92 protein-coding genes, 1 tRNA gene and 4 pseudogenes (2 of these 97 only partly in view) are annotated in these 115,343 nt (G+C 61.6%); 39 read left to right on the top strand and 58 right to left on the bottom strand.

Features of this window, described 5'->3' with window-relative positions:
• From G7067_RS04970 to G7067_RS04950, 5 genes are all read right to left on the bottom strand, one after another.
• Positions 1 to 119 carry the 5' portion of an alpha/beta hydrolase gene (locus G7067_RS04970; RefSeq protein WP_166322434.1) on the bottom strand. 910 nt of this gene lie to the left of the window's left edge, so the window shows 119 of its 1,029 coding nt (coding positions 1-119); it begins with the start codon at positions 117 to 119; its stop codon lies beyond the left edge, outside the window.
• 17 nt (positions 120 to 136) lie between these two features.
• Positions 137 to 1,048, bottom strand: coding sequence for a hypothetical protein (locus tag G7067_RS04965; protein WP_166322432.1), 912 nt, complete (start codon positions 1,046 to 1,048; stop codon positions 137 to 139).
• Positions 1,045 to 1,353 carry a hypothetical protein gene (locus G7067_RS04960; protein ID WP_166322430.1) on the bottom strand — a complete coding sequence of 103 codons (309 nt, stop codon included), beginning with the start codon at positions 1,351 to 1,353 and terminating at the stop codon, positions 1,045 to 1,047. Before G7067_RS04960 ends, G7067_RS04965 begins: the two co-directional genes overlap by 4 nt.
• Before the next feature lie 116 nt (positions 1,354 to 1,469).
• Positions 1,470 to 1,763: a WXG100 family type VII secretion target gene (locus G7067_RS04955; RefSeq protein ID WP_166322428.1), complete on the bottom strand. Its 294-nt coding sequence runs from the start codon at positions 1,761 to 1,763 to the stop codon at positions 1,470 to 1,472.
• A gap of 400 nt (positions 1,764 to 2,163) precedes the next feature.
• Positions 2,164 to 3,951, bottom strand: a complete 1,788-nt coding sequence (locus tag G7067_RS04950; protein WP_205881206.1) for a proline--tRNA ligase — start codon at positions 3,949 to 3,951, stop codon at positions 2,164 to 2,166.
• Between the two features lie 254 nt (positions 3,952 to 4,205).
• On the opposite strand from G7067_RS04950, the gene G7067_RS04945 reads away from it, so the two are divergent.
• Complete coding sequence (locus tag G7067_RS04945; protein ID WP_244301271.1) at positions 4,206 to 5,810, top strand: dolichyl-phosphate-mannose--protein mannosyltransferase; 1,605 nt, start codon at positions 4,206 to 4,208, stop codon at positions 5,808 to 5,810.
• Positions 5,811 to 5,819: 9 nt separating this feature from the next.
• Here G7067_RS04945 and G7067_RS04940 read toward each other — a convergent pair whose 3' ends face one another.
• The 3 genes and pseudogenes from G7067_RS04940 to G7067_RS15160 all read right to left on the bottom strand — a co-directional run.
• The gene (locus tag G7067_RS04940; protein WP_205881233.1) at positions 5,820 to 6,515 is read right to left on the bottom strand and encodes a LuxR C-terminal-related transcriptional regulator; all 696 of its coding nucleotides are present in this window, start codon (positions 6,513 to 6,515) and stop codon (positions 5,820 to 5,822) included.
• A gap of 20 nt (positions 6,516 to 6,535) precedes the next feature.
• Positions 6,536 to 6,838 (bottom strand): sensor histidine kinase, encoded by a 303-nt coding sequence (locus G7067_RS15165; RefSeq protein ID WP_425280705.1) that lies wholly within the window; start codon positions 6,836 to 6,838, stop codon positions 6,536 to 6,538.
• 960 nt (positions 6,839 to 7,798) lie between these two features.
• Positions 7,799 to 7,920: pseudogene (locus tag G7067_RS15160) on the bottom strand (PspC domain-containing protein); the annotation flags it as partial.
• A gap of 113 nt (positions 7,921 to 8,033) precedes the next feature.
• Here G7067_RS15160 and G7067_RS04930 point away from each other — a divergent pair.
• From G7067_RS04930 to G7067_RS04920, 3 genes are read left to right on the top strand one after another with little or no spacing between them, the layout of a single operon-like run.
• Positions 8,034 to 8,318: a PspC domain-containing protein gene (locus G7067_RS04930; RefSeq protein WP_166322422.1), complete on the top strand. Its 285-nt coding sequence runs from the start codon at positions 8,034 to 8,036 to the stop codon at positions 8,316 to 8,318.
• Positions 8,319 to 8,344: 26 nt separating this feature from the next.
• On the top strand, positions 8,345 to 9,604 hold the full coding sequence (locus tag G7067_RS04925) for a YihY/virulence factor BrkB family protein (RefSeq protein WP_166322420.1): 1,260 nt from the start codon (positions 8,345 to 8,347) through the stop codon (positions 9,602 to 9,604).
• Positions 9,601 to 10,038 (top strand): hypothetical protein, encoded by a 438-nt coding sequence (locus G7067_RS04920; protein ID WP_166322418.1) that lies wholly within the window; start codon positions 9,601 to 9,603, stop codon positions 10,036 to 10,038. The genes G7067_RS04925 and G7067_RS04920 overlap by 4 nt, the downstream gene beginning before the upstream one ends.
• A 271-nt stretch (positions 10,039 to 10,309) precedes the next feature.
• Here G7067_RS04920 and G7067_RS04915 read toward each other — a convergent pair whose 3' ends face one another.
• Entirely contained in the window at positions 10,310 to 11,821 is a 1,512-nt protein-coding gene (locus tag G7067_RS04915) for a sensor histidine kinase (protein ID WP_166322416.1), read from the bottom strand.
• Between the two features lie 33 nt (positions 11,822 to 11,854).
• Complete coding sequence (locus G7067_RS04910; protein WP_205881205.1) at positions 11,855 to 12,913, bottom strand: heme/hemin ABC transporter substrate-binding protein; 1,059 nt, start codon at positions 12,911 to 12,913, stop codon at positions 11,855 to 11,857.
• A 206-nt stretch (positions 12,914 to 13,119) separates the two neighbouring features.
• Between G7067_RS04910 and G7067_RS04905 the strand changes: the two are divergent.
• Together G7067_RS04905 and G7067_RS04900 are read left to right on the top strand one after the other, a co-directional pair.
• A pseudogene (locus G7067_RS04905) lies at positions 13,120 to 14,186 on the top strand (FecCD family ABC transporter permease).
• The gene (locus tag G7067_RS04900) at positions 14,183 to 15,001 is read left to right on the top strand and encodes a heme ABC transporter ATP-binding protein (protein WP_166322414.1); all 819 of its coding nucleotides are present in this window, start codon (positions 14,183 to 14,185) and stop codon (positions 14,999 to 15,001) included. Before G7067_RS04905 ends, G7067_RS04900 begins: the two are co-directional and overlap by 4 nt.
• Positions 15,002 to 15,041: 40 nt before the next feature.
• Here the strand turns inward: G7067_RS04900 and G7067_RS04895 are convergent, their stop codons facing one another.
• The 3 genes from G7067_RS04895 to G7067_RS04885 form a co-directional block, all read right to left on the bottom strand.
• Positions 15,042 to 16,310 carry an RNA polymerase sigma factor gene (locus G7067_RS04895; RefSeq protein ID WP_166322412.1) on the bottom strand — a complete coding sequence of 423 codons (1,269 nt, stop codon included), beginning with the start codon at positions 16,308 to 16,310 and terminating at the stop codon, positions 15,042 to 15,044.
• Positions 16,311 to 16,513: 203 nt separating this feature from the next.
• Positions 16,514 to 19,354: an Ig-like domain-containing protein gene (locus tag G7067_RS04890; RefSeq protein WP_166322410.1), complete on the bottom strand. Its 2,841-nt coding sequence runs from the start codon at positions 19,352 to 19,354 to the stop codon at positions 16,514 to 16,516.
• The gene (locus G7067_RS04885) at positions 19,237 to 21,261 is read right to left on the bottom strand and encodes a hypothetical protein (protein WP_166322408.1); all 2,025 of its coding nucleotides are present in this window, start codon (positions 21,259 to 21,261) and stop codon (positions 19,237 to 19,239) included. Before G7067_RS04885 ends, G7067_RS04890 begins: the two co-directional genes overlap by 118 nt.
• A 1,095-nt stretch (positions 21,262 to 22,356) precedes the next feature.
• On the opposite strand from G7067_RS04885, the gene G7067_RS04880 reads away from it, so the two are divergent.
• The gene (locus tag G7067_RS04880) at positions 22,357 to 23,952 is read left to right on the top strand and encodes an HNH endonuclease (RefSeq protein ID WP_166322406.1); all 1,596 of its coding nucleotides are present in this window, start codon (positions 22,357 to 22,359) and stop codon (positions 23,950 to 23,952) included.
• A 482-nt stretch (positions 23,953 to 24,434) separates the two neighbouring features.
• Here G7067_RS04880 and G7067_RS04875 read toward each other — a convergent pair whose 3' ends face one another.
• From G7067_RS04875 to G7067_RS04865, 3 genes are all read right to left on the bottom strand, one after another.
• Positions 24,435 to 25,385, bottom strand: coding sequence for an HtaA domain-containing protein (locus G7067_RS04875; RefSeq protein WP_244301269.1), 951 nt, complete (start codon positions 25,383 to 25,385; stop codon positions 24,435 to 24,437).
• An 11-nt stretch (positions 25,386 to 25,396) separates the two neighbouring features.
• Positions 25,397 to 30,037, bottom strand: a complete 4,641-nt coding sequence (locus G7067_RS04870) for an HtaA domain-containing protein (RefSeq protein ID WP_166322404.1) — start codon at positions 30,035 to 30,037, stop codon at positions 25,397 to 25,399.
• Positions 30,038 to 30,152: 115 nt separating this feature from the next.
• Positions 30,153 to 31,103 carry a DMT family transporter gene (locus tag G7067_RS04865; protein ID WP_166322402.1) on the bottom strand — a complete coding sequence of 317 codons (951 nt, stop codon included), beginning with the start codon at positions 31,101 to 31,103 and terminating at the stop codon, positions 30,153 to 30,155.
• 111 nt (positions 31,104 to 31,214) lie between these two features.
• Between G7067_RS04865 and G7067_RS04860 the strand changes: the two genes are divergently transcribed.
• Positions 31,215 to 31,850 (top strand): ArsR family transcriptional regulator, encoded by a 636-nt coding sequence (locus G7067_RS04860; protein WP_166322400.1) that lies wholly within the window; start codon positions 31,215 to 31,217, stop codon positions 31,848 to 31,850.
• 268 nt (positions 31,851 to 32,118) lie between these two features.
• On the opposite strand, the gene G7067_RS04855 is transcribed toward G7067_RS04860, so the two are convergent.
• From G7067_RS04855 to secA, 3 genes are all read right to left on the bottom strand, one after another.
• Positions 32,119 to 32,194 (bottom strand) — tRNA-Thr (locus G7067_RS04855).
• A gap of 33 nt (positions 32,195 to 32,227) precedes the next feature.
• Positions 32,228 to 33,256: a DsbA family protein gene (locus G7067_RS04850; protein ID WP_166322398.1), complete on the bottom strand. Its 1,029-nt coding sequence runs from the start codon at positions 33,254 to 33,256 to the stop codon at positions 32,228 to 32,230.
• Positions 33,257 to 33,491: 235 nt separating this feature from the next.
• Positions 33,492 to 36,059 carry a preprotein translocase subunit SecA gene (gene secA, locus G7067_RS04845; RefSeq protein ID WP_166322396.1) on the bottom strand — a complete coding sequence of 856 codons (2,568 nt, stop codon included), beginning with the start codon at positions 36,057 to 36,059 and terminating at the stop codon, positions 33,492 to 33,494.
• Between the two features lie 162 nt (positions 36,060 to 36,221).
• Here secA and G7067_RS04840 point away from each other — a divergent pair, with 162 nt between their 5' ends.
• Positions 36,222 to 36,737 carry a glycosyltransferase gene (locus G7067_RS04840; protein WP_341872868.1) on the top strand — a complete coding sequence of 172 codons (516 nt, stop codon included), beginning with the start codon at positions 36,222 to 36,224 and terminating at the stop codon, positions 36,735 to 36,737.
• Entirely contained in the window at positions 36,734 to 36,961 is a 228-nt protein-coding gene (locus G7067_RS14845; protein ID WP_341872867.1) for a glycosyltransferase family protein, read from the top strand. The genes G7067_RS04840 and G7067_RS14845 overlap by 4 nt, the downstream gene beginning before the upstream one ends.
• 47 nt (positions 36,962 to 37,008) lie before the next feature.
• Here G7067_RS14845 and hpf read toward each other — a convergent pair whose 3' ends face one another.
• The 6 genes from hpf to mtrA form a co-directional block, all read right to left on the bottom strand.
• The gene (gene hpf, locus G7067_RS04835) at positions 37,009 to 37,641 is read right to left on the bottom strand and encodes a ribosome hibernation-promoting factor, HPF/YfiA family (protein WP_166322394.1); all 633 of its coding nucleotides are present in this window, start codon (positions 37,639 to 37,641) and stop codon (positions 37,009 to 37,011) included.
• Positions 37,642 to 37,745: 104 nt separating this feature from the next.
• The gene (locus G7067_RS04830; RefSeq protein WP_166322392.1) at positions 37,746 to 38,447 is read right to left on the bottom strand and encodes a ComF family protein; all 702 of its coding nucleotides are present in this window, start codon (positions 38,445 to 38,447) and stop codon (positions 37,746 to 37,748) included.
• Between the two features lie 100 nt (positions 38,448 to 38,547).
• Positions 38,548 to 39,399 (bottom strand): LpqB family beta-propeller domain-containing protein, encoded by an 852-nt coding sequence (locus tag G7067_RS14145; RefSeq protein ID WP_244301268.1) that lies wholly within the window; start codon positions 39,397 to 39,399, stop codon positions 38,548 to 38,550.
• Positions 39,396 to 40,229, bottom strand: coding sequence for an LpqB family beta-propeller domain-containing protein (locus tag G7067_RS14140; RefSeq protein WP_244301267.1), 834 nt, complete (start codon positions 40,227 to 40,229; stop codon positions 39,396 to 39,398). Before G7067_RS14140 ends, G7067_RS14145 begins: the two co-directional genes overlap by 4 nt.
• Positions 40,226 to 41,797, bottom strand: coding sequence for an MtrAB system histidine kinase MtrB (gene mtrB / locus G7067_RS04820; protein ID WP_244301266.1), 1,572 nt, complete (start codon positions 41,795 to 41,797; stop codon positions 40,226 to 40,228). Before mtrB ends, G7067_RS14140 begins: the two co-directional genes overlap by 4 nt.
• Positions 41,798 to 41,933: 136 nt before the next feature.
• Positions 41,934 to 42,617, bottom strand: coding sequence for an MtrAB system response regulator MtrA (gene mtrA / locus G7067_RS04815; protein WP_166322388.1), 684 nt, complete (start codon positions 42,615 to 42,617; stop codon positions 41,934 to 41,936).
• A 114-nt stretch (positions 42,618 to 42,731) separates the two neighbouring features.
• Between mtrA and G7067_RS04810 the strand changes: the two genes are divergently transcribed.
• Positions 42,732 to 43,376 (top strand): MIP/aquaporin family protein, encoded by a 645-nt coding sequence (locus tag G7067_RS04810; RefSeq protein ID WP_166322386.1) that lies wholly within the window; start codon positions 42,732 to 42,734, stop codon positions 43,374 to 43,376.
• A gap of 31 nt (positions 43,377 to 43,407) precedes the next feature.
• On the opposite strand, the gene G7067_RS04805 is transcribed toward G7067_RS04810, so the two are convergent.
• The 8 genes from G7067_RS04805 to manA all read right to left on the bottom strand — a co-directional run bounded on the left by G7067_RS04805 (position 43,408) and on the right by manA (position 50,045).
• The gene (locus G7067_RS04805; RefSeq protein WP_166322384.1) at positions 43,408 to 43,833 is read right to left on the bottom strand and encodes a metallopeptidase family protein; all 426 of its coding nucleotides are present in this window, start codon (positions 43,831 to 43,833) and stop codon (positions 43,408 to 43,410) included.
• 24 nt (positions 43,834 to 43,857) lie between these two features.
• Positions 43,858 to 44,118 carry a hypothetical protein gene (locus tag G7067_RS14135; RefSeq protein WP_244301265.1) on the bottom strand — a complete coding sequence of 87 codons (261 nt, stop codon included), beginning with the start codon at positions 44,116 to 44,118 and terminating at the stop codon, positions 43,858 to 43,860.
• On the bottom strand, positions 44,112 to 45,245 hold the full coding sequence (locus tag G7067_RS04800; protein WP_244301264.1) for a DUF5719 family protein: 1,134 nt from the start codon (positions 45,243 to 45,245) through the stop codon (positions 44,112 to 44,114). The genes G7067_RS14135 and G7067_RS04800 overlap by 7 nt, the downstream gene beginning before the upstream one ends.
• Positions 45,242 to 45,580 carry a hypothetical protein gene (locus G7067_RS14130; protein WP_244301263.1) on the bottom strand — a complete coding sequence of 113 codons (339 nt, stop codon included), beginning with the start codon at positions 45,578 to 45,580 and terminating at the stop codon, positions 45,242 to 45,244. The genes G7067_RS04800 and G7067_RS14130 overlap by 4 nt, the downstream gene beginning before the upstream one ends.
• Entirely contained in the window at positions 45,574 to 46,929 is a 1,356-nt protein-coding gene (locus G7067_RS14125; RefSeq protein ID WP_244301262.1) for a hypothetical protein, read from the bottom strand. The genes G7067_RS14130 and G7067_RS14125 overlap by 7 nt, the downstream gene beginning before the upstream one ends.
• Positions 46,866 to 48,173, bottom strand: coding sequence for a glycosyltransferase family 2 protein (locus G7067_RS14120; protein WP_244301261.1), 1,308 nt, complete (start codon positions 48,171 to 48,173; stop codon positions 46,866 to 46,868). The genes G7067_RS14125 and G7067_RS14120 overlap by 64 nt, the downstream gene beginning before the upstream one ends.
• Before the next feature lie 70 nt (positions 48,174 to 48,243).
• Complete coding sequence (locus G7067_RS04790; RefSeq protein ID WP_244301330.1) at positions 48,244 to 48,483, bottom strand: WhiB family transcriptional regulator; 240 nt, start codon at positions 48,481 to 48,483, stop codon at positions 48,244 to 48,246.
• A gap of 266 nt (positions 48,484 to 48,749) precedes the next feature.
• Positions 48,750 to 50,045, bottom strand: coding sequence for a mannose-6-phosphate isomerase, class I (gene manA, locus G7067_RS04785; RefSeq protein WP_166322380.1), 1,296 nt, complete (start codon positions 50,043 to 50,045; stop codon positions 48,750 to 48,752).
• Positions 50,046 to 50,548: 503 nt separating this feature from the next.
• On the opposite strand from manA, the gene G7067_RS04780 reads away from it, so the two are divergent.
• Together G7067_RS04780 and G7067_RS04775 are read left to right on the top strand one after the other, a co-directional pair.
• Positions 50,549 to 51,493, top strand: a complete 945-nt coding sequence (locus G7067_RS04780) for an O-antigen ligase family protein (RefSeq protein WP_244301260.1) — start codon at positions 50,549 to 50,551, stop codon at positions 51,491 to 51,493.
• On the top strand, positions 51,490 to 51,846 hold the full coding sequence (locus G7067_RS04775; protein ID WP_166322378.1) for a hypothetical protein: 357 nt from the start codon (positions 51,490 to 51,492) through the stop codon (positions 51,844 to 51,846). Before G7067_RS04780 ends, G7067_RS04775 begins: the two co-directional genes overlap by 4 nt.
• On the opposite strand, the gene G7067_RS04770 is transcribed toward G7067_RS04775, so the two are convergent.
• The 3 genes from G7067_RS04770 to G7067_RS14115 all read right to left on the bottom strand — a co-directional run bounded on the left by G7067_RS04770 (position 51,843) and on the right by G7067_RS14115 (position 56,605).
• Positions 51,843 to 54,026: a glycosyltransferase family 2 protein gene (locus tag G7067_RS04770; protein ID WP_166322376.1), complete on the bottom strand. Its 2,184-nt coding sequence runs from the start codon at positions 54,024 to 54,026 to the stop codon at positions 51,843 to 51,845. The two genes, G7067_RS04775 and G7067_RS04770, sit on opposite strands and share 4 nt — an antisense overlap.
• A 38-nt stretch (positions 54,027 to 54,064) precedes the next feature.
• Entirely contained in the window at positions 54,065 to 55,204 is a 1,140-nt protein-coding gene (gene glf / locus G7067_RS04765) for a UDP-galactopyranose mutase (RefSeq protein ID WP_166322374.1), read from the bottom strand.
• A 1,014-nt stretch (positions 55,205 to 56,218) separates the two neighbouring features.
• Positions 56,219 to 56,605, bottom strand: a complete 387-nt coding sequence (locus tag G7067_RS14115) for a hypothetical protein (protein WP_244301259.1) — start codon at positions 56,603 to 56,605, stop codon at positions 56,219 to 56,221.
• A gap of 170 nt (positions 56,606 to 56,775) precedes the next feature.
• On the opposite strand from G7067_RS14115, the gene G7067_RS14110 reads away from it, so the two are divergent.
• The 6 genes from G7067_RS14110 to G7067_RS04730 all read left to right on the top strand — a co-directional run bounded on the left by G7067_RS14110 (position 56,776) and on the right by G7067_RS04730 (position 62,454).
• Positions 56,776 to 57,813: a glycosyltransferase gene (locus tag G7067_RS14110; RefSeq protein WP_244301258.1), complete on the top strand. Its 1,038-nt coding sequence runs from the start codon at positions 56,776 to 56,778 to the stop codon at positions 57,811 to 57,813.
• A gap of 325 nt (positions 57,814 to 58,138) precedes the next feature.
• Positions 58,139 to 58,588 (top strand): glycosyltransferase family 4 protein, encoded by a 450-nt coding sequence (locus G7067_RS04750; protein ID WP_166322368.1) that lies wholly within the window; start codon positions 58,139 to 58,141, stop codon positions 58,586 to 58,588.
• A 5-nt stretch (positions 58,589 to 58,593) separates the two neighbouring features.
• A complete protein-coding gene (locus tag G7067_RS04745; RefSeq protein ID WP_166322366.1) occupies positions 58,594 to 58,980 on the top strand; it encodes a glycosyltransferase family 4 protein in 387 nt (128 codons plus the stop codon).
• Positions 58,977 to 60,197, top strand: a complete 1,221-nt coding sequence (locus tag G7067_RS04740; protein ID WP_166322364.1) for a glycosyltransferase — start codon at positions 58,977 to 58,979, stop codon at positions 60,195 to 60,197. Before G7067_RS04745 ends, G7067_RS04740 begins: the two co-directional genes overlap by 4 nt.
• Positions 60,198 to 60,258: 61 nt before the next feature.
• The gene (locus G7067_RS04735) at positions 60,259 to 61,323 is read left to right on the top strand and encodes a glycosyltransferase family 2 protein (protein WP_166322362.1); all 1,065 of its coding nucleotides are present in this window, start codon (positions 60,259 to 60,261) and stop codon (positions 61,321 to 61,323) included.
• A 48-nt stretch (positions 61,324 to 61,371) separates the two neighbouring features.
• A complete protein-coding gene (locus G7067_RS04730) occupies positions 61,372 to 62,454 on the top strand; it encodes a glycosyltransferase family A protein (protein WP_166322360.1) in 1,083 nt (360 codons plus the stop codon).
• Positions 62,455 to 62,465: 11 nt separating this feature from the next.
• Here the strand turns inward: G7067_RS04730 and G7067_RS04725 are convergent, their stop codons facing one another.
• From G7067_RS04725 to G7067_RS04695, 7 genes and pseudogenes are all read right to left on the bottom strand, one after another.
• On the bottom strand, positions 62,466 to 64,259 hold the full coding sequence (locus G7067_RS04725) for an ABC transporter ATP-binding protein (RefSeq protein ID WP_166322358.1): 1,794 nt from the start codon (positions 64,257 to 64,259) through the stop codon (positions 62,466 to 62,468).
• 15 nt (positions 64,260 to 64,274) lie between these two features.
• Positions 64,275 to 65,384 (bottom strand): DegT/DnrJ/EryC1/StrS family aminotransferase, encoded by a 1,110-nt coding sequence (locus G7067_RS04720; RefSeq protein WP_166322356.1) that lies wholly within the window; start codon positions 65,382 to 65,384, stop codon positions 64,275 to 64,277.
• A gap of 98 nt (positions 65,385 to 65,482) precedes the next feature.
• Positions 65,483 to 65,920: a hypothetical protein gene (locus G7067_RS04715; RefSeq protein WP_166322354.1), complete on the bottom strand. Its 438-nt coding sequence runs from the start codon at positions 65,918 to 65,920 to the stop codon at positions 65,483 to 65,485.
• Positions 65,914 to 67,290: a hypothetical protein gene (locus G7067_RS04710; RefSeq protein ID WP_166322352.1), complete on the bottom strand. Its 1,377-nt coding sequence runs from the start codon at positions 67,288 to 67,290 to the stop codon at positions 65,914 to 65,916. Before G7067_RS04710 ends, G7067_RS04715 begins: the two co-directional genes overlap by 7 nt.
• Positions 67,233 to 67,814, bottom strand: coding sequence for a hypothetical protein (locus G7067_RS04705; protein WP_166322350.1), 582 nt, complete (start codon positions 67,812 to 67,814; stop codon positions 67,233 to 67,235). Before G7067_RS04705 ends, G7067_RS04710 begins: the two co-directional genes overlap by 58 nt.
• 100 nt (positions 67,815 to 67,914) lie before the next feature.
• On the bottom strand, positions 67,915 to 69,477 hold the full coding sequence (locus G7067_RS04700) for a reprolysin-like metallopeptidase (RefSeq protein WP_166322348.1): 1,563 nt from the start codon (positions 69,475 to 69,477) through the stop codon (positions 67,915 to 67,917).
• Between the two features lie 350 nt (positions 69,478 to 69,827).
• Positions 69,828 to 71,116 (bottom strand): annotated as a pseudogene (locus G7067_RS04695) (nucleotide sugar dehydrogenase).
• 84 nt (positions 71,117 to 71,200) lie between these two features.
• On the opposite strand from G7067_RS04695, the gene G7067_RS04690 reads away from it, so the two are divergent.
• Both G7067_RS04690 and G7067_RS04685 read left to right on the top strand, forming a co-directional pair.
• Positions 71,201 to 72,025 (top strand): acyltransferase family protein, encoded by an 825-nt coding sequence (locus tag G7067_RS04690; RefSeq protein ID WP_166322344.1) that lies wholly within the window; start codon positions 71,201 to 71,203, stop codon positions 72,023 to 72,025.
• Positions 72,026 to 72,072: 47 nt separating this feature from the next.
• Entirely contained in the window at positions 72,073 to 73,290 is a 1,218-nt protein-coding gene (locus tag G7067_RS04685) for an acyltransferase family protein (protein WP_166322342.1), read from the top strand.
• A 24-nt stretch (positions 73,291 to 73,314) separates the two neighbouring features.
• On the opposite strand, the gene G7067_RS04680 is transcribed toward G7067_RS04685, so the two are convergent.
• On the bottom strand, positions 73,315 to 74,127 hold the full coding sequence (locus tag G7067_RS04680) for a glycosyltransferase (protein WP_166322340.1): 813 nt from the start codon (positions 74,125 to 74,127) through the stop codon (positions 73,315 to 73,317).
• Between the two features lie 727 nt (positions 74,128 to 74,854).
• Between G7067_RS04680 and G7067_RS04675 the strand changes: the two genes are divergently transcribed.
• Both G7067_RS04675 and G7067_RS04670 read left to right on the top strand, forming a co-directional pair.
• Positions 74,855 to 76,633 (top strand): ABC transporter ATP-binding protein, encoded by a 1,779-nt coding sequence (locus tag G7067_RS04675; protein ID WP_166322338.1) that lies wholly within the window; start codon positions 74,855 to 74,857, stop codon positions 76,631 to 76,633.
• Between the two features lie 56 nt (positions 76,634 to 76,689).
• Positions 76,690 to 77,946: a glycosyltransferase gene (locus G7067_RS04670; RefSeq protein ID WP_166322336.1), complete on the top strand. Its 1,257-nt coding sequence runs from the start codon at positions 76,690 to 76,692 to the stop codon at positions 77,944 to 77,946.
• Between the two features lie 672 nt (positions 77,947 to 78,618).
• On the opposite strand, the gene G7067_RS04665 is transcribed toward G7067_RS04670, so the two are convergent.
• The gene (locus tag G7067_RS04665) at positions 78,619 to 81,276 is read right to left on the bottom strand and encodes an LGFP repeat-containing protein (protein WP_166322334.1); all 2,658 of its coding nucleotides are present in this window, start codon (positions 81,274 to 81,276) and stop codon (positions 78,619 to 78,621) included.
• Positions 81,277 to 81,387: 111 nt separating this feature from the next.
• Between G7067_RS04665 and wecB the strand changes: the two genes are divergently transcribed.
• Positions 81,388 to 82,461 carry a non-hydrolyzing UDP-N-acetylglucosamine 2-epimerase gene (wecB, locus tag G7067_RS04660; RefSeq protein ID WP_166322333.1) on the top strand — a complete coding sequence of 358 codons (1,074 nt, stop codon included), beginning with the start codon at positions 81,388 to 81,390 and terminating at the stop codon, positions 82,459 to 82,461.
• A gap of 355 nt (positions 82,462 to 82,816) precedes the next feature.
• Here the strand turns inward: wecB and G7067_RS04655 are convergent, their stop codons facing one another.
• Positions 82,817 to 82,999 carry a hypothetical protein gene (locus tag G7067_RS04655; protein ID WP_166322332.1) on the bottom strand — a complete coding sequence of 61 codons (183 nt, stop codon included), beginning with the start codon at positions 82,997 to 82,999 and terminating at the stop codon, positions 82,817 to 82,819.
• 44 nt (positions 83,000 to 83,043) lie between these two features.
• A complete protein-coding gene (locus tag G7067_RS04650; protein ID WP_166322331.1) occupies positions 83,044 to 84,003 on the bottom strand; it encodes a glycosyltransferase in 960 nt (319 codons plus the stop codon).
• 319 nt (positions 84,004 to 84,322) lie between these two features.
• On the opposite strand from G7067_RS04650, the gene G7067_RS04645 reads away from it, so the two are divergent.
• The 5 genes from G7067_RS04645 to G7067_RS04625 are packed head-to-tail and all read left to right on the top strand — an operon-like array spanning position 84,323 to position 88,401.
• Positions 84,323 to 85,021: a glycosyltransferase family 2 protein gene (locus tag G7067_RS04645; RefSeq protein ID WP_425280694.1), complete on the top strand. Its 699-nt coding sequence runs from the start codon at positions 84,323 to 84,325 to the stop codon at positions 85,019 to 85,021.
• An 8-nt stretch (positions 85,022 to 85,029) separates the two neighbouring features.
• The gene (locus tag G7067_RS04640) at positions 85,030 to 85,374 is read left to right on the top strand and encodes a DUF2304 domain-containing protein (RefSeq protein ID WP_166322329.1); all 345 of its coding nucleotides are present in this window, start codon (positions 85,030 to 85,032) and stop codon (positions 85,372 to 85,374) included.
• Positions 85,371 to 87,335 carry a DUF6541 family protein gene (locus G7067_RS04635; RefSeq protein WP_166322328.1) on the top strand — a complete coding sequence of 655 codons (1,965 nt, stop codon included), beginning with the start codon at positions 85,371 to 85,373 and terminating at the stop codon, positions 87,333 to 87,335. Before G7067_RS04640 ends, G7067_RS04635 begins: the two co-directional genes overlap by 4 nt.
• Complete coding sequence (locus tag G7067_RS04630; protein ID WP_166322327.1) at positions 87,332 to 88,060, top strand: glycosyltransferase family 2 protein; 729 nt, start codon at positions 87,332 to 87,334, stop codon at positions 88,058 to 88,060. The genes G7067_RS04635 and G7067_RS04630 overlap by 4 nt, the downstream gene beginning before the upstream one ends.
• On the top strand, positions 88,057 to 88,401 hold the full coding sequence (locus G7067_RS04625; RefSeq protein ID WP_166322326.1) for a DUF2304 domain-containing protein: 345 nt from the start codon (positions 88,057 to 88,059) through the stop codon (positions 88,399 to 88,401). Before G7067_RS04630 ends, G7067_RS04625 begins: the two co-directional genes overlap by 4 nt.
• Before the next feature lie 55 nt (positions 88,402 to 88,456).
• Here G7067_RS04625 and G7067_RS14840 read toward each other — a convergent pair whose 3' ends face one another.
• Positions 88,457 to 90,109: an ABC transporter permease gene (locus G7067_RS14840; RefSeq protein ID WP_341872866.1), complete on the bottom strand. Its 1,653-nt coding sequence runs from the start codon at positions 90,107 to 90,109 to the stop codon at positions 88,457 to 88,459.
• Positions 90,110 to 90,368: 259 nt separating this feature from the next.
• Between G7067_RS14840 and G7067_RS04610 the strand changes: the two genes are divergently transcribed.
• From G7067_RS04610 to G7067_RS04575, 8 genes are all read left to right on the top strand, one after another.
• Complete coding sequence (locus G7067_RS04610) at positions 90,369 to 91,379, top strand: Gfo/Idh/MocA family protein (RefSeq protein WP_166322325.1); 1,011 nt, start codon at positions 90,369 to 90,371, stop codon at positions 91,377 to 91,379.
• Positions 91,372 to 92,127 carry a DapH/DapD/GlmU-related protein gene (locus G7067_RS04605; RefSeq protein WP_244301257.1) on the top strand — a complete coding sequence of 252 codons (756 nt, stop codon included), beginning with the start codon at positions 91,372 to 91,374 and terminating at the stop codon, positions 92,125 to 92,127. Before G7067_RS04610 ends, G7067_RS04605 begins: the two co-directional genes overlap by 8 nt.
• A 32-nt stretch (positions 92,128 to 92,159) precedes the next feature.
• The gene (locus tag G7067_RS04600; protein WP_166322324.1) at positions 92,160 to 94,115 is read left to right on the top strand and encodes a DUF6541 family protein; all 1,956 of its coding nucleotides are present in this window, start codon (positions 92,160 to 92,162) and stop codon (positions 94,113 to 94,115) included.
• 62 nt (positions 94,116 to 94,177) lie between these two features.
• Positions 94,178 to 95,830 carry a glycosyltransferase gene (locus G7067_RS04595; protein WP_166322323.1) on the top strand — a complete coding sequence of 551 codons (1,653 nt, stop codon included), beginning with the start codon at positions 94,178 to 94,180 and terminating at the stop codon, positions 95,828 to 95,830.
• A complete protein-coding gene (locus G7067_RS04590) occupies positions 95,818 to 96,708 on the top strand; it encodes a glycosyltransferase family 2 protein (RefSeq protein ID WP_166322322.1) in 891 nt (296 codons plus the stop codon). Before G7067_RS04595 ends, G7067_RS04590 begins: the two co-directional genes overlap by 13 nt.
• A complete protein-coding gene (locus G7067_RS04585; protein WP_166322321.1) occupies positions 96,708 to 98,207 on the top strand; it encodes an acyltransferase family protein in 1,500 nt (499 codons plus the stop codon). The genes G7067_RS04590 and G7067_RS04585 overlap by 1 nt, the downstream gene beginning before the upstream one ends.
• Entirely contained in the window at positions 98,090 to 98,797 is a 708-nt protein-coding gene (locus G7067_RS04580) for an SGNH hydrolase domain-containing protein (protein WP_244301256.1), read from the top strand. Before G7067_RS04585 ends, G7067_RS04580 begins: the two co-directional genes overlap by 118 nt.
• 129 nt (positions 98,798 to 98,926) lie before the next feature.
• Positions 98,927 to 101,119 carry an acyltransferase family protein gene (locus G7067_RS04575; RefSeq protein ID WP_166322319.1) on the top strand — a complete coding sequence of 731 codons (2,193 nt, stop codon included), beginning with the start codon at positions 98,927 to 98,929 and terminating at the stop codon, positions 101,117 to 101,119.
• A gap of 9 nt (positions 101,120 to 101,128) precedes the next feature.
• Here the strand turns inward: G7067_RS04575 and G7067_RS04570 are convergent, their stop codons facing one another.
• Together G7067_RS04570 and G7067_RS04565 are read right to left on the bottom strand one after the other, a co-directional pair.
• The gene (locus tag G7067_RS04570) at positions 101,129 to 101,971 is read right to left on the bottom strand and encodes a glycosyltransferase (RefSeq protein ID WP_166322318.1); all 843 of its coding nucleotides are present in this window, start codon (positions 101,969 to 101,971) and stop codon (positions 101,129 to 101,131) included.
• Positions 101,968 to 102,945, bottom strand: a complete 978-nt coding sequence (locus tag G7067_RS04565; RefSeq protein ID WP_166322317.1) for a glycosyltransferase — start codon at positions 102,943 to 102,945, stop codon at positions 101,968 to 101,970. The genes G7067_RS04570 and G7067_RS04565 overlap by 4 nt, the downstream gene beginning before the upstream one ends.
• Positions 102,946 to 103,092: 147 nt before the next feature.
• On the opposite strand from G7067_RS04565, the gene G7067_RS04560 reads away from it, so the two are divergent.
• On the top strand, positions 103,093 to 104,061 hold the full coding sequence (locus tag G7067_RS04560) for a hypothetical protein (RefSeq protein ID WP_166322316.1): 969 nt from the start codon (positions 103,093 to 103,095) through the stop codon (positions 104,059 to 104,061).
• A 53-nt stretch (positions 104,062 to 104,114) separates the two neighbouring features.
• Here G7067_RS04560 and G7067_RS04555 read toward each other — a convergent pair whose 3' ends face one another.
• From G7067_RS04555 to G7067_RS04535, 5 genes and pseudogenes are all read right to left on the bottom strand, one after another.
• On the bottom strand, positions 104,115 to 105,761 hold the full coding sequence (locus G7067_RS04555; protein WP_166322315.1) for a sulfatase-like hydrolase/transferase: 1,647 nt from the start codon (positions 105,759 to 105,761) through the stop codon (positions 104,115 to 104,117).
• A gap of 7 nt (positions 105,762 to 105,768) precedes the next feature.
• Complete coding sequence (locus G7067_RS04550; protein WP_244301255.1) at positions 105,769 to 107,145, bottom strand: LCP family protein; 1,377 nt, start codon at positions 107,143 to 107,145, stop codon at positions 105,769 to 105,771.
• A gap of 53 nt (positions 107,146 to 107,198) precedes the next feature.
• Positions 107,199 to 108,212: a UDP-glucose 4-epimerase GalE gene (galE, locus tag G7067_RS04545; RefSeq protein WP_166325782.1), complete on the bottom strand. Its 1,014-nt coding sequence runs from the start codon at positions 108,210 to 108,212 to the stop codon at positions 107,199 to 107,201.
• A 427-nt stretch (positions 108,213 to 108,639) separates the two neighbouring features.
• Positions 108,640 to 109,767, bottom strand: a complete 1,128-nt coding sequence (locus G7067_RS04540) for an LCP family protein (protein WP_244301254.1) — start codon at positions 109,765 to 109,767, stop codon at positions 108,640 to 108,642.
• A 244-nt stretch (positions 109,768 to 110,011) separates the two neighbouring features.
• A pseudogene (locus tag G7067_RS04535) lies at positions 110,012 to 111,069 on the bottom strand (IS1595 family transposase).
• 283 nt (positions 111,070 to 111,352) lie between these two features.
• On the opposite strand from G7067_RS04535, the gene G7067_RS04530 reads away from it, so the two are divergent.
• Complete coding sequence (locus G7067_RS04530) at positions 111,353 to 112,456, top strand: glycosyltransferase family protein (RefSeq protein ID WP_166322312.1); 1,104 nt, start codon at positions 111,353 to 111,355, stop codon at positions 112,454 to 112,456.
• Between the two features lie 127 nt (positions 112,457 to 112,583).
• Here G7067_RS04530 and purE read toward each other — a convergent pair whose 3' ends face one another.
• The 3 genes in view from purE to G7067_RS04515 are tightly spaced (at most 36 nt apart) and all read right to left on the bottom strand, a layout consistent with a single transcriptional unit that may run on beyond the window.
• Positions 112,584 to 113,093 carry a 5-(carboxyamino)imidazole ribonucleotide mutase gene (gene purE, locus G7067_RS04525; protein WP_166322311.1) on the bottom strand — a complete coding sequence of 170 codons (510 nt, stop codon included), beginning with the start codon at positions 113,091 to 113,093 and terminating at the stop codon, positions 112,584 to 112,586.
• A gap of 36 nt (positions 113,094 to 113,129) precedes the next feature.
• Positions 113,130 to 114,278 (bottom strand): 5-(carboxyamino)imidazole ribonucleotide synthase, encoded by a 1,149-nt coding sequence (locus G7067_RS04520; RefSeq protein WP_166322310.1) that lies wholly within the window; start codon positions 114,276 to 114,278, stop codon positions 113,130 to 113,132.
• 36 nt (positions 114,279 to 114,314) lie between these two features.
• A protein-coding gene (locus G7067_RS04515; protein WP_244301253.1) for a flotillin family protein crosses the window boundary here: on the bottom strand, positions 114,315 to 115,343 show its 3' portion. It continues 564 nt past the right edge of the window; 1,029 of the gene's 1,593 nt are visible here — the last part of the coding sequence; its start codon lies off the right edge, out of view — the gene reads right to left on this strand; its stop codon occupies positions 114,315 to 114,317.

The raw sequence follows: 115,343 nt of genomic DNA, 5'->3' as shown, positions 1-115,343 counted from the left end.
GCGAACGCTTTGCTGCAGGCCGCACTCATCTCTCCACCATGCAGGGCGTAGTACTCCAGCAACATGCGGTTCGCACGGTCACGCACGCCAAAAGGCAGACCCGGCAAGTTGCCAATCACCCAGGGCACCTCGGCAATCAGTCGCTCTTGTTGCTCTGGCGATAGAGCGGCCCAATTCGCGGCAACAATATCGGGTGGGGAGGCGACTCAAAAGACCGTTCACCATCCGATGTTCCCAACAAATTCTCTAGGAGCGGGTGTTCCTTCGCGAGACTTAGCGCCGCCGATTCCTCGCCCCAGAGTTCGCCCGAGACTCTCTGGGCGATAGTGAATGCGGGTAGGCCTGATACACCACCATTAATCGAGATGAGTTCGCCAATCCCGGTCATCTCGAGAGCCTTCACCAAAGCGCCTTCAGCAGATTCGCGCTCCTTGATCAGAGTTGACCAGGTCTGCACCGCGCGATTGATGTCAGCGACCGCACTCAGCCAATTCGAGGTTGCAACGCCCCACTGATACTCATAAACGGAGCGAAGCGTCTGCACTTCCACCGCGCGCTCAGCAGACGTAAGATCCGCCGCATCGGAACCTAACCGCGGATCCGGCATTGCTCCAGGCGGGACATCCCGCCAGGTATACGTTTGGTACGAGCGAATTATCCGGGAGATCTCATCGATGGTTCCGACAGCAATACGTATGGTAGCCAAGGCGTCATTGATCTGCTCAACGACCCGGTCAGCATCCTTGTTGATGCGGGTGACCTCCGCCGCATAGGTGTCAAACGCGGCCTTCGATTCAGACGCACTCCGTTCCAGCGTCTGCGCGCCGGGAATCAACCGATCGCCGAGTTTCGCATCGAGCTTGTCGATGCCTTTGCTCTTCACACCATAAAACTCGCTCTGGGCGCCCTGCACCGAAAGCTGAAACTGGTTCGCGTCGTTCACCAACTCCTGCGCGAACGCCGCAGCGGCATCAATCTTGCCGGTGCCGCCGGCTTTTGGAGTCGCATTTGGTAGCACCGAGGCTGCATCAGCGGGAACATCAGTCATTTTTTCTTCGATCCTGATACCAGGAAGCCACTCTGCAGCGAGTTTGCGATGTGCTGGTCAAGCGACTTGCTCACCTGCATGACTCCCGCGACTTCCTGCGCACCCGTCTTCGCCGCATCCGCAAGCGCGAAACGCGCTTCTTCAAGGCTCTTCAAAAACTGCTGCACCGTTTCGCCAATACCCGTCAGACTTGCAAACTGCCCCGGCGCCTTCTTCTCGAAGACCTCCATCGCATAGGACGCCGCCACCAGACACTCACCCGCGGTCTTTAGCTCTGCATCAGTAATCTTGAATTGCTCAGACACCAGGGCTCCTCTCGAATGAATTGGTCAGAAATATGCAGCGATTGCGGTTGAGCGCGCAAACTAGACTTTGGATCGCTTGGCACGCTCAACCCGCGGCGAGGGGCCGCATTACCCGTCTAGTTGATCTTCGCGGCGATCTGCGAATCCATCTCGCGCATCGCTGCCGCGGTCTGCGTCAGGAACATCTGAATCTCGGTGAGCTTGTCAACGCAGATGTTCGCGCTCGCCGTGTAGTCGTTATACGCCGCATTGAACTTGTCGGACGCAAGCTCTGTCACGAACCCCGACTGCACCAACTCGTTAATCTGAGTCTGCAGATCACGAAAGTTTTGAGTGATCGTGTCGCGGCCGCTGCCCAGCTTTGCCGCGGCCGTTTCGATTCGATCGTAGGTTACGTTAATGCCAGCCATTAGAAATCCTCACATGTTGCACTTGGAAAACTCCCGTGCACTACGTGACACGGTCTGGATTAACCGGAAGGTCAACCAATTGCCAAGCTACATGCCAAGGAATGCGAGAAACAAAAATCCGGCAATATGTGGATAACTTGGTGCCTAAGAGGCACAATACTCACCCTGTGGACGGAGAATGAATTCTCCTCTGAAACTCGCAGCGGGAAGGCCCCAAAGTTCCATGTCACGACACAAATCCTTGGCAGCCGGCGAGCGGAAAAACACACTCCGCAAGGACCCCTGGACCTCCCCCAAACAGCTGGGTATCTAAGCGAATAGGCTTCTGGTTCGGATCAGCGCATCTTCAGCCCGGGGCACCGAGCGACACAGCAGGGTCGAGGAACTCAAGGCGGAGGAACTACACCCCGAACAGCGCCGGAACATCCGCGATCGCCACGCGATCCTTCGCCCCGCTCGCCCGATCCCATACCTCAGCAAAACCCTCGGCCGCATCGCGCCCGACCACCACGACCCGCGGCATCCCCAGCAGCTCGGCATCTCCAAACTTCACGCCGGGCGACACCTTGGGGCGGTCGTCGAACAAAACCTCAACACCTGCGGCATCGAGCCTTGCGGCAAGGGACTCCGCGATGGCAGCAACTTCGGGATCCTTACCCGTCGCCACCACGTGCACGTCAAAGGGCGCAATCGCAGCGGGCCAGATCAGGCCTCGGTCGTCATGGTGCAACTCGGCAAGGATCGCCATGATCCGGGTCACGCCGATGCCGTAGGAGCCCATCGTCACGGTGACCAGCTTGCCATTCTCATCAAGTACACGAAGCCCCAGCGCCTCCGCGTACTTGCGGCCCAACTGGAACACGTGCCCGATCTCCATGCCGCGCGCCGTCTCAATCGGCCCCGAGCCGTCGGGCGCCAGATCCCCGTCGCGCACATTCGCAATGTCCACACTGCCATCGCCCACAAAATCACGCCCGGCAACAAGCCCGGCAACGTGCACGCGGTCCTTGTTCGCGCCGGTCACCCACGCGGTGCCGGGGACGATACGCGGATCCAGCAGGTAGCGCAGGCCCGAACTTCCTTCGAGTCCAAGCACGGCGCCGGATCCCGAGCCGAGAACGCCAGGCCCAATGTAGCCGCGCACGATCTGCGGAATCTTCTCAAGATCGGCAGGAGTCGCGGGCTCAACCTCGCAGCCGGCGAACGCCACCTCGGCGCGCTTCATATCGACGTCGCGGTCGCCAGGGATCGCGACCACCAGAATCTCACGCTCGCCCGCATGCTCACCGGCCACCGGGGTCACCGCGAGCACAATGTTCTTCAGCGTGTCTGCGGCGGCCCAGGATCGGCCGTCCTCGCGAGGCATGGCCGCATTCAGGTGGGCAACCAGCGTGTCAATGGTCGGCGTGTCCGCGGGAGCAAGATCGATAGCGGCGGGCAGCCCCTCGATGGGCTGTGCGGCGGGCGTCGGTGTCTCGTAGGCCTCAACATTCGCGGCGTACCCACCCGCCGAACGCACGAAGGTGTCTTCGCCAATCGAGATGGGCAGCAGGAACTCCTCGCTGCGGGATCCCCCCATTGCCCCGGCATCGGCAGACACGATCACGTATTCGAGCCCGAGCCGCGCGAAGATCCGCTCATAGGCGTCGCGCTGCTTCTGGTAGCTCGCGTCGAGCCCCGCGTCGGTGGTGTCGAAGCTGTAGGCGTCCTTCATGGTGAACTCGCGGCCGCGGAGGAGGCCTGCGCGCGGGCGGGCCTCGTCTCGGTACTTATCCTGGATCTGGAACAGCGTCAGCGGCAAATCTTTGTAGGACGTCACGATGTCTTTCACCATCAGTGTGAAGACTTCCTCGTGCGTCGGCGCGAGCAGGTAATCGGCGCCGTGGCGATCCTGCAGTCGAAACAGCGCGTCGCCATATTCTTCCCAACGCCCGGTCGCCTCGTAGGGCTCGCGCGGCAGTAGCCCGGGGAAGTGCACCTCGTGTGCGCCTGCCGCATGCATCTCGTCACGAATAATCTGCTCGAGTTTGCCCTTCACCCGCAGCCCCAGCGGCATCCAGCCGAAGACGCCGGGAGCCTGGCGGCGAATATACCCGGCGCGCACGAGGAGCCGGTGGCTGGCGACCTCGGCGTCGGAGGGATCCTCGCGAAGGGTTTTCAGGAAGTAGCTGCTGAGACGGGTAATCACCCCACCATCGTAGCCCTTCCCTCGACTCGGCCCGACCCGCCCCAGGCCCACCCCCGCAGCCAAGCCCCCGACCCACCCGCAGCCAGGCCCCGCAGCCCCACCCCGTAACCCCACCCGCTGCCAAGCCCCGCGTGTGCTCAGATTGTTGTTATCCAAGCCCATAAGAACAACTTGCGCACACGGAGGTGCTAGGAAGGCAGGCACACCAGACCCACCAGACCCGGCAGAGCGCGATGGCCGCATAGGCTTGATCCATGCTCGCCACCCGTCGCCATCTACGCTGGATCGCCCCGCTTGCGGTGCTCGGGATCGCCGCTGTGCTGCGATTCTGGGCACTCGGGCGGCCCGATTCACTCGTGTTCGACGAGCTCTATTACGTGCGCGACGCGATCAGCCAGCTCGCGCACGGCTTCCCGACGGTGTGGCCAGACGACGACCCAGCTTTCCGCGATCCCGCAGCATTCACCGCTGAGGCCTCGTACGCGGTTCACCCACCACTCGGCAAATGGCTGATCGGACTCGGAGTGCTGCTATTCGGCCCCGACAACGGCTGGGGGTGGCGCAGCGCGGTCGCTCTCGCTGGGGTGGCGACGGTCGGAATCACGATGCGACTGGGGTGGCTCATGTCTCGAAGCATGCTCGTCGCCTGCACGGCCGGGCTGCTCCTCGCGATCGACGGCGTACACATTGTGCTCACTCGAGTCGCGCTGCTCGACGGGTTTCTGGCGCTCGCGGTGACGCTCGGCGCGCTGTGTGTGTGGAGGGATCAGGAGGGGCTACGAAGCATTTCCCCGGCACGTCAGCCGGTACTGGCACGTCAGCCGGTTGGAAACGGCGATTCTGAACCGGCTGAGCTGCCAGCACCGGCTGAGCTGCCAGTACCGGCTGACGCGTTGGCAATCACCTGGAACCGCCCCTGGCTGCTCGCGGCGGGCGTCACCTTTGGGGCGGCGGCGTCGATCAAGTGGTCGGGGCTCTACCCGCTCGCGTTCTTCCTCATCTTCATCGCGGTTCGGGATCTGATCCTGCGGCGCAGAGAGCTTCGCTGGCCGGGAGCCCTGCGGCAATCCCTCGCCCAGGCGCTCATCACGGCCGTAATCACGCTGCCCACTGCGCTCGCCACGTATCTCGCAAGTTGGGCGGGCTGGATCGCAAGCCCGGATGCCTGGGGCCGAGAGTCCGACGTGCCGTGGATCGCGAGCCTCTGGGAATACCACGCCGACATGTTGGCCTGGCACAGCACGCTCTCCGCTGCGCACCCGTACCAGGCGCACCCGATCACCTGGCCACTCGGGCTGCGTCCGACCGCAATGTATGAGGAAGGCGAGGGCGTCATCTCCGGGATCTCACCCCTGCCAAACTTGCTCGTGACCTGGGGCGGAGTAGCCGCGCTCTGTATGCTGGCTTGGCTGGTGCTGCATGAAATGGTCGCGGATCGCAGGCTCAGGATCGCTGCCCCCGAGTTTGTTGCAAGCGGACCCGTCGAAAGCCATCCCTTGATGTTCGCGAGCGCCTTCGTGCTTACCGGGTACCTCGCGGGTTGGCTGCCCTGGCTCCTCACGGTGTCACGCTCGGCGGTGTTCCAGTTCTACGCGGTGGTACTCACGCCGTTCTCGGCCCTCGCTCTTGCGCTCGTGATCGGCATGCTGTGGGGGATCCCAAGCGGATCGCAGGGGACCTTGCGGCCGGGTTTCCACCTCAGCCGGGATCCCGAAGCACTCCTCAGTAGGCGGCTCACCGTCGCCATATTCATGGTGTTCGCTGTCGTGATTGCGGTGCTCTTCTTCCCGGTGTGGTCGGGAATGCCGGTCGCCGAGTGGTTCTGGCGCGCTCACATGTGGCTGCCGGGTTGGAGCTGAGGAACGAAGCTACAGCAGCCGACGGCTGAGCGCCCAGGCCGTGAGCTCGTGGCGGTTGGAGAGCTGCAGCTTGCGGAGCACATTTGAGACGTGGGTCTCCACCGTCTTCACGGAGAGGAAAAGTTCGGCGGCGACCTCCTTATAGGCGTAGCCGCGGGCGATCATGCGCATCACCTCTTGTTCCCGGGCGGAAAGCCGGTCGAGCTCGTCATCGGCCGCGGCGGTCTCACCGGTGCCCGCACCAAATGCGTCAAGCACAAATCCTGCGAGCCTGGAGGAGAACACGGCGTCGCCTCCGTGGACCCGCAGCACGGCCGCGGTCACTTCAGCCCCGGACGAGGTCTTCGTGAGGTAACCCCTGGCCCCCGCGCGGATCACACTCACCACATCGTCGGCGGCATCCGACACGCTCAGCGCAAGAAACTGGGTGCGCGTCATGTCGGGCCGCGCGGCCGTCTCGCGCAGCACCTCCGCACCTCCCCCGCCCGCGCCGCCGGGCAGGTGTACGTCAAGAAGTACCACGTCGGGCTGCAGCGTTGGGATAGCGGCGATCGCTTCATCGACCGTCGCCGCCTCGCCGACAACCTCGAGTTCTGGCCCCAACTCAGCGCGGAGCCCGGTGCGGAATATCTGGTGGTCGTCGACGATCACCACCCGGATCGGCGACGCGCCAGCGCCAGCAGCAGCGCCAGCGCCACCCTTCATGTCTGATTGACTCGTTTCGTTCATGCGGGTTCCTTCGTATCGAGGTGTGCCGCGCCGGCCTCAGCAGCGCCAGGCACATCGTGCCTCGGCAGGGACAGTCGCACGGCCGTCCCGCTCCCCCCGGGGCCGGGCACGATCTTTGCGGATCCCCCGGCACGCTCCATCCGACCGAGGATCGATTCGCGCACGCCCATCCGCCCTTCAGGTAGTCCGTCGAGGGCGAACCCTGGACCGCGATCGGTGATGTCGATCATGACGCGATCCGGTGTCACCTCGAGATACACCGTGACGGTGCCGCCGGCATGCCGCGACGCATTCAGCATGGCTTCGCGCGCGGCTGCAACAATCGCCGCGGGCGCGATCACTCCCGCGCCCACGCCGACCACAACGATCTCGAATCGAACGGCGTGCTCTTCTTCGAGCGCGGCGGCGTGCGCACGCAGCTCGGCGTCGACGGCCTGCACATCCTCAGCGGAAGCACCGTCCGCTGCGCGAAACAGCCACTCCCGCAACTCGCGCTCTTGGCGGCGCGCGATCCGCGCAACCTCGCTGCCCGGGTCTGATCGCTGCTGGATCAGCGCAAGCGTCTGCAGCACCGAATCGTGCAGATGGGCGGCGATCTCAGCACGCTCAGACTCGCGTGCCCGCGCGGCCCGTTCGGCAATCAGCTCACGGTTGAGCCGCAACAGCCACGGCGCGATCGCAAGCGCCACCCCGGCAAGCACCGCGAACGCCGCAGCGATGACGGTCCACACGCTCGGCTCCTGCGCCGTGACAAAGAACATCAGCACCCCGACCGCGACAAGCGCAAGCGCGCCCATGACGCGAGGTACCGGGTTGCGGTCCGGGCGATCCCGATCCGCGATTTGCCACCAGGTCAGCCCGACACCCACCAGCACGGCCATGCCGGGAAGAATGAGTTCAAGGTTGACCCGCACGCCCAGCTGAGAAAGCACGAGGCCGACCCCGGCGATCAGGAGGCAGGTACCAAGCAGTAGCTCCGGGATCGGCCAGCGCGCTCGCGGACGGACAGCGTCGGCGGATCCCGGCCCGGAATCAGCGTGATCGTGGCGAAGCACACCGGGCGCCGGTGGCACGGGGGGCACAGGCGGCACCGGTTGAGAAGAAGATGGCTGCTGAGTGGGCTGCGCGGGACCCGCTTGCGAGCTGGGGGCAGGCTTTGTCAGCACCCGTCGCAGCGGCACGATCCCCTCGGTCTCCCCCTCCGCGGGCGCCGTCGCCCACAGCCACCCGTACAACAGCACCCCCGCACCGCCGAACACGGTGAGCACCAGCATCGCGATCCGCACCGCCCCAACGGCCACCCCAGGTGCGCCGCGAGCCCGCCGCACACGCCCGCAAGAATGCGGTCGTCGCGGGAGCGAGTGAGCGGGTTGATAGCCATGCCTCTATCCAAGCACCTACCCCGGACATCCAGGGGCCCGGACCTCAAGACTCAGGGTCGAATCAGGGTGAACCCCGATGGCAGCACGCGCCAGGCCCGGCCAGACTTGAAGCATGAACACAACACCAGACTCAGCTCCGCAGCCCCCGCTTCCCGCGGGCGGCTTCTTCGCTTGGATTCGCGGTCTCGGCATCACCCGCAGTAGTGACCGCTGGTTCGCCGGCGTCGCGGGAGGGATCGCTGCGAAGGCAAAGATTGACCCCCTCATCGTGCGCGGCGTCTTCGTGGTGCTCGCGCTTCTCGGCGGCCCGGGGATCCTGCTCTACCTCGTCGGCTGGCTGCTGCTCCCCGACGTCAACGGCCGGATTCGCATGGAGGATCTGATCCGGGGCGAGTAGAGGGGTGGACAATCGTTGCACTCGTCGTGGTGGCACTCTCGGCCATTCCGATGCTGTTCAACTTGTTCACCCCGAGCGTGTTCGGATGGAGCACGGCGCCGTGGGGTATCTTCGGGTTCCCGGCTTGGCTCTCGACAACGATCGCCTGGCTGGTCTGGATCGCGATCATTGTGGTCGCTTGGATCTGGCTGTACCGGGTGGCGAGGAACCGCAATCGCACCGGGCGGGCTGAGGCTTGGCAGGGTGCGGCGGACACGGCCTCGGCAGGGAGCACGTCAGACGCCTGGGGCGAAGACTCCGGCAATAAGGCCAACGCCTGGGGGGAAGACTTCGGCAAGAAAGCAGACGCTTGGGGAGAAAGCTTCGGCAAGAAAGCAGACGCCTGGGGCGAGAACTTCGGCCATCGCGCCGAACACTGGGGCACGCAGTATGAACAGCATCACGAAGCCCGTAAGCTCGGCGCCGCACACGTGCTCATCACTTTCGCACTCGCGCTGCTCGCGGCTGGCGGAGCCGCAATCTGGGCACATAGCGCGGGCAGTCCCGTTCCGGGCCTGGCAGGCACAGCCATTGCGTCCCTCGTGGCCGCCCTCGCCGTGTTTGCACTCTCGCTGATCGTAGCCGGGATCCGGGGGCGGAACACCGGCTGGATCGGCTTCCTCTCCGCGTGCGGGGTGGTGACGCTGCTGTTCACCTCGGTGCTGCCGTGGGGCACCCAGTTCCAGCTGTTTGGCACATTAAGCTCCGGCGGCCAGAACGCGCCCGGCGCGGTTCTCCTTGCGGGCAACACCAGCCTTGATCTGAACTCGCTTGATTCCGAAGACATCAACGATCAAGAGAACTTCACGATCTGGCAGTTCGCAGGAAACTCCACCGTGACGCTTCCAGAGACCCACCCCGTTGTCGTTGACGTGCGCGTGCTGGGCGGCAACATTCGGGAGAGCGGGGCAACCACTTCTCGCGCAGCCGGGCCACTGCTCGCCAAGACTTTCAGCAACACGGCCGAGAACAACGACTCTGCAACTCGGGTCACCATCTACCTCGTTTTCGGCAACGCGCGAGTGGTGGTTCCCGACGAAAAATCTTCGGGAACCGCCGACACGAAAAAGCCATCAGCGAATCAAGCCACCACCGAGCAACTAGAACAGCTCACCGCTGAACTCGAAAAAGTCGAGTGGCAGCTCGAGGAGCCGGGGCTCAGCAAGGCGGAGCAGCGCTCACTTGAGGCGGAGCGCACGCAACTCAAACAAGACATCAAAGATCTAGAGCTGGAGATGGCACGATGACTACCGACGCACAGACCCCCGGCCAGGATCCAGTGCAGGATCAAGGCGCCTCGGCACTCACAGAACCGCTGGCGCAGGATCCCGCACAGAACCCCGAGCAGGATCCAGTGCAGGATCAAGGCGCCTCGGCACTCACAGAACCGCTGGCGCAGGATCCCGCACAGAACCCCGAGCAGGATCCCACACAGCCCGCCGCAACAGCAGCAACAACAGCAACGCAGCAGGTCCGCAAGACCCCGTACCGGCCCCGCCCCCGCACCGGCCCGATCGTGTGGGGCGCGCTGATCCTCGCCTTCTGCGGGTATGTGGTGCAGCGCACGCTCGCCCGCGGTGACATCGATGCAACCGTGTGGATCACCGCGATGACCATCGGGCTCGGCGTGCTACTGCTCGCGGTCGGCGGCGCGGTGCTGATCCGGAACCGGCGCCACTAGCAGCTGAGTACCCTCCCGGAGCCTGGATCCAGCTCTCCACCGGGTGTCACTCATGGCATGCCCCCTGCCTCAATGCCGTTCGGTTGGACGCTTCCGCCAGCAGCCGCGCCGCATGCGGTTGTTGGCGAGTGTCCCCCTTGTTGACGAGCGTCCCCTTTCCCTACCTCGGAGCAAGCGCAGGCAGGGGAGACGCTCGTCAGTATCGGGGACGTTCGTGGATCGGCCCGGTTGCGGGCGACACACCGAGGCCGCCAGCACTATAGCAGCGGACCTAAACCACTACGCGCGGCATCTCGCGGGTCTGCGTCGAGATCCAGTGCAGAGGCACCTGGATCGCGACCCGGGTGCCTCCGCGCTCGTCGGGGCCCCACGAGATGCTGCCGCCGAGCTCGCCCTCGATCAGGGTGCGCACGATCTGGGTGCCGAGACCGTCACCGACGGTGCCGCCGGGGAGCCCCGTGCCGTTGTCGATCACCTCCACCGCGAGCCGCTCGTCAGTGCGGTCGGCGTGAATGATGACCTCTCCCTCGCGGCCCGCGAGGCCGTGCTCGACCGCGTTCGTCACGATCTCAGTGAGCGCGAGCGCAAGCGGGGTCGCGTACTCGGAGGGCAGCTCGCCGAACTTGCCGTCCTTGCGCGGGTGCACCGTGGTGTTGTGCAGGCTCGCAACCTCGGCGGCGAGGCCCAGCACACGGTCAAAGACAACATCAAAGTCGACGATCTGCGAGAGCCCGGTCGACAGGGTGTCATGCACCACAGCGATCGCTGCGACGCGACGCATCGCCTGGCCGAGCACCTCTTTCGCCTCGTCGCTGCGCGCCCTTCGCGCCTGCACTCGCAGCAGCGATGCCACGGTCTGCAGGTTGTTCTTCACGCGGTGGTGGATCTCACGGATCGTCGCGTCTTTCGTGATGAGTTCCTGTGCCTGCGCGCGCATCTCCGTCACGTCACGAGTGAGGACCACGCCACCGAGTCGCACGCCATCGCGAATGACCGGGATCGAGCGCAGCGTCACCGCACGCCCGCGCGCCTCAATCTCCACGCGCTTCGCGATCTTCGCCTGCGCGATCAGCGGCAGCGACTCGTTCGTGTCGAACTGCCCTTTCACCACGTCAGCAATCACCTCTGCGAAGTTTTCGCCCTCGATCTCGTCGCGGTAACCGAGCGTGTTGAACGTCGTCTGGGTGTTGGGGCTCGCGAAGGTGGCGATACCGTCGAGATTGACACGCACCAGGCCGTCGGATGCACGCGGGGATCCCTGCTCACCGCCGCGCGCGTTTCCCGGGGCCGGGAAGAGTCCGTTTTGGATCATGCCGAAGAGATCGTCAGCGACCTCGCGGAAGGCGGCTGCGATCCGCGATGCCTGCTGCGTATCGGCCACGCTCGTGTGCACGGTAATCACCGCGAACGGACCGAGCCTGTTGCCATCAGCATCGCAGCGGTTGACCGAGTGTGCGGCGAGCCGCATCGGGTTTTCCTCGTACCAGGCGGGAGAGGTGGAGACGACGGGAAGTCCGGTCTCCATCGCCTCGTCAACAAGGCCGCGCCAATCAGAACGAAGGAAATCGCCAATCACATCGCGGTAAAAGAGTGTCACGGATCCGGCCGGGCGACTGTGCGCGACCGCGAGGTAGCCGCCGTCGGTCGTCGGCACCCACAGCACGACGTCACTCAGGGAGAGATCGGCAAGCAACTGCCAGTCAAGTGTGAGTACTTCGAGCCACTCGATCTCCTCTTCTGTGAGGGACGAGTATTTGGTCGCGAGATTACGCAGAGTTGCCACGGACCAAGCCTATGACACCGGCGAGAGTCAGTGCTATTTCTCGGACTTGAGCGAGTCGGGTGCGTAAATTGCACGCGCGAGACCGTCGATCACATCGGGGATCCGCGTGCCGCCCGCGAAGATCAGGGTGTCGTCAACATCAATGATGCGCCGATGCTCCCCCGCTTTCGTGAGCGCAATACTCGGCTGCGCCGCGATCAGGCCGTCAACGCCTCCCGCGCTCTTCAACCCCTTGGTCATGACGAGAATGACGTCGGGATCCATCGCGATCAGTGCTTCTTCTGTCATGGGTTTCTCACCCCGCCAGCCAACCTCGCCGGCGACGTCAACCGCGCCGAGCGAGCTAATCAGGCTGTCGGCGCCGCTGCCCTCTCCGAAGAGATAGTAGATGCCGGCGGTGCCACGCACGTACAGAAACGCGACGCGAGGCAGCCTCGCGGGATCCGCTGGCAACAGCCCCTGCACCTCGGCCTCTTTGGCGGCAATCGCTTCTTGCAGGTCCGAAATGACTGCCGGGGCTGCGTCGCTCACCCCCAGGGCGTCGGCTACCTGCTGCACGGTCCGATAGCTCGATTCGGGATCGACGGCGCGATCGACGGTGACCACCGGGATCCCGGCGTCGCGCAGCTGCAGCACCACGTCGACCGGCCCGATGCTGCCGTCCGTGATGATGACGCTCGGGTTGAGCGCGAGCACGGCTTCCGCGTCGATCGAGTGACCGTCCCGGGTGATGATGGGGAGGTCTTCGGTGCCGGGAACGTTGGTCGACACGTCGCGCCCAACGAAGTTGTCGCTCAGCCCGAGGGCGTACACCATCTCGGCGAGGGTTCCGCTGAGGGAAAGCGCGAGCACACGGGAGTTGTCGTTCACCGTGATCTCGGTGTCGCCCGACTTGTCTCGCGATACGACCGTTGCGGGGAGCTTGGCCTCCGGGGCTTTCGCGGGCGGCGGGATGCTCGGTCCCCCGATCTGCGCGGTGGTCGGTCCCTCGTACGCAGTGGGATCCTCAAGCGGCGTCAATTCGCTGAGCGGGGGCAGCTCGATGGCCTTCTCCGCTTCCGAGGGGATGAATACGCGGATCCCGTTTGGCATCCGGTCAACCCGAGAAGCGCCACCGTTGCCAACACTGCCGCGGCGCGCGTTCGTGACCAGAGCATATTCACCTTCTCGTTCATCAGACGATCTACAGGACTAGCCTAATCCAATGCAGGTAGGATAATTGCTGGACGAACGCTTGCCTCTGTGGGGCGACCCATCTCCGTCCGTCTCGCGGCATAGAAAGCAGTCGTCTTACGCGCATGAAACCATCCCCCTCGGCCACCAGCTCACGCCGCACGGCCACGAAGACAGTACTCTTTGTGGCGCTCGCGGTTGCGTTGCTGGCGTCCCTTCTTGTGTCCGCGGGGACGGGGCAGCTCGGGATCCCGCCGCAGGAGGTGCTGGGGTCGCTGCTGCACCGGATCGGGCTCGACTGGCTGCCGCTGCCCTCGCACCCGGCAGGCGATCAGACGCTGTGGGCGATTCGTTTTCCGCGTGTTGCAATGGCCGCGCTGGTGGGGCGGGCCTTGCGGTTGCGGGTCTCATCATGCAGGCCATTTTCGGCAACCCGCTCGCTGAACCTGGCGTGATCGGTATTTCCTCCGGCGCCGCGGTCGGGGCTGGGCTCGCCATCGTCTTCGGTCTCACCGTGTTTGGCGAGTGGACGACGGCGGTCTTCGCGTTTATCGCGGGCCTCGCCGCGACCCTTGTGGTGTACGGCATGAGCCGGGCCGAGGGAAAAACCGAGGTCGTGACGCTGGTGCTCACCGGTATCGCCGTGAACGCGATCGCCGGAGCCGCCATCGCGCTCCTCACCTTCCTCGGCGATACTCAGTCGCGCGAGCAGATCGTGTTCTGGCAGCTCGGCAGCCTCGCGGGCAGCCGCTGGTCACAGGTGATGATTGTCGCTCCCGTGATCGCGATCGGCCTCTGTGTTGCATACTTCGCAGCGCGCAGGCTCGACTTGCTCGCGCTCGGGGAGCGCAACGCAAGGCATCTGGGCGTAAACGTCGAATTGCTCAGGATCGGCATGATCTTTATCGTGGCGCTCCTCACGGGCGCTGCGGTCGCGTTTGCCGGCATCATCGCGTTCGTCGGTCTTGTGATCCCGCACCTGATGCGGATGATTCTGGGTCCGGCGCATCTTCCCCTCGTCACGGCTTCTGCGCTCGGCGGGGCGCTGCTGCTGACCCTCGCGGATCTTGGCGCGCGCACGATCGTGCCGATGGCTGACATGCCGATTGGCATGCTCACCGCTCTTGTGGGTGGGCCGTTCTTCTTCTGGCTGCTGCGTCGCACCCGCAAGCGTTCCGGGGGGTGGGGATGATGGCGGCCCGTCACATCGCACTTCCGAGCCTGCCCACGCCCGGCGATACAGTCTGCGCGGCCGACACGGTCACGCTGTCACGGAGCGGGCGCAGGATCCTCGATTCTGTTTCGCTCGAGCTGAAGGCCGGCGAGGTCCTGGCGCTCCTCGGCCCCAACGGAGCTGGGAAATCTACCCTTCTGAGTCTCCTCTCCGGCGATGTCGCCCCCGACTCCGGTGTTGTCACCTTTGGCGACCGCAAGATTTCGGAATGGTCGCTCTTGGATCTTTCTCGGCGCCGCAGCGTGCTGTTGCAAGACAATCAGCTGCTCTTCCCATTTACGGTGCACCAGGTTGTTGAGATGGGGCGAGCACCGTGGCGGCGCACCGCAGCGGAAGATGCTGACAACGAGGCGATCTCCGAAGCCATCGAGACCGCCGACATTGCGCACCTCGGCAATCGGCGGGTGCCCTCGCTCTCGGGCGGCGAACGCGCACGGGTGGCGTTTGCGCGTGTCATGGCGGGGCGCACCGGCGTGCTGATGCTTGACGAGCCGACGGCGGCCTTGGATCTTGGGCACCAGGAGTCGGTGCTGACGCTCGCGCGGGATCGTGCCAGGGCCGGAGACGCCGTACTGATCGTGCTGCACGACTTGAACCTGGCGTCGGCGTATGCGGATCGCATTGCACTGCTGCGGGAGGGTGCAATTTTGGCATGTGACACGCCTGAGAACGTACTCACGGCCGAGATCGTCAGCGATGTCTACCGCACGCCCGTCGAGATCGTGCCGCACCCGGTGACGGGCGCCGGCATCGTGCTCCCCCTCCGCAAGTAACTCGCGACCGCAGGCACCACCGCCGGTGGGGCGCAGCGCCTCACTTCGGGATCGTGAACGTCCGCGTCTCCCGTTCCTCCCCGGAGCTGAGCTCGACCCGCAGCGCACCCGAGCGCGAAATCACGGTGACCTGCGAGCTAGTGATGTCAAAGGGTGCCACGATCTGATCTCCATCGAGCCAGGCCTGCATCCGGCACTCCTGCCCGCCGGTGGAGCTGGTGGTGAGGGTGGCCCGCCCGGCACGGGCGGAGTTGAGCGTGAATTCGACCCGGCAGGCCCCGCCCGCGGCGTTGCCAGTGTCGCGGATCTCGATCACCTCGGACTCAGATCCGTCTCCCTGCGCGGCCTGCACCGCAAACGGTGTGGCGATCGCGAGAACGATGAGCGCGACGATCCCCGCAGCGACGAATGGTGAGCTGGTGAGGAGCGCAACGAGGGCGGCGGAGCGGGTCGCGGTGCCGAGGCCGGGTAGGGCGACGCTGCCGGCAACTCCCGCGATTGCGAGCGACAGCGACTTCTTGTCGAAGCGTTTGGCGAGAAACTCGAGTTCGCCGGCATTCTCTTTGCAGCGCTGGCAGTGCGCCATGTGGCGCCGCAGCTTGCGGAGTTTGGTGGGCGGGATGTCATCGAGGGCGAGGTTTGCGAGTTCACTGGCGTAGCTTTGGCATTCCGGGTCACCGCCACTGCTTCGTTCTTTCGCGATCTCTGTGAGGTATCCCTTGCGGAGTCCGTCTTTGGCGCGATGATAGGTGACGGCGACGGTGTTGAGGCTGAGCCCCATGAGTTCCGCGATTTCGGCGTTGCTGCGATCTTCGACGGCCTTGTAGAAGAGCACGGAACGCGAGCGCTCGGGCAAGCTTTTGTAGGCCGCTACGACTTCACCGTCGGTGTCGAGATCGATTTCTTCGTATTGCTTCTGGTTGTGGCTGGTGTTTTCGGCGAGGATCGGGTCAAACTGTTCGAAGTCTGAAATGGTGACGTTCTTGGCGCGGGATCGATACCAGTCGAGGGCAATGCTGCGGATCGCGGCGCGGAGGTAGTAGCGGAAGCTGTCGGTGGGGCCTTTGCCGCGCCGCATGAGGTCGAACACGCGGGTGAAGGCTTCTGCAACGAAGTCTTCAGCGGTGTCGTGGTCGGGCGCCGCTGCGCGCGCCGCGACGAGAGCATCTTCGCGGTAGGTCGTGTAGAGCCGTTCGTCTGATCCGCTGACGTTGTTTCGGAAGTCAGCGATGAGCTGGGCGTCGTTGTGTCCGAGCACGCCAGTTTTGACGCGCTTTTCCCCCATGTTATTTCCTGTCGAGGTTGTCATGCCAAGATCCTCTTACTTGCTTCAGCTTAACCCGCATTGCTCCGCCGGTTGAGTGCCACGCTCCGCCGGCCCGCCGGTTGAGCTGGGCTTGGTTTCGACTCGCTTCGCTCGCTCAACCGGCGAACCCAGCAACGCACAGAACCCCGCGGTGGCCGTTGGGGGAACAACGAACACCGCGGGGTGGCTTATCTGTGCGAGGCTATCTACGCCTCTTCAACTTCGCGGCGCTTGCGGCGCAGGATCAGGATCCCGGCTCCAAGCCCGAGCAGCACGGCCGCGATGGCGGCGCTCAGCCCGATCGTGCCACCGGTGACAGAGAGGCCACCAATGTTGAGGCCGCTCTTTCCGCCGTCGACAACCGCGTTCCCGTCACCGTCACCGGTGTCGGTCGGGGGTGCCGGCAGCACGGTGATCGTGGTGTTCACGACCACGGACTGACCGAGATCATCCACCACGGTCGTCGCGAACGACACGGTACCCACGAACCCGGGCTCTGGCGTGTAGACCAGCATCCCGTTCTCGCCCAGGCTCACGACGCCGCTTGTCGGCTGCGTGAAGCTCGCATCAGTGAGGGGCTGCAGCGCGGTTCCCTTCACGGCACCGAGAATGTCGACCGACACACTCTGCGTACCGTACTCGACGGTCTGCTCGATATCACCCTTGGCAACCGGTGCGGCCTGGACCGTTACCGTATACGTGACCGTGGTCTCCTGATCAAGATCATCAATATACGTGACATCGAAGGTATACGTGCCCGGATCAGCAGTACCCGCTTCGAACACCACCTCACCCGTGGCCTGATCAACCGTCACCGTGCCACCCGCAGGCGATATCGCGGATGCCGTCGCTGACTTCAGGTTCGCCACATCATCAATGATCGGGGTAAACGTGGCCGTACCACCCTCACCAATCGTCATCGACGACTTCACATCAATCATGAGCTCGCCCTGCACCGTCACCGAATACGCGGCAGTTGCGAACTGGCCCACCGCATCCGTATACGTCACGGTGAACGAGTAGGTGCCAGCAGACGCAGACCCTGCGAACTCAATGTCACCATTCGCATCAATCGACGCCATGTCCGCGTTCGTGCCACCCATCACACCCGCAGACGCAAGCCCGGCAGGAGTGACATTCTTCGGGAAGGTGTGTGTCACACCCAGCCCCACGGTCGCAGAGTTCCCGGTCGCGGTCGGTTTCGCCAACACGATCGCCGTGTATTCCTGCGTCGTCACCTGCCCGACGTTATCCGTATACGACACCGTGAAGGTGTAGGTGCCAGGTGTTGCTTCCGTCCCGCCAGCAGCGTTGAACGTCACCACGCCCGTGGTCTGATTCACCGTCACCTCCCCCTTTCCGGGGGCGGTGGTCACCGTGGCGGACTTCAAGCCACTATCGGTCGTCAGGGTCGGCGTATACGTCGCGGTCGCTTTCTCACCGATCGTCTGTGACGCATCCTCAGCCGCAATAGTCACCGTGATCGGCTTGTACACCGTCACCTCAACCGTCGCGGTCTTCTTCACACCGAGCACGTTCGTCCACGAATACGTGAAGGAATCCACAAACGATGCCTGGTCCGCATACTCGGCAGGCCAGGTAGCAGGGGCGGTGTACTGGATCTTTGACAGACCCGACGTAGCAAGCTGTACCTGAGCGGTACCGTGTGTGGGCTGCGACTCCACCGCAATGGTGTTCGCTGCCGTAGTCCCGGCCATCGCGATACTGCCCGCGGTCACCGGATACGCGAGTGTGTCACCCGCGGCCACATCAATCAACACCGGGGTTGAGGCCGTCATGCCTGCTGCGGCGGTCTTATCGACCAGGATCGGGTCAGCAACCTCTTCCTGATACAACACATCCGTCGCAGGACTCTGATATGTCTGCCCGGGCTCGGTCACGATGGAACCGGCGAGCTTCTTCCAACCCGTCGGGGTCTTGAGCCGCACCTGGTAGGTGTCTGCCCCCACGAGCGGGAACTGGTACGTGCCATCAGCGGCGATATCGGTCGTCGTGACCACCGTGCCGTCAGGAGCCACGAGTTCAAGACCGGCCGTGGTTGCAGGCCAGGTGCTGTCACCGGCAGACACTGAACCGTCGAAGTTCAGGTCACGGTACACCTTGCCGCTGATGTTCACTGCGGACGACTTGAGCGGGCTCGACGCACCAGCAACGATCTTCGTCGGCGAACCAGACTCGGGGATCAACCACGTCGACACATTGTTCGTCACGTTGCCGTCAAGCGCGAGCGACGGAGCCGACACCTTCACCGTTGCCGTACCCGACTGGCCGATCGGAACGCCACCCTGCACCGTGAACCTGAGTGCGGTCACCGTCTTCAGATCCGCGGGAGCGGTCGCAGACCAAGAAATCCCGGTCGCACCGTTCTCGTTGCCCGACACCAGCGCACCCTTCACCGAAGTCGAAGGATCAGTCGTGTACTCGATCTTCACGTTATTCGTGGCCGGGGCAGCCATCGACGCCGCAACGGACGTCAACGACAGCTTCGAACCGTTAAACCCGGTGGATCCGCGACCGTCACCATCAAAGGGCAGCATGTCTACAAACTGGACCTCGGAATAGTTCTGTGTCGACGCGTTCGCGAAGGAAATCGTGTACGTCATCTCCTCACCCGGACCGACGAAGCCTGGGGGCGCGGTCGACGCGAGCTTCTGCGACTTAAACACCGCCGCACCATTCACCACGAGCGGCGGGAGGTAGGTCTTGTCCTGAGCCAACGCCGTCGGATTTGAGGTAATACCTGCATAGTTCAGGATCGAACCGTCAGACGGGGAATCGATCACGACCGTCGCAGGCGCAGTCAGCGGGGTCGGCGTATCAAGCGACACCTTCACCGGAACCTGGATCGCATTCAAGAACGTCGCATGACCCTCGTACGGTGCAGGGCCAGCGTCTCCGCCTGCGGCGTTCAGGTCACCGAGGGTGTACACGATCGTGGCGGGGGTGCCCGTGGCACAGTTCGCACCCGGAACACCGGGGTGAGCTGCGCATTTGAAGGCAGCACGTCGGCGACGGGCTCGAGGCACGCGTTCGGCATCGTCACGGTCACCTTCGTGCCCGCAGCCACCGTATTCGCGTTCCCGACCGGGCCGATCACGACGGGCGTGATCTTCAAGTTCACAATGTCACCACGCTGCGCGTTCCCCGCAGCATACGTCTCACCCTCAACCTTCTGCCACGCAACATCGGCACGCACAAGAGCATCAGAGGCTTGGATATTGCCGCCAGCGCCTGACAAACCTGTTCCGCTGTAGTTTGACTTCACAGTCGGAGTTCCGGTCGAGCCGTACTGCCAGAACCAGGGGAGGCGCGTTCCTGTGGGAAGGCCCGCTGAAGAAAGGGTGCGCTGCAGTGGTGTGACGAGTCCGATCGTGGTGTTTGGGGCAAGCGGTTTCAGATACTTCACCCTCACACTGGTTACCGATGCGATTCCACCAGCAAGTTCAGACGGGTCGGTGACCCATGTAATCGAGGGGTCGGAGAAGGATTCCCTCGCCCGACGGTCTGCATCATCCGCGAACACGTAGTTCGTGTATTCGAGTGTGTAATCAGCCTGGTCGACTTCGGTGCCCGTCCCTGGATTATAAAAGGCAGCACCGCCGGAAGTGTTGGCAATTCGCAGATGCGGTGCCCCCGTCAACTGAAGCAGAGCAGGATCCCAGGTCATGGACCCAGACGCGTTGGAAGCAGATGACTCGGCACTGCCCCCATTGGTGATACCAGCCGCAGCAAGAAAGGCCTGCCCCGGAACAGCAGCCTTATTCAACCTGCCTTGAGGTTCAACCATTCCGTAGTAATCGCCAAACATGAAAGTAGAAAGACTTGCCCACGCAGCATTACTGGTGGCCCCCAGCGCTTCTCCTGCAGACCGCGTAACCGCCCATCGGTTGCAGTTCAACTGGCTGCCTACGGCGGGGCTTTGGCACGCTGCTCCGGGCTCTTGACCGGGCGCGTACTCTGTTCCGAAGTTTGACTGACCCGACAAGGAATTGGGGTCAAAATCTTTCACATGCATCGGGAGTTGCACCGTTTCGCCCGGGTTAATGTTTCCGGCGACATAAGGAACAAACACGTTGATGCTATATCTGTTGTTTCCGGCCATGGTGGCCGGCATTCCCGAAAGCGTAGTCGCGTTAAGTAGGCTCGTGTTCGCGCCCGTAACCGTGTAAGTGATCGAGGTTCCTGCACCTCCCGGCTGAGATGCGGTAATGGTTCCGCCTCCGGCCCCAACCGACTGACTGTAGGGAACTGCCCCTGTGGGCACGTCAACAGTGAACGTGAACGGTGTCTGCAGTGCCTCATACCCGAAGAAACTCGGGTTAGCCGGATCCTTCGTCACACCCAAATGGACGCCCTGTGGCAGTTTCACACCAAGCACACCATTGAAATCCACGCCCATTGTGGGCGTATCCCCGTACACCGCGATCTCGGTCTTCGGTGTTGCCGAGACCTTCACCGGAGCCGAGGTTTCGCTCAGTCCGTCAACGTCGACCTTGAGGGCGATGTCGGTGCCGTTGGCGACCGCGCCGACACGCGCCGACACGTTGAGGGAGGCGGTGCCGCCACCCATCACACGATCACACTTCAACACGTTACCTGCAGCGTTGATGCTGCCGCCCGTCGGGCCGTTACAACTCGTGCCCGCGGCAGACGACGCATCAAACACCATACCCGCGGGCAGCGTCATCGTGTAGACCGCGGTGCCGGCAGCTTCCGCACCGACAACGCTCCACTTGACCGTGTCTTGCGCGCGCACGATCCCGTTGTTCGCGCCAGAGTCGTGACCCGGCGCATCGTCGGCATCAAACGGTTCTGTGCCATCGCTGGTCACGGTCACGCTCAACCCGGTGACCGAAGTACCGGCCATGGCTGGTGCGGCGACCGCGAGCAGCGATCCGCCACCCACCAGCGTTGCGGTAGCTGCAAGAGCCACCCCCCTTTTCACGACACGAGCAAACGACGAGCGCTGCTCGGTCCGTCCTGCTCTGTGGCGCGCTAATAGCTCTTGTATTCGCATCTCTGCCCTCGTGTATCTGTTGATGTCAAGTTTCTTGACATCAAGTGGCGTTCTGATTCGGCCTCTGATCTGCACTTTCCGTTTCTACGGAGTTTCTACAGCCAGAAGGCACCACAACCAAGACGAATTTCCTGTACGAAATTTACACAATCCGAAAAGTTTTTTTGAAAACTTCATAAATCTCCCCCCAGAGAGCCAATGCGTTGGTCATCGCTAAGCCTACGCGTTACCGCAAGCCCTTTCTTCACGCCTCGTGGATGGGACGCGTAACCGATCCAGCCTCCCCCGACGTCAACGCCATACGGACACGTTCACCCAAACTTCAGTACAACGTGGCGAGTTTTGCGTGCCCTCACGTCAGCTCTTGCGCAACTCCAAACCCCCGCCTTGCGTAATCCGCCGCCCAGCCTCACGCGGGTTTCGACTCGCTCCGCGCCGGCGCAGTGCCCCGCGGGTTTCGACTCATCGCTGCGCTCATCGCTCAACCGGCGAGACCGCCACCCCTCCGCCGATTGAGTGCAACTGCAGGCGCAGTCGAAATCAAGATCCCCTGCTTTCTTTCAGCACGGTGCCTCCTGCGCTCACTGGGCCCGGCATTGGGGTGGCACCCCAATAACTGTGAGACGCAAGCTGGGCAGAGCGGTCTGGCCCTGCAGTAGCGGGCAGCGGCGCGGCCCACCGCCGATTGAGTGAACGCAGTGAGTCGAAATCACCCAGGCCCCGGGATTTCGATACTTCGACAAGCTCAGTACGGCGCTCGCTGCACTCACCCGACGAGGCCGCCACCCCAACCGTCATCCTGCGCTCCGAAGGAGTCGCAGGATCCTCGCGTCAACACACCCCCTCTTGTGGATAACCCACGCTCTCCACAGATGCACACCCCGCGGTCCGCGGCAAACACGATCCCCCACAACATTCCGTCTCGTTCTTTGTTCAAGAATCTTCCTCAGATCGGCCCGTTTCTGCGGTTTTCCGGCCATGAATGTCGGAGGTCCCGTGTTGAATGAAACCATGTTCACCACCACATCCACCCCGCCAGGCGCAGCGCCCCATACCGGCGCTGCTGCCGGTGCTGCTGCCGGTGCTGCCGGTGCTGCCGCGCTGGTGGACGCGGTCACCACGATCGACCCCTACGACGCACTCTCCGCCACCACCGACCTCCTCGTCTCTCTCCGCTCCAGCATCCACGCCCTCCACGCCCTCGAAGCGACCGTGCTCGCGGCCGGACACCAGATCGCGAACCGGATCGCAGACGCAGACGGCGGGCAGGATCACGGCGAGTTCGCACACCGCGCCGTCGCCGCGGAACTCGGCCTCGCCGTCCACGAATCAGACCGCGCCATGACCATCAAGATCAACCACGCCGTCACCCTCGTCACGGACTACCCAAACACACACGATGCGCTCCTTACCGGGCGCATCTCTCACCCCCACGCCCGGACCATCATCGACTGCGGCACCAACATCACCAACCCCACCCAACGCAGCAGCTATGAAACCATCGCGTTAGACATCGCGGAACGAGAAACCATCGGCAGGCTCCGCCCCCTACTGCGTGAACTCGCGGAACAATACACCGAGAAACCCATCGATGAACGACACCGGGACGCGAACGAGCTCCGCTGCGTGTATGTCCAAGAACTCGACGACGGCATGTCGCAACTCACCGCGATCCTTTCCACCCCCATCGCGGTCGGTATCAAGGACCGTCTCAACCAGATGGCGAAACGCGTGAAACTCACCGAGTACGCGAACCGGCGCGACACCCAACAACACGCCGCGCAGCAACACGCCGCGCAGCAAAGCAACGCACACCCCCACACCAACACCGGAACTGATCCTGATGCTGGGGCTGGGGCTGGTACTGGTACTGGTACTGACGCTGAAGCTGAAGCTGAAGCTGAATTGCTGCCGGTGCGGGGGCTAGACCATATCCGTGCAGACCTCTTCACCGACATGCTGCTGTGCGCAGACCCCAGCGAGATCGCCGCGAGCGGCGAGACCGGACTCGGCGCGATCCGGGCACGAGTCCAGGTCATCACCCCACGCTCACGCCTCACCCCACGCTCACGCCTCACCCCAAACCACTCCGGCACGGGGAACACTCCGGACGCGCACACCACGCAGGACCCCCGTCCCGCTCCCGCATCCCTCGCAGGGCACGGCCCGATCGATACCGACACCGCAAGGTTCCTCGCCAGCACCGCCCCCACCTGGGACGACGTCACCATCGACCCCGACACAGGGCGGGTGATCAAAGTCGACACGTACCGGCCCTCAGCAGAACTCCGAAGATTCTTGAGAGCCAGAGACCAGCACTGTCGCTACCCCGGCTGCCGCACCCCACTCGACCTGTGTGACATCGACCACACGATTGATGCTGCACTCGGCGGGGAAACCTCAAACACCAATACGGCTCATCTCTGTCGCAGACACCACACCTTTAAGCACGGCAGCAGATGGACCGTGACGCAAGATCCCGACGGCACCCTGAACTGGGCGAGCCCAACCGGCCGCGACTACCGTGAACCCCCACCCAGCACCGTCAGATTCCAACACTACGGGACGCAAGAAACAGGGAACGCAGACCACAGCCACCCCTTCTAAACAGTCGATACGCTGTGCCGACAGCGCTCATGTCGTGATGATACATGTCGAGATACACCTGGCTGACGGAGTCCAAGTCTTCGGGCACTACGCCAGTCTTGGCCTCAGCCTGGGATATCTCTTCAACAACTTCGAGCACCCCTGTGAGACCGTCGGTGACCGCCGCGAAGAGCTCCGACACCTCCGGGTTGGTGATCCGGCCAGGTCCCGCCGCAATTGCGTCGTCCCCCGCTTGCTTCAGTATGCGCTGCTTGTCGCCCCGCAGGCCTCTTCTCGTCTGGTTGCCCCATCACACCATTCTGACGCACCCTGGGAGAGATACGAGGACAAGGTCCCTCGTTTTCTACATGGATCGTCCCTCCGATGCTTGCGCCGGGTGGGCTTTTCTTTACTCATCACCATTCGAGAGCCCCGAGAAGGTTGGCCTATAGGTCAAAACCCCCGGCGCTCTGCGTGATTGGGCGTCACGCATCCGCCATCACTCAGTCGGTGGACGTTGGAGTCTCCACGACCGGCTCCGTCGCCGGGCGCTTACGGCCCGCAAACAGCATTCCAGCGGTCACACCGATGACCAGGATCGCGACGCCACCGATAATAATCGGCAACCACGGCACCTGCTGCGGATCGGCAGCCACGAGCTCGCCTTGAGGCTCGGTGTCGACCGGCATCGGCGCATCCGGGACGACCTCGCCAAGCTCACATCCGGTGACGGTCGCCGTCAGGGAGATCGGATCCATTTCTGCGCCAGAGGCATAGTCGCCATAGCCGCCATTGAATGCGGCCGCGCCCTCAGCCGTGAGCCGCACCGTCGCATCAGTGAGGGTCAGCTTGTCATCCTGAGCCTGCAGGCTCGGCCCCATCTCGATCTTTGCGGCGCGCAATTGTGTGCTGACGGGAGCGCCCTCAAGCGCGGTGTCCGTCGCCCCAAAGTCGAGAAGCAGATAGGCCGTCTCGGTATCCACAAACTCGATCGTCGGGTTTGCGAGGTCCATACGCAGCGCACCGCCATGACCGGTGAAATGAACGCCCCCCACAAAGCTCAGGGTGCTCGCGGCAAGATCCGGCGAAATCTCTCCGGAATCTTTCACCCACTTGAAGTGGGGGGTCTCGTAGGCTGCACCATTGTCGACCGTCCACTCACCGTTAGCGATGCTGCCACTAATGTACGAGCGAAAGCTCTCCTTCACACCCCAGCTCAGATCTGCGCTCGTGACCTGGCACACCGATCCTGAACCTTCAGCAACCAGCGGCGACGCCTCTGCAGCGGGTGCCGACTGGAAGACTGGCGCGCCGAGCGAGCCAAGCACCCCCAAGCCGATCGCGCAGGCAAGACCCAGGCTTCGGCCACGCACGGCGCGGGATCCTGCACGCTTCGGCGATTCCGGTGCGGAAGGTGCATGCATCTCGTTCGTCTCCTGAAAAATGGCGGGCATTCGGGTCAGGATCAAGACATTCCGAACATCTGAAGATCCTTCATACCGCTGCGACGTTGCGCGACGAGCACGCCCACCATCGCCGCAGCGATCACGAGCAGCACACCCGCGCCCACCCACCATACCCAAACAGGGGCACCGGTTTCTGAGATGCCCGCTGTCTGCGCCGCGGCGACGTCGAGCTTCGGTGCAGACGCGGCGGAATCCCGCTTCTGCTTGTCAGCCTCGGCCTTCTTCGGATCGAGCACCGTGAAAGTGGCGCCCGCATCGATGCTGCCCTGCAGGGTGATCGTGTGCTCGCCGAGCTCCACGTCTTCCGGCAGGGTGCCGATCCAGCGCACCACACCCGCAGCATTGGCACCAGCAGCGTCATCAAGCACGCGAGGCTCGGAGTACATCACCACGAGCACATCGCGTTCGTTCGCTTTGAAACCAGCGGCCTCAAACTCGATCTCACCGCCGGGCACAATGTCTTCTGCCGGGGTGATGACCCGAATGCCTGTTGTGGTGGGAGCGGTGGCCGCGGCCGTGCGCTTGGTGCTGGGCGCACTCACCGTGGTGGATCCGTAGCGCACTCCACTTACCGCGCCAACGGTGAAGCTGACGGGATCAGCGGCGAATTCTCCGCCACCGCCGCCGCCTGCACCGCTGACCATGCCGGAAACCGGCACCCCGCTCCAGGTCACTTCACCATTCGAGCCGACGGACTTCGATCCCGCGGCAAGGTTCAGGCCGAATGTCCGGCCTCCGGCTGTCAGAGTTCCGCTCGAAGCATCGTTCACCGTGATGACCGGGTTCGCGAAGCTCTCGACCATCGCCCCCTTGTGTCCGGTGAAGGTCACGACGCCCGAATACTGTACCGAGCCGGTCTGCGTGCTCGCGTTCCAGGATCCGCCCGCCGCCTGCGGGAAGACGTAGCCGCCGCGGCCGCCGCCCACACCGTTGGTAGAAATGGATCCCTTCGCGGGCCGGTTCGGGTTGGTGGTGTATTCGGCAAACCCGGACGACACACCCCAGGTCAGCGACCCGGCCAACTGCGCACCCGTGCCCGGCGTGATCGGGGCAGGCGGGGCCGGCGGGACTGGCGGTTTCGGAGGTGCCGGCGGCACGACTGGAGGCTTCACGTCAGCTGCGGCGCCGATCGTGAATGTCGCGGCGTCCATGTTGTCATTCACAGATAGATACTCCTGGAAGAACGTTTCTGCACCCACCTGAGTGAGCTTTACAGGCGCACCCGAGAACTGCACCGCGCCACCCTGCAATTGGCTTCTTTGTGCCTTTGAGAGGTCAATAGTGGCGATTGCGAGCCGTTCTCCTCCCTGGTCTGCATGAAGCACCGCAGTTCGCGAGTCCTTGACTTCGATGAGCGGGTTCGCGAGGTTCAAGTTCAGCGCTCCACCGTGCCCCTTGAAGTTGATGTTGCCCGCGAACTGTACCGTACCGGTTTGAGTTTTCGAGTCCCAGGTACCGCCCTTGATCTGCGGGAAGCGGAAGAGGTCAGTTCCCGTTGCAGGACTCGTTACGGTAATGGAACCGTTCGCGATCGACCCTCGCACGTAGTCACGGAAATCTTTGCGCACTCCCCATTCGAAGCTACCGTCAAGCGTTTCCACCTTTGGAGGGAACACCGCGTCCCAAATCTCCTCGGTTACCGAGAAGGGCAGCGTCAACACGTTGTGATCCACGCCCGGACCGGTACTGCCCTGCCAAACAAGCACCTCGTACTGTTTGGTGCGATCTAGCTGACTAGCAGAGGCCCTAACCTCCTGAACGAAGACGCCGTTCGAGGGCACAGAAGCAACAGTCTGGGCTCCAATGACGGAAGCGTTCGTCGCCGTGGCTGAGGTACCAGCGGGAATCAGGCCGATATGCAGTCGGCCGTTATACCGAGCAGGATCAAACCCACGCAAGCTCGCCGCGACACTCAGCACTCCCTCTTCAGCACGGGAGACTGCAGCTGAGCCAGCAGGTACAAAGTCCACGCCGAAAATCTTGTCCCACTGTTCAGCAGTGATGTCTACATCAGCACGGGCCACGATCCGGTCGGGAGAAGCAATACCGTGGGCACGCCAGACCAGCACCTCATACTCAAGATTCCGATTCAGTTTCGCAGCGGTGCCGTTCAGGACCACAGTCGCTTTGCCCTCCGTGATCGAGGATCGATTCACGAATTGAGCAACAACCCCCATATTTACCCCGTCGAGGTCTGCTTCGGTGCCGCGCTCGATGAGGGCGATATACACGCCAGAGTCGGACGGCTCCAGAGTAATTCCAGAAGCCACTGCGGTCACGGAGATTCCGTCTGAACCTACATGTGAGATCCCTGGCTGGACTTTTGCGCCCGCGGGCGGGAACACCTTCGCCCACTGATCAGTCGTCACGTCAAACGGGATCACCTTCACAATATTTGCCTCGACCGGATTCGAACGGCGAGGCCACACCACAACCTCATACTCCTTCGAAGCATCAAGACTCGCCGCCGGAATCGGCACACTCGCACCAAACTCACCCGACTCAGGAATCGTCTTCACTGACTGTGTCTCACCCAAGAAATCATTCTGGGTAGCCCCCACCGACGTACCCCGCAACACAACCCCAACATGCACACCATTCGGGTACGCCGCCGGATCCACACCCTTGATCTCAGCCGACACCGTCAACCCTGTCTCGGAAGCCTCAGTCACGACAGCAGAACCCGTCACCCCGACAGGGAACACCTTCGCCCACTGATCAGTCGTCACGTCAAACGGGATCACCTTCACAATATTTGCCTCGACCGGATTCGAACGGCGAGGCCACACCACAACCTCATACTCCTTCGAAGCATCAAGACTCGCCGCCGGAATCGGCACACTCGCACCAAACTCACCCGACTCAGGAATCGTCTTCACTGACTGTGTCTCACCCAAGAAATCATTCTGGGTAGCCCCCACCGACGTACCCCGCAACACAACCCCAACATGCACACCATTCGGGTACGCCGCCGGATCCACACCCTTGATCTCAGCCGACACCGTCAACCCTGTCTCGGAAGCCTCAGTCACGACAGCAGAACCCGTCACCCCGACAGGGAACACCTTCGCCCACTGATCAGTCGTCACGTCAAACGGGATCACCTTCACAATATTTGCCTCGACCGGATTCGAACGGCGAGGCCACACCACAACCTCATACTCCTTCGAAGCATCAAGACTCGCCGCCGGAATCGGCACACTCGCACCAAACTCACCCGACTCAGGAATCGTCTTCACTGACTGTGTCTCACCCAAGAAATCATTCTGGGTAGCCCCCACCGACGTACCCCGCAACACAACCCCAACATGCACACCATTCGGGTACGCCGCCGGATCCACACCCTTGATCTCAGCCGACACCGTCAACCCTGTCTCGGAAGCCTCAGTCACGACAGCAGAACCCGTCACCCCGACAGGGAACACCTTCGCCCACTGATCAGTCGTCACGTCAAACGGGATCACCTTCACAATATTTGCCTCGACCGGATTCGAACGGCGAGGCCACACCACAACCTCATACTCCTTCGAAGCATCAAGACTCGCCGCCGGAATCGGCACACTCGCACCAAACTCACCCGACTCAGGAATCGTCTTCACTGACTGTGTCTCACCCAAGAAATCATTCTGGGTAGCCCCCACCGACGTACCCCGCAACACAACCCCAACATGCACACCATTCGGGTACGCCGCCGGATCCACACCCTTGATCTCAGCCGACACCGTCAACCCTGTCTCGGAAGCCTCAGTCACGACAGCAGAACCCGTCACCCCCTGCTCAACTTCGGGAACAGTGACCTCCGTTGGCACAGAGGTCGACGGAGTAAAGGCTGTTTGGTCTTCAGGGGTGAACATCGCCGTGATCGAATGAGAACCCGGTGAGAGTGTCGAGACAGTCAAAGACGCAACTCCATCGACAACCGGTACACTTCCAAGCTGCTCAGTCGCAGTCGCGAAGGCCACGTTGCCCGCAGCCACAGGCGTAACCTGCGCGTTCAAGGTGAAGCTCGCGCCTCCGTCAGTTGTTGACACGCTCAGCGTTGTTGACGTTTCGATTGCGACCGGCTGAGGGAACACACTGTTCCATTGCTCGGCCGAGATCGGTACTGGCACCTGCGACACGATGACACTCGGCTCGGGGTTTCCATGGGCGTACCAGACCAGAGCCTCATAACTCTGGTTGGGATCGAGTAGCGCAGCGGGGATCGTGTAACTCAGGCTCCCCGAACCACCCGACAATGCGACTGCCGGGAGGAAAGATCCGTCTCCAATCGTCGCTAGGGTGCCTGCCGGAACAAGCGCAGCGTAGACCCCAGCTTTGCCAGCCGGAATCGCTACGCCCGAAAGATCGACCTTCACAGTGATCCCGCTGGTCGATGCTTCCACCACCGACGCAGAAACCACGGCAGCCTGCGCCTGCTCAATCGCGGGATCCGCGGGCAGCTCTTCCGCATACGCAGCGCCGCCACCGAGAATTGCACCCCCGCGACAAGTGCTGAGACAAGTAGTGCAGAAATGGTCCCGCGAATGCTTCGAGGTGCAGACATGCGTGGCGTGCTCCTTGTGGTCAGTGTGGACCCCAAGAGCGTTCAATATGTCGGCACCACGGGGCACATCTGTCAGAGATTTGTAGCGCCTCACCGAGGCGCACCCTAATAGTCTGATGAATATCGTCTGATGATGCAAGTTAACATTTCAAACACGCCGAACAAAGTGGCCCTACCGCCGCTGCGGGGGCTTCGACGGGCACCGCAGATCACTCGCTACGCTGCGACCGTTTCGGCAGCGCTGCAATTACGACCGCAACAAGTGCGATGGCGGATCCCGCAACCAGCCCGGGGGTGAGGCCGTCCGCGAGCGGGATCCCAGCCTCGAACGCCACCGCCGCAACCAACTGCCCCGCAACGTTGGACATGCTCAGCAGCAGCACCCCGGCCGCACGCACAAGCATCGCCGCGATCGCGATAAAGATGGTGCCCGTGACGCCGCCAATGTAATACCAAGGCACAGATGGCCACTCACTCGGCCATCCCGAAACCCCGACCGAGATTGCAGCCGCGACGACCAGGATCGTCGTGCCCACGACAAAGTTCACGAAGGTCGACGTGATGGCACTCTGCGCCGCCGCGCGCACGATCCCGTTCACCATAGACTGCGCAGCAACGAACACGCCGATAGCCACGGGGAAAACGACCAGCCAGACGACGTGGAGATTCCCGAGATTCGACCACACCGCCACGATCACCGCAACAACGGCGAGCGCCGTGCCGAGCAGGCGAAACAGCGTCGGATCCATCCGGCCGCCCGGCCCGAGCCCGATCCGATCGAGCACAAGCCCGCCAAGCACCTGACCCGCCACGATCCCGACGGTAAACAGCGCGAGGCCGGTGAGCGGCGCGACAAGCCCCTGCGCGAGCACAAAGAACGCCCCCGCGGCTCCCCCAAACAGTGTCCACACGGGGAGGCGCCGAGACCCAAGCTCGGTGCGCAATCGACCAAGTCCCCGCCTCGCCCCCGGAGACGCGAACATCATGAGGCACATGATCACGAGGCCTGAGCCGAACGACACTGCCGCCGTAACGTAGCCATTGCCGAGCTGCTGGCTCAGGCCACCGTTGACGCGCGACTGCACGGCGACCAAGACTCCTGCGAGTCCCGATCCCACAAGAGCTGCCCACACTGGAACCCTCGATGCTGTCTGCGCCACTCCCCCACACTACGCCACGCGAGGTTCGCACTTCGCGCCGTTGGCAGTGGACAGCTCAAATTCGCACCCCAAGCAAGCCCTAACGCACTATAACAATGTTAGGGCTATGGCATGTTACCCGCAGACGCAGACCGTGCGCTTGAACTTCCAGCCGACGAGGCTGTCTCACGCTTGCTCGAACTGCCAGAAAACCAATGGTTTGAGCGCAAATCAGGGGCCATCAAAGCGACTGACTTTGCTGTGCCACTCATCGCGATGGCTAACTCTGAAGGCGGGATGGTTGTTGTTGGCCTTTCAGAAGGCAAAGTTTCCCCGGTCTCCGATGCCGCCGCCAACAATCTCCGCCAGGCAGTTTCTGCAATAGACATGCTCATGCCGCAGCGTAGAAAACTGACCGAGTCGGGTCGTTTCGAAGCGGTGCAAATGATCCCGAAGGAGGCCTGGTTGGAAGGTCTCGTAAACGCGGTCGTTCACCGCTCATACAGCATTGGTGGCGACCACATTCGAGTGGAGATTTTCCCAAACCGGGTTGAGATTACGAGCCCCGGCAGATTCCCTGGGGCGATGAGACTACTCGACACAATGCGGATGGCGCAGCGACCCCTCGGAACTGGCCAGATTCTTGAACTCGCTGGGTTGGCTAGACCGACGGTTATTCGGCACCTACAGCGACTCCGCGACGCCGGCCTGATTACCTGGCAAGGCGACTCCCCTAGCGATCCTCGGGCAACATGGCACCTGAATTGAAGCTACCCTAACAGCCCTAATAGCCCTAACAATTTTTCGTTAGCTCGACAGTACCCGGGTACTCAACGTGGTTCCCTGTTGCCGAGATTGCCTTCCACCGCCCAAACGGCGGTTCCTGACAGCAACCTCGACGGTGAAAGGCAAGCTCGCTGAAAACCCGCGACGTTTTGGGCAGTAACCCCAGCAACCCCAGTAACCCCAGTAACCCTCGGTTCGCCGGACGACAGGTGGCGACATGCGAAAAGCCCCGCTTTCGCGGGGCCTTTCATGGAGCCGCCTGTCGGACTCGAACCGACCACCTGCGCTTTACAAGGGCGCTGCTCTACCAGATGAGCTAAGGCGGCAAACGGGCGGCCGGGGCCGCCCTGCAGACTAGTTTAGTCTGACTTCTTGGTGTCTTCCGAATCCTTCTTGGTGTCGCTCGAGTCGTCCTTCTTGGCGTCGCTCGAGTTGTCTTTCTTGGAGTCGCTCGAAGAACCGTTCTTCTGCTCGAGTTCGCCCTTCACCTTCAGCAGGTAGGACTCGAGGCTGCCGTCGCGAGTCTGGTTCCACTGCTGTCCGTTGACGATCACGAGGGGCGTGCTCACGAGACGCTGCGGGCCATCCTCCTTTTGCAGGCTGACACCATCGACATCGAGCAGTTGCGCACCCTTGGCCAGGCCTAGCACGCCGGCCTCGCTCACGCTGGTGTAGTTCGACGTGATGAAGTTCGCGAAGCGAACATCTTTCACGCACTGGCGAAGCTCAGTCGTGAGCTTGGCGCCAGCGGATTCAGCCTGCTTAAGGAGCTCATCGTCAGTCAGACCGGTGGTTCCTTCTTTCGGCTGCACCTCGGCGCTCAGTAGCTTCATGTTCAGAGCGAACGCCACATCGGGCTGTTCATCAACGACACAGGCGAAGAGGTTCGCCGCCCGGGTTGAGTATTTGGTGCCCTGAGACGCGTTATCAAGGAAGTTCATCGGATAGATACCGAGCGTAATGTCGCCGCTGCCGACATAGTTTTCGAGCATCGTCCCGTTCGCCTGCTCGAACGCTCCACACCCGGGGCACATGTAGTCAACGAAGACCGTCACGTCGAGCGGCAGCTCATCGCGGTTGACCTTGGGCGCAGTCCGCTCCGTTCCTGGCTGCAGCGGATCGCTCTCCACGATCTTCAAGTCTTTGCCGAAGATCGCGGCGCCGGATGCCATATTTGCGGGGCCGGGGCCGGCCGGCTTCATCGACTGCGCGAGCACAAGGCACACGACCGCAAGCACAGCGACCACACCCAGTGCGACGCCTCCCTGCAGAAGGAGACGATTGCGCTTTTCGCGCTTCTTCTCCAGTTCGCGAGCCAGTCGGGCCTGTTCTCTGCCCTGGGCGCGGCGCTCGTTCTTTGTCAAACGACCGTTTGTCTCATTTGCCATGCGTCTGTCTCCGGTATTGGTCCGCGGGTGCGGATCTTGAATGGATCTCGCTCGTAACGAGGAAACTACTTCTTCTTGGCTCTGCGATCGGCCCGGTTGGTCGGAGCCGCATCGGCTTCAACCTCCTGACCAAATGCACCGCGCTGAGTCGGTTTCTTCGCTTTGGCCGCTCGGGCGTTGGGGGCCTCGGCGCCGCTTGTTGACGGCGAACCGTCCTCATTGGGCGCGCTGTAGCTCAGCTTGGACTGATCAGTCTTCTGCTCCTGCTCAAGCCCCCACCCTCAAGATGGAGGTGATCCTGCGGCCCCTCCGCGGGACGGACCTTCACCTCGAGGTTGTAGAGCAGACCCATGGATTCTTCCTTGATCTGCCCCATCATGCCCTCGAACATGCTAAAGCCTTCGCGCTGATACTCGACAAGCGGATCGCGCTGCGCCATCGCACGCAGCCCGATACCCTCCTTGAGGTACTCCATCTCGTACAGGTGATCACGCCAGCGACGGTCGATCGTGGTCAGTACCACACGCCGTTCAAGCTCACGCATCGCTTCGGAGCCGAGCATGTCCTCTCGGTTCTTGTAGGCGACCTCTGCGTCTGAGAGAATCTCGCGGCGCAGGAACGCTTTATCAACCTTCGACGTTCCAGCTTCTGCGAGCAACTCGTCAACGGTGATCCCGACGGGATAAATCTGGCGCAGATCGTTCCACAGCGCGTCAAAGTCCCAGTTGCTATCGCTGCCGTGGGAGTCCAGGATCGCGTCAATCGTCTGTTCACGGAACGCATCGATCCGCGACTCGATCTCTTCTCCGTCAAGGATCTGTTGCCGGTCACCGTAGATTGCTTTACGTTGGCGATCCAACACATCATCGTATTTCAGCACGTTCTTGCGGATCTCAGCGTTGCGGGCCTCGACCTGGCTCTGGGCACTCTGGATCGCGCGACTCACCACCTTCGACTCGATTGCGAGGTCGTCGGGGAAACCGTCACGGTTCATCAGTGCAGCGGCCGCGCCGGAGTTGAACATTCGCATCAGGTCGTCAGCGAGCGACAGGTAGAAGCGGCTCTCACCCGGGTCGCCCTGACGGCCGGAACGTCCACGCAGCTGGTTGTCAATACGACGCGACTCATGACGCTCAGTGCCAAGCACGTACAGCCCGCCAACCGCGATCACCTTCTCGGCTTCCTCGGCAACCTTCGCTTTGACCGCAGCAAACACGTCATCCCAGGCTGCCTCATAGGCTTCAGGATCTTCTTCGGTCGAGAGACCGCGCGCGGCCATCTCTTGCACCGCAAGGAACTCGGCGTTGCCACCGAGCATGATGTCGGTACCACGGCCGGCCATGTTGGTCGCGACGGTCACGGCACCGAAGCGACCCGCCTGCGCGATGATCGCGGCTTCACGGGCGTGGTTCTTTGCGTTGAGTACTTCGTGGCGCACGCCAGCCTTCGCGAGCAGACGCGAAAGGTATTCGCTCTTCTCCACGCTGGTGGTACCGACGAGCACGGGCTGCCCGGTCTCGTGACGCTCGACAATATCCGCCGTGACCTGCCGGAACTTTGCTTCTTCGTTCTTGTAGACAAGATCGGGTTGGTCCTTGCGGATCATCGGCTTGTTGGTCGGGATCGGCACCACGCCAAGCTTGTAGGTCGACATGAATTCGCCGGCCTCGGTCTCAGCGGTACCGGTCATGCCCGAGAGCTTCTCGTAGAGGCGGAAGTAGTTCTGCAGGGTGACGGTGGCGAGCATCTGATTCTCGGCCTTGACCGCGACACCCTCCTTGGCCTCAATTGCCTGGTGCATGCCCTCGTTGTAGCGGCGGCCGGCAAGAATACGCCCGGTGTGCTCGTCAACGATCAGCACCTCACCGTTCAACACGACGTAGTCTTTGTCACGAGTGAACAGGGCACGCGCCTTGATCGAGTTGTTCAGGAACGAGATGAGGGGCGTGTTCACCGACTCGTACAGGTTCGTGATACCGAGGTAATCCTCAACCTTTTCGATGCCGGGCTCAAGCACACCGATGGTGCGCTTCTTCTCGTCAACCTCGTAGTCGACGCCGGGCTCAAGCTTCTTTGCGAGACGCGCAAACTCGGTGAACCAGCGGTTTGCCTCGCCCGAGGACGGGCCGGAAATAATGAGGGGGGTACGGGCCTCATCGATCAGGATCGAGTCGACCTCGTCAATGATTGCGAAGAAGTGGTCGCGCTGCACCCGCTCAGCCGTTGATCCCGCCATATTGTCGCGCAGGTAGTCAAAGCCAAACTCGTTGTTGGTGCCGTAGGTAATGTCGGCGTTGTACTGCTCGCGACGGAGCGCCGGATCCTGACCCGCAACAATGCAACCGGTCGTCATGCCGAGCGCACGAAACACGCGGCCCATGATCTCGCTCTGGTAGCTCGCGAGGTAGTCGTTCACCGTGACAATGTGCACACCTTTGCCAGCGAGAGCGTTCAGGTACGCGGGGAGCGTCGCGACGAGGGTCTTGCCCTCACCGGTCTTCATCTCGGAGATGTTGCCCATGTGGAGGTTCGCGCCACCCATGACCTGCACGTCGAAGGGACGCAGGCCGATCGTGCGCTTCGCTGCCTCGCGCACAGCCGCGAAGGCCTCCGGCAGCAAATCGTCAAGGGTTTCGCCCTTTGCAAGTCGCTCCCGAAACTCGGTGGTTTCGGCTTTGAGCTCTTCGTCGCTCAAGTCCGCAAAGGATCCCTCAAGATCCGCGACAAGCTTGGCTTGACGCTCAAGCTTCTTAAGAATGCGACCTTCGCCTACGCGAAGGAGCTTTTCGAGAACTGTCGCCACTTTAGTTTCTCCTGTACGGTTTGCCACGCTCAGAGCCGCGTGGGCGGCACAAACGTCGTTGCCAAATTGTGACAACACTTCAGCTTACCAAGGTGCGGCCATTCTTCGCCTGGGGAGATGCCAGGATAGACGAACAGGCACGACGACAGGCAAGGAGAGCAAATGATCGAGCGCGGGAGCGGTGCGCTCGTCATCCTTCCCACGTACCTGGAGCGCGACACGCTTGCCCGGGTTGTTTGGGGGGTGCGGGATCACCTCCCCGAGGCGGATCTCCTCATCATCGACGACAACAGCCCCGATGGCACAGGCGCGCTCGCCGAGGAGTTGGCGGCACGAGACGGCCACATCAAAGTGGCTCACCGAGCTGGCAAACTCGGCCTCGGAACCGCATACGTGCACGGCTTCACATACGCCCTCGATCGCGACTACCAGTTTGTGGTCGAGATGGATTCTGACGGCTCTCACCTCGCAAGTGAACTCCCCGGCTGCTCGCTGCAGCGCGGAACGGGGCGGGTCTGGTTCTCGGTGCGCGGTGGGTACCCGGAGGGCGTATCGAAAATTGGCCGTGGTATCGACAGTGGATATCACGGACAGGAACCGCCGTCGCGAGGATCGCGCTCCACTCGAAGCTGCATGACCTCACGAGCGGGTATCGCGTCTTCCGGCGCGAGTGGTTGACGCGCCTTGATCTTGCCGCCCTCACGTCGCAGGGCTATGGGTTTCAGGTTGAGGTGGCTTGGGAACTCGAACGCCTCGGCTGCCCGATCGTTGAGGTTCCCATCACCTTTGTCGAACGCACTGGTGGTCGCTCGAAGATGTCTGTGGGGATCGCTGTCGAAGCGCTGAACAATGTGCTGCGCTGGGGCTGGGAGCTGCGCTTCGGGAAGCGGCGGGCAAAGTAAAACCGCCGGTTGAGCGAGCGCTCAACCGGCGGAGGGGTTACTCCGTGTTACTCGCCCGTGAGCGAGATCACACCGTAGTTCCAGCCCTTGCGACGATAGACCACTGACGGTCGCCCGGTCTCCGACTCGACAAAGAGGAAGAAGTCGTGGCCGACGAGCTCCATCTGGTCGACGGCTTCCTCAGTGGAAAGCTTCTCGGCGGGAAATTCCTTCGTGCGGATGACGACGGGGCTGTACTGTTCTTCTCCGGCCTCTTGCCCCTCGATCTGGATACCGCCGGTTGCGACAGACTCGACCACTTCGAGCGGAGCAGGCTTTACTGCGACCATATCGAAGTCGTGCGCTGCGGCATCTGCGAGAGAAGTGCGACCGCGGCCGCGGTGCTCCTGCTTCTTGTCCTTCATTCGGCGAATCCGTTCAAGGACCCGGCCGTAGGCCATGTCAAAGGCGGTGTATTTGTCTCCGCCAGTTGACTCCGCACGAATGACTGGTCCCGGTCCGACCAGAGTAATCTCTACCCGATCGCCGAACTGCGGGCTTCGATCGCTCTGTCTGGAGACGCTGATCTCGAAAAACTGCGCCTTCGGCAGCAGCCCCTCAACCTTTTCAGCTTTGGTCTCGACATAGTCCTTGAAACGATCGGTGATGCCGACATTCTTGCCGCGGATGTTCACGTCCATGGTGACCTCCCAGGTGACTCAGGCGGTGTGGGCCAGTGTGGCGCACCCTAACGCCTTTCACGAAGCCTACTCCTATCCAGGAGCCGGTTTCCACCTGCTTGTTTTCATCGCGTGTCACGTCGCAACGCCACGCACAACACCGCTATCGCGACCACCTCCGCACCGGCTGCCTGAAGAACTTCACGGGCAGCTCTCAGGCTCGCACCGGTGGTCATGACGTCGTCAACCAGCACCACCTCTCGTCCACGCAGAACCCGCGCTGCGGACCGACGCACTGCGATTCTCGAAGCGTTTCTTTCGCGGTCTGCGGGAGAGAGACCCACCTGCCCTGTCCGCCCTCGGAGCGTACGTAGTGCGGACAAGTGTTGCACCTTTTCAGTCCGTAGTGAGAGCCGCACGAGCATATTCACGTGCCGAAACCCGCGGGCTCGAGTTTGTGCTGGGCGCGACGGGATCGTCACGAGGAGCGGCACCCGCTTGCCGCAGTGTCCGAGCGCAAGCAAGAGCGGATCCCGCAGCCGCTCAGCCAGCGGCCGGGCGAACCGCACACGGCCGCCGTGTTTGAACGCGACGAGCAGTGCGCGTGCTGGCCCCTCGTACACGCCCGCTGTATAACTCGGTACGCCAAGCACCGCGGCTTCCATCACCCCCGGTCGTCGGAGTTCCTTTCGGCACCGGGTGCAGCAGTCCCGATCCGGCGCGCCACAGTTCACGCACTCGGTCGGCCACAGGATCGCGAGAAGATCAAGCAAGAGTTCACGGAGCGTTGCGGAGATGCTTGAGTGAGGGGGTGCGCGATTGTTCATGGCACCAGGATGCCCGCTCTCCTGGCCCGCTGGCGCGCCTCCAGCAAATCTGTGGAAAACTTCGTTCTGGACCGTTCGGGAACGCGTCTGTGAGCGGGGCTCACCCCCGCTTCGTCAGCAGTTCCACCTCGGTGTCGGTCCGTTGCCATCCGGAGCCCTGCGCCGCAAAGATGTCGTCGCCCTCTCCCAGCACCCGAAGCAAGCTCCGAGATCCCCCTCCGCTCACTTTGATGCCCCCGGGAACCGTTCCTTGATCGGCAGCGAAGACTCCTGGCGCCCCGATCGTCACCTTGCTCGCGGCCCCCAGCTTCGTCAGCGCCACAAACCTCAACTGATCGACCCAATCGAAGTCAACCGGGGCACCCGTCGTCCACATCTGCGGAGTCGCCTCGTCGGAGGTGCGAAGCGGAATTCCAGATTCGTCTCGCACGACTCCAGCGACCAGCACGGCGCTGCCCTCTCCGCTTGGCACGAGAGCGGCGATCTGTGTGCCATCGGGCGAGAGACGCACCGCCACCGGACTTCTCCCCTTGAGCCACTGCGCCGCAACCCTGAGTTCACTCCCGTCCGGAGTGCTCACGTGTATCTGGTCGGCGGCCCCGGCTTCAGCGCTCCAAATGTTTCCAAAGTAGTCAAAACTCGGTTCGAGAAGCCCCGCTCGCGCGTCGACCAGAACGCTCTCACTGGGAGTCACTCGGCTGACGCCGGCGCTATTTCGTACCGCGGCGGCCGAGGAATCGGGGGACAGAACCACGGCGTCGGGATCCAGCGCAAGCACCTGCGCGCTCAGCCCCTCCAGCTCGCGGAACTCGCCCCCGACCATCACTCCGAGAGACCTCTCGGCCACCACTGCGGGAGTTGCCGTGTCAACCGGCGGGCGGAGCTCACCAGGAGAACTCGTCGACGATTCTCTGATGCTTGCCCCGTTCACCAGCAACTCAAATCGCTTCACCCCTGCACCGAGTTGAGGCTTGCGCGCAGCTGCTGCACGACCTCTTCCAGCGCTTCGGGACCGGCCTCCAGCACCTCGCCCGTGACGTCAATCTTGGCACGCCCATCCACCACCGTCACGGTGCCACCGACAAGAGCGGAACCCGCGGGGAAGCCCGTTCGCACCGATTCCTGCAATCCCTGCCCCGGCCCTTCCAGCAGGCCACTGACGATCTCTGTTGCAAGCGCTGTGCGGGAGAGATACCAGCGACTCTCCGGCACCAACAGGCCGCCAGGGCCAATGAAATTCAGCTCGTGCGAGGACCAGATGGCGAGAAAGTCGCTGCGATCGAGAATGATCCCGCTCGGCGCAGACGAGATTCGCCACTCATCTCCTTCACGCTCAAATTCGAAGCGCATGTCCGTTGCCGGGCCGGGCTCGGCGGGAACGAGGATCCCCTCTCCGTCGACGTTTGCCGCCGCCGCGAGAGACAACACCCCCGCCGATTTCCCCTCCTCGCGATAGGACCTGTTGCCATCGTCGATCAATACCCCGTAGTACGGATCCCACTGGTTTGCGTATCCCACGGAGAGAAATTCACGCGCCACCGAATAATCGTCACTGCTCGAGGTTGCCGCCTGCACAAACCCGCGAACGATGCCCTCTTGACTCGACCCCTGCAGCGGACCGGAGGGGTTGAATTGAACAAGCTGCTCAACCTGTTTCAGGTCGGTGAGCCCGAGCTCAACAGGGCCCGAACTCGGGATCGCGTTGCACCCTGCAAGCAGAAGCGTGGCACAGGCGATTGCGCCGGCCTGGAGTATCCGCCGGGAGCGGAATCGTATCTTCATCGTCGTTTCTCCCTCCGCGTGCGTCGCCCCGGGCGTCGCAGCCAGCCGCCCGTTGCCTGCGGATCCCCGTCTTCGGCAGCCACGTCATCAGGGATGAGCGGGAGCGGCGACATAAATGTGCTGATGCTATCGGCGCGGGGAACGGTGAGCCGAAAATTGGATCCGACGCCAGGGCGTGACCACACATCGAGGGTGGCACCGTGCACCGCGGCGTCCTCCCGCGCAATGGCGAGACCGAGGCCGGTGCCACCAAGGGTGCGTTTGCGCGACGGATCTGCCCGCCAGAAACGGTCGAACACGTGCTCCACTGCGTCGGCGTCCATCCCAATTCCCCAGTCCCGCACCGAGATCGCGACCGCTGAGGCATTCGAGTCGATCGACACCAAAATTGCGCGTCCCTCACCGTGCTCGATGGCGTTGCCGACCAGGTTAGAAATGACCCGGCGAATACGGCGCGCGTCCACGTCGACGGGTGCATAACCGCCAAGCGCCCGCACCTCGATCAGGCCGGGCGACAGCGGCTGTAGGCCATCAACCACCTCGTGCGCGAGCGCGACCAGGTTGGTCGCTTCCGTCTCAAGCGTTACGTACCCCGCGTCGTAGCGCGAGATCTCAAGCAGATCCCCAAGCAGCACCTCAAAGCGATCAAGCTGCGCGCCAAGAACCTCCACCGCCCGCTGTTGACCCGGCGCCATCCCCTCCTGCTGTCCCTGCAGCACCTCACTCGCTAGTCGAATCGTGGTGAGCGGAGTTCTGAGCTCGTGGGAAACGTCTGACACAAAGCGCTGCTGCATCTCCGAGAGGTCGTCGAGTTCGCGGATGCGCGACTGGAGCGTATCGGCCATATCGTTGAAACCCTCAGAGAGCACGTCAAAATACTCATCGTTCAACGCAGGCATTCGCGCATCGGTCTCGCCGGCGGCAAGCTTTCGGCTCGCATCTGCGGCGGCGCGAATCGGCCGAAAGACGACCCGTGTCATGATCCAGACCAGTATCCCGATAAATGCCATCATCGCTGCGGCGGTGATCAGCAGGGTGCGCTGCACAAAACTCAGCGTGTCTTGCGTGTCGCTCAGCCGGTACCCAATAAACAAGTCGTACGTGCCGGCTCCCGCCGGGAAATTCAGGGTCGAGGCCACCACGATCCCCGGTACCGCATTCCCGTCTTCGCCAACAAAGGTGACGGCCTGCCAGTACTGCGGATTATCATCCGTTGCCACCTCGCGTGCGAGTTCAGGTGAGACCGCATCAACCAGCATCCTGTTGGTGAACGACGGCGGCGGGGCTTCCGGGAAGAAGATCTGCCCGGATTGCCTGCGCAAATACACCATCTGACTCGAAGAGGTATCCTGCACTGTTCGCCGCACGGAGGCCGCGAGCGTGGAGAGGCTGCCGCGGTCAGAAGCATCGGAGGCGTCAAGATCGTGCTGCGCGGCAAGGGTGGCGCGCGCGGAGTCTTGCAAAGCAAGGTCCCGCCGCGACGAGTACAGGTCATCGCTGATACTCGACAAGATGTAGACGCCTGACACCAGTACGACGAATCCAGTCACGAGTCCCGTGATCGTCATCGTGCGAACCATCAACGAGCGCCGCCATAGCGCTCGGTAGGGCCCAAGCACCGGCTGGGTCAGACGCAACCACCGAAGATGCAGTCGGCGCCAGCGTGCTGCGAAACGCGAACGCCTCCGAGAACCAGACACGGTTCTACTCAGCGGCAGTACCGGCGCGATACCCCACGCCGCGGACCGTCGTCACAATTGTGGGGTGATCCGGATCCAACTCAATCTTTGCGCGCAGTCGCTGCACATGCACATTCACCAACCGGGTGTCTGCCTTGTATTGATAGCCCCACACCTTTTCAAGCAACACCTCACGAGTGAAGACCTGCTGCGGTTTGCGGGCGAGGATCACCAGGAGGTCAAACTCCAGAGGTGTCAGCGGGATCGAAGTGGATCCTCGCCGCACCTCGTGCGCGGCAACGTCGATAGTGAGATCACCAATTCGGAGTATCTCCGCTGACTCCTGCTGGGGCTCACGCAACCTCGCCCGGATCCTAGCGATCAACTCTGCCGGGTTGAACGGCTTGACCACATAGTCGTCGGCACCGACTTCGAGCCCACGCACAACATCGCGGCTATCGGTGCGGGCCGTGAGCATGATGATCGGAACTCCAGACTCGGCGCGGATCCGCTCGCAGACCTCGATCCCGTCGAGGCTGGGCAGCATGACGTCTAGCAGCACCAGGTCCGGCCTCACCTCTCGGAATTTCTCCACGGCATCGGCCCCGTCTGCCGAGTGCTCCGTTTCGAATCCCTCCGCTTGCAACACCATGCCAAGCATTTCCGCCAGAGCCCTGTCGTCGTCAACCACCAAGATCCGTGCGCTCATGAATCCCATTATGTCGGGAACTGATGTGAAAGTGTTCTCCCCGCTCCGTCCCAAGGTTTGCAATAATGAGCAAACGCTAAATATTCTCAAAGATCCCCTGAAAGAGAGTCAACGATGACCGGCATAGCTCGCAGTGCATTCGCCGAGGGACTGGCCACATTCCTCTTCGTGTTCGCCATTGTCGCTGCAATCAACAACGCAGGCGACTTCACTCCGCTCGTCATTGGCTTTATGTTGATGGTGCTCATCTTCGCAACCGGCCATATCTCTGGCGCCCACCTCAACCCGGCGGTCTCGCTCGGCGCGTTCCTGCGCGGGGCACTCAGCGGGGCAGGCCTCTTGGCGTACATCGTTGCCCAGGTCATTGGTGGCGTTCTCGGAGCGCTGCTGAGTACCGTGCTCTGGGCCCGCGCCGCGGCTCCCGTCGAGATCGAGGTCGGCCCGGCCTTCCTCGTGGAGACGCTCTTCACCTTTGTCCTCGTCTACGTCGTCTTGAATGTCGCTACCTCGAAGGATCACCCAAACAATTCCTTCTACGGGCTCGCCATCGGTTCAACGGTGTTTGTGGGCGCAGCCACGGTGGGCAGCATTTCTGGTGGCGGGTTCAACCCCGCGGTCGCCATCGACCTCGCCATCAGTGGTCAGTTCGCATGGGGAAGTATCTGGCTGTACATCCTCGCGCCGCTTGTTGGCGCACTGCTCGCAGCCCTCGCATTCCGCATGCTCAACACGCACGATCTGGAGAAGGCTGCGGAGTAGGGCTCCGTCGCCGCCCCGACGGAGGGGTGCGTCAGTAGTGGTCGAAGCGGCCTGGGAGCAACTCCCACGGTTCGCGTCCGAGGTATTCACACACGGCGCGATACACGCAGTGTTCTACAAAGTATCGGCGATGCTCATCATCGTTGACGTGGAGCCCACGGGCCCGCTGGATCGGCATACGAAACAGCATGATCGTCTGTGAAGCCCGATCAATGGAGTACAGCAGCGGCAGCTGACTCTCGCCAGTGCCGCTCGGCGCGGTCTGAAAACCAATTTGCACACCGTCGAGTTCTTCAGGAAACAGCACCTGCAGCATCTCCACCACGCCGCGCGCATCACTCTCGAACCTCGCAAAGCGGCTTCTGGGATCGGGCAACCCCGGTCCGGTCATTGAGGATCGCATGGTGCGTCGCCCGTGCCTGCGACTCGCACTCGACTGCGCCTCTCGACTCACCATAGCTTCCAGTGTAGAGGCGTCACGCTACCGCGTATAGACGATGAGCTCACCCTCACGGGCGTCACCCGTCTGCACGGGGTAGCTGGCAATATCGCCGCCGCTGACGTAACGCACACCGGCACTCACCGGCGCCGAGCTCGTCAGCACCGCGCTGCCACCGTCGGCTACGACGGCAGCCCCCGCCGGCACCGTAACCGTGCGGGGCTTGCCCTTGTCTCCGGCAAGCTCCACTTTCGCTTCGGTGTCTCCGATGTTCGCAATGACCAGGCTGCCACCGGCTACCACGGGAACGGCAACCGGGGAATCAGCCGCGAGAATGGGGCGGGCGTAAACCAGGTGTAGTCCCGTTCCTTCCCAGCTTGCGCAGATCCGAGCACCCCGGCGATGACGGGCACATCCGCTTCGATCACGACGGCGTTGGCGCCCTCGGGCCAGTGTTCAACGTAGAGCTCACCGATCCCACTCGATGCGAGCTGAATTTCACCGAGGACGGTCGCATTGCCCTTCGCATCGATCGCTCGAGCCGTGGCGGTACCGGCTTCACCCCCCGGGGCGAGCACCCGCACCTCAACCCCGAAAAGATCCGCCTCTCCCACATCGCCAGCGCCCTGCTCATGCTCGCTCACGTTGGCTACTCCGGGCACCACCAGCGTCTTCGACGGTGCGGCCTGAGCGGTAACGGTATCAACAGCGTATGGAGTGATGCCCTCCAGGTGTCCCACCCCGAGGGTGGCAGAAACGGGAGCTCCGGTACTCACAATACGCACAGCGAGGCGTTCGCGCTCGGGAGCGTAGCCGTTCAAAGAGATCGTCTGCTCAGTGCCAGGAGACACCAGCACTGCTGCGGTCTGCACAGCATCAACCTCGCCGCTCTCATCAAACACCGTGATCTGCACTGTCGCGGGCACTTCCCCGGGGTTAGCGAGGCTCAGAGTCGTGGATACGCCAATCGTTGAAGACCCCCCGAGCAGCCACTGCTCATTCAGCGGCTCGGTGCAGGCGCTGGCGGCAACACCGCGAAGCGTCTCAGTTTGCACGGCCTGAATCTGGGCTGCCGCGAAGACCTCGTTGACCGGGGCCTTGAGCACGGTCGGCAGACCCTCTCCGCCCTCGGAACGAGCAAGCTCGGAAGTCTCACTCGCTGCCCCAGCAACCGTCACTGCGGGTGCGCTCGTCGGAATCGCTACGCCCGGGCGGCTTGGATCCGCGCCAAGTTCGGAGAAGGATCCCGCACACACGAGGGTACGATCCGTGTTGTGGGTGGTGTCGACCGCGAGTGCCAGTGGCTCCCGGTTGACAGCGGGAAGGGTGACACTGCCGAGCAGCACGATGGCGGTCGCAGAAACGCCAACCACCAGAAGGCCGACGATCGCGCGAACACTTCCGCGCAAAATTCGCGATTGCTCGCTCATCGTTCACCTCCGTCCGTAGGAACCTGATCCTGATCAATAGCTGGCTCGCTCGCGGCAGGATCCTGCGCGGGCTGATCCTGCGCGGGATCCTCGCGCGATGGCGAAGAAGCAACCTCGCCCGCCGCTGTGTTTTGAGCCTCGCGTCGCTTCCGCCGCGAGGGGCGCTTACGCCGTTCCGGCCGCCAGGTCACCTCTCCCGTCGGCAGCGCGAGCAAAAGCATGGCGAGCACAACGGCGAGCTGCACGACCCAAATGGTCTGACCGCTCAGCGAGGTACCGTCAAGGCTCGCGGTCGAGTCTCCGCTCGCTTCGACATCAGCCTCGGGGCTCACCACACGCCACAGCAGCCCCTGTTCGGTGGCACCGGCGCTTGCGAGTGAACTGTGCTGATCGAAGACCCTCTGCAGTTCGGCCCGTTCGCCATCGTCGCCGCCATCGCGAAGCAACACGTGCCCGACCCGTTGCTCGTCCAGCATCTCGTCCACCTCGGGACCCCCGACGCTTGCGAGGCCTGCCACAAGGTTTGCAAGGTCTCGGTCTGCGGCGGTTTCAGTGGGAGGGGCTTCCGCGGTGCGAATTTGATCGAGCCGCAACCCTGTTCCAGTAATGAGCTCAGCACGAACGCTGTGGGAGTCTTCGGCGGTAAGCACCAGAGTGCGCACACCGGGATCACTTTCCCCCGCGGCCTGCACGAGTGCGGGCATCTGAGAGGTTCCGCTACTGAAGGGGTGTCGTTCACCACGAGCTTGCCCGCGACCGGGAACACCGCGACGAGGGCTGCAACGAGAGCAACTGAGACAACGGGAGCCGCCGCACGGCGCAGCGTGCCCGCTCCGACCGCGGCGAGGCTAAGGAGCGCGAGCCAGTAGACCGCAAGACCTGAGCCCGTCCAGAGGGCGACGCTTTCGCTGCCCACCGCGGTCAGGTGCAGCTGCGCGGATGCGAGCGTCGTGAGCATGCCAAGTCCGCCAAGGAGCGCGCTCAGCACAGTGACCATCACGCGGCCAGTGAAAAGACCCAGCAGCGCGAGCAAGGCGAGCGGGAGCATCAGCACACCAACGAGCAGGGTGGCCGGCGGGCCTCCCAGACCCACGGCATCAAGAATCGAGGCCCAGCCTTCGAGACCAAACGTTGGGAATCCGAGCAGCATGTGCCAGGGTGTAGCCGGGTCGAAGGGCAGACTGATTCCCGGATCGATCAGCAGATCGAGCGGTTGGCCGTTGACGAAGCTGGTGACGATCTTGGGCGCAAAGAGCACGAGTGGCACAACCGCGGTGGCGAGCACGCGCCCGATGCTGCGGAGGCTGGTGAACAGCCCCACGACGAGGAGCACAAGCGCTGCCGGAATGAGCACTGGCGCCGCAGCGAGCGCAACCGCAGCCAGCAGCGAAGCAGTACCGGCCCAGCTCCAGGACTCGCGGGCCCGGGTGGCTGCGATCAGCAGCCAGGGCAGCACCATCGTCAGCACGAGCGTTGGAAGGTGCCCACCTTGTAGCGAGCCGAGCAGCACCGGACTCATGGCAAAGCCGAGGCCCGCAAGTGCCCGGCCAGCCTTTGATTCGGTGAGCTGAGCTGCCCATAGCCAGCCGCCAAGAGCTGTGACCGGGATCGATCCGATCATCAGCACCACGACGATGAACGAGGGTTCCAGAAGGTCAGCGAGCCGAGTAGCGCAAGCACCCACGTAAAGGGATCCGCAGGTACCCCGTCAATCACGCGAGTGTTGTTCCACAGTTCACCGATTGAGCTGAGCGGCGCAAGCTCTCCTCCGGCGAGGCTTGAGTACGCAAATGACCACCAGGTCAGCGCAACTGCGAGCACGGCGGCGGCGGTGAGTACGGCGAGTCCACCGGTGGAAATGAAGTGCAGCTCGCGGCGCTGTCGCCCAGCGGAGGCAAGGATCGCTTCCCGGTCGATCATGCGCGCCGTTCGCACACTCTTGGGGTCCACTCGGAGCTGCCTGATGGCGGGCCATCCCACCGTTGACTGCTGCTTGATCCGCCGCCGCGAAGCAAGGATCGCCTGCGGCCTGAAGAACACCGCGAATGCCGACGCCACTTCCCCGAGAATATGACCTGGCTGCTCACGAATCAGCGCCCAGAAAACCCGGAAGAGCGCGAAGAGGGGAAGCCCCAGCCACTCAAAAAAAGCAACCGCTGCGGGCGCGTAGGCGATCCTGCGATGCAGGTGCGCGGTGCGGGCTTGTCGGTGCGCCTGGCGCATGACCGAGCGCTTCCGATCGATACGCGGGCCACCAACGCCGCTCTGAGCAAACCGCACGCGCGAGTCGGGCGCGACCTCAACGCGGTGGCCGGCGAGTCTTGCGCGCACGCAGAAGTCAAGCCCGTCATCGTAGACGGTGAGCGCAGGATCAAACCCACCGAGCTGTTCCCAGATGTCTCGTCGAACGAGCATGCCGACCGGCCCCACGCCCAGCACGTCTTGCATGTGGTCGTACTGTTGCTGGTCGAGTTCCTGTCGTCGCTGGGTCCAGCGAGCCCCGTAGCGGGTCAGACTCTGGCCGAGCTCGATAATGCGGTCTGGGCGGTCCCAGTCAACAAGCTTCGGGCCCGCAACCACCACGGAAGGCGCACGCTGCACCCGATTCAAGATGTGTTCGAGTGCTTCGGGCTCTGGGCAGGAGTCTTCGGTGAGTAACCAGATCCACTCGGAAGAGAGATCACCGGTGACGACGCTCGTCTGCACCCCCTGCCGCACGGCTTGCCCGAAGGAGACGCGGGAACTGATGCCCACCACCCCATCGGCGCCGCTCGACCGCAGTTGCTCGGCAACCTTGTCTGATCCACCGTTGTTCACGGCAATAACGGCCGCGGGGGCACGGGTCTGAGACGCGATTCCCGCGATGGTCTGGTCAAGCCACTCGCCGCCGCGATTCGCGACGAGGATGGCGGTCACTCTGGTGCGCATGTCGGCCTCAGTCTATGCAGCAAATGTTGGCGCACCCTGTAGGCCATGCCGGGAAACCGCAGGGGAATCGCTACATCGCCTCTCGACGGAGGCGCCGGCGCTCGCGCTCGGAGAGGCCTCCCCAAATACCAAAACGTTCGTCGTTCTCGAGTGCATACTCAAGGCACTCTGAACGAACCTCGCAGCCATCACAGATCCGCTTCGCATCGCGAGTGGATCCGCCCTTCTCCGGAAAAAATGCCTCGGGATCCGTCTGCGCACACAGCGCGTCCGTCTGCCAGGAGAGCGCTTCGTCCTCAGGCTTACGCACTCCGGGAACACCGAGGAAGACGGGATCAACGAACCAATTACCAGGAACGGGAGTGTGTGAGGAATCGCGCACCGATCACTCCTAACTTTTCCCAAGCTGTGCACCATCTGCACGGCGATAGTGACAATTACACCGTTGTGATTCGCTCAAGTCAAGCCAGAGAGTGTAAACCCTCAAGCGTCGCTTGAGGGTCATTGACGCGCTGGTGTGTCTGAAATGTATTTTTAGACCCCGTATTCGCAGTCATATAAACAAAATAGCGGTCTCTAAAGATTTTCTCCACGGATGTGATGGTTATTCGAGAGGGCTTCGCCGACCGTCGCAATGAACGCCTCGCCCTCACCGGTGAGACTGATCGGCTCACCGGCTGAGACGTAAAGCGACTGCCCGCGCCGAACACTCGCGACCTCGGCGAGGTCCGCCTGACGCTCGACCCTCACCCGCCCTTCGGTCACCACCAGCACAAGGGGATGATCCGCCGCCACAGACACCGCGGGCGCACGGTCGCGAGACTTCCGCTCATTTTCCTCTTCGCACAGCCGCGCCCGCATGAGCTGGAAATCAGGTACCGGCGGTCGCCAGACAACAAGCCCGGGCGCTAGCGGCTCGTGCGGAAAGCGCGGCTCGGAAAGCTCACAGGTGTCGACGATGCGACAGAGTTCAGGCACATCGACATATTTCTCGGTGAGACCCGCGCGCAACACATTGTCGGAAGAGGCCATCACCTCGACCGCGATCCCGCCGACGTAGGCGTGCAACTGCCGCGCTTGGAGGAAGATCGCGTCCCCCGGGGCAAGCCGCACGAAATGCAAAAGAAGCGAAACGAGGATGCCAGGATCCCCCGGATGGGTCTCGGATAGGGTCCGCAACACACTCAGCCGGTCAGGATCCAGTTCACCGTGTGACTCCAGCTCCGGGTCTTCAGCCGCACTCGTAGCGACTGCGGCGAGCGCATCAAGCGCTTCCGCGACCACCGGATCCCCGCTGAACACCCAGTCCAGGAAGTCACGGCGCGCCGCAGCCGCCTCGCCACGAGAGAGCCGTTCAGCGACGCTCGCGAGCGCGACCGCATGCTTGCCCCGGGTAACCGAGGCGAATGCTTGGAGATCCCTCCGCGCCGCACTCAGAGAACGAAACCCGCTCAGAGCCGACACCTCACTGAGAGCAACAAGCAACTCGGGCTTGTGGTGTGGATCACCGTAGTTTCGTTCGCGAGCGTCTGGCGACACGCCCGCGGCCTCTTCAGCAGCAAATCCCGCAGCCGCCTGCGCACTATCAGGGTGCACCTGCAGAGAAAGGGGCGCGCCGATCGCAAGCACCTTCAGCAGAAATGGCACCCGCGCACCGTCAAAGCCATAGCGTTCAGGATCACTCTCGATGAGATCGATCAGGGTCTGCATGCTCGACGATGCCTGCGTCACCGCAGCCGGGTGACCGGGGTGGGCACCCAGCCAGAGCTCGGCTTGCGGCTGGCCTGTAGCGGGGGTTCCCAGCAGATCAGACAGCGCATCAGCCTGACCCCACGCGTACGCACGCGGAGTATTCTCGATGAAGATCAGCACGCAGCTCCTCGAAAGATTTGGCCAGTGTATCCAGACGCACACACGCCATGCTCTACCATACCGACTATGGCGGAAAGCAAGACGAGACTGGGTGTGAGCGCCTACGCGATCGGCGTGTTCGTTTTCGCGCTCGGAAGCAACGGCGTGAGAAACCTGGTCGGGTGGCCTGCGTTTTTGATCCTCGCCGCAGCATTGACGGCAACGGGCGTGGTGATGTTTATCAGGCTCAAGCCCGAACGCTTTCGCTGGTACCGCTTGCCCGCCCCGATCTACTGGTTCCTCGTGATCGCGGCACTGTCGATCATCTGGTCGCAGTATCGCTTTGAGAGCGTGCTCGGCGTGCTCGCTCAACTCGCCACCACGATCCTCGCCGTAGTGCTCGCCTTCATTCTGAGCTGGCACGAGGTGCTGCGCACCCTCGGCTCTGCACTGCGCTACCTGATCGGGCTGTCGCTCTTGTTTGAGCTGTGGGTTGCGATCTTCGTTCGTGCTCCGCTGCTGCCTTGGTTTCTGGAAGCGCCCGAAGGGGAAAGACTCCCAAACTTCTGTTCTGGAGCCGCGACCTCCTCTTCAGCGGCGGACCCATCCAGGGCGTCGTCGCGAGCTCCGTACTGCTCGGCTTTCTCGCGCTGCTCGGCGTTATCGTCTTTGCTATCCAACTCCGAGCGGGCCTCGTGCGCCCCGTGGGCGGCTGGTTCTGGCTGCTGCTGTCGATCGCCACGCTGCTGCTCACGAGAGGCGCTACCGTCTGGGTCGCCCTCGCGGCGGTCATCGTGGGGCTTGGGATCGCGCTCTGGGCTCGCCGCCTCGGGCCGGAACGGCGCGTGCCGCTCTATGTCACTACGGTCGCGATCATCACTGCGGTCATCGCGCTCACGGTTTTCGCCCGCGATTTCGTCTTCGGATTGCTCGGCAAGAGCGGCGACATGACCGGGCGCCTCGAGACCTGGCATAAGGTGATCGATCTCGCCGAGCAGCGGCCATGGTTCGGCTGGGGCTGGGTGAGCTACTGGGCACCGTGGGTCGAGCCCTTCAAGAGCCTTGACCAAAAGGCCGGGTTGCCGGTGATGAGCGCCCACAACGCGTGGCTCGACGTCTGGCTGCAGCTCGGCATCGTCGGGGTGCTCGCGTTTGCCCCGCTCGTGGTACTCACGATGTGGCGTGTGTGGTTCCGTGCGGTGGATCCGCCCCGCCGCGGCTACGGCCCGGCACTGCCCTACGCCACCAGCGCGCTGTGGCCGTACCTCGTCATGATCGCGTTGATCGTGCAGTCACTCACTGAGAGCAGGTTGCTGATCGAGGGCAATTGGGTGCTGCTCATCTTGATCGCGGTGAAATCACGCTTCGATTTTCAGCTGCCCTCTCTCGACGCCGAGCCAACCAAAATTCCTTGGCGACGTGTACCGATTCCGCACGAGACTCGCCCCGTCCAGATTCGCAAGCCATGATCCTGACAACGGAACGACTTCTGAAGTTGCGGGCTGATGCTCACCTCGAACGCCAGACGATCATGGAACACCGCGTACGCGACGGCGAGGATCCCGCAATCGCCTACGCGGAGACGCCCGAGGTCGACGATTTCGTCGTGCTTGCGATCCGCGACGAGATGCTCGAGGATCGCGGCCAGCTGGCCGAGTTTGCGCTCGCCAGGCTCGCAGCGCTCGCGGGCGGCCCCGAGGCTGCCGAGCACCAGCGCGCCACCGATCGGGTCGAGTTTGAACTGATGCGCGACATTGCAGCGGCCGTTCCGGAACTCACGGTGGCCGTGTGGCGGGTGAGCGACCGGCTCGATGTCGGCTAGTCCTTCTTGCGCCTCGTGCTTGACGATTCTTGAGACAGGGCTTCGATCTGGCTCTCCAACTCCTTCAACTGCATGGCCTGATCCCCGAGGCCCTGCTGGAGGTTCGAGGTGATGGCGTCGAGCCTCGCAAGGATCCCACGCTGCGTCTGCGCCGTCGGCGACAGCCTGAGCGTTACGCGGCGCATGACCGCGCGGACGGTCATCCCCAGCTTGAGGACTATCCTCTGCAACGCCGGCACCTTTCGCAGTTTGTACAGGTAGCCGGGAAGCACCTTTCGCGCAATGTCATCGTAGACCCGCGGGTCAAGCCGTGAAAGCTCCTTCTGGTTCTTCACAAGGAAGAGCCTGAGCCCACGCCAGATAGACTCGTGATCGCTGCGCTTCGAAAATCGCATCGCAAGATCGATGTGACGCCCCAGCAATTCAAGGTAGTAGCGTCCGTACTTCTTGCCGAGATCCAGCTGTTCCAAGAATTCAAAGAGCTTGAACGCGATGTCGATGTGATCCTTCGCAGAATTGGATCCCGCGAAGGTTCCCGTCATGATTGCGCCATGACGCCGGAGGTACGTGTGAATCGGCTTGTTCGGATCAAGGAAATGGCTGCGCGAAATAACCCAGGCATACGCATTGAAGAAGTATGCATCTTCATACTTCAGTCCGTCCGGGAACCAGATATTGTTGTCTTTCACAACGGCGGAATCGTAGAGTTTGTTCCAGACGTGTACATCGACCCAACGCAGGAGCTCCGGCGTTACCTTCTCATCGCCGTTGAACTTCGCACGGACATAGTGTTCATCAGCGATCTGTTCAACGGCCGACCGTAAGCCGTCCTCGAACTCGACACGGCTGCTACCAACCACAAGTTCAACGTCCCGCTCCGTCATGGCGGTGTAGAGTCGCTCAATTGCGTCGGGGTCGAAAGTATCATCGCTGTCCAGGAACGCCATGTAATCGGCCTGAGAGCGGTGGATGCCGACGTTGCGCGCGGCGGAGAGCCCACGATTCTCCTGAGTGAAAAAACGGATGCGCGGATCGGTCTTCGCATACTCCTCAACGATCGCCGCTGAGCCGTCAGTGGAGCCGTCATCAATCGCGATGACTTCAATCTCCGTGAGCGTCTGAGCAAGGATCGACTCGAGGCTTGCTCGCACGAATCGCTCAACGTTGTATACCGGGAAGATCACGGAGACCTTCGCACGCGAGCTTGCCTCTTTACGGGCGATCATCATCTCGGGGTTATGGATGAGCTCAGAGATTTCGCGCACTCGGCTCGCATCGCAGTACTCAAAGTTAAACACGCCCGACTCGTAGTCAGCACGGTATTCTTTCGAGGCCTGGCGAATGAAGTCGGCCGCAAGCGTGGGGTTCAACCTCTCAATATTCCAGTCGTAGCCACCCCACTTGCACATTCGCATCAGCTTCAAAAGCTCAGTGGGTTCCGAGATGCGCTCACGAAGATAGCGCTCGATCTCCAAGTACTCTTCCGAAACGCAGAAAGTCTTCCCGGGATCATTGACTGAAGATCCCTCACTGTCGCGACGGTAGTGCAGATATGCCTCACGGGTATAGAACACTCGCGAGGCCGCAGCCCACACCTTAAACGTAAACGCCGTGTCTTGGTATGACGCCCCCGGTGTCGGGAGGAAACGAATATCGTTCGAGTTGAGGAAGTCACGTCGGTACAGCGCGGACCAGATCGAAGGCTGCTGGAAGAAAATGTGAACGTTGTTGCGAGGGTAAATCACCCGCCCGGCCTCATCATCGCGAATGAGGTGGGACTTCAGCCCGTTCAACCCTTTCTTCTTCGGGTTGGTGTAGTAGTTGAAGAACTCACTCTTTACGACCTCGACGTCGTTCGCGACTGCCATCTCGTAGAGTTTTTCGAGCATGTCGAGCTCTGCCCGGTCATCGGACTCGATGATCGCGATGAAATCACCGGTGGCACGGTCAAGACCCTGGTTCATTGAGTCGCCATACCCCGAGTTCGCCTTGTCGATGACAACGACGCGTGAATCTCTGCGCGCGTACTCTTCGATGATCTTGAGAGAGCCATCGGTCGAACCATCGTTCAGGCAGATGATTTCAAGATCGCGAAACGTCTGGTTGACAACGCTATCGAGGCACTCACGAAGATACTTCTCAACGTTGAAGATCGGAACGAGGACGGAGATTTTTGGCATGTTGGCTTTCGTCAGAGGGGCGGCAGAAGACACGCGAACTAGAGCAGTTCCTGAAGCTTGTTGTTATACATCGACAGGGCAGAACCGATCGCCATGTGCATGTCGAGGTACTGGTAGGTTCCGAGCCGGCCGCCGAAGAGCACCTGCGACTCGGCCTCCGCGAGTTCGCGGTACTGCAGCAGACGCTCCCGGTCTTCGGGAGTATTCACTGGATAATAAGGCTCGTCGTCACGGCTCGCAAAACGCGAGAATTCGCGCATGATCACCGTCTTGTCGCTCGGATACTCGCGCTCGGGATGGAAGTGGCGGAACTCGTGGATGCGAGTGTACGGAACGTCGGATCCCGCGTAGTTCATCACGCTGGTGCCCTGGAAGTCGCCGGTCTGCAGGACCTCCTGCTCGAAATCAAGCGTGCGCCAACCGAGCTCGCCCTTCGCGTAATCGAAGTAGCGATCAACCGGGCCCGTGTACACGACGGGGATCTTGCCAACGACCTCACGCTTGTTGAGCGGCTGCGATTCATCAAAGAAATCCGTGTTCAGCCGAACCTCAATGTTGGGGTGATCCGCCATCTTCTCAAGCCATGCGGTGTAGCCGTCAACGGGCAAACCCTCGTAGGTGTCGTTGAAGTAGTGATTGTCATAGTTGTAGCGAACCGGCAGACGGCTGATGACCTCGGCGGGCAGTTCCGTCGTGGGGGTCTGCCACTGCTTTTCGGTGTAGTCCTTGATGAACGCCTCATAGAGGGGGCGCCCGATCAGGGAGATGCCCTTTTCTTCAAGGTTCTTCGCGCTCTTGGTGTCAAACTCGGTTGCCTGCTCTGCGATCACCCGGCGTGCTTCGTCGGGCCCATAGGCCGCGCGGAAGAACTGGTTGATGGTGCCGAGGTTGATCGGCAGGGGATAGACCTCACCTTTGAAGTTCGAGTACACCTTGTGCTCGTAGTTCGTAAAGCTTGTGAACCGGTTGACATATTCCCACACGGTCTCGTTCGAGGTATGGAAGAGGTGCGCGCCATACCGGTGCACCTCGATGCCGGTCTCCGGCTCGGCCTCCGAGTACGCGTTGCCCCCGATATGCGAGCGGCGGTCAATCACCACGACCCGTTTTCCGTCGTTTGCGGCACGTTCCGCGATCGTGAGTCCAAAGAAGCCTGAGCCTACAACCAAAAGATCCATGACTGATAGCTTACGGGGCAATTGCGGCGTGCAATCTCAGTTTGGCTACGTGCTCTCTCTTTCTGCCGCCTGCTTCCACCCTCGCCAGATTCAGGCGCGGGCTAATGATTCATCTTCGTGTCGAAAGCTGGGACCCTTGCCGACAGGCCATTTCGATAGAATCACCCGTATGGAGAATCGGCGAGCAGCGATGCAGGACCGTCTGTGAACCGTCATGCTCTGCCCGGCTGGATGAATAGGCTCATCGACGGAATCGCGGACTCCCCCACCAGCCTCCTCGGACGTCTCGCCGCTCGCCGTCTCGGGAGACCCGCACCGCGGGGCACGGTCGGAGTCACCTCCTTTGCCGAAGCCGGAACCAGGGTGCTCATTGCCCCGGTGAACTATTCGGGGCAGGGAAGAGCCTGGGCGGCAGCCCTTGAATCCGCGCACGAAAACCTCTCAGCACGCAACATGGCGGTTGACGTGCCGGGCGGGTTCTCGTTCCATTCCGATCTTGTCGTCCCCGTGGGCACTTATCACAATGACCCCGATTGGCAGCGGCGGCAGCTGGCTGCAGCGAGCCGCGCCACGCACGTGCTGATTGAAGCCGAGGAACCCCCGTTCGGCAGACTCTTCGGTAGGTCGCTGCGAGCGCAAGCCACCGCGCTCAGCGAGAAGGGCGTTGATCTCGCCTACCTCGCACACGGTGTCGACGTGCGACTCCCCTCGCGGCACCGAGACATCAACGAGTGGTCATATTTCCACGACCCCAGCGTGTACGCAGCACGCACCGAGATGCTCGCGCGGCGCAACATCGAGTTCCTTCACAACTGCGGGCACCCGGTATTCATCTCTACCCCGGATCTGCTCGTCGATCTGCCCTCAGCGATCTGGTGTCCGGTGGCCGTCGACCTTGCTCGCTGGGAAGGAGAACGCCCCTCCCGCGAGCCGGGCGCTCCCCTTCGTGTCGTGCATGCTCCCTCGATCGCCGCGGTAAAGGGAACCGACCTCATCGTTCCCACGATGGAGCGATTACACCACGAGGGCGTCATTCGTTTTGAGTTGATCCAGGGGGTCCCCTCCGAGCAGATGCCCGCCGTGCTCCGCAACGCTGATGTCGTGCTCGACCAGTTTCGGCTTGGTGCCTACGGAGTCGTGGCATGCGAGGCAATGGCTGCCGGGTGCGTCGTGGTGGGCCATATCTCGCAACAGGTACGCCAGACAGTGCTTACCGAGACAGGACACAGATTGCCCATTATTGAGGCGACACCGGCTACGCTTGAGCAGGAGATTCGGACGCTGGCGCAAGATCCACGCCTGATTGATCGCCAAACGGCCGGTGCTCAGTTCGTGCGCGAGGTCCACGATGGTCGCCTGGCGGCACGTGCTCTCCTTGACCACTGGATCAACCCCGATCATCCGGCTACCGCCCCACCCAACCCGAGGAGGACGACAGTGCATCCCATCGCTGAGCGTCTATGGACTTCTGCTCCTAAGCGGCTGCAGGATGCGATCGCCACCGCCGTCGATCGCGCGGCGGGTGTCTTCCCTCCCCGGCCCCGCACCCAGATACGGCAAGGACGCACCGTGTGCTCATCGGCCCCGTCAACTACGCGGGCCAGGGCGATCAATGGGCCCGAGCCCTTGAACGGTCGGGTTCCGTATCGGCACAAAACTACGTGCACTCAGACAACAATCCCCTCGGCTATCCGAGTACTTTCACTCTCAGTTGGCGCACGGCTGAGCACTCACGTGAGTGGCAGCAGGGACTGGTGCGAGCTCTTGCAGACAACTACACACACGTGCTCATCGAGGCGTGCATGCCGATTCTCGGCGGAATGTACCGCGGAGACATCCCGCGCCAGGTTGCGCTCCTGCAAGATCGCGGGCTCAAGGTGGGCATCATCGCGCACGGCAACGAAGTGCGTCTCCCCTCGGCTCACCTTGCACGGGAACCCTGGTCGCAATTTCGCGACGGCGTATGGGAGTCCGTCGACGTCATCGAGCCGGTGGCGGCCGCAAATCTGCGCCTCATTGAGCGTCTCGGCCTTCCGACATTCGTCTCGACAGCCGGGCTACTGGAAGACATCCCTCAGGCGAACTTTCTTGGCGTTATCGTGGATACCGAGCACTGGAGCAACGAAACACCCCTCCTCACCCGCGAACGCCCACGGGTCGTGCACGCCCCAACGAACCCCAAACTCAAGGGGACCACTGAGCTCGCCCCGATCGCGCGCAAGCTGCACGACGAGGGGCTCATCGAATATGTGGAGATCGAAGGTATCGCGCACGATGAAATGCCGGCCGTGGTCGCCGGTGCCGATATTGTGCTAGATCAGTTCCGCGTCGGTGACTACGGTGTCGCCGCCTGCGAGACGATGGCCGCCGGCCGGGTAGTGCTCGCGCACGTCAGCGAGCAGGTGCGCTCCGAAGTAGAACGCCACGCCGGGTTCCCCCTCCCCATCCCCGAGACCACACTCGATACGATCGAGGGCGTGCTCCGCGATATCGTGACCCGTCGCGACCACTACCGCGCAGTAGCATCACGGGGCCCCGAGTTCGTGCGCGCCCTGCACAACGGCGAGTTTTCGCGCTCAGTTCTCATGCGTCACTTCTTGGAGGCCTGAGCGTGAGAGCCACGATTATTTCTCGGATTTATAGGCCCGAGCCTGCCGCCGCCTCCTTCTATCTCGGCGCGGTAGCAGATTCGCTTATTGGGGCCGGCCACGCGGTCGATGTCGTCACCGTGATGCCAAAGCCTGGCACCGCGCTCACTCCGAAGGGCGAACGCATCCGCACTTTTCCGGTGTTACGGGATCGTGGCGGCTACGTCCGCGGTTATTTCCAGTATCTGAGTTTCGATGTGCCCCTGCTATTCCGGGCCCTGTTCATGCGCAGGCCCGACGCTGTGTTTGTTGAGCCACCCCCACCACCGGCGCGATCGTCCGACTGGTGTGTGGGATTCGCCGCATTCCCTACATATATGACGCGGCCGATATCTGGTCTGATGCGGCCTCATTCTCAACTGATTCGGGCCTCGTGATCCGCGTGGTGAGGTGGCTCGAGCGCTTCGCGATGCGCGGCGCCGCGCATCTCGTCACGATCTCGGATGGGGTGGTCAGCCGCGTTCAGGATCTGGGCGTGGACACCCCCATCACCGTGACCGGTTTCGGCGCCGATACGGAGGAGTTCTTCTACTCAGACGAGGCCATCTCCCCGGTATTTTTGTACGCGGGAACCTACTCCGGTCTGCACGGGGTCGATATCCTCATCGACGCCTTTGCCGCGTTTCTCGCCGAGCATCCGGGGTACACTCTCCGCTTCGTGGGCAACGGAACGGAGCGGGCCTCCCTCGAAGCTCGAGCCGCAGCCAGGGGATCACTGACTCGGTTGAGTTTCTAGATCCGGTGCCGGCTGCTGAGCTTCGCGCCCAACTCGCGGGGGCAACAGCCAGCCTCGCGACGCTGCTGCCGGGCGGCGGCTACGACTACGCGTTTACCTCAAAGGTATACTCGTCACTCGCGGTGGGGTGTCCCGTGATCTTTTCCGGCCCAGGGCCCACACGATCCTTCGTCGAGACCGCCAACGCGCAAGTGGCCGCGGGCTTCGCAGTCGGCTACGACGCGCCAGAGATCGCCGCCGCGATGAGCAACCTCGTCGCGCAAGCGCCATCGGCTGAGGATCGCCGCGCGGTTGCCGAATGGACAGAGGCCGAGCATTCTCTCAGAGCCGTCGCGAACCGGGTTACCCGGGTTATGGGGTCAGTGGCGAAAACCCGGAGAGCCAAGCGATGAACGATCCCATCGGACGGGTGGTCGATTGGCTGATCAGGCACCGCTCCTCGATGCCGCGCTGGGTCAACCGGCTGTTTGAGTCCGCCGCCCACAATCCCGACGGCTTCGTGGGCCAGCTCTCGGCGAAGCTGCTCGGCGGCGGACAAAAGGTGGATGCAACATCGGTACCCGCCACCCCAGTCCGCGTCTACATCGCCGCCGCCAACTATGCCGCGCAGGGCTACCGCTGGGCGCGCGCGCTCGAAGAGACCGACCCGGTTATCGGCGCGCGAAACGTCGAGATGGTGCTGCCCGGTGGCTTTGGGTTCCCGGCTGATACGCGCGTACCCATCGCCGTTGTCAACGCATCAGCGGAGTGGGCGGCGTCAGAGTGGCAGGCCGCGCGCCAGTTCACCCACGTACTGATTGAAGCGCAGCGCCCGGTTTTTGGTAAGCACTTCAACCGTGATATTCGCAAGGAGATCCTTGGGCTCGAGGACGCTGGGGTCTCGGTGGCTTATCTCAGCCACGGCACAGACGTGCGGGATCCATCGCACCACGCGAAACTCACCCCGTGGTCACCGTACCCGGAGGATCCGCGAACGGCTGATCTGCTCCGTGAGTCAAGCGCGAGCATTCAGCTTCTCACCGAGATGCGGCGTCCCACCTTCGTGTCAACCCCCGATCTGATCGCCGACGTTCCCTGGGCCGAGTGGTGCCCGGTGGTGATCGATCCGGCCGTCTTTGCGACCGGTGCCCCGGCATTCGCCGGTGGCCCTGTGCGGATCATTCACTCGGCGAGCATCCCAGTGCAAAAGGGGAGCCACTATATTGCCCCCGCGCTCGCGCCGCTCATCGAATCGGGCGCTGCAGAGTATCGCGCGCTCGAGGGCGTCGCCTGGAGCAGTATGCCTGGCGCGTACGCCGCAGCCGACATCGTGCTTGATCAGTTCCGTCTGGGATCCTACGGAGTTGCCGCCTGCGAGGCGATGGCCGCCGGCCGCGTCGTCGTCGGGCACGTGCTCCCGATGGTGCGCGAGCGCGTGGAACAGGACTTTGGTGTGTCACTTCCCATTGTCGAGGCAACCGCGGACACGCTCCGCGAGGTCATTGCAGACCTCGCTGCTGATCCAGAACGGGGGCGTCGCACCGCAGCCGCGGGTCCCGCGTTTGTTGCGCGAGTGCATTCCGGCCGCGCCAGCGCTGAGGCGCTGCTGAACCACTGGATTCGGAAATAGCCACGAGCTGGCCGCCGCATCGCAGCCCGGGGAGCGGCACTTCTCACGTAGAATCGTTGAGATGACGCCCGCAGATATCGATGTGATTATTCCGGTGCACTCTCCCACCCGGCCGGTGCGCCGCGCCGTCGAATCGGTGCTCGCGCATAATTCGGCTCGGGCACGCGTGCTGGTCGTCGCGCACAATACGGATCCAGCGGGCATCTCGCTCTCCCTCGGCGAGTATGCCGGTCACGAAGCCGTCGAAACGTTGCATCTCGATGACGGGGTGCCCTCGCCTGCAGGACCGCGCAATCACGGGCTCGATCGCGCCACCGCAGCATACGTATGTTTGCTCGATTCAGACGACTGGCTTCAGCCGGGGGCTCTCGACTCATGGCTCAGTGTCGCCACCTCCAGCGGCTCCGACGTCGTCTTGGCCCGTATTGAGCGCCAGGGGTCCGACATTCCTGATCCGCTGCCCCCCACCCGACCAGACCGCACGCTGAAGCTCCACGCGGTGAAAGATCGTCTGGCATACCGCTCTGAACCCGTTGGGCTTATCTCCCGCTCTCGATTCCCGGCACTCAGGTATACGCCTGGGCTGCACTCGGGCGAGGACCTCGATGTCTCTGCCCGGCTTGCCTTCAGCCGAGCAGCGATCGCCTACGATCGCCACGGCCCCGCCTACACCTTTGGGAGTGACGCGGCAGACCGTGTGACCGCGACGCTGCGGACGTTGCAGGAGGACTTCGCATTTCTCGACACGATCATCGCAAGCGACTGGTATCGCAGGTTGAGTCGCAGGGAACGCCGAGTCTTTGGCGCGAAAGTCTTCCGTCTGCACTTCTTTGATGCGGTACTTGCACGCCTCACCGCAGACGGCGGGCTCGATGCCCACCGTGCCGCGTTCGCTGACCTTGTATCTCAGATCCGCGCGGCGGCTCCCGGAGCTCTCTCGGTGCTTTCCCGCCGTGACCGCGCAGCAATAGACGCGGTGCTTAGCCCCGAGGGCGATGCGGAAGAGGTGCTTCAGCTCCTCAAGGCGCGCTGGCTGGGAGGCATCGATTCGATCCTCACCAGAAACCCGCTCCTCACACTGCACCGCCAAGGCCCAAGGCGTACTATGCGCGACATGGTTGCATAGACCGCAGCGGCACGCCCACCCTCGTCCCTCAGAAAGAGACCTCAACGCATGTTCAACCCCAGCGTCGACGTGACGATCGCAGTCCACTCTGCTTCACGCCCGATCAAGCGTGCCGTCGCCTCGGTGCTCGAGCACACCATAGCCCCGGTCCGGGTCAACGTAGTCGCACACAATATCGACCCGGAGATTATTCGCGTGAATCTCGGCAGCTACGCGGATCACCCGCAGCTTCGACTTCTTGAGCTCTGGGACGACATCCCCTCACCCGCGGGCCCGATGAACTATGGGTTCGCGAACTCTGAGGCACCGTTTATCTCGGTGATGGGATCAGACGACGAACTCGCGCCCGGCGCAATTGACTCGTGGCTCGCACTGCAATCAAAGACTTCAGCGTCGACCGTGCTAGCGCGCATTCAGTTGCCGAATGGTCGTACCGACCCGTACCCACCGGTCAGGCGAGGATCCCGCACCCGCCGGCTCGACGCACGCAAAGATCGCCTTGCCTACCGCAGCGCCCCGCTCGGGCTCATCGATCGCCGGCGATTCGGCGAACTCAGACTTACCGAGGGGGTGGGCTCGGGCGAGGATCTCGTGTATTCGCTGACCCTGTGGTACCAGGGTTCCCAGCTCGCGTATGACCTCGCGGGCCCCGCGTACATCATCAACGACGACGCCGAAGACCGCGTCACCTCTGGGCCTCGCCCGATCGCCGAGGATTTCGCATTTCTTGACGAGCTTGAGGCACAGCCGTGGTTTCAGACTGCCGGAGCAAGTTCTCGTATCGCCATCATCACGAAGCTCATCAGGATCCACTTCTTTGATGCGGTCCTGTCGCGTTCTACGACCGCCGCACTCCTGCACGCAAACCGGCAAGAACTGTGTGACCTCTCTGATCGGCTTCTCTCACTCGCCCCTGGCGCGTTGCCGCTTCTCTCACTCGCGGATCGCAGGGTCCTCGACGAACTTCTCTCTGCACAGACAACCCCCGAACTCATCACGGCCGCGCTGACGGCCCGGCTCCGCTACCTTTCCGCACAGACACTCCTGCCGAAGAACCCGCTTCGAGCACTTCACAGCCAGGCGCCCTTTCGCACGCTGTTTGCCGGCTACGGCATCTCACGTCGCCGATAAGAGCGACGAGATCACTCGAGTTCGCCCGCGAGGCCCGCGAGAGCCACCTGTTCGGCAAACGCGGGATGCTGGCGGGCAAGCTGCGCGAAGGTGCCGTGCGCGGCGATCACGCCGTCATCGAGGTAACAGACCTGGTCGTAATCCTTGATCGTCGATAGCCGGTGGGCCACCGAAATGAGGGTGACTTCGCCCTGCAGGCTCCGAATCGATTTGGTTACTTCGTCTTCGGTCTTGGTGTCAAGGGAACTTGTTGCCTCATCGAGCACCAGCACCAGCGGGTCAGTGTAAAGCGCCCTCGCAATGCCGAGACGCTGCTGCTGTCCGCCCGACAACGACACCCCACGCTCCCCAATACGTTCGTCGATGCCTCCGGCGCGCTCCGCAACCAAGGCGCCCAGCTGGGCGCGCTCGAGGGCATTCATGACGCGATCTCGATCGATATCGTCACCCCAGGTGAGCGCAACATTCTGTGCGATCGTACCGTCAAAGAGTGCAACCCGTTGCGGCACATACCCGACACGGCCGCGCCACTGCTGCAGGACCGAGCTGAGGGGTTCGCCATCGAGCGTGATCGTTCCATTGGAGGGCTGGCTCAGCCCGAGGATGATATCAATCAACGTGGATTTGCCAGCGCCAGAGGGGCCAACAATACCGACCGAGCTGCCCAACGGAATATCGAGCGACATACCGCGAATCACGTCGGCCGTAGCGTTGGGATACCGAAACTTGACCTGATCCAGGCTGAGCCGGCGTGGTGACTCCGCGAGCACTGCGGTATCCATCGGCGGCGCGGAAGACTTCATCGCGCTCTCTGTGGCGGTCAGGTCGCCAATCACGTCGCGAGCCGCAGGAATCGATGCCGAGCCCTGCACGAGCCCGCCCTGCATCCCGGTGAGTGCCGGGATCAACCGAAACCCGGTGGCAGTAAAAAGCGCGATCGACGCTAACGCTGCTTGCATGCCCCCCTGCGCGAAAGAAGCGACACCGATCAAGATGACGCCGCCGATAAGCGCGGTCTCGTAGGCAAACCCTGGCAAAATGCCGAGGAACGAGCCGTTGGCTCGCGCGCGGACGGCACGTGCACGATTCGTCGAAACCAAGTTTGCGACCTCGCCCAGGCGGTTTCGCAAGCTCAGCTCTTTCAGCGCGTCAAGCATCTCAGTCATGAGGTTCGCCACCCTGTAGCTGAACATCAGGTTCACTTCACCGGCTTCAAGCGCCCGCCTGGTCACAACTCGATGCACCAGCAAGGCAACGAGCGAAAGATACACCAGCGCGATGAGCGACACCAGCGGGTTCGAAAGCACCAGCACGGCGAGCACCAACACGAAGGTAAAAAAGGCGCTGGGCACACGCGCGATCGGCAAGATGAAGCCCGCCATCGTGTTGGCGATCCCCGCATCTGCAATACGCGTGATTTCAGCGACGGTTCGCTTCGAGCGTTCTTCCCAGCTCGAATTGATGTACGCGGCGAACAGACGATCGCCAATCTCTTGCTCGAACTTCGCAAACCGCCGAGTTGCGAACCAGTGCAACACCACAGAGAGCAACGACTTGAGAATGATGGATAGCAGGGCGACGAGCGCCATGAGCGGCGCAAACGCCATATCGATTTCGCCGATGATGGGGACCCTCAGGGTGCCGCCGGTCATCGCAGGACCGATGATGACGGCGAGCAACGCCATCGCGATGGCGTCAAGAGCCGTAATCGAACTCGTAGCGATAATGTAACCGAAGAAATAGCGCCTGGCCCCCGCGGGCAGCAGGGGCAGGAGCGCTCGGAGTGTCTCCCAGATTGCCTTCATCGTCGCCGCGGGCGGTTACGCGCCGGCCCTGAGTGTCGCTGCCACGGCAGCGACGATCCGTTCGATGTCGCCTTCCCCGAGGGAGGGGTGCACCGGCAGCGAAAGAACTTCACGCGCCGCCCGCTCAGTTTCGGGCAAATCAAGACCGGGCGCAAACTTTGCGAGAGGGAGCAGTCGATGGTTAGGGATCGGGTAGTAGACGCCCGAGCCAATGTTGTGCTCCTCGCGCAGGGCGACGTGGATCCGATCTCGCTCGCCGGCGTCGAGCCGCACCGTGTACTGGTGGTACACGTGCACTGCCTCATCCGCGACCAGCGGGATCTGCACGCCCGCGAGCTCGCCGAGACCAGCGTTCAGAGCCGCAGCATTGCGCTGGCGCTGGGCGGTCCAGGCATCCACTTTGGTCAACTGCACGCGGCCGATGGCGGCGTGGATGTCAGTCATTCGGGTATTAAACCCGATAACCTCGTTCTCGTACTGCTTCTCCATGCCCTGGTTACGCAGAAGTCGCATGTTGCGGGCGATCTCAGCGGTGGCGCACGACACCATGCCGCCCTCACCAGAGGTCATGTTTTTCGTCGGATAGAGGCTGAACATCGCGAAGTCGCCGAAGGTTCCAGCCCGGCGACCCTTCCAGCTCGCTCCGTGGGCCTGCGCCGCATCCTCATAGATCGCCAGACCGTGTTCGTTTGCAATCGCTTCGATCTGGTCGACAAGGAACGGGTGACCGTACAGGTGCACGGGCATGATCCCCTTCGTGCGCGGCGTAATTGCCGCCCGCACGGCCTCGGGATCGAGGGTGAAATAGTTGGGCTCGATGTCCACGAATACCGGAGTCGCGCCTGTCAGAGCGACCGAGTTACCTGTCGCGGCAAAGGTGAACGAGGGCACAATCACCTCGTCACCGGGACCGACGCCAGCTGCGAGCAGGCCGAGGTGCTGACCACTCGTGCCGGAGTTCACAGCGACGGACTCGCGACCGCCAACAAAATGTTCAGCAAACTCCCGCTCGAATGCGGCCACCTCGGGGCCCTGCGCGATCATCCCGGATCGAAGCACCCGGTCGACAGCCTCCCGCTCCTCGTCACCAATGATCGGCTTTGCGGCAGGAATGAAGTCAGACATCGAGTTTGGTCCTTACTCTCCGGGCTACGGAGGATTCGTCGGTTTACACCTCACACAATCCTACTCCGGTACCGCTGTATGGCAGTGCGTTATGTGAGCTAGGGAACTACATCGACCGAGCCGCGATCCTCACCGGCATCTCCCCGCAGAGCAGCATCCGACACCCCTGCAACTCGCGCAGAATCCGACCAGCCAGGAGTCGTCGTGTACCCAGGCTTCGACACAAACACCTTCAACCGAATATCCTGCAACGCATCCTCAGGCTTCACCACATACGTCTGCTGCGTCTCGCCCGGAATCGGCAACCCGTTCCGCTGCCACATATACGCAATGTCAACCGGGGCAGGACCCCAAACCCCAGCATCCGCCGTCAACGTCGAACCAACAGTCAACGAACCAAGAATCTTGGGCGATCCAGCCTGCAACGGCAACGTCACCACCCGACCAGCGGAAACCCCACTCTGAGTCGCGTAGCCTGCCTTCTTACCGGTAACAGTAACCGTGATTGTCCTGCCCAGATCAGCGGGCTTCACCACATAGCTTGACCCGACCGCCCAGAGATTGCCACCCCGTCAACTCGCCACTGATACGACATCGTGACCGGGGCCGGACCCCACGCGCCAGGCTGCGCATTCAACGTCTTTCCCGGTTCAGCGGGTCCAGTCACAGAAGGCGTCTGAGGAATCAACACCCCTGCAACTCGCGCAGAATCCGACCAGCCAGGAGTCGTCGTGTACCCAGGCTTCGACACAAACACCTTCAACCGAATATCCTGCAACGCATCCTCAGGCTTCACCACATACGTCTGCTGCGTCTCGCCCGGAATCGGCAACCCGTTCCGCTGCCACATATACGCAATGTCAACCGGGGCAGGACCCCAAACCCCAGCATCCGCCGTCAACGTCGAACCAACAGTCAACGAACCAAGAATCTTGGGCGATCCAGCCTGCAACGGCAACGTCACCACCCGACCAGCGGAAACCCCACTCTGAGTCGCGTAGCCTGCCTTCTTACCGGTAACAGTAACCGTGATTGTCCTGCCCAGATCAGCGGGCTTCACCACATAGCTTGACCCGACCGCCCCAGAGATTGCCACCCCGTCAACTCGCCACTGATACGACATCGTGACCGGGGCCGGACCCCACGCGCCAGGCTGCGCATTCAACGTCTTTCCCGGTTCAGCGGGTCCAGTCACAGAAGGCGTCTGAGGAATCAACACCCCTGCAACTCGCGCAGAATCCGACCAGCCAGGAGTCGTCGTGTACCCAGGCTTCGACACAAACACCTTCAACCGAATATCCTGCAACGCATCCTCAGGCTTCACCACATACGTCTGCTGCGTCTCGCCCGGAATCGGCAACCCGTTCCGCTGCCACATATACGCAATGTCAACCGGGGCAGGACCCCAAACCCCAGCATCCGCCGTCAACGTCGAACCAACAGTCAACGAACCAAGAATCTTGGGCGATCCAGCCTGCAACGGCAACGTCACCACCCGACCAGCGGAAACCCCACTCTGAGTCGCGTAGCCTGCCTTCTTACCGGTAACAGTAACCGTGATTGTCCTGCCCAGATCAGCGGGCTTCACCACATAGCTTGACCCGACCGCCCCAGAGATTGCCACCCCGTCAACTCGCCACTGATACGACATCGTGACCGGGGCCGGACCCCACGCGCCAGGCTGCGCATTCAACGTCTTTCCCGGTTCAGCGGGTCCAGTCACAGAAGGCGTCTGAGGAATCAACACCCCTGCAACTCGCGCAGAATCCGACCAGCCAGGAGTCGTCGTGTACCCAGGCTTCGACACAAACACCTTCAACCGAATATCCTGCAACGCATCCTCAGGCTTCACCACATACGTCTGCTGCGTCTCGCCCGGAATCGGCAACCCGTTCCGCTGCCACATATACGCAATGTCAACCGGGCAGGACCCCAAACCCCAGCATCCGCCGTCAACGTCGAACCAACAGTCAACGAACCAAGAATCTTGGGCGATCCAGCCTGCAACGGCAACGTCACCACCCGACCAGCACTTGTGCTCGTCGCTGCAACGTACCCCGTCTTCTTGGCGGTAGCAACCACTGTAATCGTTTTCCCCAGATCAACAGGCTTCACCACATACGTCGCACCCGTCGCGCCAGAAACTGGCACATTATCCACTCGCCACTGATACGTCATCGTGACCGGGGCCGGACCCCACATCCCAGGAGTCGCCGTCAGCGTCTTGCCCGGCTCAGCAATCCCAGCGATAACAGGCACCCTCGGTGCGAAAACTCCGGCTACCTGAACGGAAACCGACCAGCCAGGAGCCGTCGTGTACCCAGGCTTCGACACAAAGACCTTCAAACGAATGCTCTGCGCTCCGTCCTCCGGCCGCAACACGTAGGTCTTCTGGGTCGCCCAGGAATTGGTAGCCCATTTCGCTGCCACATATACCTAATCGTCACAGGTGCGGGCCCCCATGCCCCAGCATTCGCCGTCAATGTCGAACCAACAACGAACGAGCCCGAGATTGTCGGTGTCCCCGGAGTCAATGGCTTTGGACGGCTGCGGTAGTTCGCGATGATCGGTGCCATCTGATTGAAGCTTCTCGCGATGTCGCTTCGTCCGGCAACCCCGAGGAGTATGCCGGGAAACCAAGAAACGACACGTTGGGGTTGCTGAACTGCGGGATCCTGGGGCAAGGGGCACCTGAGCACGCGTACGACATAATGTCGCGGGCAACGCCTGGAACGGCATGCCCAGCACTGTAACTGAACGGGTGGGCCGGCCCAGAAAGCGCCTCGTGATTGTGACTGGCACCAAGGTTGTGACCGATTTCGTGAAGCATCGTCAGATTCGCAAAGCACTGCTTTGCTGACACGCTATAGCCATACTTCGACGCCCCCTGCGGAGACGGCAAATAGGCGATCCCACAGGAGCCAGACGTTGCGTTTGGCACGACAAGCGCAACCAGATCCGCGCCAAGACTCTCGCGCCTATCGCGCAGCGCTGCCATCTGGCCATCGCCACTAACCATAGAGGTCAGATCCGCCCGCATATCGACGGACTGGTTGAGGTCGACGCCCCTCGTTTCCAATAGAACCAAGCGAGCATTCACCTGCGAACGCTGCAATGCCTGATTCGTCTGAGAAACCTGGGAGGCGACTTCAGCAACAATGTTCGGCCCTGTTCCGTGGGTGTATCCCACCAGCAGGTCGATATTGTATAGACCGTCAGTGGCGGTTGTGGCGGTCGCACCCGCCAGGGCGGCCCCTGCAACGTCCAGCTGAGAATCCGCGGCGGCATCAGCCTCGACGTTTTCGTCTCCATCGAAAACGTCTTCCACGGGGATTGCGTCTTCACCGTCTTCGGGGAGCTCAAGCGAGTCGACGTCGATCTCGTCCACACGATACACACCGTTACTCGCTGGTTCGATGGTGCTGGGAGCAGACGTGGATCCTTCCAGCTGCCCACGAAGTGTGTAACTATCTCCAGCTTCATCGGGCACAAACGCGAAGGAAGCGCTGCGTTGAACGCCATTGTCGAAGCGTGTCCCCAGCACCTCCACCATTGGAGCAGAGGAACCTTCGAGAGGCTGAGTCACAGCGACCTCGTCAACCCTGATCGTCACCGGCGTATCGCCGAAGGTCTGCACGGTGAGCGACTTTTCTGCCTCCACGACCTTGCGCTCTCCGGGAGTCGCTGCGTACAGGGCTTTGGTTCCCAGTAACGTTGCGAGCGCGGATGCTGCATCAAACTCCACGTAGCGCTGTTTCACAGACCCAGCGGGCGCAGAGGCATCAAGCTCGCGCTTCATCTCTGACGACACTCTGGCATCCTCTGCGAACCATGTCGTCTCCGTTTGCGCCTCTGCCGTTTCAAGCGTCTGCTCGCGCGCCCCCACCTCGGCGATCGCGGCGGACCCGTCCTCATGGACACCACCTCCGGCCTCGGAGCTATTCGATCGCTCAAGCGGTTCAGCGAGAGTGGACGCTGGATTCACGTTCACACTTCCCTCGGCTGAATCAAAAATGATGGTGGCCGGGATCCACACCACCAAGGCAGCACAAGACACAAGTACGAATGAAGTCAGCGCGACTTTCTTGTGCATTGTTTCCTCTCTTCATCGCGAGGCAAAAAGGGATTTCCTTTGGAACCCGCGAGTCTTTCGCTCAGGCTATAGCCGAGAAAAGTCGCAGCAAAAGGACTATTTCAACATGCTCAGGAAACGCTCAACTTTGAGGCCCTGATTGCCATACAGCCGGGTTACATCACATACACATGTGGTCCAAACGCATGGTCCACGGGCTGGTCCGCGGATACAAGAACATCCCCTCACGTTCTTGTGTGGGGTGACACAAGAACGTGAGGGAAGCAGGCTGCTGGCCGGGCACCAGGGCACACAAAGCTGCAAGCGAAGGCCCCAGCTCATCGATTCCACCTCAGGGAATCGCTGAATCGCTAGCCGCCGATAACGATGCGGGGAACACCAATCCAATTCTCCGGCGGCGTCACATTTCGACCGTCCGCAAACAGTTTGATACCTGGAAAATCTGCGGGGCTAAGTTCACAGTACTCAGCGTGATCAGCCTGCAGGATCACAACGTCTGCGGGATCTCCCAAGGCATGAGCTGAGAACCCAAACCCCGCAAGTTCCGCGTCGCTGAACAGCGGGTCATGCACACTAACCCGGGCCCCACGCGCAACAAGTGCTGCAACCGTCGGAAAGACTCCTGAGACCGCAGTCTCCTTCACGCCGCCCCTGTAGGAAGCCCCGAGTACAACCACGCTCTGTCCCTGCAGATCACCGATGGTCTGCTCAACCCGCTCCACCAGATACTCAGGCATTGTTGTGTTGTAGGCGCGCGCTGTGCGCACGATATCCGCGTCTGGGTCTGTCGACAGGTACAAGCGCGGGTACACGGGAATGCAGTGCCCACCGACCGCGATACCGGGGCGGTGGATATGACTGAACGGTTGGGAGTTGCAGGCTTCGATCACTCGATACACATCGATGCCGACGGTGTCCGAGTAGCGCGCAAACTGGTTTGCGAGTCCAATATTGACGTCACGGTACGTCGTTTCCGCGAGCTTAGCCATCTCCGCGGCCTCGGCAGACCCCATGTCCCACACCCCGTTCGGGCGGGGTAGATCGTCACGTGGGTCAAACGTCAATACGGCCTCGTAAAACTCGGTTGCCCGCCTAATGCCCTCAGCGCTAAGACCGCCAACAAGCTTGGGATACTTTTTCAGGTCAGCATAGACACGGCCAGTGAGTACCCGCTCAGGCGAGAACACAAGGTGAAAATCTCTACCCTCACGAAGGCCCGAAATATCTTCGATGAGCGGCTTCCAGCGATTCCGAGTCGTACCCACGGGAAGTGTTGTCTCGTATGACACGAGCGTGCCGGGGGAGAGGTGCTCCGCGAGCGATCGAGTTGCAGAATCCATCCATGCGAAATCCGGCTCACCGCTCTGCTCATCAACGAGGAGCGGAACCACGAGCACGACCGCATCCGCGTTCGGGATTGCATCGGCATAATTCGTAGTCGCACGGAGCATGCCAGCAGGTACCTGCTCGGCAAGCTTCTCCGCTAGGCCATCCTCACCTGGAAAAGGCTCCTCAGCGCGATTGATGCAATCAACCAGCGCCTGATTCACGTCAACGCCGATCACCTCATGCCCATTGAAGCGTACTGGGTGGCGAGGGGCAGGCCGATCTTTCCGGTTGCTACGACTACGATCTTCACGGGTAGAGTCTACTAGGGTACGTTGATTGAGTTCGTGCGCTAACGCAAGCCCCGATTTTATTTACACCAGGAGTCAAGGCCCGGATGAGCACCATCACAACTCGGCCAAACGACGATTCGACGGTACTCCCCAGGTTCGGCACCGAGTTTCGAACTGATCTTCAGGGCCTCCGGGCAGTCGCCGTGCTTCTCGTCCTGACGTATCACGCCGGGGTCCCATTTCTCTCGGGTGGCTACGTCGGCGTTGACGTCTTTTTCGTTCTCTCCGGGTACCTCATTACGGGAATCATGGCGCGCGAGCTACTCAGCACAGGGCACCTATCCATGCAAACCTTCTATGCCCGGCGCATCCTCCGAATTGTGCCAGCCGCGACCGTGGTGCTTATCGCTACTGCCATCGCCACGGTGGTATGGCTTCCCATCACACAATGGCGGAGCACTGCTGCAGAGATCGTTGGATCCGCCTTCTATGTCTCCAACTGGCAATTTGCCGCATCGACGGATTATCTCAATACTGACTCTGCACCGAGCCCACTGCAGCATTTCTGGTCACTCGCCATCGAAGAGCAATACTACCTGATTTGGCCGGCACTACTCGTGCTCGCGCTCACCGTAGCGAAGAGGTGGCTGAGGTCACAGGGAAAGGGCTTCTCGCCGCTTACTATTGCAACGATCGTCATGGCGACAGTCACCCTCATTTCGTTTTGCTGGTCGCTTGTCGCGGTTTCCAACTCACCTGAGGCGGCTTACTTCCTCACCCCCGTCAGGATATGGGAACTGGGCGTAGGGAGCCTGCTTGCACTCGCTGTTCCTAATCTTCGCGGAATTTCAACAGTTCTCAAACAGCTACTGTTTTGGGGCGGGCTCCTCGCAATTATTAGCGCGGGGTTCTATACGATCGCTTTGTAGGCTTCCCAGGAGCAACCGCCCTGCTCCCGACGTTGGGAGCCGCAGCGGTGATCGTAGGCGGGCTTCCGGGATCAGCCCCGTCGCCACGAAATTTGGTGCTGGGAAACCCCTTCATGGTGCGGGTCGGCAACCTCTCTTACTCGCTGTATCTGTGGCACTGGCCGATCCTCGTCGTTGCGGCACAAGTAGCGGGCAAGCTTTCCGTGGCGCTTGGAGTGCTGCTCGTAACCGCATCGTTTATCCCCGCTTACCTGAGCACTCGATTCGTCGAGAAACCGATCCAGACCTGCTGGAAGCTGCGAGGCTCGGCCCCGCGAGCCTTCATGATCGGAGCGATGTGCATGATTGCATCGCTGCTCGCGGCGGTGATGATTTTTGTCAGTCTCGGCTCATCGGGCACGAGCGCCGCAGCGAGCGATCCCGATGCTTCCGGAGCAGCCACAATTCCCGCAGGTGGCCAGGTTCCGCGTCTCGATCACCTTTCCCCCGAGGTTCAGTCGGCGCTGGCTGATGCAGGCGGCGACAACCCCGAAATCTACGCTGACGGCTGCCACCTGGAAGTTGCAGAAACGGAGCCGCGCGAATGCAGCTACGGGGATACTGGAGGCGAGACCCTGCTGCTCACCGGTGATTCGCACGCGGCCCAGTGGTTTCCCGCGCTTGAGCGGCTCGCCACAAGTCGGGGGTACAGGCTCGTGTCAATGACCAAATCGAGTTGCCCCTTTGCAGACGTCACGGTGGAGCTTTCAAACAAGGATCGGCCCTACTCCGAGTGTGCGGAGTGGAACGCTAAGGTGCGTTCTTTTATCGAAGACGAACGCCCCCTCGCAGTTTTCACGAGCACGCTGGGATCCTACGATGTGGCCGAGAGCTCCGACGCAGCGTCACTGCAGGATGGACTGCGCCGAAGCTGGGAGTGGGCCGCTGGCACGGGCGCAGTTGTGATCCCGCTCGTCGACACCCCGTACATGAACAGCCGTGTCCCAGATTGCCTGGCGACGAACGTTCGCGATCCTGAAATATGTAGCACCACGCAGCAGGAAGCCTACAAGCATCCGGGCCTGGAGGCCGCCGCCGCCACCGGGCTCGAACACGTTAAGGTGCTCGACCTTAACGACAAAATTTGCCCCGGTGAGGTCTGCGAACCGGTTATCGGCGGCGTGGTCGTCTACCGCGACCAGCACCACCTGAGCGCAAGCTATTCACAAACGCTCGCAGGGATCCTGGGCGAGCGCAGTTCCGTGTTTCTGAACAACGCCCAGTAGCCAGCTAGGACCTAGGAACTACAGCTACGCGACCAGGCTGAGCAAGTATTCGCTGAAGTCGCTGTAGTTCTTTGCACTCGACCACTCACGGTTCCAGTGATCCAGGCTCGCCTGCACAAATCCTTCGTAGCTTTTCTCGTTCGCATTCCAGAGCTGTTCAATTCTGTCGGCTATCTCCGCGGCCGTCGGGTCCGGGGGCAGCAGTCCATCAAACATCCCCGCTTCCGAATCAATGAGCTCGGCGTTTCCCCCAACATCGCTCGCGATGATCGGGAGCCCCTGCGCAAGTGCCTCCATAATCGAAACCGGCACACCCTCAGATTCAGAGACATTCACAAACACCGTAGCTGCGTGGTTTGCATGCCAGCCGCGGACTTCATCGTTCGTGAGGTGCCCGGCGAACTCGAAGGATCCCGGCGCAAGCACGCGCTCGGCATAACTCTGCACTTCTGTGACATGCTCCGTGTCGCCCAGCCCCAGATGGGTCCAACGCACCGGCATTCCTCTGCGCTGCAGCTCTCCAAGCCCATCGATCAGCAGCGGGATCCGCTTCACCGGCACGAGATAGGAGCACGTCACCACGTGGTGCTCTTCCTTGCTCGGATTTCCCGCGTTCTCTGCTGCCTCAACGCCGAGGTGTCTGACGTCAATCTTTGAGGCGTACTCGGGGTACTTCCGCCGCAGGTAGTCGCGACCGTCGACCGAAGCAGTGAGCACGCGAGCCATTCCGGAGAAAAGAAGTTCCCTCTGCGGTAGGTACTTTGTCGCTTTACGCTCGGAGTATATGTCGTAGCGATGGGCACGACTCAGCACCACAACGTGCGAAAGCTTAAGCATGGTTCTCACCATGAGTGCAGTTCGCGCAGGAGTTTGCATCCAATAGCTGTAGAACACAGCCCGCTTCGAAGGAACAAGAGCCTGCGCGAGCGTCGGAGCGATGCTTTCGGCAGTCATACAAGCCAGAAGATCGAGCTTGAGGTCTTCTAAACAGTGAAGCAACCTTGGAAATCTCCGACACGAACGTCCGACAGACCCCGCGGCCACCAACGGATGCCTAAAGGCGAAACTCAGCACCTTTCGCGTATTCGTCTTGGTACTGTCAAGAGAACTCGGCGCCACGAGCCGAACCCCCGGCGGCAATTCCCGCTGCATCGAAGCACTTCGGTATGGCAACGAAGGCACAACGATGACCTCATCAAATCTTTCAGAGAGTATCTTGATCTCGGCCTCAATAAACTCTTCTCCCGGCATGAACGGAAAGAGATTCGTAAAGAAGACAAGCACGGTGCCCGAGGAGGAACCCTCTGGGGAAACGTGTGGATTAGAAGGCATCCGTGTGAGCCCTTTCATCAAGACGGTCAGATCGCGCCGCTGTTACAGATCCCGGCTGGACCACAGCTCAGAGTACTACGACCTACCTAACAGCCCAACTGACAACCCTCAATCCAGCTAGAAAAGCCAGACAGGCTGCCTGGTTCGCAATCCACGCTTAAGACTAGCGCCGCGGGCTTGTAGGCTAATCAAGACCTGAACTTCAGGCTTCAAGGATTAGGAGAGTGCACGAGTGAGAGCTATTTGGATGACGCTCAAAGGCCTCTTTGGAGTCCTGCCGAAAGGCGCTGTGGGCTTCTATGTCGGGTACTCGATCGTCACCGGACTTCTCGCGATCCTCGACACCGTAGCGCTCGCACTCGTCATGCTCGTAGCCACTTCTCTCGTCTCGGACGAGCCGCTCAAGCTTCCGCTCCTCGGCGAGGTGCCGGTTGCCGCAACCACATGGGTCGTGGTTGCGATCTGCGGTCTCTTCATCGCGAAGAGCGGTTTTGCCTTGTTGCTTCATTGGCGGGCGACGCGGAGATTCGCGAAGTACGAACTCCATCTCGGTAATCAGCTTTTCGAGCGCTACGCCCACTCGAGCTGGGAACGGCGCTCCCGTCTGAGCACCGCAGATGTGACCCGCATTGTCGATGGCTCGGTTTCCGCCGCCAACCGAGGATTTATCCTGCCGCTTTCACAGGTGCCCGGAAACGGATTCACTTTCATCGCAGTCTTGCTCGTCCTAGTTGTGGCGCAGCCGCTTACTGCCTTGATAGCGTTTGTCTATCTCACCGCGATCTCAGGGGGAATGCAGTTGCTGGTGTCTCGGAGGGCGCGCCTTGAGGGACTTCGTGGCCGTAACTATTCGTATCGCGTTGCGACGATTATGACCGAAATGGTCGACGCGTTGAAGGAAGTTACCCTTCGAGGCAAACTCAACGAAGCCGGCCAGGTGATCGCAAGAAACCGTGCTGTTGTGACGAGAGCTCGCGCCAACATGTCATTTCTTGGCATTCTGCCCAAGTATGTGTTTGAGGCGACCCTCATCGGTGGCTTCCTCCTCATTGGTGGCGCCGCCTATTGGCGCGGCGGCTTCCCTGAGTCCGCCATTGCTATCTCAATGTTCGCCGCCGCGGGCTTTCGGATGATTCCGGCTATGAATCAGGTTCAGGCCAGCATCACCGCCGCTTCCGCAAACGAAGCGTTTGCCCAGGATGTCATCCGAGAACTCACGCCATCGCCTGAGGATGTTCTCGAAGGTAGCTTGTCCACAGATAGCGAGCGTCTTCCCCAGTCTCTGGCGAAGCTCGAACTACGCGACGTCAGCTTTCACTATTCAGGAAACGATCAGCTCGTCCTCGACCGACTTTCACTGACAATCCCGTTCGGTTCCAGCTTGGCGATCGTTGGCCCCTCGGGCGCGGGCAAATCGACCCTCATAGATATTTTGCTGGGTCTCAGCGTCCCGACCAGCGGCTCCATCATGCTCGACGGTCATCCGCTAGAGCTTGTCATGCAGCAGTGGCGAAGCAGAGTCGGCTACGTCCCCCAGAGAGTAGCCCTGTTCAACGGGACGATCGCGCAAAACGTCGCCCTCACTTGGGAGGATGGCTATGATCCGGGCCACGTAACCCGCGCTCTAGAAAGGGCGCAGGTTACCGAATTACTCGATCGACCCGAGGGCATTGATGCGCTCCTCGGTGAACGGGGCACCTTAGTTTCAGGAGGCCAGCAGCAGCGCCTCGGGATTGCCAGAGCACTGTACGCTGACCCCTACGTTATGGTTATGGACGAAGCAACGAGTTCACTCGACACAGAAACCGAAAATCGTGTCGTCGAATCGATGCAGAGCCTCCAGGGGAGCGTCACCTTCATCACGGTGGCCCACCGACTCGCGACCATTCGCGACTACGATCAGGTCTGCTACCTCGACCGGGGAAAGATCCTTGGGAGCGGGACATTTGATGAGGTGGTTGCGGCCGTGCCAGATTTCAAACGGCAGGCAGAACTCGCCGGACTAATATAGGAGACGCTGAACTCATCACTTCCGCTTCAGTGTTTTTAGAATCCGAAAGGTATCTCTTGCGCATCCTCCTGATCTGCCCGTTCTTCCCACCGGAGAATAAGATTTCGGCTGTTCGGGTCGCAAAGTTTGCCGAGAACTGGGCCGAGGCAGGACACGAGGTGAGAGTACTCACCCGGGAAACTCCCGCGACTGGCCTCGCGGAGCCCCACCACTCGAACATCTCCATCCATCGCGCTCAGGACCCGTTCGCCCGGCTCGCCCCCACGGCTCCAGCGCGCCTCGCCAAGAGGCGTAGGCTGTTCGCAATCGCTAGAGCTCTCTACTCGCGCGCGCTTAGTCTTGTGTGGCCAGACCTCTTCAGATCTTGGGGAAAGGCAGCGCAGAGTTTGGCCATGGACGACACGTGGCGACCGGACGTCGTCGTAGCAAGCGGCGGTCCCTTCACAGCGCTACGGGTCGGATCAAAACTTGCAAAGAATTTCGATGTCCCCTTTGTGATTGACTACCGGGATCTCCTCGCAACGAGCACGTACTACCAGTTCGGGGCGCTACGCCATCGGCTCGATATGGCCGTCGAGAACCGAATCGCAAGGCAAGCGAGCCTTCTCGCCACTGTCAGCGATCCGCTCGCCGAAGAACTTAAGATCAGCTACGACCGGCCAACTGTGGTCGTGTTGAACGGGTATGACCCCAATGATTTCAAGAATCTGAGATATGAGCCAAAACCTGGCCCTCTCCGAATTGTCCACTGTGGCTGGGTGAGGCCAGACCGACGTGATCCAGGCCCTTTCCTGCGCGGAGTTCACCAGTTGTTGCAAGAGTCTCCGGAACTTGAAATTGAGGTCGATTTTTATGGGCCGCCGCCGGGTACAGTGCTCCGGCTCATCTCGGAACTGAACCTCGAACGCGTCGTGTCCTACCGGGGCCAGGTCAACCATGCAACATCCCTAGCGCTGCAGGCAGAGGCCGATGCGCTGCTGCTGCTGCTGTGGAACGATCCTGGCGAGCGAGGCGTCTTTTCGGGCAAAGTATTCGAGTACGTGGGCGCAGATCGCCCGATTATTATGACCGGGTACGAATCAAGCGTTGCTGCTGAGCTCATCTCCCAGAATGATCTGGGGATCGTAACCAACGACTCTCAACGAATTGCGTCCTATTTGCGTGAACTGGCAAATGAGAAGCTCACCACAGGAAAGGTAGCGGGGCCGGGCTTTCCCGAAGCAAACGAGTACACCCGCGACGTCCAAAGCCAACACTTCCTTAATGCGATCGAGAGTGCGATATCTCCAGAAAGGCACTCGTCAGCTGGCTAACCACGTGCCATACGCAGCCCAGGATCAATGCTGTCCGGCAAAAGCTCTGAAATGTGAAAAGGAATTTCAGTGCGGATTGTCAGGGAAGATATGTGCCGATCCACATTACACCTCTCCGCAAGATACTTCGGTCACCCACGTCACAATGTATACCCGGGGTTTGATTCGACGCTACGGGATCAGGTCGCACCCTGACTTCCCACCGATCAGTCCAACAATTCACCAACAACACCTTTGGTGATACTCGCGGCCTTAACGATCTAGTCCCGAGCCGCCCGTAACGCTGTCGTGAAACAGAGCCACCGTGTATCGAGATCGGGTACGCTCAAGGGCCCCGTCATTTCATGCCCGGGACCAACGAGTTGTCTCGAGGCGCTTCTTTCGGGGGCAATGAGCGTGGTGATGATCCGCCCCGTGCATCGCTTCGGCGAGTACCGACTGTGCGGGCCTCGGCAGAGTGGCTGCGGGTCCCGCAGCCAAACGGCCCCAAATGCGCAACCGGCCATGCGCGGCAAACGCGACTCCCACAAGAAAGAAATAGGCTATTATCCGCAAGAAGAGTTTGCGGATGCGATGTCGCCTCCCAACAGCAGCTTCTAGTTCAGCATCACCTATTTCAGGCGTGACGATTTGGGTGCGTTCGCCAAGATTCCGGGCCTCAACACATCGAGCTTAGGGGGCCATCTCTGTGCTCCCGCCCTGCGATTCGGATGAAGTGTTCTCCTGCGCACCGGGAGCACTCTCTTGATCCTTGTTCGTCCCGACACTAGCCGATTCTTGCTCGACGGGAGCTGTTGGCTGCTCCACTTGGAACGGCTCCTGACCATTTGAACGAGGCGCCGTAACGTCTGCCACAAACCAAGCGCCGTGTGCGAGAGTGTAGTAGGCGATGCCCTTCGCGAACTTCATCGTGCAGTCTCCATTGGAGGTGCACACCGCTGCCGATACAGGCCAGCCCCAAGATCCATCGACATACCCGGCGTCACGGTAAGCCTGTAGCATTGCCCCGTTGTTCATCAACACGACGCTGCCGTTTTGCCGGTTTACGAAGATCGCACCACCGACGAAATCCTGACGCCAGCCACTAGGCGTAGACACCATCGCAGATGTCGGGAAACCAAACCTGCCAGAAGGCCCACCGTTGTTCTGGTAGAACGAAAGAATACTCCCGTTCATCGCCTGAGCCCCAGTAGCAGCACTCCAATAGATCTCACCATTCGCGAATTTCTGGCGAACCCCACCAGCAACCGCAACCTCAGGACCCGTCGGATACCCGAGCGCTGAAGATGGGGAACCCCAGGTTGCAAGCAGCCGCGATGAGACAAGTTGAATGCCACTCGCAGGGGAATACGCAATCGTGCCCTTGGTTGTCAACAGAGTACAACCGTCATGCACCAGACGACAGGCCACGAGATCCGTCGGCCACCCCCAAGCATCAACAAACCCACCCGCTCGATAGCCACTCAGAAACGCACCATTACCCAACGGAACGATCTTACCGTTTTGCCGGTTTACGAAGATCGCACCACCGACGAAATCCTGACGCCAGCCACTAGGCGTAGACACCATCGCAGATGTCGGGAAACCAAACCTGCCAGAAGGCCCACCGTTGTTCTGGTAGAACGAAAGAATACTCCCGTTCATCGCCTGAGCCCCAGTAGCAGCACTCCAATAGATCTCACCATTCGCGAATTTCTGGCGAACCCCACCAGCAACCGCAACCTCAGGACCCGTCGGATACCCGAGCGCTGAAGATGGGGAACCCCAGGTTGCAAGCAGCCGCGATGAGACAAGTTGAATGCCACTCGCAGGGGAATACGCAATCGTGCCCTTGGTTGTCAACAGAGTACAACCGTCATGCACCAGACGACAGGCCACGAGATCCGTCGGCCACCCCCAAGCATCAACAAACCCACCCGCTCGATAGCCACTCAGAAACGCACCATTACCCAACGGAACGATCTTACCGTTTTGCCGGTTTACGAAGATCGCACCACCGACGAAATCCTGACGCCAGCCACTAGGCGTAGACACCATCGCAGATGTCGGGAAACCAAACCTGCCAGAAGGCCCACCGTTGTTCTGGTAGAACGAAAGAATACTCCCGTTCATCGCCTGAGCCCCAGTAGCAGCACTCCAATAGATCTCACCATTCGCGAATTTCTGGCGAACCCCACCAGCAACCGCAACCTCAGGACCAACCGGATACGCGAGCGGACCCCATGGTCCAAGTTTCATTATGGTATCGAGGCTCCTATAGAGGGTGCCGATCGCACCGTTGACGGCGGTGACCCCGAGCCAAGAGTTGTAATACATCGTGCCGCGTTCAAAGTCCTGCGTCACGATGGTGTTTCCATGCGCAATCGAGCTCGCGATCGGCTTGCCGTATATTCCGCTTGCCCCTCCGTTCGCGTTCCAGTGCGCGGTGAACTTAGGATCAACCGTCACGCCGCCGCGCACACTCCCAAACCATGAGGTGTAGAAGTTGAAGAAGTTTCGGTTGCCGTAGCTGGAGCAGCTGTCACCGGTTCCCCAGCCAGCGTTCAACGCGGCCTGGTTTGGTCGGTAGGGAGTGTAAATGTACAGCGCGGCCGTCGCCCAGTTCGAGATGTACACCTGAGACGTTCCACAACCGACATTCGGGTGCCACTGGATCGCATTTGTCTGGAACGGCCGATAGCGGTAACTGGCGGGGTGTGCCTTATACACCTGCAGCTGCCAAGCCGCACGATACACCTGCATGGGGAAGCCTTGCTGGCTTGGATCACAATTCGCCGAGTTATTCGGCCCCGAATCCGGGCATGCGTAACCCATTGCAAATTCGTACTGCCTGATGAACGGCCAGCTATCAGTGACCAGGCTCTGCTCCTTCTCAAGCATCACCAGAAGCACCTTTGGGCTAATGCCGCAGGCACGACTCACCTTCGCAATGACGGTCGCGGCCGACTCATTCGTACCTCCCGCATAGGCCTTGCAGTAGGCGTTAGCGGCACGGGTCGCGGTGGTGAACTGCGCGTCTTTCAGACAAACGCTAGAAACCATGTTGTTACCAACCCAAGTCCACTGGCCCCGGCCAGGATCATTGATGGTACAACGCGGCACCTGCTGGTTCAAGAAGCTTTGTATCTGCCCTGCATCCCAGGCATAACCGTCATAAAAGACGGCATCATCAATAATGTTGCCAGGATCGAAGCCGGTGACGGGAGCCGCGTTGGCCGGAGTCGCCGCCGAGGGAGACCACGGTGACAGTATCGAGAAAAAAAGCGCGACGACCGCAACCCCAGTAACTAGGGTGCCGCGCACACGTGATCGCGCAGTGGTCGTATTCACACACATCTCCCTCAAAGTTCAAGCTGCCCTTGAATGTTACCCCCTTCACCACAACGTCGGGCTCGACAGGCCGATATCTAGCCAGGCTACGCGACCTCCTAGACTAGACGGGTGAAGATCATGAGTGTCGTGGGCGCGCGCCCCCAGTTCGTCAAACTAGCCCCGATCGCGCACGCAGCCGCTGCAGCCGGGCACGAGCACATCATTGTGCACACGGGTCAGCACTACGACCCGCTACTCTCAGATGTCTTTTTCCGAGATCTCGGTATCCCAACTCCTGACGCTCACCTCGACGTCGGTTCCGGCTCACACGGGGCACAGACCGGTGCGATGCTCAGCAAGATGGACGACATACTTCATCAGTTCAAACCTGACTGCGTGCTCGTCTACGGCGACACAAACTCCACGCTTGCCGCTGCGGTCAGCGCGGTAAAACTGCACTATCCAGTCGCCCACCTCGAGGCCGGTCTCCGCTCCTTCAACCGCGCGATGCCCGAGGAACACAATCGCGTGCTCACTGACCACGCTGCCGATTTATGTCTCGCGCCAACTGAGACGGCGATGCGGCATCTCGACGCCGAAGGTCTCGCGGCCAGTTCGGTGCTTGTAGGCGACGTGATGACCGACGTCCTATTCCAGACTCGTGACTCAGTGCTCGCGGGCAGCACCCCGCACCCCTTTGCGGGCGAATTTGAGGCAGGTGCCTATTACCTCGCGACCATCCACCGCGCCGAGAGTACCAACGATCCGGCTCGTCTCGCAGAGATTGCTGTGGCTCTCCGCAATGCGGACAAACCCGTGGTGCTGCTGGCCCACCCCCGCCTACGCGTAAAAGCTGAGGAGCATGGCATCAAGCTCGATGGGGGATCACTCACGACCCGGGATCCGCTCGCGTACCCCGAACTCGTCAAGGCCGTGCTCGCAAGCGCTGGAGTCGTGACCGACTCAGGCGGGCTACAGAAGGAGGCCTTCCTGCTGCGTGTGCCCTGCACCACCATTCGTACTGAGACCGAATGGGTTGAAACCATTGAGCTCGAGTGGAATGTGCTCGCAAACACTTCTGACGAGATCTCTGCGGCGCTCACGCGAGCTCGCCCAGCTGACACCAACGCTGCCCCATACGGCGATGGCCACGCCGCCGAACGGGCGGTAGCCGTCATCGCGCGAACGTTTTCTGACGCCTAGATGTTTAATTCCCGGTCGTTGGTGACGCTACGCGGTCAATGACCGCAGGAAAGGATCGTATTCCATCCAAGGGTGGTTTCTCTTTGCGTGCGGGCCCTATCAAAGCGATCCTTCCCCGCGCGAGCTCGGACTCGATACCCTTTCCGCAGTGGCCTTTGTTGGCCATGATATTCCGCCCGGACAAGTTGGGTGCTGGGGTCGATTCAAGGATGCGATGAAGTGCTTCACCCTCGTCAGCTTTCGCACCAGTGAGTGCAAACCTGAGGGGAGTCCTTCGAGAGTGGCGAGCAGGTGGAGGCGAAGCCCTAAAAGTGGCGGAAATGCGATAGACAATACCCATACTCCGCGAGCCCGGTCAGGTCTGAACGTTTCGCTGTTTCTCGTGATATGCCAATCGGCCGGTATGTGCAGGGCGTGGGTTGCGTTTCAGGTACTCGTGGATCGTGACGTGAAGTGCCGTCACGAGGGTGTCCAGGTCGTTGTCCATTCCGGTTCTTTCGGGGATCGAGTTTGAGGTTTCAACCTCGATCTTGGACACCCTCGCCCGAGTTTCGTGGGAGCGACGCCCCGGAAATCAATCGTCTACGAGACTGCAGCACCAACCGAGCGTCGGGCCACGCCTGCAAGGGAGACATTTTCTTCCGCCCAACCCGCAATCTGATCTGAAGCGTCGGCGCGCCCGACGACCTCACGCAGCGCCGCGGCAACCGCGACCGGGTCATAGTCGCAGGCGGCGCCCAGGAGTGGATGCGCTGCGATGGTCTGTTGCGCCGGTCCGGGACCCGCATACACTGTGGGTGTCCCGGTGGCCCACGAGGCGAAGAGCTTAGTCGGGAACGCGAAGTTGTATTCGGCACCGGGGTGAATGCTCACGACGCTGGCGACGGCGCCCCGCAACCAGCCAGCCGCTTCGTCGGGCGGCACTGTGTCGATAAAGTCGACGGGGGCGTCGAGCTCATTTGCAAGTTCCTGAAGCTTCTCCCAGGCACTACCACGGCCGAGAAACACCAAACGCAGATCCGGTTGCTCAGGGTGCAGCAGCGCAATCGCACGCACGAAAACATCCGCACCCTGCCATTCTGAAGCCGTGCCTGTATAGATAACGAAGCGTCCGTCGCCCCGAGTCTCACCGTTCGATTTGAACACCGCCGTGTCGATCCCGTTGCCCGTGGTGTGCACGGTTGCTTGAGGAGCGATCTCCCGGATCCGCTCGGTGACTCCTGCGTTCACCGAAAGCACACCGCGCGCACCTGTGCAGGCGAAACGCTCCATGGCGCGCACAACGGCCACGACGGCTCGCGGAGCGCCGATCGAAGCCGTCGCGTCAGACCACACATCCGCCGCGTAGTAGACGTAGGGGGTGCGGCGTAGGAAACATGCGATGCGCACGAAGAAGCCGGAGGTGGGTGGCGGATCGGTCACGATCAGACGGCGTCGGGGGCCGAAAAGGATACGGAAGAAGAGCGGCACGTCGAAGCTCAGATACTGCAGGTACCCGCGATTGTAACCAGCCCGATCTCGTAGCACCGGCAGCCGTTTCACGGAGTAGGAAGCCGCAGCATCGTTTCTCGCCGCAATAGCTCGCAGAGCCCCCGCGGCGGCTCCACCGTTAACACCTCGACTCGGTATCCGGCGTCCGTGAATGCCGCTGCTAGTGCGGCAAGTCGAAACGAGGCACCGCTCGGTTCGGGATCAAAAATGCGGGTGGCTATCGCAACGCACACGGCGCTCCTTACAGTATTCTCGCGGACCCCAGCAGTCTACTCGTCAGAAGCTGACTCTCTGGCAAGCTCGCACCATCGCGGGTTCCCGCCCGAGGCCTCAGCCCCGAGGGCCAGTTGCATCTGCCAGAATGGACAGCATGAATTCCCCCTCAGCCCATGCAGAGAGCATGCTCAACAACGATGCCTGGGTGGTCATTCCGCTTTTCAACGAGGCGCAAGTGATCGGCGAGGTAGTCCAGGGGCTCCGCGGTTTATTCGCGCAGGTCGTCTGCATCGATGACGGGTCAAACGACGAATCGGGAACAATCGCACGGGCCGCGGGGGCGCGTATCGTTCGACACCCCATCAACCTGGGGCAGGGAGCGGCGCTTCAGACAGGCTTCGAATACGCACTCGAACGCGGCGCTCACTACGTCGTGACTTTTGATGCCGACGGCCAACACCGTGTTGAAGATGCACTTGAGATGCTGAACCGTGCGCGCAATGAAGGTCTCGCGATCGTCTACGGTTCTCGCTTCCTCGACAACCGCACCCGGCCGGGACTGCTCAAGAAAATCGTTCTCAAAACCGCAGTCTGGGTGACAAATCTCACCACCCGCACCCGGCTCACCGATGCTCACAACGGCCTCAGGGTTATTCGCAACGACGCACTCAACCTCATCAAGCTGCGCCAGGATCGCATGGCGCACGGCACCGAAATCGTGGTGCAACTCGGGCGTACAGGCCTCCCCTATGCGGAGCATCCCGTCGAGGTCATTTACAGTGATTATTCGAAAGCGAAGGGGCAATCACTGCTGAATTCGGTAAACATTCTCATCGACCTCATCATCCGCTAGGAAACACCATGTCAATTTTCCAGCTCCTCCTCATCGCAGCCGTGATAATTGCGGCATCGATCGCGGTGAGGTATCTGCCCGGTGAACGCTCGCTGGCACTCAAACGCATCTTCGCGATCAGTTTCGTACTCATCGCGGTGCTCGCGATTCTCTTCCCAGGTGTGCTCACGTATATCGCGGGCTTCTTCGGTATCGGACGTGGAACCGACCTGCTGCTCTACGTTTTCATCGTCATGACTCTGCTATTCGCCGTCGCAACCGTGCGCGCGAAAGCCCGGAGCGATGCCCGCGTCACTGATCTTGCTCGCGCTGTCGCGCTGATGGAAGCACGTATCCGCGAGGACAAGCGTTGAACTTGCTCACCTCTTGGCTACCCATCCTTCCTGCAGTCCTGGTAGCGATCGCACTCGTAACTGTCCCCGGCTTGCCGACGGCCTGGGCGTTGCGCCTCCGCGGCCTTCCACTCGTTGCAGGATCGATCGCGGCCTCGCTCGCAATCATTGCGATCACCTCGCTCGCCGCGCCATTCGTGGGCCTGAGCTGGGGAATACTGCCGGTGCTCGGAACGGCCGTTACACTCTCTCTTGCAGCGCTCCTGCTACGGCGTTGGCTGCCGCGCGATAGCAGAGAGCGGGCACCGGATCGGGCATGGCTCGTCTGGGCGCTGCCGGTGCTGGTCGCGGGATCCATCATCACGATCGAGACGGTGCGCGCAATCGCCTCACCAGAGAATGTCTCTCAGACGTACGACGCGGTCTTTCATCTCAACGCCACGGCATACATTCTCGATACGGGAGATGCCTCTCCCCTCCACATGAATTTGGCTGCTCCTCAGCTCACAACCTCGATCTATCCAACGCTGTGGCACGCGATCGTCGCACTCGTTTCAACGCTCAGCGGCGCATCGATTCCCGTCGCAACGAACGCGGTTACTCTTGCAACAGCAGCGTGGATATGGCCCGTCGCGGTACTCTTCTTCGCGACTCCGTTCCTCGCCGGACGACGTTCGAGCATGCTGTTCGCCGCGATCTTCGCTGCGACCTCCTCTGCCTTCCCCTATCTCCTCCTATCGTGGGGGGTGCTCTATCCCAACGTGCTCGCGACTGCGCTGGTACCCGTCGCGCTCGGTTTCACTCATCTCGCGCTTCGCCCGCAGCTACAGTCCGTCCCTGCACCTCGCGCCAGTCTCTGGGTTGCTGGCGTCGGCGCGCTTGGAGCCACGGGTTTTGCCCACCCCAATGGCGTCTACGCCTTCGCTTTGATTCTAATTCCGCTTCTTATCTCCTATGCCACACGCATCAACCGAAGTGTGACTCAGCCGCTCGCTCGGGCCACGCGTTGGGCTGCAGTCCTCACAGCCCTCGCAGTAGTCGTAATGATGTGGACGCTCGTTACAAACAGTGACACCGAGAAAGACTATGGGAGTTCCTTTCTCTCCGGGCTTGTTGGGGCACTCTCGAATGCGCCCCTTATTCCCGCGAAGGCCTGGTTCGTCACACTGTTTGTACTGGCTGGGGCGGTGTTATTGACAGTATGGAAGTGCCACCGGTGGCTCATGCTCGCGTATTGCCTCACAGTAGTGATGTACGCCGTTGCCATTGGCCTCACCGGGCCGCTTAGGGACGCGCTCACTCTGGCCTGGTATAACGATGCTGCCCGCATCGCAGCTCTTCTTCCAATTACGGCGGTTCCACTTGCCACGGTCGCAGCGACCGCGTTGAGCGATGCAGTACGCGACGGGCTCCCCCGATTTGCGAAGTCTTTTCCAACTTGGGTGCGGCGAAACTGGTTGCCACCGCTCGCGGTCATCGCAGTGGCAGTAATCCTGTTGACGGGCGCGCGAGGCGCGAACATCGGAGCCCAAATTGGCTGGATGACCGGGCTCTTCTCCACCTCGCCCGCCAATAACGAGGATCCCGATATGCTCTCTGCCGATGAGCTCGCGCTGCTCGAGCGACTCAGCGATGAGGTACCAGAGAATGCGCGCATCGCAGGAGATCCTTGGAACGGCTCAGCCTACGCCTACGCCATCTCGGGCCGCAAGGTGGTCTTTCCACACATGACGGCACAGTACGACGCTGACGCGGCTGCAATCGCTGGCGGGCTCCGCACGATGGGGCCGCAGGCCTGTGACTACCTCGGCCGCCTCGGCGTTGACTACGTGCTCGACTTCGGCGACCCCAACTTCAACACGTATCCGCCTGAGAAATCGACTCATTTCTCTGGCCTGCGTCACGTCTCCGAGAACCCGGTACTGCGCGAGGTAGACCGCCAGGGCGATGCCGCCCTGTTCCGCGTGGAGTGTGACCAGTGACAAAACCACGCACCCTCGTCATCCTCCCGGCCTGGAACGAGGAGAAAGCCCTTCCAGATTTGCTCGCCGAACTGGTACGCGAGTGTCCTGATGTTGACGTCTTGGTGATCGATGACGCCTCCACAGACAACACGAATAGCGCCGCCAGGACCGTACCTGGGGTACGCGTGCTTTCGCTCCCGATCAACATCGGCGTGGGCGGCGCCACACGCGCGGGGCTGCTCTACGGGGAGCGAGGCGGCTACGAGGCAGTGGTTCAGTGCGACGCGGACGGGCAGCATCCACCCGCTGACATTCCCCGGCTCGTTGCACAGCTTAAAACAGCGGATATGGTCATCGGTGCTCGCTTTGCGGGAGCCGATGGCTATCAAGTGCGAGGGCCAAGGCGGTGGGCGATGCGGCTACTCTCTAGAGTGTTTTCACGTATGCACCGCGTCCGGCTCACTGACACCACTAGTGGTTTCCGCGCCTTCGGGCCACAGGCTATCAGCCTGTTCAGCCAGGTAATGCCGCCAGAGTACCTCGGAGACACTGTCGACGCACTCGTCATCGCAAAACGGCACCGCCTGCGGGTTGAACAGGTCCCCGTAGCGATGCGCGAGAGACAGGCAGGCACCGCCAGCCACGGGTCAGTGCTGGCCGGGGTATTCCTCGCAAGGGCACTGTTTATCCTGTTGCTCTCACTCCCTAGGCTCGTAATCCGCAGGAGAAAGGCCCAGTCATGATCCAGATCATCGTTGCGATCATTGTTCTTGCCGCCATCGCGCTGGTGCTGTTTTTGGTCTTTTCACGCAGGCTGCTCGTAAAGTATGCAGCTTTGTGGATCGGTGTGGCCGTGGTCATGCTGATCTTATTCAGTGTTCCGAGCCTTGTCGACGGGATAGCGAAGTCCTTCGGATTCCAGGTAACCTCGAACTTCCTCTTCTTTGCGGCCATCGCGCTTCTTCTCGCGATTGCTTTGTACCTGAGCGTGGCGGTAACCGACGCAGCTCGGCGTGAGCAGCGCCTCGCCGAGGAACTTGCGCTCCTAGCGGAGCGGGTAGACCAACTCGAGCAAGGCAAATAGGCGAGGCTGTGCTTCAACGAAGGGAAGGCTCTGCGGGACGCAGGACGACTAGGAATTAGTCGTCGCGCTGGTAATCCTCTGAGCCGAGGTAAGCGATCGCCTCTTCGATCGGCCCGTCGAATCGCTTCCGGCCACGCTTGATCACCACACCACGGTCACACAGTTCACGAACGAGTTCCATATCGTGGCTGACCACTACCATGGTCTTGTTCTCACGAATCATCTCCTGGAATTTCAGCCGGCACTTCTCACGGAACGGCGCATCGCCAACCGAAAGAATCTCGTCAACCAACAGGATGTCGAGCTCGACGTGAATTGCAACAGAGAACGCGAGACGCATGAACATGCCGGAGGAGTAGTACTTCACCTCCTGGTCGAGGAACTCACGGATCTCCGCAAAATCGACGATTTTTTCGAAGATAGCATCAATCTCGTGCTCCTTCATGCCCAGGATCGCGGCATTCAGATACACGTTCTCACGCCCGGTGAGCTCGGGGTGGAACCCGGCACCGACCTCGATCAGTCCGGCTACACGCCCACGCATACGAACGACGCCCTCGTCTGGGGGCATCACGCCAGACATGATCTTCAGCATCGTCGACTTGCCGGATCCGTTGTATCCGAGCAGCGCGATCGATTCGCCTTCCATTACCTCGAAACTCAGGTCGTTGAGCGCGGTGAACTCGGTCCGCAGCTGCTTACGCTTCGTCCAGGCGATGAACGTTTCCTTCAGCGAATGCGTGTGCTTCAGCGAGAAGTGCTTGGTGATGTGTTCAGCGACAATCGCCGGCTCGTGCGTGCCCATATTTGTGTGCCCTTGTCGTTCCATCAAAGATCCTGCGCAAATCGTGGCTCGATCTTGCGGAACACCCACTGACCGATGAGCAGCATGACGAGGGTGATCACCACAGAGATCCCACGGAAGCCCAGAAATTCGGAGGCAGATCATGCCCCCGGACGTCACCGGCGACCAAAACGCCAGGTGAAACAACTCGACCGCGGCAGTCAACGGATTGACCTGGTAAATCCACATCACCCAAGACGGCACGTGGACCGCAACCATTTCCCACGAATACAGCACTGGGGAAGCCCAGGTGGCCACGAGCAAGATCAGGTCGACGAAGTTCTGCGCATCACGGAACGCGACGTTGAGAGATCCAAAAAAGAGCCCAAGACCGGTCGAGGCGAGAGCAATGATGAGCATCGCCAACAGTGCGGCCCCGAGATAGAGAGGCATCGGAAGCCACCCGGTGAGCACCGCGACCACTACAAGAATGCCGGCCTGCGGGAGGAAATGAATGAAGGACACAAACACTGCGGCTACGGGAAACAGCTCGCGCGGCATATAGATCTTGCGTACGAGATGCGCGTTGTCAACGAGAGATCGAGTCGCGTTGCCAAAGCCTTCACTGAAGAAATTGACCACGATAATGCCAGAGAACAGATACAGCGCGAAATTCTCTACGCCGCGATTCATGTTCAGAAAGACGCCAAGCACGAGATAAAAGATAAGGAACTGGGCGGCGGGCCGCACATACGACCACACCCACCCCAGCACCGAGTTGCGGTATCGCGTTGAAGTCTCTTTGCGCACCAGAAGCCGCAGCAGGTATCGCCAACGGAACACTTCGAGCAGGCCACGTCCCTGCCCCGGAACGTCAAATCCGGCTGAGCTCGCGCCGGCACCCTGTACGGTGCTTGCTGCCACAGTTCCTCCCTGGGTATTGGCCGAATCCTCCTACTGGCGAGCGATCCGGTAACCGCCCGAGTCTACCAAATATGCCGCCCCCGGAAACTGAGCGCCGAACCGCAGCCGACATATTCCACCCGCACGGAGCTGAGGCCTGTAGGCCCAGGTTTCGCGGAACCCGCCCGGTAAGATATTGCTGGAGTACGACGACAGCGCCACGAAACCGGTGGCTAGGGCGCGCCGCCGCCTCGGTACCGGAAACCACGAAGGAGCAGCAATGACGATCAAGGTCGGCCTGATTGGGCTGGGCATGATGGGCCGGCACCACGCAAGAGTTGCGCGCGAAGTGGAGGGTGTCGAGCTTGTGGCCGTTGCTGACGCGATGGGTGACCCCCACGGCGTTGCAGGATCGCTGCCGCGATACGATTCGGTTCAAGAGCTCATCGCTCACGGAATCGACGCGGCTGTCGTGGCTGTCCCGACACAGTTCCACGAAGAGGTCGGACTGGCGCTCGCTGAGGGTGGAGTACACGCCCTCATCGAAAAGCCCGTCGCGCACACGCTCGAAGCTGGTCAGCGCCTCGTCGAAGCGTTCGAATCTCGCGGTCTCGTCGGCGCAGTCGGGCACATCGAACGGTTCAACCCGGCGCTGATGAGCCTGCGCAAGCGACTCGAAAACGGCGACCTCGGCGAAGTATACCAGATCCACACCCGCCGCCAGGGCCCCTTCCCTGCGCGAATCGCCGATGTTGGCGTGATGAAGGATCTCGGCAGCCACGACGTTGACCTTACTGCGTGGCTCGCTCGTTCCGACTTTCAGTCGATCGGCGCGCAGACCGCATTCCGAAGCGGCCGCAAATTTGAAGACATGGTAACCATTTCGGCCAAGCTCGAAAACGGGATCGTCACGAATCACCTCGTGAACTGGCTAACGCCCTTCAAAGAACGCCTCACCCTCGTGACAGGCGAACGCGGAGCGTTCATCGCCGACACCCTCACCGCTGACCTCACCTTCTTCGAAAACGGCACCTTTGACAGCGAATGGGATGCGGTAACCACTTTCCGTGGAGTGAGTGAGGGAACCGTGACGCGATTCGCCCTTGAAAAGCGGGAGCCACTGCGTAGCGAGCACGAAGCATTCCGCGATCGCATTCTAGGCCAGCCCTCAGAAGCGGTCACCCTTCGCGAGGGTTTGCAGGTGCTCAAGGTGTGTGAAGCCGCGATTGAGGCCGCGCAGACCGGCACGACGATTGAGGTTGCGAGCCTGCGAGGCAAAGCCAGTGAGTAATCAGGGAACACCGTCCCAGCTGGTGAGCCCACTCGCAGTTGTTGGCCCCGGCGTCACTCTTGGCAATGGCGTCGCAATTGGCCCCGGGGCCGTCGTTCTCGGCCCCGCGGTGGTTGAGGATGGCGTCTGGATTGGCCCTGGCGCGCAGATCGGCGCACCGCCAGAGATGTCGAACCTCCGCCAGAATACTGCCTGGACTGGTGACCTCGAGCACGCAGGCGTACGCATCGGAGCGGGAGCTGTGATCCGCGAGAACGTGGTCATTCATCAGGGAAGCTACCGCGAAACCACGGTCGGTGCCAGATCCTGGATCCTCGCTCGCGCCTACATCGCGCACGACGTACTCATAGGCGAAGATGCCACCGTGTCTGCCGGGGTCAGTATCGGCGGCCACTGCATCATTGGCGATCGCGTAAACATCGGCATGAACGCCGCCGTGCACCAGCGGAGGATTATCGGCCCTGGTGCCATGATCGGCATGGGAACGCCCCTGTCGCGCGATGTTCCGCCTTACGGCAAGGCCTTTGGCTCACCGGCCAGACTCCGCGGACTGAACGTCATCGGCATGGAGCGATTCGCCATTTCCAGCGCCGAAATCGAGTTGTTACTGCAACGATACACTGCGGGAGACCTGCTGCTCGAAGAGTCGCTCAGTCTCCACGATGACTCACCTCTGACGGCAGACCTCGCCTGGTGGCATGCCAAGCCCGGTCGCAGGCCTCTGCATGCCGGTTTCGGGGAGAGATAAGCCTTGCTGTCCTGGGTGGGGCCATCCCGTTGATGGTCGTCAGCGTCCTCCTGCTATACATACCGGGCCTCGCCACTGGCTATTTCCTTGGCTTGCGTAGGATCTGGTGGTGGGCGTTCGCGCCTCTCTTCTCCGTCGGATCCTACGCACTGCTCGCCGTCGTGGTCCCCTGGCTCGGCCTGCCGTGGAGCCTCGGCACGGCTGGGGCCGGCGTGATCGCGGTGAGCGCTTTCATCGTGTTAGCTGGAAGGGTTCTGCTGCGCAGCCGGTTCGCAGCCCCAGAGGAGCGTCCTTATCACTGGGCGTGGGGCGCTGGTCCTCTAGTTTTTGCAGGCACAGGCTTGCTGTTTATTGGCTGCGTTGGAATCGGTGACCCAAATGCCATTTCGCAGTCGTGGGATTCTGTGTACCACCATGGCTCTCTGCGTTTTGTGCTCGACACCAACAACGCTTCCCCTTTCCACCTTCCTGCCTATACGAGCCCAGAGAAACCTGGATTTTACTACCCTGGCGGATGGCACGCGATCGTTTCCCTCGTTGCGATGGCAGGGGGAGGAAACATTCCCCTCGCGATGAACGCGTTCAACATGGTCGTCGTTGCGCTGGTGTGGCCCGCGGGCATCATGCTGTTCACTCGCCAGCTCGTGCGGACCACACCTGTGACCCTCGTGGGGGCGGGCGTGCTCGCGGCAGCGTTTCCCGCTTTTCCCCTCAATACGCTCGCCTACGGGATCATCTATCCGTTCTTCCTAGGCATGGCCCTCCTACCTGCAGCGCTCGCAGCCGTGCTGCAGGTGCTCGGTCTATCTCGAACTCAGAGCTTCGGTCCGCTCCGTTTGCGCGTTGCTCTCGCATTGTTCGCCACCGGAACGGTTGCTCTCTCGCATCCCTCAGCGTTCACCGGGCTGCTTGTGTTCAGCACGGTCGCGGCGAGCGTCGCGCTCAGCTCCAGCTGGCGCAGTGCGACCGTCCGTCGACGTGTTGTCAACGTCCTGTTGTTCCTCGTCTTTCTATTCGCCGCATACAAGATCTTTGTTCGCATGCGCACATCCTGGTGGTGGCCCGCGCAAACTTCACTCGGAGACGCGGCCTTCCAAGCCTTCACCTCCTCGATTCTCGGCTCAGGCTTGCCGTTGGTCATGACGGTGCTGGTGGCGATTGGGATATTGACTGCGATTGTGAGGAGGGAGCGCTTCGGCATCGCGGCGGCTCTCATCTGGTGCTGCGCAGTCGCGCTCTACATCATCGCCGCAGGGGCGTCTACTCCCGCTCTCCGCTTGATCGTAAATCCCTGGTTCGCTGACGTCCCCCGTCTAGCCGCTTTGCTCGTGGTGGCAGTGATCCCGCTCTCCGTGCTCGGGCTCAATAGCCTTAGTGTCGCGCTGAGCCAGTCGCGCGTTGGTAAAACTGGTGCCGGCCTGACTGTGGGGGTCGCTCTCATTTCTATACTTCTCACGACCGGATACCCGAGGTTTGTGCCCCTTCTCAGGCTCGTGCACGACGGCCAATCAGCAAGCTATATCGATTCGATACCGCCGGATGACCGTAGACTCCTGGGAGGACGCAATGAGGAGGGCAAAGTACCCATCAACAACGTGCTCTCCGATGACGAACGCACGCTCATCTCCCGGCTTCATGAACACGTGCCGAAGGGAGCAGTCATCGCGGGTAACCCCTGGACGGGCACACCCTACGCATACTCACTCGCCGGATACTCGGTGCTACTCACCTACCAAAAGTCATTCATCAACGAGAACGCGAAACAAATCCTGGACACCTTTGCGCTCACGCCAGACAGTCCTGAAACGTGCAGCGCACTAGAACAAACCGGCGTCAGGTACATTCTTGATTTCGGGACGCGAGAGGTGGAAAGCGGGGATCACCGCTACCCAGGCATCGAAAACCTTGACGACAACCCTGCCGTTCAGCTCATCGATCAACAGGGTGAAGCAAAACTCTTCAAGATCATCTCTTGTGGTCTCTCATAGGCGGCCGGGACGGAATCCTGTCAGGCCTTGCAGCAGACTACGATGCTAGATTATTGGAGATCATGCACTCCCCACTTTTCGTAGTCCTTCCTGAGTCAGCTGCAACTCTCGCAGCAGCCTCTGAGCTCAGCACACTCCAGATTGCGCAGCTCACCGCCGCCGCGAACTATCACGCACTCAGAAACCCCGGCGCGCTCCTCGAACTGCGCGTCACAAGTGGCAGCATCAACCAGATGCCAGCGCTCACAGACATCACCACGATCGACGGTTCCGCTGGAATCGACGCGCACGAGCACTTCGCCGTGTCGGTGCGAAGCCTGGCAGTCGGGTCGATCCAGGCGACCCCGCCCGAGCGTCCGGTGAAGCGATCCATCAGGGTCAGTCACCCCGCGGCGACCCCCGCGACCACCGAGCCGCCCGCCCCAGCCTCGCTCCCCCGCAGGGTATACCGCGAACTCGAACAGCGCAGCCCCGTGGCCCTCGATGCCGTCAGGGAAACTCTCATGCAGCGGCGAGAACGCGCGATCAGCGCTCCGCTCGAGCGCTGGCCAGGCTGCGAGGCCGCCCGCTCCGCTGAGCCGGTGATCACGGCGTGGAGTCACACCCCTGCGGCCCCAGAACCCACGGCACCGCGTGCCGTGCTCTTCGGCCTGCACTGGCTGCAAACCGGCGGTGCAGAGCGATGGGCCCTCGAATCAGTCAGCCTCGCGAAAGCAGCGGGGTTCCTTCCCGTGATTGTCACGGACCAGAACTCGGTTCATCCGTGGCTCACCGCACCGGAGCTTGCGGACTGCGTCATCATCACGATGAGCTTCCCCGAGCACCTGCACACCCTCGATATCGGGCTGACCCACGCGCTCCTCGAGAACTATAATTTCAGCGGCGTCATGATCCACCACTGCCAGTGGCTCTACCTGAGCCTGCCCTGGATCGCCAAGCACCGACCCGATCTGCCCGTGGTTGATTCGCTGCACATCGTGGAGTACTTGGGCGGCGGGTATCCGGGACTCTCAGTGCAGTACGACCGTTTCATCGATCGGCACCACGCGATCTCCCCCGAACTTGTGCGCTGGATGACCGATGTTCAAGGTGTGGACGCCACCAAAATCGACATGGCACCGCTCGCGCAGCTCACCACGGATGTATCGACGGAGTTTGCAGCGCGGGATCCGCAGCGGCCATTCAGCATTGCCTTTATCGGCCGCTTGTCGCGACAGAAGCGGCCCGACGTCTTCCTGCTCCTCGTCCACCGCCTCCACAAGCTCGGGATCCCGTTCCACGCGATCATGCACGGTGACGGTGAAATGCGGGACACGGTCGATGGGCTCATCGACCATTTTGGGCTGCAGAGCGTCCTTGAACGGCGATACGAAGACACTCCCGTCAGTGACACCCTCGATGCTGCCGATCTCCTCGTCATCACCTCAATCAACGAGGGGCTCACACTGACCACTTTCGAGGCCGTCGCCACGGGGGTCCCCGTACTATCGGCGGATGTCGGTTCTCAACGCACGATCGTGCAAGACATGATGCTCGTGCCTCGCCCCGCTCGCCCCTTTATTCGACAGGCCACCTCCGCCATCACCGCGCTCGCGGCGAACGAAAAGCTTCGAGAGCGGCACTGGGCTGCCCAGCGCGAGCGCATCGATCAATTCAACACACTCACCGGCGCGAGCCAGTGGATGAAGGAGCTGCTTACACAATGGCAAGCGTAGCCGCGGTCATCGTCACGTTTAATCGTCTGGAAAAACTCAAGACGGTCATCGCCTCTATCGAGGCACAGACACACGCGCCCTCCAGCCTCGTTATCGTCGACAACGCCTCGACTGACGGGACCGGTGATTACCTCAGAGCGCTGAAGTCCCCTCTGCGGCTTGACATCGTCAGCCTGTCGACAAACACGGGCGGTGCCGGCGGCTTCTCGGCGGGCATGCGCCGCGGCTACGAGCTCGGCGCTGACTTTGTCTGGATCATGGACGATGATGGCTATCCCGAGCCAGAGGCGCTCGAACGACTCATCCACGGTTTCGATGAGGCCGTCGACGAACTGGGTGAGGAGATGCCGTTCGCATGTTCCGTTGTGAAATACATCGACGGTTCGATCTGCGAGATGAATAACCCCGTTCCCACATGGGACTGGGGTCGCCTGCTCGCGCGCGGCCAAAACTCGGTGATGGTGACGCGCTGCTCGTTCGTTTCGGTACTGATCCCACGCTGGGCGATCGAGCGCCACGGTCTCCCCTACAAGGAATACTTCATCTGGTTCGACGACGCCGAATACACGCTCCGACTATCGCGAGAGTGCCCGGGAGTACAGGTGCTTGATAGCGTCACCGTGCACGACATGGGCGAGAACGCAGGCGTCAACTTCGGGATGATCGACGCGAAGAACGCCTGGAAGTTCGCCTACGGCGTGCGCAACGAGGCCTCGTACCGTCGCCAACACCAGTCGCTCCCCCACTTTCTGATGTTCGCGGCGCAGGTCATCGTCGGCATGCGCCGGGGCGGTGTACAGAGCAAGCACCGTCGCCAGATGTACCGCAAACTCTGGGAAGGCTTCAAGTTCAACCCGCAAGTGGACCGCGTGGTCTAGTGTCCCGTTCAACAAAACGGCTCGACATTCAGGGCCTCCGCGCCCTCGCCGTCACGCTGGTAGTCGTCTTCCATTTGTTCCCCAACCGCTTGCCCGGCGGTTACATCGGCGTCGACATTTTCTTTGCCATCAGCGGTTTCCTCATCACCGCCCACCTCCTCAGGGAGGTAGAGACAACCGGCCGCATCCACATCACCGAGTTCTGGGCGAAACGCGTTCGTCGCCTTCTCCCGGCGTCCCTGCTCGTGCTCCTCGTGACCGCAATCCTCACGATGACGGTGATGCCGGGCAACACCCGAACCCAAAACTACGGCGACATCGGCTACGCCGCCGGCTACATCTTGAACTGGCGCCTCGCAGCGAACTCTGTCGACTACCTCAACGCCGACGCCGCGCCATCGATGGTTCAGCACTACTGGTCACTCTCAATCGAAGAGCAGTTCTATCTCGTCTGGCCTGTCCTCATCGCGCTCACCATCCTCATCGCGGCCCTGGCAAAGCGACCCCCTCGACGTTTCATCCTCACCGCACTCATCATCGTGCTGGCCGCATCCCTTGCGTTCTCCATCTTCGAGACCGCCAGGTCCCAGCCCTCTGCCTACTTCATCACCACCACCCGGGCCTGGGAGTTTGCTTTCGGCGGACTCGTCGCAATGCTCCCGGCGGCTCGATTCTCGGCCGCCCTCCGCGGGATATTCAGCTACATGTCGCTCGCCGCAATCGCGGCTACTGCCTTCCTGTTTAACGCTTCCACCGCGTTTCCTGGCGCGCTGGCCGTCATCCCGATCGCAGCAACCGCGATCCTGCTCTGGTGCGGCGATACGAGCAGACCGCAGCCCTGGAAGTTCGCCCCTCAGCGGCTCACCCACAACCGCGTCGTTCAGTTTCTCGGAGATACCTCATACTCGGTGTACCTGTGGCACTGGCCCCTCATCATCGCAGTGACCGCCACCCTACCCCAGCTGAACTGGGGAATCCGACGGGCTCTCGTTGTGGTCCCCACAACCATTGTGTTGGCCTGGATCACACTGAAGCTTGTCGAAGACCCGATCCGCCGCGCTCCCGGCCCGCTGAAACGCCAGAGTGTGACCTTTGGCCTCATGGGATTCGCCGTCGCAGGGATCATCGCACTCGTCTCTATCAACACCATCAGCATTCAACAGGACGTTGAACAACGACAGACCGAACTCGATGCGCTCCTCAACGGTAACGGCAACGCCGACCCGGGGACATCTGCATCGGCGCTTACGCGATCCTCAACAACTGCGAAAACCCGCACGAGTCGGTCCCGGAACTCATCGACCCCACTTTTGCCCAAGAGGACGTTCCATGGAACTGGTTCGGCACGGTCATCGCGAAGGCGCACTGCACAGCGACCACGGTGGGAACCTTTGACGAGCAATCCTGCAGCTTCGAAGCAGATCAAGGTAGCCATGATTCGACCGCCGGCACGGGCCGCAACGTTATGCTGTTCGGCGACTCGCACGCCGAACAGCTGATTCCGCCGATGCAGCAGCTTGCCGCCCGCGAGGGCTGGAACCTGCGCGTCGAGACACGGTCGGGTTGCGGAGTGTTTGGCGTTTCACGCGACGCCCTCCAGCAAGACGCGGACCGCTGCGTCGAATGGAGCGAGCAGGAAGTCCGTGCAATTGAGTCCGATCCGACGATTTCCACCGTGGTGATCGTCATTCGCAGCGATCTCGTTGTGGGCGAGCCGGATCCTGCACCGATTCTCTCGCGTCTGCGGGATGCCGGGAAACAGGTCATCGTATTCCGGGACCTCCCAACAGTCGAACTGTTTGACGCACAGGGCAAGCGCATGACCGGACCAGCCTGTCTCGCCGCGCAGGAGAGCCGAGATGACGCCTGTTCCTGGGAGGCAGCGCAGGATCTCGACTGGCTCACCGCCGCTGCGCATCAGCTCGATATCGACGTCGTCGACCTGCAGGATCTGCTCTGCCCTGATGGGACTTGCCACATGATTACCGGTGATCTCGTTGTCTACACCGACGACAACCACTTCACCGGTACGTTTGCGAAATCGCTCACTGGCTGGCTGCAGCGCGAACTGGTGCCGCTCGTGAAGTAGAGATCGACACGTAGATTTCTCCCTTAACTCGCCTTTTCGGCTTCATTCGCACTGAGATTCGCCGCTCTCGCTCTGCAAAACGGGTCATAACGCCGGCTGCGCGAATGACTGAGGTACGCTTGTCCCCCGATGTCTGTTTCTCTCAAGCCCGAAACTGAAGCGCGTTTCCCCTGGCAAAACGTCGCGACAGCAGGCTCCGCTCACGCTTCGGATGCATCCCCCTACCGCAACGATATTGACGGTCTCCGCGCCGTCGCGGTGCTCCTCGTTGTTAGCTATCACGTCTGGTTGGATCGGGTCTCAGGGGGCGTCGACGCCTTCCTCATGATCTCCGCGTATTTCCTCGCGGCGACCTTCATCCGCCGCCTGGAATCTGGTGCCCCACTGCGCATCGTTGGCCAGTGGATCCATACGTTCAAGCGACTCCTCCCGACCGCAGCAGTCGTGCTCGTTGCCGTCATCTTTGCGGGCTGGGCGTTCCTTCCCGTCTCCCGGCTCGTACCGCTGTGGTCGCACACCTGGGCGGCGCTCTTCTACTCCGAAAACTGGCTGCTTGCTTTCGAGTCGGTTGACTACTACGCCAACCACGCCTTCGCAAGCCCCGTGCAGCATTTCTGGTCACTTTCGGTGCAGGGGCAGGTCTTTCTCCTGTGGCCCCTGCTCTTCGGGGTCATCGCGATCCTGCAGCGGCTCCTGAAGATCGCCCGCGTTCGCCTGCTCGCGCTCGGCGTGTTCTCGGTGGTCTTTGCCCTGTCCCTCGCGTTTTCTATCGTGACCACGGCAAGTCATCAGGAGTTCGCCTACTTCGACACGCGAGCCAGGCTGTGGGAATTCGCCGCAGGATCAATCCTCGCGATCGTCATCCCGTGGATTCGACTCCCGCGTCCACTTCTCGGGGTCCTCGGCTGGCTCGGGCTCGCCGCGCTTCTCAGCTGCGGCATGATACTCGATGTCAGCGGGGGATTCCCCGGCTATCTGGCCCTCTGGCCGGTGCTCAGTGTCGCCGCGATCATTGTGAGCGGGAACACCAACGACACAGGGTTCGGTCCGGCCAAGCTGTTGCAAGCACCCCCGCTGCTGTTTCTCGGCAAGTCAGCCTATGCGCTCTATCTGGTGCACTGGCCCCTTCTCGTGATTACTCTGGTGCAACGCGACGGCAAATCACTCAACGCGTTCGAGGGACTCATGCTGATCCTCGTCTCGATCGTTCTGGCAGTGGGACTCACCTGGGCCGTTGACGAGAGGATCCGGAATCTCACCTGGGCAAACAAGAACTCACCGCGCGGGCTACTCGTCATCGGGTTGTCGATTCTGCTCGTCGCGGTACCAACGAGCCTCGCCCAGCATTTTGCGGCCGTCGCAACCCAGAACATCGTGGACGCGGTCGAGCAAGCGACACCCGAGGAACGGCTCGTGAACAATCCTGGCGCGCTCTCACTGCTCGATGGCTGGAACGAGGCGAGCAATCCCGATGCTCCCCTCCTCCCGCTCGCCACTCAGCTCGAGGCAGAATGGGGCACACTTGCTGAGCTCTGCGCCGACCCTGAGCTGCCGCTGCAGAGCGATGAGATGCGCGAATCATGCAACCAAAACAGCGTGAGCGAATACTCAAAGACAGTGCTGGTCACGGGTGACTCCCACTCGGAACAGTGGCTTGCACCGCTCGACGCGATTGCTGAGGAACAGGGTTGGCGGCTCATCGCCGTGGTGAAGGGCGGCTGCGCGTTTGGTCTTGTCGACCCGGAGTATTCGTCGAATTACGATCGCGCGCAAGAGTGCCTATCGTGGAACGAGGATCTCCTCACCTTCGCCGAGGAACTTCAGCCCGACCTCGTGGTGACCGTCGGCACAGCGGCGGGGCCCACTGATCCGATCGAAGATTACGGCCAGGCTGAGACGGTCGTTCCGGGCATCGAGAACACGCTCGACGCGCTCGCCGATCTGGGTATTCCGACCGTTCTCCTGCGAGACAACCCTCGATTCACCTTCAACATGTTCATGTGCACCGAGGAACACCGCGACACGACGATCTGCGACGTCGAGCGCGATCGGGCGCTGGCGGACCAGAATCCCGCAGAGGAGCTTGTTGGCTCGGGCGTAGCGACGATCGACATGAACGATTTCATCTGCCCCCAGAATCTCTGTCCGGCAGTGATCGGGAATGTTGTCGTGTACCTCGACGACAATCACCTCACGAGCACCTATACGGCGACGATGCGCGCGATCCTGCAACCCCGCCTGCTCGAAGCGATCGATAGCATGCAGGGCTTCGTCGCAGCTGGCCCGCAGCTTGATCTGCGAGGTGAAGACATCGTCTGGTAGCCGTTCCAGCTAAGCCCGGTCCCCGGGCAGCCCTCTCCCGATGAGGCCACGGAAGAGTACCCGCTTCACTCCCGCAGGGAGCAAGCGGTAGGCCCCCTTCATAGCCACGTTGCGAAGGTACTGGCTCCGCGTCACAAACCCCATTCGCAGCAGTTCCCGCTGCAGACGCCATTCGGTTCGGGCCTCGGACCAGCCACCACGCCGCGCGAACGCACCCGCGCCAACACGATAGCCGAGCAGCGGATCGGCGATGTTCTCGACTCTCGCGCCGTCAGCGATGAGCCGGATCCCCAGCCAGTAGTCTTCCATTCTGCCGAACGGTTGGTACCGTCCGACACGGTCGAGCGCCGCCACACGATACATCATCGTGGGATGGTTGAAGGGGTTGTGGGTGCGCGCGTGAGCACGGATCCTCGCGAAGCCAACAGGTGGTACTCGTGTCGCACTCTGGATGCCCGGATCACGCTCAAACTCGAACATACCGGAGCCCACCAAGTCGTAACCCTGGTCGATCAAGGCCCACTGGCGCGCAAACCGATCAGGCGTGGAGACGTCGTCCGCGTCCATGCGGGCGACCACCGGAAAGGTTACCGCTTCAAGCCCGGCGTTGAGTGCCTCGCAGAGGCCGCGATTCTCGGGTAGTTCCACCATTCGACACGGGATGGGGCTTTCCTTGACAATCCGTCTGAGCTCGGCGGCGAGCGCCTCTGGCACCTCACCATCCTGCACGATCACAGCTTCGGCTGGTCGCAGAGTCTGCTGCTGGACGGAACTCTCGTATGCAAGTCGCAAGAATCCGGGATCGTCACCCGCGTACACCGGGAGCAGGAGAGAGAACTCCCCCACCGTCATCGGACGTTCCCCTTTGCGAGGCGATCAATCTCGAACATGACATCGACTGGCACTCCAGTACCTCGGAGTACCTCACGTGTCGGCTGCGGTGAGCTTCGCCAGCCGTCTCCCCATCCCCGACGAAGGCAATCCCACAGTTGCGCTCGGTCCTCCGAGGCACGGAACGTGCGGAACCAGCGGCGCGCGGTCGCCGCAGAATACAGCAGTTTCTCCCACGGGTAGAGCGCCCGGCTCGTGCGAAACACCCACAGCTTGTTGCGCACCTCAAAGAAGAATCGTGCGCCCGGATCCTGGTCACTGGATCCTCGTTTGGCTGTTTTATGCGTCACTACGGAGTCTGGAGCATAGAGCCCTCTGGCACCTCGCAGGAGTCTCGCGGAGTACTCAAAATCGTCGTTCCACAGGAAGTAGTCGGCAACCGGCAAACCGAGCTCACGCACGCGCGGCGCGCGCAGGAAGGCCGAGACAAACGAGATCGACCTGATCTCCATCGCGCCCGCCTGAGCCGCGCGCCGACGTTCCTTCGCGCTCGCGCGGATCTTCGCCTTCGGTGTGTTCATCGGGTGATCCTCGCCATCGGTCCAGACGACTCGGGACCCCATTACCGCCAGGTCGTCCGGTCCCGTTCGCCGGTATCGCGAGTGCGTCGCGAGCGCGCCCGCAAGCGCTTCGGGTCCGGGCACTGTGTCATCATCCATCACCCACACCCAGTCGATGCCATCTTCAGCAATCGCGGCGGCGATCCCGACCGCGAATCCGCCGGCACCGCCGGTATTTTCGGTGAGCCTGATGAGCCGGGCCCTTTCTCCCCACTCATCGAGCAGCGATTCTGCCGCTTCTCCCGAGCCGTCGGTGGAGGCATTGTCCACAACAACAAGCCTGTCAACAGGGCGAGTCTGCCTCGCGAGTGCCGCGAGCGACTCCTGCAACAGATCCCGACGGTTGTAGGCCACCAGCACGGCGGTTACGCGCATGCGAACACTCTCCCTCACAACAAACACAATTCCACCCAGTCTACGTTGCCGCCACCTGGGCCACCCCCACCGCCGCCTTCCCGCGAACGGCCCCGTAAAACTGTGCTATGGCTGTGAACTGCGTCTTTTCTGACGTAGACTACAGCTATGGCCCTGCTTCGGAAAACATCCAAAATTGTTCGCAATACAACGGGCACCGTCGGGATCGCGCTTGTCCTCGCCAGCTTCGCGGGTGCCTCCGCAGCGTTCGCAGACGAGTCGCTTGGATTTGAACTCGAGGTGATCCCGGCTGCCGTGGCACCCGGGGAGGCCGTGAGCTTCACAAGCTCCGACGCATCGCCAGGGCAGAGCGTCGATGTGCATTTCGAGTATCTGACCTGGTTCCAGCCAGGATCCAATATCGACTACGGACCCGACTTTTGGGGCAGTGTCGTGCTGGATCCGAGTGACCCTAATGCCGGAACAATCACCATTCCCAAGGCCGTCGCCCCCGGTGAGTACTTGATCTATTACTCGTGCATCAACGGAGACGCGATCTACTGCCAGGGCGAGATTCCCTTCACCGTGCTCGGTGATGTACCCACTGAAGAACCAGAGGGGGTCGAAATCCGCTTCGCCGCGGACTCGCTCCAAGGCAAACCCGGCGACCCGATTCGCGTCACGGGCGATTGCTTCTACAACGGCGTTGGCGCGGATGCCGCCGAAGCAAGCTTGTCCTACACTTCCATGGACGACCTCACAGTGTCACGGTATTTCGGGAAGTTCCCGCTCGAGAGCAACGGCATTCTCAACCAGGAGTTGCAGGTGCCGAACGACGCTAAGCCCCCGACGGATGAGGTGTTCAGCAACAGACTGTCCCTCGAATGCGACCTCGGTGATGTCGTGGTCGGCGAGTCACGCTTTGCGTTCACTGTGCAGGGAGACGACAACACGTCTCCAATTTCCCCGCCACCCGCAATGCCACAGACACCGGCTACGCCCCAGGATCTCGCCAGTGCACCGCAGGAGCTGGCGGCAACGGGTGCCAACGAAGCCTCCCTCTTTCTCGGCGCGATTGGCTTACTCACTCTCGGCGCGGGTCTCATCATGGGTGCCCGCTCGCGTCTGCGCAGCTAGCTCGGGTCTGCCATTCCAGACGCTGCGAAAGAAATCGACCGATCGGCTTCGTATTACGTCGAGATATTCATCGGGTTTAAGTTCGAGAATCGTCCCTGAGGAGACTTCCTCGGGGCGACAAGCGCCGACACTCCCACCCCGGCGCGATGGTCGGCAAGTTCAATACCCAAGAGTTCCAAGATCGTCGGGTACACGCTGAGCTGATCGATCTCGGGGCGGGCCATCCTCTCTCCGTCAGGGGTCCAAATCCTATTGAAGATCGTGCGACCCTCTCGCCCGTGGAGCTCATCCCAGAAGCTCCCGCCCTGCGCAACCATTTTGAGGTGGTCACCCATGATCACCACCGCAGTGTCTTCGAGGTAGCCTTCGTCACGCATAAAATCGATGAACCCAGCGACCTGCTGCATCGAACAAAACGTTATTGAGGTCATTGCGGTATCGGTATCCCAGCTGCAGTACTCAAATACCCGTGGCCCCTCGTGGGTGTCGAGGGTCAATATGGTGAGGTTGAACGGGGCGTCAGCCTCGTGGAGTTCGGTCACCGTATCCTTAGCGCGCTCGAAGAGACGTCGGTCAGATAGTCCCCAGTCATCCCGGATCTCCGTCTCACCTAGCCCGCGCCAGACGCCGAGGTCGTCCACCTCGTCATAGCCGTGCCCTGAAAAAAAGGCACCCTTTCCCGCAAACCGTGCGTCCGCACCTCCCAGGAACACATTCCTGTATCCCTCGTCCGCGAGCACGTCGCCGAGACAGGTCGCTCCCGGCATGTAGCTTTCGAGCTCACTTCCCTCGGCGCCCAGGGTGTTCAACTCATCGTTGTCCGCCCGATCGGTGACAGAGCGGAGCGGGATTCCGCACTGCGTGCTGACAATCCCGGCCATCGTCCACCCGCCCCCCTCGTACTGGTGCAGACGCGGGATCGATTCCCACCCCTGCGTCACAGACTGCACGGGCTCGAGCATGTTCTTCTCAAACAGGCGATCATCGGCAAACGTATCTTCGGTCGATTCCAGATAGATCAGTACCAAGTTCCGGCTCGTTTCGTCATCGACACCCGACACAACCACGGGTTTGGTGTAATAGTCAGCGATGCTCGTCCCGAGAGAGGCCTCACGAAGTGCCGCCTGTACGTAGTCCCTCAGCCCGATTGCATTCGCAAAGATCGAGACTCCGCTGACAGGTACGAGAAGGGCGAGCACCGCCGCGATACCGCGAACAAGCCGGGGACGGCAAAGACCGTCCCGCCTCGACACCGCCCTCCGCATTATCTCCACCAGCAGGATCATGAGCGTGGTGAGGAAGAGGGGGACGCAAAGAATCGTGGTCACCGCCCCCCACATCAGCTCGGTACCCCCGGCCCCCTCGCCCCCGCCGCCTGACAGGTTGAGGAGCAACTGGTCGACTGATATCTTGCCGAAAGTCCGCTCCACCCAAAAGCCTGCGCCGCCCAACACCGCACCGGCAGCCACGAGGATCCACAGCACCAGCGAGACCAAACGCCAACGTCGACGGCGAGCCTCTGCCGCGGCAATGTCCTCAACTATCTCAGCAACAACCGCGATCGTTTCGGTCGCCTGGGCAACCGCCTCGGTGGCCGCCGCAACTTCAGACACCGCAACAACGATCGGTTGAGACTTTCGCGACGGCCGGATTCGCGCGAGATACTGACGGGGGTTCTTCTGGCTCAGCGTGTTCTCCACCTGACCCTTAGTTCGTTTCAGGTGGCGAAGCTTCGGCCACTCCAGCCGCGACAAGCTGCTGAATCGCCGAAAAATCGGGGTACTCGGGGTCAACCTCCGGCGGCGCCAGTTCAACATTAACCGGAGTAAAGGCACGAGCTTTACTCGCGAGGTCAACGAAGCGGCCAAGCATCGACTCCGGGATATCAGTCTCCACAAGTTGGGTCCCGGCCGACGCGATGTCCTGGAAACGGAGCAAGACATTTTCGGGGTTCATCTGCGCGAGGATCGCAGCTTGAATCTCACGCTGTCTCCGCATCCGCGCGTAGTCGCCGTCTGCAGAGCCGTACCTTGAACGGGCGTACCACTGCGCGGTGTAGCCATCCATGCCCTGCTCGCCCGGCATGATCCAGCCTTCGACGTTATTACCGTCTTGATCGCCGCCGATCGGCAGCTCCTCGGTGACATTCACCGTGATACCGCCGAGCGCGTCAATCAGATTCGAAAACGCGTCCATGTTGACGAGAACGTGAAACTGCGGGTCAAGTCCAGTCGCGCCCTGTACCGCATCCTTAATCGCTTCGATACCGGGAGACGTTCCCTTGGCAGCAGCGTCCGGATACAGCCCCTCGTAGAACTGTGCGAATTCTTCGGGGAGCCCCTCAACCTCAACGATTTCGTCGGCCTGTTCAACTTCCGCAAACAGTGCGTTCAGATATCCATTGGTGAGACATCCCCCGCCTTCCCCGAAGGCGTTGGGTCCCACGCAGAAGCCATTCGGGTGCACCGGATGCATCGGCGATGACTCAGGGAACGGCATGTTGATGAGCTCACGGGGGATGCCGATAATCACTGATTGCCCAGTCTGTGCATCGACACTCACGAGCGAAATACTGTCAGGGCGCATTCCTTCGCGATCCTGCCCGGCATCGGTTCCAAGCAGCAGAATGTTGTAGCGGCCGTCGATGGGTTCAACTGCCGGGGCTGAGGCGAAAAGGTTACTCAGCACGCCTCGCCCCGCCGCAACCGCGCTACCCGCCCAGGCGGCGCCGACCGCCGGCACGACTGTCAGGACCACAGAAAGCACCGCAACTGGCAGCTTCCAGTTGCGGTGCACCCGCACAATACGCGTGAGACGAAGCGTGTTGAACCCGAGCACGATCCACAGCACCGCATACCCGAACAGCACCCACTGCAACACCAGCAGCACGAAGCCATTCGTCAAAATCGTCAGCGTCTGAACCCGCATCAGCAGGAACCCAAGCAACGCGATGAGCGCGCCCGCGATCAACAACACGGTTGAGATCAGCCCAAAACGCCCTAGTCTGCGGTTCCCGGAGAGCAGCTGCGCGCTCCCCGGAAGCACAAAGCCCATCAGAATCAGCCACCGAGCGCGCTTTGTCATGAGTGGCTCAGAACTCTCATCGGGGTTTCGCAGAGGCCGCTCGAGGTCGAGGCTCATACGGAGTATCCCGCAGGATTCGTTGACTGCCACACCCACGAATCTCGGCATGCATCGGCCAGGGTCCGCGTTGTCCGCCAATCGAGTTCGCGGTTGGCCTTCTCAGGGTTTGCCACCATCTCAGCGACGTCACCGGCCCGGGGCGGCACCACCACATACGGAATCTGCCGCTGCGACGCCGCCTCAAATTCGCGCACGACCTCAAGCACGCTCGAACCTGTCCCGGACCCCAGGTTGTAGCTCACCACGCCAGCAGCGCTACGCTCAAGTGCCGCAACATGGCCCTCCGCAAGATCCATCACGTGAATATAGTCACGAACTCCAGTACCGTCGGCAGTGTCGTAGGAATCACCAAACACGCTTAGGCTCTCCCGTACCCCAACGGCAACCTGGGAGATAAACGGCATCAGGTTATTCGGGATCCCGGTCGGATCCTCGCCGATCCTGCCAGAAGGATGCGCGCCGACAGGATTAAAGTAGCGCAACAGCACCGCTTCGAGTTCCGGCCAACTCGCCTGAACATCGCGAATAATCTGCTCGTTCATGAACTTCGTCCAGCCGTAGGGATTGGTGATCCCGAGGCCAACCGGGTGCCGCTCATCGATCGGCACATACTCGGGATCGCCGTACACGGTGGCGGAGGAGCTAAACACCAACTTGTTCACGCCGCGTTCCCGCATCAGATCAAGCAGCGCGAGGGTAGAATCGATGTTCACTCGGTAGTACCGACTCGGCTGAGCCACCGACTCGCCAACCGCTTTCAGCCCCGCAAAGTGAATCACCGCCTCAAATTCAGTCCCCGCGAGTGCAGCCTTGGCGGCAACGCTATCCGCAAGATCCACCTCAATGACCGGGATATCCTTCCCGCTCAACTCCTCGACCCGACGCACGGCCTCCCATGCGCTGTTCGAGAAATCATCGAGCACCACAACCTCGTGGCCACGTTCCAAGAGCACAAGGGCGGTGTGCGAGCCGATGTATCCGGCTCCACCTGTCAGCAATACACGCATAACCACTAGAGTACTTTGCTTGTCCTGTGTCATCCTGCGAGCGACGCGGGATTCACCCCCAAAGATCACATTCCTGTTGCTGGGTAGGTCGCAAAAGTGCAAGTCCAGAATTCGCGGATTGCATCCTGAAGTACAGCGCCACGAAGCTCCCTGGTGTCGCTATTAACAAGGCCACTCTCGGGAAATCGATCGCGAAAGAGAAGGCGATTTCCTCGTCAAATTGACGGCACGGGTCCTTGAACTACACCAGTCGCACGACTTGTCGTGAGAACAAACCACTTCCAGATCAATCACGCTCCCCACGCGCCTCCCCTTCACCGTCAGCCGTGCTGACATAAATTCAAGAGTAGGAGCCGAAGGCCCCTGAACGCGAAACCTGCCGAGAGTTCGTGAACGGATCAGCGTCCCTCGGTAAGCTCTCAGTCGTCTAAAGGACGGTACGTCCTTGGGAACATGTCTCATTGTCGGCACGCTGTCCCGTGATTGCCGGGGGCAGCTTGACCGGCGCGTTAGGATCAGCCGGTTCCGTCTCCGCCGGCGCATTCGGATCCTGCACGGCGTTCGGATCGGCAGCCGGATCCTCGGGAACCTCCGCAACGCCCTCCCCGACTGCGGTCACGTCGAACGCCTGCCCGCTCTTCAAGACGTCGAACAGTGTCTGTGCTGCCGCCAGATTAGGGGTGAGCCTTCCGGGCGCGTATGGGTGAGCGTTGGAAGGATACTGCACGAAATTGATGCTGTCGATATCAATGTCCCTGACTATGCTTGCAACCGCTTGCATAAACCCGGTCGTAGCCATGTTGCTCGAGAGCGTCATGTTTTCGACGCCGACTTTTGCCAGACCGTATACCTTGATCGGATCAGAAAGAGTGCTGGAGCTCTTGAGTTGGCGAACCAGCGCAGACATAAAGACCTGCTGATTGCTGATCCGGCTCGTGTCACCGCCATCACCAACACCGTGGCGGGTGCGCAGAAACTGCAGCGCTTCTAGACCAACCAGATTGTTCACGCCGGCGGGCAGATTCAGGTCGGTGTATTCGTCAACAATCGGCTCGGTCAGGCACACGTCAACCCCGCCGAGGGCATTCGACATACGAATCACACCGTCAAAAGTGATCATGGCGGCGTAGGGGATATCCATGCCGGTGAGCTCGGATACCGTCGCCACCACGCAGGGCAGGCCGCCGATACTGAGGGTGCTATTGAGCTGCTGCTCACTCATCGCACTGTAATACTCGGGTTCGCCGTTAGGGCCGGGGCAGCTCGGCACCGGCACCATGAGGTCGCGCGGAAGGCTCACGACCGTCGCACGCTGGTGATCGGCGGAGACGTGAAGCAAGAGGTTGACGTCGTTGAGTTCTCCGGTCTCGCCGTCATCGAGCGACTGGCCAGCGCGACTGTCGGTGCCGACCAGCAGCACGGTCAGTTCGCCCTCAATCTCATCCGCCCCGAAGCCAACGGCATCTGCCAGATCCCCGGCATCGCCGAGGTCGATCGTTTGCATGCCGTTATACAAACCCCACACAGAGTATGCGGCGGTCGCCACACCGCTCATCGCCACAACAATGACTGTGGTCAGAAGAACCCGAAGCGCGTTGCCCCAAGCACTCGACCTGCGCAGTCTGCCATGCCGCGGGTTAGACACAATTGTCCCTGCTCCGCTATGTGATGCCATGGATGTTCCCTACCTGATTGCGCCCACTGCCACCAGTTTTGGTGCATCTACACGAATTTAGCTGATGGCTCTGAGTAAAAACCGAAAAGGGGTATCCATTTAGCTCCCGTGACCCACTACCGATTCAGCGGTCAGCACGCCAGCGCCTACCAGCAGAACCAATGTCCAGTGACCCCGGCTGGCGACGTGGCCCCAGCACTCCCCTCGGAGACACCAATTTCGCTTTTGAATCACGCACCAAGTCCCGATAGGTGACCTGCTCGTGAGCGACCGCGCGTTGCAGTAGCCGCAAGAACAGTAGGCCGCGCTGCCGACTATGTCTTCGGTTAAACCGGAACACGAACTCATCCAAATATTCTGGAAGATGCGCTGCGGTTCCAGCTCCTTGATAGGTGCCATCGATCAGACGTTTCACGAGCGAGAACAGGCGGTGGACCGCTGGCAGTACCTCGTGTGCTGGTTTCCCTGACGCAGACACATTCACCGGGTCATGCACGTACCCGTCAAGCGCGCCAGGGTACGCAGTCCATCCATCAGAGATCACGGTGGAACCCAACGCAATGTTCGCGGTCACGAAGTTCCGCAAAGAACCAGTCGAGGCATCAGGAATGACTGCGAGACGAGCCCGCCCCACCCCGCATCCGTGTATTCGATCGCTCCCGCAACCAAGGTCTTCCCCTTCGCGCCACGACCGGGGCTTCCGGGCCTCGGACCCCCAAAGAAGGTCTCGTCGACCTCGACCACACCTGAAAGTTTCGCCGCAGGATCAGGCTTCATCACTTGTCGGAGCTTACCGAGCATCGTCCAAGCTGTCTGATAAGACGAGATCGGGAGTACCCGGTGTAGATGCGCCGCCGAGACGCCACCTTTCGGGCTCGTCATCAGCCAGATCGCCTCAAACCACACCGTGAGCGGGATCCTCGTCTTCTCGAACAGTGTGCCCGCAGTCGCTGAGATCTGCTTCTCACAGTCACGACATCGATACCGGCCGGTCTTCTCACGCCAAGAAGCCGTGGCCTGACAGTGTGGACAGACGAACCCGTCCGGCCAACGCAGCCAGGCAAGATAGTCCAGACACGATGCGTCATCAGGGAACCATGCCCGAAACTCGGCCGCGTCACCCGGGTAATCGTGCCCTGGGACAGGATGACCCTGCAACGGGACATCGGTATTATCGACCATTGACGACACCCCTTCTTGGTGTAGTCCACGCCCCGGGCTGTTAGCGCAGCGCCGGGGTCTTTCAACGTTTAGCTCAGAATACAGGCTTCACGGGAGCTAAATGGATACCCCTTAAACCGAAAAACGCTCCGGCGATTTGGTCAAGCCTTCACCCAGAGGTCACGTTTGCATCGCTGAGTTGCACCAGCGGCCTCAAGTTCAGCATTTCCGCTGGCTTAGCTCAATACAATAACCTGAGACAAAAATAATTTGTTCGATACTGTGGCCGCTTAAGGGGGGGACTGTGACGACGATCACGCTTATCGCCGAGCCTTTCCCTGACTGGGAAGCCACGGTCAACACCGCAGCTTCCCGTGATCTCGCACAGGCGCTTGCAGACACGGCGCCTCGCAGCTGCAGTGTCCGTTACTTGCTCGCGAGGGGTGCAAACTCCCCAGAACTGAGCTCTCCGCTCATCCGCACCGAGCACCTTCCTTTCCGCGCGAGTCTCCTCCCGCTGATGTGGCAGAACGGCACCACTGCCCGCCCTCTCGACGGCGAGTTCGTGCACTCTCTCACGCCCCTCGTACCCTTGCGATCACGCGGGGAAGACGACGGCTCGCAAACCTCGGTGACTATCAGCCACAGCATCGCCTGGGATTCTCCTGCGGTACTCGGATCAGCTCAGGCCAGGCTCTATCGCGCCTTCACGAAGCGGGCCGTCAAGCATGCCGACGTGATCCTCACCCCGACCCACGCGACTGCACGAGTGTTGCAGGATCACTACGGCTCAGATCTTCCGGTGCAGGTGTTTCCGCTGGCACCCCCGACCGAATATCTCCGACCGGACGACGCCCTTGCACGACGCACTGCGCTCGGCATCCCGGATCACTACGCTGTGACGACCGCGACGGCAAGCGAGCACGGCCGGCTCAGCTGGATCATCGACGCGCTGCTCGCAGACCCCAAGCTTCCAACCGTCGTGGTGCTGACCGGGGTGGATCCCGCGCTTGACGTCGGCCCGGAAGCCACGACCGCGATCCCAGCCGAACTTCAGGGCCGCATCATCGTCGCAACTCCGCGCGATCTCGGTGATGTGGGGGCTGCGCTTACCGGGGCCTCCCTCCTGCTGCAGCCCCAAGATTTCCTCGGCACCGGCTATACGCTTCTCGGTGCGCTCAGCGCCGCGGTGCCGGTGCTTCACTCCGGCCATCCCGCAGCAGAGGAGATCGTTCTCGACGCGGGAGTCATGGCTCCAGGCGCCGGTGAGTTTGCCGCAGAGTTCAGCAGGCTGTTCCGCGACCCCAACTCCCTCAGCTACCTTGCGGTGCTAGCGCGGGATCGCAGCCGCAGTTACAGCTGGCGCGGCACCGCCTGGCATCTCTGGGAAACCCACGCGAACCTGTAGGGGTCACGCAGATAGATGCGCCTCCGCCGATTGAGCGAGGCTTGCGTCCCCCTCCGCCGATTGAGCGAGCGCAGCGAGTCGAAATCAAGGCCTTCAACTCGCTGGCGCTGCCGCGCCAGCAGAATACTCAACTATTCACGCGAGCCTTGAGCGCGTCATTCTTTTGCTCGACCACTGCGGTGAGCTCAGCAGCATACCCGTCAAGCTGCGCGGCGATCCCCGCGTCGCTCGCGCCGAGGATCCGCGCGGCGAGCAGCCCCGCGTTCTTGGCTCCCCCGATTGAAACGGTCGCGACCGGGATCCCTCCCGGCATCTGCACGATGGACAGCAGCGAGTCGAGCCCATCGAGCTTGGCGAGCGGCACCGGGACGCCGATTACGGGCAGCGTTGTCATGGAGGCGACCATACCGGGGAGGTGTGCGGCCCCACCAGCGCCCGCGATGATGGTGCGAAGGCCCCGGCCCGCAGCCTCGCGCGCGTACGTCACCATCTTGTCGGGGGTGCGGTGCGCGCTGACCACCTCAACCTCGTGAGCGATACCGAAGTCGCGGAGCACCTGCACCGCGTCAGCCATGACCGAAAAATCGGAGTCGGATCCCATGATGACGCCGACGAGGGGCGCTGCGCTGTCTGCCATAGGAACTATCGTAGCTGCGTCACGCTTCTCGCGGGCTCAGTCGAAGACGCGGGCCGCGGCCTGGGCCGCCTGACGCACCTGCGCGAGATCCTGACCCGTGACCGTGACGTGGCCCACCTTGCGACCCGGGCGCGGCTGCTTGTCATAGCTGTGAAACTTTGCGCGCGGGTGTGCAGCGAGCGCCTCGGCGTATCTGACCGGCATTGGCCCCTCGGCGGGTCCGCCCAATACGTTCACCATCACCGCGGCGGGAGCCGTCATCGCGGTGTCGCCAAGTGGCAGGTCGGCCACGGCGCGAAGGTGCTGCTCGAACTGACTCGTCACCGAGCCCTCGATGGAGAAGTGGCCCGAGTTGTGCGGCCGCATTGCCAGCTCGTTCACCAGCACACGTCCATCACGAGTTTCGAACATCTCAACGGCCAGCACGCCCGTGACGCCCAGGCCGTCGGCCACGACCCTGCCGATCCTCGCGGCCTCGTCAAGCGTGACAGGGTTCGCCACCGGGGCAGGCGCAAGCACCTCGGCGCAGACTCCGTCGAGCTGGATCGTCTCAACGACTGGCCAGGTGCGCGCCTCGCCACTCGGTCGGCGCGCAACGAGCTGCGAGAGTTCCCTCGTAAAGTCAACGAGCTCCTCCACCAGCAAGCGGCCGCCGCGCGCGTCTTCGGCGAGCGCCGCGAACCAGTCGCGCGCGCCAGCAGCATCCGACACGACGCGCACGCCTTTGCCGTCGTAACCGCCGCGAGCCGTCTTCACGACAGCTCGGCCGCCGTGCTTTTCAATGAAGGCTTGCAGCTCGGCCTCATCGCTGATGGCGGCCCAGCTCGGCACGGGCACCCCCAACTCCTCAAGCTTCTCGCGCATCAGGATCTTGTCTTGCGCGAACTGCAAGGCGTCTGGCCTCGGGTGCACCGCTACTCCACGACACTCAAGCTCGCGCAGGATCTCCGAGGGGACGTGCTCGTGGTCGAAGGTGATGACATCGACAGTCTCGGCGAAGGCATAGACGGTTTCAGGATCCCGGTAGTCGCCTACCGCGTCCACCGCGCGCGCGGCGCTCATGCCCTCGGCTTCTGCGAGCACACTGAGCTGCAGACCGAGGTGAATCGCGGGAGGCACCATCATCCTCGCGAGCTGCCCCCCGCCGATGACGCCGATCCTGATTCTGCCGCTCGCTTCAACCATCCTTCTATTCTGCCTTACTGCGCCTGTTGCTGACGTTTAGGCTTGTGGCTCTTGCTCGGGTGCGGCGGCTGGTGCAGGATCGGGATCCACACTGGGCTCGACCACCAGTTCAGAGGCGACGCCCGCAAGGTCGTCCGAAGCGCCGCGGAGAGCCTCCGACGAACGCTCAAGCGCGTACGCGGCATGCTCTGACAGCGGCGCACCCGAACGTGCCGGCGTCGCCGTCTTCGATGCGCGACCGGCCGCAGCACCCGCGGCCCCGCCAGCCACCACACCGTTGAGCATACCGACGAGGTCAATACCGACGGTGTCCTTCGCCATTTCGAGGAGACCCTTGATGTTGCCCATTGCGTCGCCAGCGACCTTCGAGCTGCCGTCGGCCGAAACAACCGTCATGTTGTCGATTGCCCCGATCGCTTCGGCGTACTTGCCAGCGATCTCCGGCAGCAACTGGATCAGCTCCTGCGCGAGTACGGCTTGCGACTGCGTCTCGAGGGCACGCGCGCGAGCGTCGATCGCGACGGCCTCTGCGGTTCCCTTCGCCTCGAGCGCTGCGGCCTCGGCCTTGCCCTCTCGTTCAAGCGCCTCAGCGGCGGCAATACGGGCGGCACGGGCTGCAAGACCCTCGCGCTCGGTCGACTGCGCACGGCCTTCTGCGGCTGACACTGCGGCCTCCGCGTCGGCCTTGGCGAGCTCTTTGACGCGGTACGCTTCTGCCTCGGCAACCGCACGAACGTCAGCGTTCAGCTGCTCGGTGCGCAGCGCGACCTCCTTCTGCGCGGTGATTTGCTGCTGCTGCACGATCGCCTGCTGCTGGATTGCCTGCTCAAGCGGCTCAGCGGCAGATGCCTGAGCGGTCGCCTTGTCGGTTTCAGCCTGGATCTCGGCCTGGCGAAGCTTCAGCTCGCGGTTGCGGTCGAGCAGCACGCGCTCCGCGGCAATCTTTGCCTCCTGTGATGCCTGGTACGCGTTGGTCTCGGCGATGTCTGCCTGCTGCCGTACCTTCGCGGCCTCGGGGCGACCGATGTTGGTGATGTAGTCGGCACCGTCGCGGATCTCCTGAAT

Origin of the sequence: Leucobacter insecticola (assembly GCF_011382965.1) — a bacterium.
Taxonomy (GTDB): Bacteria; Actinomycetota; Actinomycetes; order Actinomycetales; family Microbacteriaceae; genus Leucobacter; species Leucobacter insecticola.
Note: the sequence above shows the minus strand (reverse complement) of the source record. Positions and strands in the feature narration are given on the sequence as shown.

What these genes read in the sequence shown, in the direction of transcription:
- mtrA (WP_166322388.1), bottom strand. Translation starts at nt 42,617, where the DNA reads ATGAGCGCACGGATCTTGGTGGTTGACGACGACAGGGCTCTGGCGGAA.
- G7067_RS04930 (WP_166322422.1), top strand. Translation starts at nt 8,034, where the DNA reads ATGAACACAACACCAGACTCAGCTCCGCAGCCCCCGCTTCCCGCGGGC.
- G7067_RS04850 (WP_166322398.1), bottom strand. Translation starts at nt 33,256, where the DNA reads ATGGCAAATGAGACAAACGGTCGTTTGACAAAGAACGAGCGCCGCGCC.
- G7067_RS14115 (WP_244301259.1), bottom strand. Translation starts at nt 56,605, where the DNA reads ATGATCGGGGTTGATCCAGTGGTCAAGGAGAGCACGTGCCGCCAGGCG.
- G7067_RS04725 (WP_166322358.1), bottom strand. Translation starts at nt 64,259, where the DNA reads ATGAAGGCAATCTGGGAGACACTCCGAGCGCTCCTGCCCCTGCTGCCC.
- G7067_RS14140 (WP_244301267.1), bottom strand. Translation starts at nt 40,229, where the DNA reads ATGAAGATACGATTCCGCTCCCGGCGGATACTCCAGGCCGGCGCAATC.
- G7067_RS04875 (WP_244301269.1), bottom strand. Translation starts at nt 25,385, where the DNA reads ATGCCCGCCATTTTTCAGGAGACGAACGAGATGCATGCACCTTCCGCA.
- G7067_RS04810 (WP_166322386.1), top strand. Translation starts at nt 42,732, where the DNA reads ATGACCGGCATAGCTCGCAGTGCATTCGCCGAGGGACTGGCCACATTC.
- G7067_RS04600 (WP_166322324.1), top strand. Translation starts at nt 92,160, where the DNA reads ATGGTCGTCAGCGTCCTCCTGCTATACATACCGGGCCTCGCCACTGGC.
- G7067_RS04940 (WP_205881233.1), bottom strand. Translation starts at nt 6,515, where the DNA reads ATGAAGGGTGGCGCTGGCGCTGCTGCTGGCGCTGGCGCGTCGCCGATC.
- G7067_RS04610 (WP_166322325.1), top strand. Translation starts at nt 90,369, where the DNA reads ATGACGATCAAGGTCGGCCTGATTGGGCTGGGCATGATGGGCCGGCAC.
- G7067_RS04700 (WP_166322348.1), bottom strand. Translation starts at nt 69,477, where the DNA reads ATGCACAAGAAAGTCGCGCTGACTTCATTCGTACTTGTGTCTTGTGCT.
- G7067_RS14120 (WP_244301261.1), bottom strand. Translation starts at nt 48,173, where the DNA reads ATGCGCACCAGAGTGACCGCCATCCTCGTCGCGAATCGCGGCGGCGAG.
- G7067_RS04520 (WP_166322310.1), bottom strand. Translation starts at nt 114,278, where the DNA reads ATGGTTGAAGCGAGCGGCAGAATCAGGATCGGCGTCATCGGCGGGGGG.
- G7067_RS04910 (WP_205881205.1), bottom strand. Translation starts at nt 12,913, where the DNA reads ATGCCAAACGGGATCCGCGTATTCATCCCCTCGGAAGCGGAGAAGGCC.
- G7067_RS04945 (WP_244301271.1), top strand. Translation starts at nt 4,206, where the DNA reads ATGCTCGCCACCCGTCGCCATCTACGCTGGATCGCCCCGCTTGCGGTG.
- G7067_RS04570 (WP_166322318.1), bottom strand. Translation starts at nt 101,971, where the DNA reads ATGACGGTGGGGGAGTTCTCTCTCCTGCTCCCGGTGTACGCGGGTGAC.
- G7067_RS04565 (WP_166322317.1), bottom strand. Translation starts at nt 102,945, where the DNA reads ATGCGCGTAACCGCCGTGCTGGTGGCCTACAACCGTCGGGATCTGTTG.
- G7067_RS04775 (WP_166322378.1), top strand. Translation starts at nt 51,490, where the DNA reads ATGATCCTGACAACGGAACGACTTCTGAAGTTGCGGGCTGATGCTCAC.
- G7067_RS04860 (WP_166322400.1), top strand. Translation starts at nt 31,215, where the DNA reads ATGTTACCCGCAGACGCAGACCGTGCGCTTGAACTTCCAGCCGACGAG.
- G7067_RS15165 (WP_425280705.1), bottom strand. Translation starts at nt 6,838, where the DNA reads ATGCTGAATGCGTCGCGGCATGCCGGCGGCACCGTCACGGTGTATCTC.
- G7067_RS04840 (WP_341872868.1), top strand. Translation starts at nt 36,222, where the DNA reads ATGATCGAGCGCGGGAGCGGTGCGCTCGTCATCCTTCCCACGTACCTG.
- G7067_RS04710 (WP_166322352.1), bottom strand. Translation starts at nt 67,290, where the DNA reads ATGTGGCAGCGGAACGGGTTGCCGATTCCGGGCGAGACGCAGCAGACG.
- G7067_RS04720 (WP_166322356.1), bottom strand. Translation starts at nt 65,384, where the DNA reads ATGTCTGACTTCATTCCTGCCGCAAAGCCGATCATTGGTGACGAGGAG.
- G7067_RS04595 (WP_166322323.1), top strand. Translation starts at nt 94,178, where the DNA reads ATGCACTCCCCACTTTTCGTAGTCCTTCCTGAGTCAGCTGCAACTCTC.
- G7067_RS04800 (WP_244301264.1), bottom strand. Translation starts at nt 45,245, where the DNA reads ATGAGCGAGCAATCGCGAATTTTGCGCGGAAGTGTTCGCGCGATCGTC.
- G7067_RS04920 (WP_166322418.1), top strand. Translation starts at nt 9,601, where the DNA reads ATGACTACCGACGCACAGACCCCCGGCCAGGATCCAGTGCAGGATCAA.
- G7067_RS04590 (WP_166322322.1), top strand. Translation starts at nt 95,818, where the DNA reads ATGGCAAGCGTAGCCGCGGTCATCGTCACGTTTAATCGTCTGGAAAAA.
- G7067_RS04735 (WP_166322362.1), top strand. Translation starts at nt 60,259, where the DNA reads ATGACGCCCGCAGATATCGATGTGATTATTCCGGTGCACTCTCCCACC.
- G7067_RS04900 (WP_166322414.1), top strand. Translation starts at nt 14,183, where the DNA reads ATGATGGCGGCCCGTCACATCGCACTTCCGAGCCTGCCCACGCCCGGC.
- G7067_RS04730 (WP_166322360.1), top strand. Translation starts at nt 61,372, where the DNA reads ATGTTCAACCCCAGCGTCGACGTGACGATCGCAGTCCACTCTGCTTCA.
- G7067_RS04830 (WP_166322392.1), bottom strand. Translation starts at nt 38,447, where the DNA reads ATGAACAATCGCGCACCCCCTCACTCAAGCATCTCCGCAACGCTCCGT.
- G7067_RS04955 (WP_166322428.1), bottom strand. Translation starts at nt 1,763, where the DNA reads ATGGCTGGCATTAACGTAACCTACGATCGAATCGAAACGGCCGCGGCA.
- galE (WP_166325782.1), bottom strand. Translation starts at nt 108,212, where the DNA reads ATGCGTGTATTGCTGACAGGTGGAGCCGGATACATCGGCTCGCACACC.
- G7067_RS04680 (WP_166322340.1), bottom strand. Translation starts at nt 74,127, where the DNA reads ATGCTTAAGCTTTCGCACGTTGTGGTGCTGAGTCGTGCCCATCGCTAC.
- G7067_RS04895 (WP_166322412.1), bottom strand. Translation starts at nt 16,310, where the DNA reads ATGACAACCTCGACAGGAAATAACATGGGGGAAAAGCGCGTCAAAACT.
- hpf (WP_166322394.1), bottom strand. Translation starts at nt 37,641, where the DNA reads ATGGACGTGAACATCCGCGGCAAGAATGTCGGCATCACCGATCGTTTC.
- mtrB (WP_244301266.1), bottom strand. Translation starts at nt 41,797, where the DNA reads ATGACGATCACGGGACTCGTGACTGGATTCGTCGTACTGGTGTCAGGC.
- G7067_RS04690 (WP_166322344.1), top strand. Translation starts at nt 71,201, where the DNA reads ATGAGCACCATCACAACTCGGCCAAACGACGATTCGACGGTACTCCCC.
- G7067_RS04640 (WP_166322329.1), top strand. Translation starts at nt 85,030, where the DNA reads ATGTCAATTTTCCAGCTCCTCCTCATCGCAGCCGTGATAATTGCGGCA.
- G7067_RS04770 (WP_166322376.1), bottom strand. Translation starts at nt 54,026, where the DNA reads ATGCCAAAAATCTCCGTCCTCGTTCCGATCTTCAACGTTGAGAAGTAT.
- purE (WP_166322311.1), bottom strand. Translation starts at nt 113,093, where the DNA reads ATGGCAGACAGCGCAGCGCCCCTCGTCGGCGTCATCATGGGATCCGAC.
- G7067_RS04965 (WP_166322432.1), bottom strand. Translation starts at nt 1,048, where the DNA reads ATGACTGATGTTCCCGCTGATGCAGCCTCGGTGCTACCAAATGCGACT.
- G7067_RS04880 (WP_166322406.1), top strand. Translation starts at nt 22,357, where the DNA reads ATGTTCACCACCACATCCACCCCGCCAGGCGCAGCGCCCCATACCGGC.
- G7067_RS04740 (WP_166322364.1), top strand. Translation starts at nt 58,977, where the DNA reads ATGAACGATCCCATCGGACGGGTGGTCGATTGGCTGATCAGGCACCGC.
- G7067_RS04625 (WP_166322326.1), top strand. Translation starts at nt 88,057, where the DNA reads ATGATCCAGATCATCGTTGCGATCATTGTTCTTGCCGCCATCGCGCTG.
- G7067_RS04550 (WP_244301255.1), bottom strand. Translation starts at nt 107,145, where the DNA reads ATGACAAAGCGCGCTCGGTGGCTGATTCTGATGGGCTTTGTGCTTCCG.
- glf (WP_166322374.1), bottom strand. Translation starts at nt 55,204, where the DNA reads ATGGATCTTTTGGTTGTAGGCTCAGGCTTCTTTGGACTCACGATCGCG.
- G7067_RS04560 (WP_166322316.1), top strand. Translation starts at nt 103,093, where the DNA reads ATGGCCCTGCTTCGGAAAACATCCAAAATTGTTCGCAATACAACGGGC.
- G7067_RS04540 (WP_244301254.1), bottom strand. Translation starts at nt 109,767, where the DNA reads ATGAGCGGTGTGGCGACCGCCGCATACTCTGTGTGGGGTTTGTATAAC.
- G7067_RS04575 (WP_166322319.1), top strand. Translation starts at nt 98,927, where the DNA reads ATGTCTGTTTCTCTCAAGCCCGAAACTGAAGCGCGTTTCCCCTGGCAA.
- G7067_RS04805 (WP_166322384.1), bottom strand. Translation starts at nt 43,833, where the DNA reads ATGGTGAGTCGAGAGGCGCAGTCGAGTGCGAGTCGCAGGCACGGGCGA.
- G7067_RS04645 (WP_425280694.1), top strand. Translation starts at nt 84,323, where the DNA reads ATGAATTCCCCCTCAGCCCATGCAGAGAGCATGCTCAACAACGATGCC.